This window comes from Bacteroides sp. HF-4919 (assembly GCF_018860125.1).
In genome coordinates, this window is sequence record NZ_JAHKNF010000001.1 from 1 (window position 1) to 115343 (window position 115343).

The window sequence follows — 115343 nt, forward strand, 5'->3', positions numbered from 1 at the left end:
AGGGATGGAAAGGATTATAAGACTGATAAAGGGAGAAAATTGAGTTTCATGAGGGGCATTTTTATAAGTTGTTGGATAAATCACAAAAAAAGAAAAAAGTTAGAGGGTACCCTTTTCGGACACCCTCTTTTATTTCTCCCTCGACTATTGGTGTTGTTCACGCAACAGATCATTTACCGTCTTCACCGGATTAAATGTAGAAAGCGGAACTTCCACAAATACCGTACTCCAATCACTCATGGCACCATTCCACAAGCCGGGAAGCTCAAGAGCTTTCAAGTCTTTACCACTCTTCGACTTATAAGATATGAAGCCTGTGGCTTTATCCACGTATCTTACCAGATCAAACTTATGTCCTTTGTAATCACGTACCGCACAAACCAAATCTACCGGATTGAAGTGGGTACCTTTCTCAAACATTTCTTTAGCTTCCGGATTATTCATATCGATCTGTGAACTTTCAAGGATTTGCAATGAAATCGTTCCGTCACTGTTATAAGCAAGGAACGGACCGCCACCCGGTTCACCCACATTCTTCACCATACCACAAACACGCATCGGGCGGTTCAATTTATTCTTCAGATAGATGACCAATTCAGCATCTTCCAGATCCTTCGTTTCTGGATTCTTGCAGAAAAGTTTCTTCTGCACAAATTGCAGAATATCCATTACCTGTTCGTGTGTGTAACGACCGCTATCCAAAAGTTCCAGATATTCAAAAGCCTGCTTCTGGAGGGATACCAGTACACCGGCAATCAATTTCTTATAAAGCACCGTATCACCTTTTAATCTGTCCGGAACGACATTGTCTATATTCTTAATAAAAATCACATCCGCATCCAAATCGTTCAGGTTCTCAATCAGTGCTCCATGACCACCGGGGCGGAACAAAAGCTTGCCATTATCGCGGAAAGGCTGGTTTTCCATATCAGCCGCAATCGTATCGGTACTTGGTTTCTGCTCGGAAAAACTAATATTATAATCTACTCCATAACGTTTGGCAAAGGCATCGGCTTTCTCAGCTACCAATGATTTAAAGAGTTCACGATGTTCGGTTGAAACAGTAAAGTGGACATTCACCTTTCCGCTTTTACCGGCAGCGTACATAGCACCCTCCGCCAAATGTTCTTCAAGCGGAGTACGTGAGCCTTCTTCGTACTTATGGAACTTGAGCAAACCTTTCGGAAGTGCACCATAGTTTAATCCCGCTACGTTCAGCAATCCTGAAACAACTGCCTTGTAGTCGCCGTCTGCAATCAAACCGGGAATGTCTTTACCTTCTATCCTCATACAAGCAGTATTCAGATCATCATAGAAAGCAAATTTCTCAATTGAGGCAAAGAACGTTTGTTCGAACTTTGTAGTCGGCTCAGCATAGTCAGCATCCAGAAATTCAAAAAGATTTTTGAACATACGGCTGGCAGCACCCGAAGCGGGTACAAACTTTACAATCGTTTTGTCAGAATTGGTATAAGCATCCCAGGCTGCGAGATAAGCTTTCTGTTCTTCGGCATCGGGAGCCAGAATACCTTTTTCTACAGATGCGGCAGCATCTAATTTCAAATAAGGAAAGCCTTTTTGGAAACAAGTCAACTGTTCAGCGATTTGTACTTCCGAAATGCCTTTTTGGGCAAGCAATTCTTTGTCTTCAGGTGTTATCATACTATCTAATTTTATTAATTCATGCCCAAAAATACAAAAAAAGGAAGAGGACACCCTACAAAACCCGGAAAAAAACTATCTTTACCGACGATAAATTTGAGCTGCTTATGGAAAGAGATGAATTCTTTACGAAAGAAGAGAGAGAATTATTGTTCTCACTATACAAAAAACTACTGCACCTCACCGGAGAAACCTTACAAAAAGGAGACTGCAGAAAGCTGAAAAAGCACCTTATCGACTCCACACAGAACAATGCGATGCAAAGGGACAGTTTCGGTCTGAATCCTGTCATCAAAGATATGCAGACTGCTGTAATCGTGGCCGAAGAAATCGGTATGAAACGGGCATCTATTCTGGGTATCATGTTACACACACCGGTGCGTTGTCACTCGTATACAATAGAATATATTCAACAGGAGTATGGTGAAGATGTAGCCGGAATTATCCGGGGACTCATTAAGATTAATGACCTTTACGATAAGAGTCCGACTATCGAATCGGAAAATTTCCGTAACCTGTTGTTGTCTTTTGCCGAAGACATGCGTGTGATCCTGATCATGATTGCCGACCGTGTAAACGTGATGCGGCAAATAAAGGATGCCGAGAATGACGAGGCCCGCAGACGAGTGGCTAATGAAGCCGCCTATCTGTACGCTCCGTTGGCTCACAAACTGGGATTGTATAAACTGAAATCGGAGCTGGAAGATTTGTCATTGAAGTACACCGAACATGACATTTATTACCACATCAAAGAGAAACTGAACGAAACGAAAAAGTCACGTGACCGTTATATTGCCAACTTCATCGCTCCGATACAACGGAAACTGGAGGAAGCGGGACTGCATTTTCACATGAAAGGACGCACCAAATCCATTCATTCCATCTATCAGAAAATGAAGAAACAGAAATGCCAGTTCGAAAACGTGTATGACTTGTTTGCCATACGTATCATTCTGGAATCCCAGTTCGAAAAAGAAAAGCAGGAATGCTGGCAGGCTTACTCCATTGTGACGGATATGTATCAACCTAATCCGAAACGTCTGCGTGACTGGCTGTCGGTTCCCAAAAGCAATGGTTACGAATCATTGCACATCACTGTAATGGGGCCGGAAGGAAAATGGGTCGAAGTGCAAATCCGTACGGAACGTATGGACGAGATAGCCGAGCGCGGACTGGCCGCACATTGGAGATACAAAGGCGTGAAAGGTGAAAGCGGGCTGGACGAATGGCTGACTTCAATACGCGAAGCATTGGAGAATACAGAAAACGACCTGGAAATGATGGATCAGTTTAAACTGGATCTGTATGAAGACGAGGTATTTGTGTTTACGCCGAAAGGAGACCTCTTCAAACTGGCAAAAGGAGCTACGGTACTCGATTTCGCTTTCCACATTCACAGCAAATTGGGGTGTAAGTGCATCGGTGCAAAGGTGAACGGTAAAAATGTACAGCTGAGACAAAAGTTGAATAGCGGAGATCAGGTAGAGATTATGACATCGAACACACAGACTCCGAAACAGGACTGGCTGAACATTGTCACTACCTCAAAAGCCCGTACGAAGATCCGCCAGGCCCTGAAGGAAATGGTAGCACGCCAGCACGATTTCGCCAAAGAAACATTGGAACGGAAATTCAAAAACCGGAAGATGGAATATGACGAAGCAGTAATGATGCGTCTGATCAAACGCCTGGGATTCAAGAATGTGACAGAGTTTTATCAGAATATTGCCGACGAAGTGCTTGACGTGAACGACATTCTGGATAAATACATCGAACAACAGAAACGGGACGGTGAACGTGATGAAGTGATCTACCGCAGTGCCGAAGAATACAACCTGCAAAACCAGATAGACGAAACCACTGTCACTAAAGAGGATGTACTCGTCATTGACCAAAACCTGAAAGGACTGGACTTCAAGTTGGCCAAATGTTGCAACCCCATATATGGAGACGACGTATTCGGATTTGTCACTGTATCCGGAGGTATCAAGATTCACCGCAACGACTGCCCCAATGCGGGACAGATGCGCGAACGTTTCGGATACCGTATTGTCAAAGCACGCTGGGCCGGAAAATCGGAAGGTACTCAATATCCGATCACACTCCGTGTAGTGGGTCATGATGACATCGGTATTGTGACCAATATCACCTCTATCATATCAAAAGAGAATGGCATCTCACTGCGTTCCATTGGAATTGATTCGAACGACGGACTCTTCTCGGGCACACTGACCATTATGGTGAGTGACACCGGACGACTGGAGGCACTGATTAAAAAGCTACGCACAGTGAAAGGTGTAAAACAGGTTAGCAGAAACTGAGAATGGAAAAATTCAGTATAAAAAAAAGGATACAAAGCTTCGGATATGCCTGGAAAGGCATTCGGAGTTTTGTAAGCAAAGAGCATAATGCCTGGATACACTGTGTGGCAATCATCACAGTAACAATCGCCGGATTTTACTTCGGTATCACCCGGAACGAATGGATAGCCATCATACTTTGTTTCGGAATGGTATTGGCAGCGGAGGGATTCAATACAGCTATAGAAAGATTAGTCAACCTCGTATCCCCGGAACACAATCCGATTGCAGGTGATGTGAAAGATATTGCGGCAGGTGCAGTGCTGATATGTACCATAGTTGCCGCCATCATAGGAGTCATTATCTTCATGCCTTATGTGCTTGCGGTTTTATTGTGCAACATGGGATAGACAATAAAAACGAACTCCGTAGTTTTGCGACAATTCATCACCAAACTACGGAGTTTGTTTTTCAGATATACATATATCGTTTATCTCACCTTCTTCCTTTTAAAATAAGGATATGTAATCAGGACAAAGAAAGCCAGAGCCACGATTGCCGCCAACAATCCTACCCGACAAACCACATGTTCATTAGCTGTGAGATGTAAGTGACAGGCAGATGCAATACCTAAGCCGACTCCAAGTTCCCATGCAAGTAAATGAGTCGTATTGGCCGTGCCACGCTGGCAATGTTGAGACAGCTTGACAAACATCATCAAGAATTCCGGAGTAACCAATCCAAGTCCTAATCCCATCAATATTGCTGCCGGGACATTCCAACCGGTTTCAGGAGAAAACAACAAAGCCATCGCTCCGATCATTGTTATCAACCCGGTGACTATCTGCAGCCATATCTTGTTATCATAACGGAAAAACAGTCTCACCACCATTACTGACAAGAGAAAACCGACTCCGGCCAAAGCAAAGAAAGGTATCAGTTCACCTCCTACCGGCACATCACTTGGCGCACCGGCAAGCACAGGAAGCAACAATCCGGGCACAAAAGCGATCAACATCAGGTTAAATGCCGGAATAAATCCACGGGGAAGCAGAAAACGGTCCATCGAACAAACTTTCATCCCTATTGGTGCACGGAAAGGCACATATACCCTCGACACAAACAGCATTCCCAAGGCTCCCGATGCGACAGAAACATATAACAGAGTTTCAAAGCCATGTGTCCGGAATAAAAACACTCCCAACGCTGTCCCTATAATCATCCCCAGACGTGCTGCCCAAGAAAAGACTACATTGCCGGCACTGCGAAAAGTGGAATTGGTGACATCAATGGCCAATGTAATGCCTGCCGTAGCAGCCATTCCAAAGGAGATTCCCTGTACCAAGCAAAGCAACAACAGATGTGTGGCACTTTGCACAAGTGTGTAACCGGCAGTCGCCGCTACCATTATCCCAAACGAAAGCATACATATATATTTTCGCTTATAGACATCGACCAGATACGCATGAAACGGGCCGATAAAAAACATGGCAAGCGTAAAAAGTATATATATTCCCCCCGTCTGACTGACTGGCACGCCCAAACGTGAAGCCATCACTACCGGAAGCACAGGGTACAACAGGTACAGGGATATGAACAACAATAAATTAGCAAGGCATATCCGCATAAAATGCAATGTCCATAATTTAGTTGCCATACGACAATTAATATTGTTCTTTCTCGTTCGGGAAGTCGCAGTTCTTTACGTCCGAAACATAGTGGCTGATTGCATCAGTCATCACCGTATAGAGGTCGGCATAACGACGAAGGAAACGGGGGCGGAAACCATTGTTCATACCCAACATGTCCTGAATAACCAATACCTGTCCATCTACATCGCCACCGGCACCAATGCCGATAACCGGAATAGTCAGTTCGCTTGCAACGCGGGCGGCCAATGCTGCGGGAATTTTCTCAAGCACAAGCCCGAAACATCCGGCTTCTTCAAGCAGATGTGCATCACGAATCAGCTTCTCTGCTTCTGCATCATCTTTGGCACGAACGGTATATGTACCGTATTTATTGATAGATTGCGGCATCAGTCCGAGATGTCCCATCACCGGAATACCGGCACTCAGGATACGCTTCACAGTGTCGAGAATCTCTTCGCCGCCTTCCAGTTTCAAAGCATCAGCGTGGCTCTCTTTCATAATACGGATAGCCGAAGCAAGCCCTTCCATCTCATTTCCCTGATAAGAACCAAAAGGCATGTCAACTACTACCATTGCACGCTTCACACCGCGCACAACCGATTTACCATGATAAATCATTTGATCGAGAGTAATAGGAAGTGTAGTTACATTACCTGCCATCACATTTGATGCAGAATCGCCTACAAGGATAACATCGATACCGGCACCATCTACAATCTGCGCCATAGTATAATCATACGAAGTAAGCATAGATATTTTTTCGCCTCTTTGCTTCATCTCGATCAGGCGATGAGTCGTCACTTTTCTTGTGTCATCTGATATATAACCAGCCATATCCAATCTTTTTAAATTAAAAATCGGGCGCAAAGGTATAACTTTTAATTCATACCATACAAGTAAAAGCAAATAAATTAGTGCGTCCGCATCAAAAGGTCAGCAACCATTTTTGCAGTTCATCAGTCCATATCTTTTTATATATGAAGCTATCGCGAAATCCGAAGCTATGTCCGCCTTCCGGATAAATATGCAGTCCGGCAGAGACTCCATGTTTCAATAATGCTGTATAATAGACAATACTGTTGAGAGGAGATACGGCCTGATCATCCTCAGCTAAAACAATAAATGTACGAGGGGTATCGGCTGTGACATGAAGCTCAAGAGATAATGTCTCTTTCAAACTTTCCGGAATAGTTTCTCCCAACATACGTCCGCGTGAAGGCAAATGGGTCAGCCGGTCGTTCATGCTGATAACAGGATAAAGCAATACCTGAAAGTCGGGGCGGTCGGTCCCGGTATAAAGAGTAGCGGCAGTAGCAGCAATATAGCCTCCGATAGAAGCTCCCATAACACCCAGTTGATGGATTCCCCACTCTGCCGACTGACACCGGATCAGGCGAATCGCTTCACGAATATCCTCACGAATCACTTCAACATCACCATGAGGCATGCGATAATTCAGTACAGCGTATGTGATACCCTGATTATTAAACCACGCAGCAAAATCACGTCCTTCATGATCTGAAGCTACTTGATTGAATCCGCCACCGGGACACATAATAATGGCTTTACCTCCTGGCTTACGAGCCGGATAAACCCAAAGAGTAGCCGAAGAAGCATCTTTTCCTAATGAATATTCAATAAAACTCTGTTCCATAACTTTATTCCTTATTATTTAATTTCCTGAATCATCTTTTTCACTATGCCCGGCCCTTCGTAAATAAACGAAGAATAGATTTGTATCAGATTAGCCCCTGCATCCAACATTCGACGAGCATCGAGGGGAGTAATAATTCCGCCAGCTCCTACTATCAAAAGGCTTTTTCCGGCATGGGCACGCAAATAGCTGACTGCTTTTAATGACTTCTCTCCTATCCCACGTCCACTGATTCCACCGGTTCCGATCTTCTGCAACTGTACAGGTGAATAACCTTTTAAACAGGTACGCTCCATGGTAGGTCCGGTAGCTATTACTCCATCTACCCGGTACTGACGAGTGCAGTCGATCACATCATCCATTCCTTTTTCAGTTATATCGGCAGGAAGTTTGAGTAGCAATGGAACATGTATGTTCTGCTCCACACGAAAAGCTGCCAACACCTGGAGTACCTGTTTCATCAGAGCAACATCCACAGATCCCCAATTAAGCGTGAAATAACCTACATAAGGATGTAACTCCTTGTACAGACGCAAAAAGTCCGCCACAGCTTGTTCTCCTTCCGAAGAGGGATTCTTATTGATATTTACACCTAAAACATACGAACCGTGTTTCTGTTCAAGACGGCGTTTAATAATATCCAATCCGGGATTATTGAAACCTGTACGGGAAATTAAAGATTCACACTGAGGTAAGCGAAAAATACGGGGACGGGGATTTCCATCCTGGGCATCGGGAGTGACAGTACCGACTTCAATAAATCCGAAACCATAATCGGCCAATTCATCAAAAACCTCGGCACCTTTATCGAAACCGGCCGACAGGCCGATACGGTTTCGGAAAGTAAGATGGTTCCATATCAACTGTTTGTCGGAACAAGTATAGAGATGACGTATCCAGCATTTGCACCATGGCAAATGCCGGTAACATTTGAGGAAGGAAACCAACAAGGTGTGTACCTTTTCGGGTTCCATCAGAAATAAAACAGGGCGAATCGTTTGCTTATACATGATTTTCTCTCTTTTTTTAATACCATGCAAAGCTAAGGGATTCTTCCCTGAGATACTATTCAATCTTTCTTATCAGATATAACGTGAAGTTATAGTCAGCAGCTTTTCGTAAGTCATTCCTTTGAAATCGTCTATCACATAGTCTGCCTTATCAGTAATAGCTTCGCGTGGATTTGTAGTTGCCAATCCGACAACAGTGGCACCGGATGCTCTGCCGGCCTGTAAACCATGAAATGAATCTTCGAACACATAGGAATCTTTTGAATCGGAACCGAAAATCGTCATTCCCAATAAGAAACATTCCGGATCGGGCTTAGAACGTTTAAACCGCTCAGCAGTCAATATTTCATCAAAAAGGGATTTAAACTCGGGATGTGCACGATAAACATTCTCCATTTTAGCTGTATTGGAACTGGTGACCAAGGCTATTTTTACACCATGCTGACGCAGATCTGCTATAAACTCAACTATTCCGGGAACATAGTCATAACTCATTTCTATTTCAAAACGATTCAATGCCTCGGTTATGTCCCTTTGTTTCTCCGGTTCTCCTGCAAAGTATTTATCATAAATCTGTACCAGCGTCTGACCTTTAACCTTGGAACCGAAGTTTTCATCGTTTACGTACTTTTGTCCCATTTCATTCCAGAAAACAGTATATTGTCCTTCTGTATCGACAATTACACCATCACAATCGAATAATGCGGTAATCTTCTTTGTTGTATCCATAAACATTCTTTTACCTGTTTGTTAAACTCTGTGGGCAAAGTTCAGAATAATCATCGAATCAGGCAAATTATTTGTACCTTTGCCGCACTTAAAAATATGTAACGCTTCACTATATGGCACAACAAACCGATCCTCGTATACTGGGCACAGAACCTATTGGCAAACTTCTGTTACAATACTCCATCCCGGCCATCATCGGAATGACTATTACGTCACTTTATAATATCATCGACAGCATTTTCATCGGGCACGGTGTCGGTCCCATGGCTATCTCCGGACTGGCTATCACTTTTCCGCTAATGAATCTGGTCGTGGCCTTCTGCGTGCTGATCTCTGCAGGTGGCGCCACCATCTCCTCCATACGCCTGGGGCAAAAAGACATCAAGGGAGCAACCGATGTCCTGGGAAATACATTAATGCTTTGCCTGACGAATGCAGTCCTGTTCGGCGGACTGGCTTATCTGTTTCTGGACCCGATATTGTTTTTCTTCGGTGCCAGTACCGGTACACTTCCCTATGCCCGCGATTTTATGCAGGTAATTCTTTTGGGAACTCCCATCACTTATACCATGATCGGACTTAACAACGTGATGCGTGCCACCGGATATCCGAGAAAGGCAATGCTGACATCATTGGTGACGGTTATAGCGAATGTTATCATCGCCCCTGTCTTCATTTTCCATTTCGGTTGGGGAATTCGGGGAGCTGCCATGGCTACAGTCCTGTCACAGTTTATCGGAATGGTATGGGTAGTAAGCCACTTCCGTAACCAAGAGAGTTTCGTCCATTTTATGCCGGGCTTCTGGAAGATGAAGAAACGCATCATCGGCAGTATCTTCTCTATAGGAATGTCTCCCTTCGCCATGAATGTCACGGCATGTATCATCGTCATCCTCATCAACAATAGTTTGCAAAAATACGGTGGTGATATGGCCATCGGTGCCTACGGTATCATTAACCGCCTGCTGATGCTGTATGTGATGGTAGTTATGGGATTAACAATGGGAATGCAACCCATCGTCGGATACAATTATGGTGCACAGAAGATTGACCGCGTGAAACATACGCTCCGTCTGGGTATCATCGTCGGTGTATTGATTACGAGTAGCGGCTTCGTTATCTGTGAACTTTTTCCGCATACAGTTTCGGCTATCTTTACCGACAGCGATGAACTGATTGACATGGCATCGTCCGGACTACGCATTTGCACGCTGATGTTCCCGTTCGTAGGTGCACAAATCGTTATATCAAACTTCTTCCAAAGTATAGGGATGGCTAAGATCAGTATCTTCCTGTCACTCTCACGCCAGTTAGTATACCTGCTTCCGGGATTACTTTTGCTTCCCCCTTTATATGGTGTAAAGGGAGTATGGATCAGCATGCCTGTCTCTGACGGATTGGCTTTCATAACAGCGGTAGTGATTTTGATGGTATATATTAAAAAGGTAAAAGAGAAAGCATCCGGACAGAGCCTCTAACCCTATGAAACCGAGGCTTGATATAGATACGACAGAGGCTCAGTTTCAGTGAAACCGAGCCTCTGTCGTATAGTCTTGAAACGTTACTCAGATTTAATGCTGTTCACCGGATTTTCGTTGGCCACTTTCCATGCCCGCAGCATTACGCTGACAACAATCAACAGCAACACAACCAATGCTATGCTGAGGTATAGCCAGACACTGGGGACAATGGCATCACTAAACTGCTCAAGCCATTTGCCACCGACAAACCAGGCTACTGCTGCACCCAATAGTACAGCAGGTAGGGCTGTCCAGAAAATATCTCTTGAAAGAAGTTGCAAAACATCTCCGGCCTCAGCCCCATTTACTTTACGGATCGCAATCTCTTTACTACGACGACTGACTTCATCGTTAGTATAGCCGAAAAGTCCCATCAAGGTAATCAGCAGGATGGAAATAGAAGCAATGATTACCGAATCGCGGAAACGGCGAATCGCTTCGTATTGCTGATCGATTATTTCCTGCAAAGGGATAAACACAATGTCCTTCGTAGTAAACAGCTCTCCCATCTTTTGATTGAGAGCTTTCAAATTTTGATCGAATGGTTCCTTCAAACGTACATGGGGAGCTCCGGAAGCAAAGGGACTGCTGATATACATCACTATATCCTGAGGAGTATATGCACTTCGTATCGGAAAATCCTTTGCGACTCCCACAACAGGAAGAGAAGTCCCAATATTGACCTGTTTACCTACCGCACTGTCTTCCCAATGCATCTTCCGCACAAATTCTTCATTTACAATAGCCTGTTTGGGAGAATCAAAATTTTTACCATCAATAAGCTGAACTCCCATCATTGACAAAAAGTGGTAATCGCACATTGAAGTATGTGCATCGAAAAGCAACTTTCCTGTACTGTTGTAGACACTGAAACCACTATAGTAATCGGAAATAGGAAACCAGGCAAAAGCAACATCTTCTACCATCGGCAAACGACGTATATCAGAACGGGCATTATCAACTTCGTCATCGCTGAAGTAACACCTCGCAACAGCTATCCGTTCAGGATTATAATTCAACTCACGATTCATCACACTATAGTATTGAAGCAATACAACTACCAATAAACCAAAGACAAAAGGTACTCCGGCAAACTGAACAAAAAGTAACGGGCGCTTCCAGGTTGTCTTCCGTTCGGTATAACGACGAAAAACCTGACTCACCGGAATAGACGAAAACATATATCCAGGTATCACTCCTGCCACGAAAAAAACAACTGCTATCACAAGCAAAGGCACCCATAAGGTCTCCCAAGTGAAAAGTGCACCGACCGAGGCGTTCAGCGTATCCTGAATCAGTTCCCTAAGATTTAGAATCAATAGCCCGACCAATACGAGTGCAGACAATATAATAAACATGGTTTCCCATAAAAACATACCGAATATGTTACCATCACTGGCCCCACTGCATTTATGGACTCCCACTGCTTTTGCACGACGTGCCAATGACGATACGGAAATCAATACATAGTTCAAAGCAGCTATCAATAAAATGGCAAAAGCAAGAACCGACATGATAAGCACCATTTTTCTTACATCCGGCTGACTACTGTGGTACTCAGATATAGGTTGAAAAGAATACTCCTCAGAAAAACCATCCTTCCCCTGCGGAAGATACTTTTTCTGCATTTCCGGTAACCGTCCGGCAACTCTCTTAGGAGCTTCCGTATCATTATGGAAACGAACCACCCCCATGTAACTGATATCATATCCCCAACCGGCACGATCCTCTCCCATCCGCTTATACAAAGTGGCAAACGATACGATTACATCATATTTTAGGTCTGTATTCTCCGGCTGATCGGCAAATACTCCCCGTACAGTGACCGGATAGTTCTTTTCCCATAACATGGTTTGCCCGATAGGGTCTGCATCACCAAAGACACGTCGTGCCAATGATTCATTAATGAAAATAGCGTCGGGAGCCACTAAATCAGCTTTGTTCCCTTTCAACACTTCTACCCCCATAGTTGGGAGGAAGTGATCGTCTGCATAAATAGTCTGCTGTTGATCAAAACGTTCGTTTCCTTTAAAAAATATTTGCTGACCAACATTACGCAGCACAGTAGCCTCTTCCACCTCATCAGGAAAGTTCTCCCGGATAGCAGCAGGCATTGCACCATAAATATAAGGACTTGGCTTCTCCTGCTTTCCTTCATAAGAGTAAGAAGCCTGTATCAGAAACAGGTTCCTTGACTCCGGATAAAAATGGTCATAACTCAGTTCAAACGCGACCCGGGCAAACAGTAGAAGTCCGACAAACAGTCCCAAAGTTAACGAAATAATCTTAATGACATTTGAACTGCGTCCACGGATTAAGGTCTGAATCGTATAATATATGTGTCTTAGCATATTGATCTTTATTAAGCCTTTACACTTGCCACCACGCTACCGTCAAACAGATGCACCGTGCGATGGGCAAATGAAGCATCATGTTGGGAGTGGGTCACCATAATAATTGTTGTTCCCTCTTTATTCAATTCGGTCAACAGATTCATTACCTCCGCACCATTCTTGGAATCAAGGTTACCCGTCGGTTCGTCAGCAAGAATCAATTTCGGGTTAGTCACAACTGCACGGGCTATAGCCACGCGTTGTTGTTGTCCACCGGAGAGTTGCTGTGGGAAATGCTTGGCACGATGACTAATATTCATCCGGCGCAGCATATCTTCTACCATCTGACGCCGTTCAGAAGATTTTATACCCAAATAAGTGAGAGGAAGTTCCACATTCTCGTAAACATTCAATTCATCTATCAAATTGAAACTCTGGAAGACAAAGCCCAGTTTACCCTTACGTACCCGCGTACGCTCCTTCTCCTGAAGAGTAGCTACCTCCTGCCCCATCAACTGATAAGAACCTTCTGTCGGGTTATCAAGTAATCCCAAAATATTGAGCAACGTAGACTTGCCGCAACCGGAAGGTCCCATAATGGCAACAAACTCGCCCTCCTCTATATCCAGGCTCACATGGTTTAACGCTACGGTTTCTACTTCAGAAGTACGAAAGACTTTACTAATGTCATTAATCTGTATCATAATTTATTTTATTTGTTATTCACTCTTAATACTATTCACCGGATTTTCATTGGCGATGTGCCAGGATTTCCAAATAATGCATATAATGATAAAAGCCAGTAGGCAAATAGCTATTGCCACATACCAGCCTATACTTATACATACCGTATCCCTAAATTGGCTTATCCATATTTGACTCACCAAGTAAGCTCCATATGTACCGATAGCAATTGAAGGAATAGCTACCCAGAAGATATCTTTAGATAACAAAAGCAAAACAGAACTTACTTCGGCGCCATTTATCTTACGAATAGCTATCTCTTTACCACGTCTGCGAACTTCATCATTCGTATACCCGATCAATCCCATCAAAGTGATAAACAGAATCGTTATAAAAGCCAATATAGTAGTATCACGGAATATCATTGTGGGACGATATCCCCTTTCCAAATCCCGCTCCAAAGAGGTGAACTCTATTTCTTCTTGTGGGTATATCTTTTTCATTTCATTATTCAACATACGCAGATTATCTGCAAAAGGTTCTTTAAGACGTACATGCATATTCACTAAATTAGTTCCCCATTCAATTTCTATGGGTTCATAGTCAGGTGGGAGTGTACCAAAACAGAAAGGAGCGAGTACTCCTACCACCGTTCCTCGATTAGGAATTATTTCACCAACGCCACTACCTGTCCAACCCATCTTTTCTACATAGGATTGATTGACCAGAAACTGCCTTTCACCAGTGAGGTTTTGCCCGGCCTTAAGCCGAAGCCCCATAAGCGGGACAAAATCCCTGTCAAATATACCGCAACGGGGAGTAAAAAGAGTATTCCCGTTCTCATCAGTCACCTGTCGGTTCCCAAGCCACATCATGCCTCCCTCAGCAGTAGCTACTCCTTCTACATAAGGCAACGATTTCAAATTATTACGTGCATTATCCGGCTCAGCAAACTTATGCCAACAAGATGCTATACGTTCCGGTCGATACCCCATATCTCTATTTGTAATATAATGGAACTGAAAAAAAGTCACACACATCAATCCAAAAATAAAAGCTACCCCTGCAAATTCTATAAATAGAAGTATCCGCTTCCAACCCATATTCCCTTTAGAGTAATGATGGAAAACCTGCGTTACCGGAATTGAAGAGAATACTTTTCCCGGCAATACACCTCCAATAACAAACAAAAAGGCAACTACCGACAATGGAGCCCATAGATTGTGCCAAGTGAAAAGAGATGATAACGACACTTCCGCCAATTCTTCAATTTTTTCCTGGAACTGGAATAAAAGTACTACCATGAAAAGCAGAGAGATCCCTATAATCAAAGCTGTTTCATATATAAACATCGAAAGTATAGCCTTATCAGACGCACCATTACACTTGTGAACGCCGATTCCTTTTGCCCGCTGAGAAAGTGAAGAAATAGAAATAAGTACATAGTTCATAGTGGCGGCAAAAAGAATGGCAAAACCCAATAAAGACATTATTAAAATTGTCTTCCGCACATTAGATTGCTCCAAATGAATAGTACGTAAAGGTACTACAAACATATGTAAATGCAGATTCATTTCAGGAGGAATGTGCTTTGCAATCACCTTATCAATACCGGCATTGATAGCATCAGCGCTTCTTTCTCCGTCTTTTAAGCGGATAAAAGCATTATAATTACCACCACTCGTCCAACCCGAACGTCCCCAACCATATTTATTATGGCTGGCAAAAGAAAGAACCATTTCGTGACGTTCCAGCGATACATTATCCGGAAGATCGGCATAAACTCCTCTCACCAAAGCTTCAACTTGAGTGCCCCAAATCATCAGATGTAAGGTTTTTCCTATAGGATCCTCTTCACCAAATACTTCTCGTGCAACAGACTGTGACAGAAAAACCACATCTGGGTTGGTCAAATCATTCGGATTGCCATTAATAACTTCTATCCCCATGGTACGAAAATAAAGAGAGTCAGATAAAATGAAAGACCTATTCAACTTTCGGTTACCTATCTTTAAAGTAGTTCCGAAAGACAAACTCGAAAAAGCTGCACTTTCTACCTCTTCCGGAAATTCCTCAGCAATGGTAGAGGCTACCGGAATCAATGTATATACTCCGGCATTCCCTTTAATCACTCCATTCTCAACCCACTCCGTTTTTACGATGTAAAGATCATCCACATCCTGAAAAAAGTTATCATAACTAAGCTCAAAAGCAACTCGAGAGAATAAAATAATAGAAACTAATAACCCCAATGTCAGAGATATTACTTTAATGACATTACTTCCGCGTCCGCGAATCAATGTCAGAATGGTATAATAGAATTGTTTCATCGTATGATCCTTTTTATTATTAAGCAGTTACACTCGCCACAATACTGCCATCGAACAGATGGTAAGGACCTTTCTTTTCACCATCCTTATAATGCACTGTAACATTGACGGCACATACTTTATCAGCCTCGTAATAATGGTTGTCAAAACTCAATTCAAAAGTAACACGTGCAAAAAGCAGTATCCCCATAAATAATCCCAAGGCCAACGAAATAATTTTAGCCAGATTTAAACTCCGCCTATTAAGAAGAGGCTGGAAAGTGTAGTAAAGTTGTCTCATATCTCTGTCTGTATATTATTATTTTAGAAAAACAGAAGTAACTCAATAATTATAAAGTTATTTATCTATTATAAGACAGAAAGCGTGCCAAGACACATAAAACGCGCCATACTAAGCTATTACCAATTACCAAGCATAAATAAGTTGTCTAAAAATTAGACACCAGCGTATAAATATTAGACAGTGTTATAAGCCTGTAAACTATATTTCTCACTTATATTAGCAGAACAAATATTCCAGAACAGAGCAGCCAATTCCCTTTTGTTTTCGGCCTCTCCACACACCATTATGCCCCCCATAGTGGACTTACACCACCTGGTTAGTTATCATGCACGGTATACAAAGAGAAGGCGTCCGGACAGCAATTACCATCCTAACACCTTTAGCAATTCTCTCTCCGCAGCAATAGCATCGGATGTAAGAAGGCTACCTTGATGATGTGGATTATCATTTTCTAATTTCCGCAGTTTTTCGGCCTCCTGCATCGGAATAAGCTCCCATCCCGTCACTTCGCCAAAATCATATGAGAAGACAGGTGTGCCCTTTAATGTTAAGTCTGTATTTTTTTTCACCTTATTCATAGGAAACATTTTCAAGTGCTCACTCCCTTGCCTTCTGGTGCGCACCAAGATATCCGGTTCACCATTTTCAATCGTTGCGAAAATTAGGCGTCCTTCTCGGTTCGCTCCATTTTTATAGGCGTATCCCCGTTTCTTCTGTAACAGCAGTCTGAGTGCAACCCGATTCACGTAACCATTGTCATAACAGAGTAGCAGATTCCCCTCTTTTTCGTGCACTCCAATAGCCAAGGTCAACAACTCATTGTCCCAATGTGGTATCTCATCGGTCAAGATGTATCCGTTATTATCCAATAAAGAAAGATAAGCCTCTACTTCGATTTCTCCTCTCTCTTTGGGGTGAAGCGGATTAGGACGGATCAAAGATGTGGATATCATTGCTTTTTTAGAAGCGCCAGCTTTCCTATCTTTTTTCTTCTTCTGTTCAAGGCTGGCAGCAAACGCCGCGGCAAAAGCTGTTTGTACCCCTCCCGTGGCCTGCAAGCTTCCACTAACCAACTCTTCTGTAGCTTTTTTACTTGCAATGGTTTGGGTAATAGACTCAAGTTCAGCCTTAAGTGTCTCTTTTTTCCTTTGCTGTTGCTTCAGCAAAGCATTTCCATCCAGCAACATGGTAGAGTTCCCCTGCCTTTGCCACACCACTCCATTAAGTTCTATCAACTTGCCATAACAAGGCACCTGTATACGACATATCTCTCGGTCAGCATACCGGGGGAAATCAATATTTATAATACTATTCACGTCTTTTCCCATTGTCAACACAATGCGCTGTCGTATAAATCGTTCATATGCATCCGAATCACACACCATATACGTGTAATCATTCTTCAACCCGGTCACTTTCCCAGAATCTGCCACGCCAATAAAAAGTGTGCCTCCGGACGCATTCAAAAATCCATTAATCGCACGCAAAATCACGTCTCCCTGCTGTTTCATGTCAGGAACTGTTTTTCCGGCAGGATATACAATTGATGATTTAAACTCTACCTCACCGCTTTCCCGTCCTAACAATGGAATATCTTCATCTTGATTATTTCCTTTTTCCTGATCGGTTCGGACATAGGGTTGCACCAGTTCTCCCGCTCCGATGCGTTGCAGCAATTCGTCACGTAGCGGACGCAAATTCTCGGCTGACAAAGTACGGTATAATAAGCTGTTTGCCATCACTAAAGAAATGATATGCTCCTTGTTTTCATCCTTTGTAGTGGCAATACTCGTTACCAAAGATGGTTCAAAGGGACGATTATAGAAGTAAGCCAAAATATCAAGGAGGCTCTTTAGAGAACGGAGTGACGGAAACCGCGCGATAACGTCATCATCAATGCGGGAGAACCCTGTCCAGCGTACCTGTCCGGTATGCATGGCAAAGCTATATATATTTTCTTCATAGTTCATTCGTAATGAAAGATATTCGGTTAGTCGGGCATCATCCGTCAATCCAGACAGAAGACGCGCAGCCCCTAACAGATTATAACGAATAGAAAGTGCCGGTTCAACGGTAACCGCCATAAGCAATAACCGGGGGAGCTCTCGTATTACAGCCGGTGACAATTGCTGTCCAAGGCGTACCACGTCTTCATCAGTAAGAGTCTGTCCCAACTCATTATCGGGCTCATCCATCTCTTCATCTTGCGGATGACAATAGCTAATATATTCGCTGACCAGTCTTGACAGCGCGTTTTCTTCATCAATCAATTCTTCTACATTATCTACATAGGCCGCATTGATATAGCCGCTATCATTAATGTCCGTCACTTCCAGTAAAGCAGTTGTACCAATCATAGGATGAGAGTTTCCTAAAGGAGTAAAGAGCGTATAGCCCTCCTCACTTACCCATATACCGGTCGACTTAGATATACGGATCAATTTCGCACAGACTTGTTTTCCCGGACGTATTTTCCGGATTACCATATCAAAGAGTTCCTGCTGGATACTAAAAGCCAATCTGCCATTCTCTTCGGTCTTCACCACAGTCGCCTCAAATGTGTCGCCTTCATAAAACACACTGCCCAAACTGCGAATGTGATAACGACAGACTTCATTGGCCATTAGCACACCGCTTCCCTCGTAACAGGGATCAGTTATATCGGCAAACATCAATAATGGGAAACGCGCATTAAAAGGACGTAATGTAATAGTGACTCGTGTATTTACAGATGGCAAAGTTTTGATAACTACCTTCTTCTGCTGCAGAGGGATTCCCTGAGAGAGTTGCACACACAATTCGTCCCAGCATTTTTTCAGCATAAAAAGATTTTGCGACTCCGATGATTTCGGTTTTAATTCTTTCTTAATAACAACACATACCCGTCCGTCGATCAACGACACCCACTCAGACAGCTTTTGCCGCTCTGCCAGTGCATTAGGCGAACATCCGGCATAGAATACAAACGAATTGTCACGCAACAAAATCCCCCCATTGCCAGTAATATGTTGCGCCACTAATTTTTCTTCATCGACAGTCGCATTGCTGACAAATGAACGCAATTTAGCTACAAATGATTCGGGTTTAAACTGAAGAATATCATCCCATGTAAACTCCGGACGATAAAGTTTTCCGGCAGACATCAACACTCCAAATGCTTTATCTATCAGAATGCGCGTAGAAAGCGGACTTATTTGGCAACTGTAACGATAAAGCATCGAACGCCACACTGATAAAGCGGATACTTCTTTGTTCCGGCAAAGCAAAAGAAGGATCGCTATCAATTGCACCATCACTGTCGGAGAAAGGTTGTTATTCATGTCTGCCCTCTCTACGGTCCAGCGCACCAGTTCAATAACTGTTTCCAAAACAGGATCGTCCGAATCTGCAGAATCGGATACCACGTAACGGGAAACCTCTGCCAAAACAAACATGCTTTTTTCGATGAGCGAATGATCCATGCGAAACAGCGCCACCAAAAGGTCTATCTTCTGTTGACGCTCTGTCAGATAACCAGACATGCGCACTTTATTGAACAGCTTTTGCAAAAAAACATCGACCTCACCTTTACGTATCATCTCCACCCCCTTCAGCAACGATTCGCCTACCGCAATTTCCCGTTCACCCTTTTCACGCAATGAGTGAGCGATTTCAGATGAGTAAAATGTGAGAAAGCGAGAATCTTCCATCATCCATTCCAAAATGCGCCTCCGATGATAAGTCAATGAACACACCATATCCAAATCACCCGCTTCGATAGCGGCTTCACGTTTGTTGTTCAGCACAGTGAGATACGATAATACCCACTCTCCGGCATGACTATCATACTGTGCCAACATCTGCACCAATTTCTTATTTTTATCCGGTTCTGCCCGCAATGTGTCCAACTGTATATCGACAGGCAATGTTTCTGCCGAAACATTGCGCATCAATTGCGCATAAGTCAGAAAATTAGTTTCGGTATCCATATCATAGTCCGCAAGCGCCACACTGAGATTGCCTTCCGAATCAATATGTTTCACCGTACAACGGATATTCCGCCCCAAAGTAAGTTGCTTGTCAACCGGAGCCTGAATAAAAGCACGCAGCCCGTTTGTGTCAGAACCATAATAATTACTACAATGACCCGACATGGAACTCAACTTTTTGTGTACCACAAACGGATAAGTATTACCTATCGTATAAAGTGAGCGGGAAATATCCCCTTTATGCTGTATAAAGAGAGGTGAATTATCAGCATCATAATCATGTACAATACATTTTATTTCTTTGGGTAAAGGTTGTTTCTGTTGAAAAGGAAGCATCTTAACACGATATTTCATTCCACATTCTTCTACCAAATAATAATGCTGGTCTCCCACAACCATAGTTCCGGTCACTTTCAAGTTATAAATAGAGTCTTTATTGTATAACATAATCATGTGCAAATTGTGTGTTTTTACAAAAATACATCTTTTAAATATATTAACAAGGTTTTTTATCTTTTTATTCGATCATAGTGATGATTTAAAAAATAATTTGCCACACATCATGCCGACTTGATGAGGTAATACAACCTGTTTTTCACGATCACTTACAATCTGTCATTTTGTATTTTAGAAATGCGGAGAAACGCTTTTTTAAGGTCCGAGGAAGACGGATCGAATAAAAACACGTGGATTTTGCAATAGCATAATTCACAGATCTTGCATTTTGGCGATATTTTGATCACAATGAAAGGATATTAGACAACATTTCAATAAAATAAAAAGCCAAAACAGCAATGTGATTTTAAAATGATATTCGCATAATGTTCATTTGTGATTGGATTCCAAAAGAAAATGCTCTTTTTTAAGGGGCGATTTATTCTCTTTCCTACGGCTTGCCCTTGATTTTCTTTCTGAGAGTTAATATCCTGAAAGCAGGAAGTTAACTTCTTGCTTTCAGGATATTAACTTTCTATCGCCAAGAAGTCTGTTCTTTGTTTTTACGATGTTAACTTCCTGTTGACGGCTTTCGGATTTCAGACAATAAACAGTCCCAATATTTATATATGACTTGCCGATTCACTCCTGTTTCACTGTTTTTAGAGAAATGAACAGTTAGTCTAAAAAGACTTTTTGCAATTTCTTGATATGGATTTTAGGATATTACTTCCATAATGTCAATCGGAAAGTGTGGATTTAAATTGGTTTTATCGGGCGAAATTCAATCAGGCTCTCACTCTTTGCAGACAACAATATTTGCTTATCGAGAAGAAAACTCTATCTTTGCATCGAGTTTTCAATTCAAAAGAATAGTTTATGGATAAGAAAAAAGGAATGATCGGAATCTTTCTCTCTTGCTTGTTACTTACCGGTTGCGACATGATAGACTACCATCCCTACGATGTCAAAATCAAAGGCGAAAGAGATATTAATAACAAAAACATTGAAAAAATAGAAGCCAAATGTCTGAATAAGACCACTATCCGCTTTATAGCTATGGGTGACTCGCAACGATGGTATGACGAGACAGTAGACTTTGTAAATGCCGTAAATAAACGAAACGACATCGACTTTGTAGTGCATGGAGGCGATCTGAGCGATTTCGGACTAACAGACGAATTTCTATGGCAAAGAGATATCATGAACAAACTAAATGTGCCGTATGTCGCCTTGATTGGTAATCATGACTGTTTGGGAACAGGAGAAGAAGCATTCAGGAAGATATTTGGAGATACTAATTTTTCATTTATCGCAGGAAGAGTAAAGTTTGTATGCCTCAATACGAATGCAATGGAATATGATTACTCCGATCCGATTCCGGATTTCAATTTTATCGAAGCGGAATTGACAGAACGTTCGGACGAGTTTGACAAGACGGTATTTTGCATGCATGCCCGCCCTTTGTGCGACCAGTTTAATAACAATGTAGCCAAGATCTTTCAAATGTATATACGTCAATTTCCAGCCCTGCAATTCTGTACTGTAGCCCATGAGCATCGTATCAGTGCTTCGGATGTATTTGAGGACGGAGTAATGTATTACGGCAGCAATTGTATGAAAAACCGCAGTTATTTAGTATTCACCATAAAACCTGAAGGATATGATTATGAAGTGGTTGAATTTTAAATACACTCTTTACACTGTATTGGCACTATTCTTGTCTTGTCCGGAAGACGCTTTGGCACAGGCAGACAAAAGTGATGAAGAAGAAACCGAAGATACTGTTCTGGTCTCCAAATCGGAGCCCAGCAAATATGATAAACGCATCCACCGTTTCCGGAAAGGATGGAACTCTTTGATACCGACTCACAATAAAATACAGTTTGCCGGAAATATGGGCATGTTCTCTTTCGGAACCGGATGGGATTACGGACGGAGGGATCAGTGGGAAACCGACCTTTTTCTGGGATTTATTCCCAAACATGACTCACATCGCACGAAACTGACTATGACCCTCAAGCAAAACTATATGCCTTGGAGTCTTGAGTTGGGGAAAGGCTTTTCTACGGAACCTCTGTCATGCGGGCTCTACTTTAATACGGTATTCGGACACGAGTTCTGGGTAAAAGAACCCAGCCGCTATCCGGAAGGGTACTATGGCTTCTCTTCCAAAATCCGTACCCACATCTTTCTGGGACAACGGTTAACCTATAACATAGATAAAGACCGCCGTTTCTTTACCAAGTCTGTCACACTCTTTTATGAATTGAGTACTTGCGACTTGCTGCTGATAAGCCGTGCCACAAACCGTTACTTACGGGCACGTGACTATTTAAGCCTATCTTTCGGATTAAAATTCCAGTGGCTATAACGACATAAACAAAAGATAAAATTTTATCTCCCCTCTTTCTCCTGTCAGGAGGGGAGATAATAAGATATTTCCCGGATTTAGATTCATTTTGATCCTCTGTAATAGAGAATTGTTATTAACTTTGCCGCTAACAATTAAATTTCAATCTTCTAAATGGGAACCATTATCATTGTTGACGATAACAAAGGAGTACTGACAGCAGTGCAGCTATTACTGAAAAATCATTTTTCGAAAGCCATCACCCTCTCTTCACCAGTCAGCTTGTCATCTGTTCTGAGAGAAGAAAATCCGGAAGTCGTCTTATTGGACATGAATTTCACTTCCGGCATCAACAACGGCAACGAGGGCCTATTCTGGTTGCACGAAATCAAACGCCAATACCCCAATCTCCCGGTAGTACTTTTCACCGCATACGCCGATATTGATTTAGCTGTACGAGGTATCAAAGAGGGCGCTACCGACTTTATCGTAAAGCCATGGGATAACCAAAAGTTAGTCGAGACTCTGCTAAACGCTGCTTCACAGGTCAAAGAAGGCAAAAAGAAAAACCGAAAGAAAGAAAATCCTTCTATAGCTGCCATGTACTGGGGTAAAAGCAGTGCTATGCAACAACTTCGCATGCTGGTAGAAAAAGTAGCTACAACCAATGCCAACATATTGATTACGGGAGAAAACGGCACCGGAAAAGAAATGCTCGCCCGGGAGATTCACGCCCTGTCATCCCGTTATAAAGAAACGATGGTCTCCGTAGACATGGGGGCAATTACCGAGTCTTTATTCGAAAGCGAGCTTTTCGGACATGTGAAAGGTTCTTTTACCGATGCACATGCCGACCGCACGGGTAAATTTGAAGCAGCCAACCATAGTTCTCTCTTTCTTGACGAAATCGGGAACCTCCCCTACCACCTGCAAGCCAAACTGTTGACAGCCATCCAACAAAGAAGTATCGTACGGGTAGGTAGTAACGAACCTGTTCCTGTAGATATCCGGCTGATTTGTGCTACCAACCGGAATCTACAGGGAATGGTTGATAAAGGAGAGTTCCGCGAAGACTTACTTTACCGTATCAACACCATTCATGTAGAGATTCCGCCTTTGCGTAATCGCAGGGAAGATATTGTCCCACTGGCCGAACGCTTCATTACACGTTTCTGTAAACAATACGACAAAGCTCCCATCAGCCTGACTGCATCTGCTTGTGAAAAGCTGACCGCACACTCCTGGTACGGCAACATCCGGGAACTGGAACATGCCATCGAAAAAGCAGTCATCATCTGTGACGGCAATTCGATACCTGCCGAAATGTTTCAATTGGTACAAAAAACAGAAATACAGCAAACCGAAGCTTCCACACTTGAGGAGATGGAAAAAGCCATGATCCGGAAGGCATTGGATAAATGCGGAGGCAACCTTTCGGCAGTAGCTTCCCAATTGGGAATCACCCGCCAGACACTATACAATAAAATGAAAAAGTTCGGCTTATGAAGACTCACATCAGACTACTTACCGAACGATATTGGTTCCGCCTTGGAGTGAGCCTCTGTTTTGCCATAACAGCGGCTCTGTTTTACTCAAACAGAGACTTCGTTTGGATGATATTGAGCCTCTGTTTTTTAATCTTCAGCATCTGGTGGCAATTATCTCTATACCGCATCCATACCAAGCGGGTTCTTTTCATGATCGATGCGCTTGAGAACAACGACAATGCCATTCACTTCCCGGAAGAAAACACCACACCCGAAACCCGGGACATCAATCGTGCACTGAACCGGGTGGGACACATATTATATAATGTAAAATCAGAAACAGCACAACAAGAGAAGTACTATGAACTTATTCTTGACTGTATAAACACAGGAGTATTAGTGCTCAACGATAACGGAGCCATCTATCAAAAAAATAACGAAGCACTCCGTCTGTTAGGATTGAATGTACTTACTCACATCCGCCAACTGAGTAAAGTAGATGTGACATTGATGCAAAAGGTGGAATTCTGCCGTACCGGAGAAAAACTACAGATAACTTTTAATAATGAACGGGGCACAGTCAATCTTTCCATTCGCGTATCGGATATTACAATACGCAAAGAACATTTACGCATCCTCGCCCTCAGCGACATCAACAGTGAATTGGACGAAAAGGAAATTGATTCATGGATACGCCTGACGCGTGTATTGACTCACGAAATAATGAATTCGGTAACTCCCATCACTTCACTGAGCGATACCCTGCTCTCACTTTCCGATACCCATGACGAAGAAATACGCAACGGTCTCCAGACCATCAGCACTACAGGGAAAGGGTTATTAGCTTTTGTAGAGTCTTATCGACGTTTTACCCGTATCCCCACTCCCGAACCATCTTTGTTTTATGTAAAAGCCTTCATCGATCGCATGGTAGAACTGGCACGGCATCAGAACACTTGCGAAAATATCACGTTTCATACAAATATTTCTCCTGCCGACTTAATTGTTTATGCCGATGAAAATCTGATCTCGCAAGTTGTCATCAATCTGCTCAAAAATGCAATTCAAGCTATCGGTACACAAGCTGGCGGAAAAATAGAAATCAGTGCCCGTTGTAACGATTCGGAAGAGGTACTGATAGAGATCAAGAACAATGGTCCCGCCATTCCCCCGGAAATAGCAGACCATATCTTCATCCCATTCTTTACGACCAAAGAGGGAGGTAGCGGCATCGGACTTAGTATCTCTCGCCAGATCATGCGTCTGTCCGGAGGAAGCATCACCTTATTACCGGGTAAAGAAACTAAATTTGTGCTGAAATTTAAGTAAAACCATTGTTTCCAAAATGCCATATCAGTATTATTAGCAACGCAATAGCAACAGTTGCCGGCAAACAATGAGAAAAGATTCCTGTTATTAATAATATATCAATTCAATCTTTAAAGCCATGACCTATCTTGCTAACAACCCTTTATTCCACGGAATTTCGCCCGAAACGCTATCCCGTGACTTTGACGGAATCGTTTCTCACCTCCGTATGTTCCGTAAAGGTGACATTCTTGCCAGACAAGGTGACGTATGCAACCGGCTGATGATATTGCTAAAGGGCAGTGTCCGGGGAGAAATGATCGATTATTCGGGCAGGCTGATTAAAGTGGAAGATATTATCGCCCCTCGTGCGATAGCCCCACTTTTCTTGTTTGGTGCCGACAATCGTTACCCGGTAGAGGTCACAGCAAACGAAGCTACTGAGATTTTTGAAATTCCTAAAGAAAGTGTACTGAAGCTATTCCGGAGAAATGAGAGATTCTTAGAAAACTATATGAACCTTTCGGCCAATTATGCCCGGACACTTGCCGACAAACTATTTTTTATGTCTTTCAAGACGATCCGGCAAAAACTGGCCTCGTACCTACTCCGGATTTCAAAACAGCAGGAGGGAAATCCTATACTACTCGATCGCTCACAGCAAGAATTGGCCGATTATTTCGGAGTGTCACGCCCCTCACTGGCACGCGAACTGGCACACATGCAGGATGATGGCCTGATCAGAACAGACCGGAAATTAGTGCATATCCTGAGAAAAGAAGATTTAATGCAGTTGATACAATAAAATCTCCAATCTTTTTTCTATTGTTTGTAACATTGGTTACAGAACTACCTCAAATCCTCCACCTATCTTTGCCTTCAATTAAGAAACCAATTAATACGTAAGAATTATGAGTATGTTCTGTTATCAGTGTCAGGAAACCGCAAAAGGTACAGGCTGTATCCTTAGCGGAGTATGCGGGAAAACTCCCGAAGTAGCCAATATGCAAGACCTCTTGCTTTTTGTTGTACGCGGAATCGCAGTCTACAACGAGGCATTACGCAAAGAAGGACGTTCTTCTGCCCAGGCAGATAAGTTCATCTTCGATGCCTTGTTTGTCACTATTACAAACGCCAATTTTGACAAACGGGCCATTATTGAAAAAATAAAGAAGGGCCTCGAACTTAAAAAAGATTTAGGTAGTCAGGTTACTATCGAGTCCGTCCCCGATGAATGTACCTGGTATGGCGATGAATCAGAGTTTGAAGAAAAAGCCCAAACTGTAGGCGTACTTCGCACTCCGAACGAAGACATCCGTTCACTGAAAGAACTGGTTCACTATGGCATTAAAGGTATGGCGGCATATGTAGAACATGCCTATAACTTAGGATACGAAAACCCGGAAATATTTGCTTTTATGCAACACGCACTGGCAGAACTGACCCGCGAAGATATTACGGTAGATGAACTGATAGCCCTCACACTCACTACCGGAAATTATGGGGTACAGGCAATGGCCCAGCTTGATACTGCCAACACCAATCATTACGGAAATCCGGAAATATCTGAAGTGAATATTGGCGTCCGGAACAATCCGGGTATCCTTGTCAGCGGGCATGACCTGAAAGATATAGAAGAATTGCTACAGCAAACAGAAGGTACCGGTATAGACATTTATACCCACAGTGAAATGCTGCCGGCACATTATTATCCCCGGCTGAAGCAATACAAGCATTTAGCAGGAAACTACGGCAATGCCTGGTGGAAGCAAAAAGAGGAATTTGAGAGTTTCAACGGTCCCATCCTCTTCACTACCAATTGCATCGTTCCACCTCGCCCGAATGCCACTTATAAAGATCGGATTTACACAACGGGAGCTACCGGTTTGGAAGGTGCTATCCACATCCCCGAACGTAAAGACGGAAAGCCCAAAGACTTCTCCATCATCATTGAACATGCACGACGTTGCCAACCACCGGTAGCAATAGAAAACGGTACGATTGTAGGCGGATTCGCCCATGACCAAGTAATCGCATTGGCCGATAAGGTGGTAGAAGCAGTAAAAAGCGGTGCTATCCGCAAGTTCTTCGTCATGGCCGGATGTGACGGCCGAATGAAAAGTCGCAGTTATTACACAGAGTTTGCAGAGAAACTTCCCGCAGATACAGTGATCCTGACAGCAGGATGTGCCAAATATCGATATAATAAGTTGCCTTTAGGAGACATCAACGGCATTCCCCGAGTACTGGATGCCGGACAGTGTAATGACAGTTATTCGCTCGCTATCATCGCTATGAAATTGCAGGAAGTATTCGGACTAAAAGATATCAATGATCTGCCAATCGTTTATAACATTGCGTGGTATGAACAAAAAGCCGTTATTGTTCTGCTGGCTTTGTTAGCACTTGGGGTGAAAAAGATTCATTTGGGCCCGACACTTCCTGCATTCTTATCACCTAACGTAAAACAGGTACTGATCGATAACTTCGGAATCGGAGGTATCAGCACAGCAGACGAAGATATTGCAAGGTTCCTGGCATGATATGAACGGTAAATGATGAACAGTAAACGATAAACGGAGGACTCTTGCCCATGGCACACAACCGGTTTATCGTTTACCCTTCATCGTTTATCACTCTTCTCTCGGGAGCACCAGGTTCAACCCTACTCCTACCAATGCAGCGAGACCGATTCCTGACAATGAAAACTCTCCCCATGTCAACACGGCTCCGCCTATACCTATTGTCAAGGTCAGAGAAACAATTATGATATTGCGCGTCCGGCTCAAGTCAATGCAATTATTGACAAGATTGGCAATTCCCGCACAAGCGATCGTACCGAAAAGAAGCAGCATGATTCCTCCCAATACAGCCGAAGGGATAGACTTTAGCAAAGCACTGACTTTGCCGATCACTGAAAACAGGATTGCCGTGACCGCAGCAATTCGTATAACCTGAGGGTTTGTCACCTTGGTAAGTGACATCGCTCCGGTTACTTCCGAATATGTAGTCACAGGAGGACCTCCCAACAAGCCTGCACAAAGACAGGCCAAACCATCTCCCAAGAGCGTTCGATGCAATCCGGGGTCTTTCACATAGTCCTTTCCGGTTACAGTATTTACTACATACACATCACCGATATGTTCTATCACCGGAGCAATCGCTACCGGCATCATAAACAAAATAGGCTCCCAGGAGAACTTAGGAAATACAAACTGCGGAAAGCCCAACCATGCTGCATCTCTCACTCCCGACAGGTCGACATCATAAAAGACTAATGCGGCAACATACCCCACGATAATTCCGCAAAAGATAGGTATTAGCTTCAATAATCCTTTAGCACGGATAGATACAACCACGGCAGTCAGTAATGAAAGTAATGCAAGAGTCCAGTTTTCTTTTGCCATATTGACTCCGGTTCCGGCAAGTGAAAGCCCGATCAAGATAATTACCGGACCAATAACCACCGGAGGGAACAGGCGTTCAATCAGTCTGATTCCCTGCCATTTGACCAAAGCACTCATGACAAAGTATACCAATGCAACCCCCACCATTCCGGAAAGCGTGCCGGCGAGTCCGTATAATTCGGTTGCTTTAATAATGGGAGCAATAAACGCAAAGCTACTGCCCAGGAAGATAGGAACTTTCCCCTTTGTTACCAAATGAAAAAGAAGTGTACCGATACCGGCCGTAAATAAGGCTGTAGAGGGGTCAAGTCCGACCAATAAAGGTACGAGAACAGTAGCGCCAAAAGCCACAAAAAGAAACTGTACTCCTACCACGCCCTTACGTAAAGGAGAAAGATGATTTGAATCCATATAGATATAGAATGATATTATTTTGGCTGCAAAAATAACATTTTTAAACTATTTTACGGCAATTTGGGACATAAATACATCCAAAGAGGATTTCTATTTGTTACATAATTTAAGTAACTTCGCACAGTGAAATGTAAAATAACAAATTAATAACCTTCAGCACTCATTGCTTATGATATTTACCGCAGAAAACATTCTACTCATTGGTTCTATCTTACTATTCGTTAGCATTGTTGTCGGAAAAACCGGCTATCGTTTCGGAGTACCCGCTTTATTATTATTTCTTCTCGTAGGCATGTTTTTCGGAAGCGACGGTCTAGGACTACAGTTCCACAACGCCAAAGTCGCTCAATTTATAGGTATGGTAGCTCTTAGCGTCATCTTGTTTTCCGGTGGTATGGATACTAAGTTCAAAGAAATCCGTCCCATCCTGTCACCGGGAATTGTACTTTCTACTGTAGGAGTATTCCTCACAGCTCTTTTTACAGGTCTGTTCATTTGGTACCTTTCCGGAATGGGTTGGACGAATATCCATTTCCCGCTGATTACTTCCCTACTGCTTGCATCTACCATGTCGTCCACCGATTCCGCCTCTGTATTCGCTATCCTCCGTTCACAGAAGATGAATCTGAAACATAATCTGCGTCCCATGCTTGAACTGGAAAGCGGAAGCAACGACCCGATGGCTTATATGCTGACCATTGTCCTGATACAGTTCATCCAATCGGATGGTATGGGTACAGGCACCATTATCGGCTCATTCATCATCCAGTTTCTGGTAGGCGCAGCCGCCGGATATATACTGGGAAAGCTGGCAATACTGATTCTTAATAAAATAAATATCGATAACCAGTCACTTTATCCCATTCTGTTACTGTCATTTGTATTCTTTACTTTTGCCATCACCGACCTGCTCCGCGGCAACGGATATTTGGCTGTATACATTGCCGGTATGATGGTAGGTAACCATAAAATAACCTTTCGGAAAGAAATTGCAACGTTTATGGACGGACTCACGTGGTTATTCCAAATCATCATGTTCCTCATGCTGGGACTACTTGTCAATCCGCACGAAATGCTTGAAGTTGCTATTGTAGCATTACTTATCGGAGTATTCATGATCGTTATCGGACGACCATTAAGCGTATTCCTTTGTCTGTTACCTTTTAGAAAAATTACTTTAAAATCTCGTCTGTTTGTTTCGTGGGTAGGTCTGCGGGGAGCTGTGCCCATCATTTTTGCAACTTATCCGGTCGTGGCAAACGTGGAAGGATCGAATATGATTTTCAATATCGTATTCTTCATTACAATCGTTTCATTAATTGTGCAAGGAACAAGTGTCTCGTTTGTAGCCCGCTTGTTACATCTGTCCACTCCACTCGAAAAGACCGGAAATGACTTTGGTGTAGAACTTCCTGAAGAAATAGATACTGATCTTTCGGATATGACCATCACTACGGAAATGTTGAATGAGGCGGACACTCTGAAAGATATGAATTTACCCAAAGGTACTTTAGTAATGATCGTAAAACGTGGTGATGAATTTCTTATCCCCAACGGCACACTAAAATTACACGTAGGAGACAAACTGTTGCTGATCTCAGAAAAAAATAAGAAAGAAGCGGTTGAAAATGAATAGAAAGTTATGACACGAAACACAGAGAACGTAAAATCCACATATCATTTTCGATATTGGTAGAACGTATCTCTGTGTTCCTCCTATTTTAGATAATCAATAAATATAGTTATCTATCCCTCCGTTAATTTAACGTAAAACTTTACGAAAGAATTCGGTTTCCGTTAATAGAATATTAATTTTGCGCAGTTTTTAACTGAATGTGCAAAATTACAAAATGGAACAAGAACAACGGTTCATTGGTTATATTGAACAAAGCATCATAAAAAACTGGGATGCAAACGCCCTGACAGACTACAAAGGAATCACCCTTCAATATAAGGATGTAGCCCGTAAAATAGCCAAATTTCACATCATATTAGAAATGGCCGGTATTCAGCCTGGAGATAAAATTGCCGTCTGCGGGCGCAACAGCGCTCATTGGGCCGTAACCTTTTTGGCTACTGTGACTTATGGTGCAGTTATTGTTCCCATTTTGCACGAATTCAAGGCTGATAATATCCATAACATTGTCAATCATTCCGAAGCAAAGTTACTTTTTGTAGGTGATCAGGTATGGGAAAACCTTAATGAAGACCGGATGCCGCTACTTGAAGGTATATCTTCTTTAACAGATTTTGCCCCACTTGTGTCACGCAACAATAAACTGACGTACGCACATGAGCACCGCAACAAAATATACGGACAACGATATCCCAAGAATTTTCGTCCGGAACACATCTCTTATCGTAAAGATATGCCGGAAGAATTGGCCGTTATCAATTACACATCAGGAACAACAGGCTATTCTAAAGGGGTGATGTTACCCTATCGTAGTCTTTGGTCAAACATTGCCTATTGCCACGAAATGCTCCCTGTGAAACCAGGTGATCATATTGTTTCGATGCTTCCCATGGGACACGTATTCGGTATGGTCTACGATTTTCTTTACGGATTCTCTGCGGGGGCACATCTTTACTTCCTGACGCGTATGCCGTCTCCTAAGATCATCGCACAATCATTTGCCGAAATCAAACCGAAAGTGATTGCTTGTGTACCTTTGATTGTGGAGAAGATTATTAAAAAAGATATTCTCCCCAAACTGGATAATAAAATAGGTAAGTTGCTGCTGAGAGTACCTATTGTTAATGATAAAATTAAAGCTGCTGCCCGACAGGCCGCCATGGAAATCTTCGGAGGGAATTTTGATGAGATTATTATCGGAGGAGCTCCGTTCAATGCAGAAGTGGAAGCCTTCCTTAAACAAATAGGATTTCCATACACCATTGCTTATGGCATGACAGAATGTGGGCCCATTATCTGCTCAAGTCGCTGGGAAACCTTGAAACAGGCTTCGTGCGGAAAAGCAACCAGCCGTATGGAAGTGAGAATCGACTCCCCTGATCCGAAAAGCATTGCCGGAGAGATCATTTGTAAGGGTATGAACCTAATGTTGGGGTACTACAAAAATCCGGAAGCGACTTCACAAATCATCGATGTAAACGGATGGCTTCATACCGGAGATTTGGGCACAATGGATTCGGAGGGGTATGTCACAGTACGTGGACGAAGTAAAAACATGTTACTAACTTCAAGCGGACAGAACATTTATCCGGAAGAAATAGAAAGTAAATTCAACAACATGCCTTATGTATCCGAATCATTAGTCCTGCTCCAGAAAGATAAACTTGTGGCATTAATCTACCCTGATTTCGATGATGCCTTTGCACATGGACTATCACAAACAGATATTGAAAGGATGATGGAAACCAACCGGATTGAACTCAATCAGCAATTACCCTCTTATTGCCAGATTACTAAAATAAAGATTCACTTCGAAGAATTTGAGAAAACTGCGAAGAAGAGCATCAAACGATTTATGTATCAGGAGGCAAAAGGATAAAAGCATTAAAGTACCAATTCCCGGAACAATCGCTCCAATGTCTCCTCCAGATCATCGGAGTAACCCACATGAGGTCTTGAAGTTTGAATACACGAACTCCGGTGTGCAGTCAACCATCGAAAACGTTCCGGGATTTCCAATTGGGCAATAGCTCCTCCTGTACGGCAACCGGCACAAATTTTGCTAAAAGCCTCCAGATGTTCACGGAAAGAATCAATATCAAGTTCCGGTGCAAATAGCCTCAGCCTTTTTTCATTGATATCATAACGCATCCTGATAAAGCATGCTTGTTTGGAAAACAGGATAACTCCAACATTGATAAACTCCTCACGTTCCACTTTCGGAACAATCCGGATAACGGCGTATTCATAAATATGCTTCTCTGGCATGTTTTGCTTCTTTTACAAACGTTTCAGAATGTTCTATCCTTTCTATAAGAAATTGGTAATAGATATCACGGATATCTTGGGGAGTTTCATTTTTGTCACGCCACTCCACCCAGTCATCCGGAATCAAATTTACGATCTCACGAATCTTCTCCGATGTCAGTAATACCCGAAATTCGGCATCCACCTCCTCCAACTTATCGGCTTGCGGCAATAGAGCATGATCTTTAATCTGAGTAAAAGGACTCATTGCATGTTTGTGCCAATTGACCCATGAATGCTGAAAAAAGAGAGAGGCACCATGATCTATCAGCCACAACTCTTTATGCCACATAAGCATATTGGTATTTTTCGTGGTACGGTCCACATTAGTCAATAACGCATCCAGCCATACAACCTGTGACGCCAGTTTGCCGTCGATCTCAGTAACAACCGGATCGAATGGTAAAGCGCCTGAAAGAAAATGCAAGCCCAGATTCAATCCCCGGCTTCCCTGCAATAAGTCCTGTATCTCTTCGTCGCCTTCCGAACGTCCAAAAGCTTCATCTAAATTCAAAAAGACCAACTCCGGCAGACGAAAGCCCAACATCCGTGCAATCTCACCACCAATCAATTCTGCTATCAGTGCTTTAGTTCCGTGCCCTGCACCCCGAAACTTAACAACATATTTAAAACCATCATCAGCTTCGGCCAGCGCCGGTAGAGAACCACCCTCACGCAGCGGCATAATGTAACGAGTGACATCGACTGTACGCAACTCCATAATTCAAACTCCTTCCTGTATACTGTTACAGGTGATAAAGATACAATAATGTTTCCATTTCACCAACTTCTGTTTATAACACTCCATACGAATATATGTTTATACAAGCCGTTGACATACAAAAATACAACTATGCCTCAATTTGGCAGAAAAATCCCTTATTTTTGCACAAAATTCAGAAGTACATGAAAACAGTAAAATCACATATTACCCAATTATTGTATGCCATGAACGAGGGAATCTTTGAGAAAGAACATCCCATCGCATTATCACTTTTATCAGCAAACGCATAACTGACATCGAATTACAATATTGCAAGGAATATTTATTTATGGACGACAAACAACGCAGTATGATTAAACGAGTATTAAACAACCGGAAGAAATGCTGAACATCTGCCAGAATGAAAATCCGGGAAATAGCGTATACACATGGATTGGAAAATAAGGAATATTAGGCTGCAAGAACTTAGAGACATCTATCTGGAAAAGTTGGAATAGGTAACTTACCCAATATACGGGTCACATCTTCGTAAAGAAAATAAAGCAAAACAATACCTACATATATGCTCTTTCTGTACAAAAACAATGTGAAAAAACTTATTTAGATAGCTGCGATAGATTCTGATTTGTTTAAATTATGTTATAAAGCATGCTTTTTTTCTTGGATAGTTTGCAGATTAATTTATCGTGTGTATATTTGCATTGTGTTTTTCATAGTATTAGATTTTAAGGTTAACAAAGGTTGGAGTACGGCGGTACTCCTTTTTTATTTATATGCCTTAAATAAGTTATATAAAGCTGACTTTAATAGTGATTTTTTCACATCAACATTTATACTATAAAAATAGAATAACGTGATTCCTAATTTCGGAAAGATTCCCAATTAACAATGTTAATACCATTCTTAAAGAATTCTATTCTTTAATACAAAGAATAAATCTTTTGCACTTAAAAAACTTCTTCTTTATCATCAAAAGCCTTGCTTTAACACTGTGTTAAAACAAGGCTTTGACCGACAAGCAACAAAGCATTTTAATCATCTAATTTGCAGACATATAAATAAAACATTCAATTTGTATCCCCTGAATTCCGTTCATATATTCTGAAAGGAGATAATTACTTTTCTGACAAGTAAAGTTTCATTCTAAATCAATACTAACGTAAGCTATTTATTAGGGCACAGCGATAAATTACAAATAAAAAAAGCCGCAAAGTCTTTTTATAGACTCTGCGGCTTGGTTTGTGTGTGCTTTTTTAGATCTTCATGTGTATTAGTTGGCTAATCCCGGATTGGCAGCAATAGCATCTTTCGGAATAGGAATCGTATAGCGCGGATCATCCTGTTCCAGTATATAGGTTTCGCCTTGGAGGACTTTCACAATCCGTGGACGCGTAGTACGACGAAGGTCAAACCAGCGATGTCCCTCAAAAGCAAGTTCACGGGCACGTTCATTCAATATTTCACCAATCAAAGCATCTTTATCCATTGTATTCACAGCATTTTTTTTCTCAACATAAGCTACGGGAGTGTAACGTTTCTGCATCAGTTCCAAAAGACGTGTACGTGCCTGCGGCAATTTGTCCAGACGCGCAGCAGCCTCGGCTGCATTGAGATAAAGTTCACCTACACGGAAAGTACAGGAGTAATCTCTTTTCCCTCCTTTAGAACTCTTTCGATTTCCATTTTCATCGGGAGCAGCAAAATAGGCAGCCAATCTCCTGTCACCTTCCTGATAAATAGTAAGAAAAGAGGCAGGAGCCCATGCGGCGTTATTGACCACTGAACTCATAACTTGCTCCAATGCCGTTATGGTTTCAACTGATTCAAAATGATTAGGCAGAACAAAGGAGTCTTCGTTCATATCAACAAGAACAGATTTTTTTGCTAATACTGCTTCGGCAGATTCCAGACATTTCTGCCACTCACCCATATATAGGCTGACACGAGACTGCAATGCATCTACTGCCAAAACGCTGAACCGGTAAGAGAAAACTGTTTCCCATTCTTCTTTGTTTATCAGTTCACGAGCCCGTTCGATATCTGACAAAATAGAAATATAAACTTCTTCTACAGTATTGCGTCCTAATGTCTTTTCAATATCCGTATCCAACTTCAAAGGTACTGACTTTGAACTTAAGGCTCCAGGCTTAGTATATGGCTGACCATGTAAGTTTACCAAAACAAAATGCATATAAGCACGAAGCAGATAAGCCTCCCCCACCAGCTGGTTCACTACTTCAGGAGTACCCTCTGTAATTTCTTTTTCATTCTCGATCAATTGGTTAGCTATAAAAAGTACATTATAGAAATTGGACCAGGTAAACTGACTCGTTCCCGGAAACGGAGAAACATCATTCCAACGTTCGATGTCTCCGAATGAATTCCGGTCGTATTCATTATCATTCACCATCATCTCGTCTGAACGGAAACAAGCTTGTCCGCGGTCCTTCGGTACATTCAGATAAGCACGCGCCAATAAAGCGCGATACTCTTCAGCAGTTTGGGGGATCACGCTTCCCACCGGTTTTATGTCCAGATAACTATCACAGGCAGATAGCATCAACAGACAACTCAACAAAGTCAAAACATATATTTTTTTCATCTTCTTTTTTCTGCTTAATGATTAAAAATTCAAATTCAAGCTAAACGTAACTGATTTAGGAATGGGCGGTGCATACGGATTGTACATTGATTCCGGATCGAGGAAATTCTTGTAGCTTGAACCAAATACAAGTAGATTACGTCCTTCAATAGCTACCGAAGCTGATCCCATTCCCAAAGCTTTGGTCATTTTCTCCGGTAAACGATAACCTAAACGCAGATTCTGCAAACGGAAATAGTTCAGCTTCTTCACCCAAATATCCAGATGCCGATATATATCACTCTTTTGATCATACCAATAATACTCATCAGCACGTTTTTCACTGGTAATCAATGCCGGTAAATGTCCGTCGGTGTTTTCCGGAGTCCAACGATCCAAAATGTCACGATTCACATTCTGTCCCCGATCAAAATTGATAGAGTTATAGGAAGGGGTCGTACGTACATATCCTCCTAAATTAAAGGATAAATTCGCTGTCAATTCCCAGTTTTTATAACTGAATGTATTGATCAGACCACCGGTATAAGGAGTATCTCCCGAGCCCATATATGAATAAAATCCACGTTCTTCTGCCGGAGTTACATCCGAACTAACCGTAAAACCTAATCCATAAGGATCCTGTAAGCGATACAGTTCTTTCAAAGTAACCTTCTTCCCTTCTTTATCATAGAACAGAGGATAACCATCCTCATCCAATCCGGCAGTCTTTATCGCAAAAATAGCACTGACCGGATATCCTTCACGCCCCGGAGTAGTCTGAGCCTCCGGAATAGCTTCCTGCAATACCTTGTTGTTATTGTAGGCAAAGTTGAAGTTCGTATACCATGAGAAATTTTGGGTAGCAACGTTTCGTGTGGAAAGAGATACTTCCACACCTTTATTAGTCATACTCGCCCAATTGACACTGGTCGAAACAAAACCGGTTTCAAGAGGCAACATTTGTCTTCCGATCAGATCTGTACCTTTACGATAGTAATAATCCACACTCAGGTTAATTGCCTGATTGAGTACCGAGAAATCAAACCCAACATTCACGGATTGAGTTTTCTCCCAACGAAGTTTCTTGTTCGGAGCCGAGTTTATATCGATCATATGTTCGGATCCACCCGGTAAAATATTGTCTACCACATATTTGCCCAACAAGAAAGGAGAAGTGTTTTTATCTATATTTCCCTGAATACCATATGAAGCACGGAATGCAAGATTATCCATCCACTTTCTGGCTCCCTGCATGAAAGGTTCATTCGATAACCGCCATAATCCACTTATTGAATACAGAGGGAGATAACGGTACTTCTTATCGACACCAAATAAATCCGAACCGTCAAAACGGATGCTTCCTCCAAATGTATAACGGTTCATCAATGAATAGGAAGCTGTGGAGAAGAAAGAAACATAAGCATTCTCTTTATACGTTTTCTTATGGAGTGGAAATTGTTTGGCACGATCTTCGTCCGGAAAGATAACCGGCTTCGTGGTCAACGTCTGTCTGTCGAAGCCATATCCCGCGGAAAAGAGTGTCTCATACCAGGTTTTACGTAATTCAGTACCCACCATTATTTCCAGTTCGTGAATATCATTGAAGCTATCCCGATATTCTCCCATTGCCTTCCAGGTAATCTGAGAATTCGTGTTTTCATATGCTTTATGCACGCCTCCGTCCGGTATAAAGTATTTGTTGCTTTGAGAAGCAGAATCCCAATATTTACTGTTCTTACGGGTTAAACGCATTGAGAAACTTTCCTGGTCGGCAATCTGTTCTTTTGAGGCCTTATCTAATTGCAACCCAAGCTGGGTAGTAAACTTCAGCTTATCATTGAATCTCAGTTCAGCATCGAAAATAGATGAAATCGCATTGATTGTCTCTTCGTTCGATGTATTTTTACGTTCCTCAAAAATATTAAAACCTAAATCTGTATCAGAAGTATTTTGTACATCGAAATCGTACACGTAATTTCCATTTGCGTCGAAAGGCTGATAATATGGATTAGCCTTGCGTGAATAGTAAACCGGATTCACTAATCCGTACGTATCTGTCAGGTAAGTTTTGTTATTACGACGGTTGGCAAACAAAGAAGCACCGAACTTTAACATGCGGTTGACTTTATACGAAGTCTTCGCTACAATATTCAAACGATCCAACCCAACACCTTTTACGTTACCGTTTTCTTTATAATATCCGATAGAGGTATAATAGGTTACACGTTCGTTACCTCCCGAAAGGCTCAAACTATACTCCTGATTAAAAGCATCACGAAAGAGAATATCATTCCAATCGGTTTCAGTATCCCGTAACCGGTTGATATCAGCTTGCGCTTCAGAAGTCAATGCTCCCCAGCCCCCGTTTTTGTATGCATCGGTCAGACCGTAGCCGGAAATGATTTTAGAGACTCCACCCTTATTATTCCCATAGGCAAAATTAGAACGGAGCAGTTCAAGTTCCAGATCTACTTTCTCCTGAGAGTTCAACAGATTCAAACGCTTGGAACTCAGTGTAGGCATATAAGTAAACTTTGAAGAAAAGTTAATCACCGGCTTCCCTACTTTTCCTTTTTTAGTAGTTATCACAATCACACCATTTGCAGCACGAGCCCCGTAAATGGCAGTAGCAGCTGCATCCTTCAGTACGGTAATATTTTCAATATCCGCAGGATTCAATCCGGCAATAGACGACTGTTGTATATTAGAAATATCATTCAAGATCTCCGACTGAGGTACATCCGTACCTTCCAATGGAATACCATCCAGAACCCACAACGGATCCTGAGTTCCATTTAATGACGAAATTCCACGAATACGTATTTTTGCCGGTGCACCGGGTGCACCGGAAGTAGAGGTTACGGAAAGTCCGGCAATTTGTCCGGCCAATGCCTGATCGATACTTTTTACAGCACCAATAGTTTCATCCGAAATGTTCAGCTTCCCAACGGCAGCTGTCAGTTTACGACGTTCTACAGTTTGATAACCGGTCACTACTACTGCATCAAGCATTTGTGCCGATGGAGAAAGAGTTATTTCATATTGATTCTTTCCGGGAACAAGCTTAATTTCCTGCACATCATATCCTACATAGCTACAGAATAGACGAGTTACTCCCTCGGGTACTGAAATATTGAATTTACCATTTATGTCGGTAATCACTCCTGTCATTGTCGGAGAGTTGCCGTCTTTTGACAGATCCTCTGCCTTTATATATACAGAAGCACCTATCAACGGCATATTATCTTCCGATGAGATCACCACTCCTTGAACTTGCCTGTCGGCGGCAAATGCAGAAGTCAATGCTCCGACAAAAGACAATAAAAGAATAAAAACGTGTCTTTTCATTTGTTACATCCTATAAAATTAATACTCATTTTGAAAACTGTTCTTTAATTATATAAATACACAAAGCCCCTCGCTCAGCAAATAAAATCGTTGAGTGTTTGTCAGAGGGAACTTTGTGTTTTTGGTGTATTTACTTAGAAATGCCTAACGCAGTGTTGATACGCAAAATTAAATCTTTATAATGATATCTGGTGGCTACATCCGATGTACCCAGACGGCTCTGGAGCAAATCTTTAATGCGGAGCAGCTCTCCCCGTTTCACTGAAATGGCATCGGAAATACGATTTATCTGAGAACCATAAAAATTCAGTTCACGGCGTGCCCCCATACGGTCGGCGTATGCCGAACGATGTGCATGATCGTCACAACTGCAAAGCGGTGCCTGATGATCGAACAAGAAATGGTTATCGGTCAACTTTTTGTTCACCTTCACTCCTTCGCTTTCGGCAGCAGCAGTAATCAATGCATCTACAAAGCCTTTTTGCAAATTGCGGGTCATCACATCGGGTAAGCCGCCACGCTCGGTTACGGCAAAAATCCCCTTATGCAGACCATCCATCATTTCCACGGCTGTGAAAGCCTTTCTGCCGTTTACAGACTCATTCTCAAGCATACGCATCAGGCGATTATTTGATAGCAAGTCCCAAAAAATATAGGACTGTGCATTTTTCAACACTTGAGTCGGTGCATTCTCCACTACTCCTAAAGGTGTATTTCTGAGCAGATAAGTATATTGTGCAACCTCCGGATCGAACAACCACTTAGGATAACACAATACTTCATCGAGCAAAAACTTCAAAGCAGCCTGCTGCTTCTCTTTTTCCACAAACGTATAAGTATTCTCGCCATCACCTACGGTTGTATTCTCAATATAAATACCCCCGATATTTGCCATCACATGATAGAGATAATTATTCCATTGATTGATAACTGCGTAATACAAACGTGACGCCTCTTCGTATGTCTGCCCTTTCTCCCCGGTAGTGGTCCACTGGATTATTTGAGGAACAATACGCTTCAAATTGGCAATACCATACTGCGAAGAACGGATGGGGTCATCACCAAGATCCTCGTTCTGCGCACGAGGGTCAACGGCATCCCGGGGATCCTGTGCCTCGCTATACTTGTAAAGCCGATCGGTATGTTTTGCCAGAAAATCCTGCAACAATCCTTTTTCTTCTTCCGGAGTCTGTTTGCCATACCAACGGTAACCATATTCTATGGCAAAAATATCATAAGGTCCGATATGAGGTGACAAAGCTTTCACACCGTCACCGGGCTGTGCCACATAATTAAAGCGGGCATAGTCCATTATGGATGATGAAGTAGAATTCATCCGGTCGGTAAATGCTTTCGAACGGAGAGAGTCGGTAGGAAAAGCCCAAGAACCCATCATATTATGACGTAACCCGAGTGAATGCCCCACTTCATGGCAAGCGACAAAACGCATAGCATCCCCCATCAGACTATCCGGCAGTGTTACGCCGCGAGCTTCGGGACGAACCACACCGGTTTGTACCGTAATCCACTCCTGAAGCATTGAAAGCACATTATGCCACCACATTATATCAGCCTCAAGTATTTCCCCCGAACGCGGATCAAGAATAGAGGGCCCCATCGCATTTGCCTTGGTAGATGCGGCATATGTCAATACAGAGTAGTTTACATCATCCATATCCACCTCCATATCATCGGTAATATCTTTGGCTATAATGGCATTCTTAAATCCGGCACGCTCAAAAGCTACCTGCCAGTCTTCAATTCCCTGTTTGATATACTTCCTCCACCGATAAGGCGTAGAGTTTTCTATATAAAATACAATGGGCTTCTGGGGCTCTACCAGTTCACCGCGCAGATATGCTTCCCTGTCCTCAGGCTTTGGTTCAAGACGCCAGCGGGTAATGAATTGTTTTTTATTCACCCGTTGTTGACCATCACTGAAGTTAGTCAGAGGATTAGTAAAATACCCCACGCGAGGATTATCCAGACGTCCGGTCATCGGCACTTCGGGAAGCAACAGGATAGATGAACTTACCTCCACTGTCACGTAGATAGTAGTAGTCCCTTCTGTGACACGTGTAGTGAGTTCTGAAGTTGCCACTACATTATTATCGAAAGACTTAATGGATAAAATTCTCGATAAGTTCTTTATAGCCGATGTTCCCAGATTAATATTGGTAAATACGTTATTAATACTTGTCTCCGTACCATCATATATATCGTTTACCTTAATCAACATACTGGTAGAGTCATTATTATATGCCTCTATCTTGAAACCGGCTATTAACGGAGATATATAGTTGTCCTTCACCGATTGGCTGATAGCATCTTCGGATGGCGAAAGAGGCAAGGGCCGACTTTGACGGATTAATAATTTATTAGCCGGCTTGTCCAGCTCCAAACGGATCATTTGGTTCTCATAGTTAGTTCCGCGGTTCACTCCGGCCTCATTCAGTTCCGAAGGTACTCGTTGCAGTTTATTTACTACCAGCATATCACATCCCAACAAAGTGGCGGGAATCTCAAAGTAGTAATCATTCTTCTTCCGGAACACATTGAACATACCGCGATGAGCGACACTATCGCTTCCCGTCAGTTTCTCATACTCATTCTCAACTTTGACGCTGTCTTGGGGATTACTCTTCTTTTTCTTTTTCGAGAACCATCCCATTTCAGAAATAGCGGGAGGTTCAACACGCATAGCAGCGACAGGCTCGCACAAAAATGAACCGGTGGCCACAGTGGTCAGTAGGATTGTTTTTAGTCTCATGTTAAATCTAATTAGCACTTAACCTTATTCTACGCTATGGAATAAGGGGGCGCAAAGGTAACAAAATAGCCCATAATACCTAATAAGAATGATACATTTTGACTTTTTTCTCTATTTCATGAGTAAATATCACATTTTTATGCAAGTTTTCGATTAAAAAGAAAGTTCAGTTCTCCCCTCTTTCTGTGCTGAAGTGTCCGTTTTCTCGTACAATAATCGTATATTTGCCGCGAAACTAATTAAATAAATTAATCCCATGAAAAACTATTTAGGACTGATTTTCCTTCTTTTTGCCTTTACGGCAATTGCACAAAACAATCGTTCGGCCCTGTTGCCTATGCCCAATCATATAGAGCAACTGCAAAGTAAACCTTTTAGCCTGACAGGCAAAAATATCTCTATTCATCCAGAGCAACCGGAACTTAAGTTTGCGGCTACCACCCTGCAAGCCATCCTGAAAGATCGGATGCAAATAAATATCCCTCTTTCCGGTTCACGGCAATCAGCCATCCGGTTAACTATTGATCCGCAACTAAACGGGAAAGAACATTATAAACTCAAAATAGATCAGAAAGGAATTACCATTAGCGGAGCCAGTGCAGCAGCTGTCTTCTATGGGGTAATGACGGTTGATCAAATACTTTTAGGAGATGTATGTACCACCAATCGGAAAGAAATGGCTGCAGTCAGCATTGATGACGCTCCACGCTTTGAATATCGGGCTTTAATGCTCGATCCTGCCCGGCATTTTTTGCCGGTAGAAGATGTAAAATTTTACATTGACCAAATGGTACGATACAAATACAATGTGCTTCAACTTCACCTGACAGATGATCAGGGATGGAGAATGGAGATCAAAAAGCACCCGAAGCTTACAGCCGGACAACCTTTTTATACTCAGGAAGAACTAACCGATCTGATTCATTATGCAGCTGAACGCCATATTGAAATAATCCCGGAACTGGACATTCCCGGGCATACGGTTGCTGTATTAGCCGCTTATCCGGAATTGGGATGTACACATACCGATACCATTGAAAAGAATGTGGGTAAAACAGTAGATTTAATGCTTTGCGCCAATAATGAAAAGGTATACACGGTATACAAAGACATTATTGACGAAGTAAGTGCTCTCTTCCCTTCACGCTATATCCATTTGGGAGGCGACGAGGCAGTAATAGAAAAAAACTGGACCAAATGCGAACGCTGCCAAAAGATGATGAAAGAACTGAAATATGAAAAAGCATCTCAGTTAATGATTCCTTTCTTCGACCGAATGCTCAGTTTTGTACGGGCAGATGGAAAACAGCCGATCCTTTGGTGCGAACTGGATAATATTCGTATGCCTGCCAATGACTATCTGTTTCCTTACCCCAAAGATGTGACACTCGTAAGCTGGAGATACGGATTGACACCTACTTGCCAGGAGCTGACCCGACAGCACGGCAACCCTCTGATCATGGCACCGGGAGAATTTGCATATCTCGATTATCCCCAGTTTAAAGGTGATCTTCCGGAATTCAACAATTGGGGAATGCCTGTCACAACGCTCGAAACTTGTTATCAATTTGACCCGGGATACGGAAGACCTGCATCCGAACAAGCACATATTCTGGGCGTAATGGGAACGCTTTGGGGAGAAGCAATAAAAGATATCAACCGGGTAACGTACATGACCTATCCTCGCGGACTGGCATTGGCAGAAGCCGGATGGACCCAAATGGAACATCGCAGCTGGGACTCTTTCAAAGAACGGTTATATCCGAACCTGACCAATTTAATGAAAAACGGTGTTTCAGTGCGCGTGCCGTTTGAAATAGTAAAAAGAAAATAATTATTATCCAACATAAACTGTGAATGAGCGAACTTATTGTCTATAAAGCCTCTGCCGGTTCTGGGAAAACATTCACCCTGGCCACTGAGTATATCAAGTTGCTAATACAAAACCCGCGTGCCTACCGCCAGATATTGGCAGTGACTTTCACCAATAAAGCTACTGCCGAAATGAAGGAACGTATTCTCAGTCAGCTATATGGAATACATATAGCTGACCCGGACTCGGATGCGTACCTAAAACGCATCATCGCTGAGACAGGCCGTTCGGAAGATGAAATACGAAAAACAGCTGGCATAGCTTTGAGCTACATGCTCCATGATTACAGCCGGTTTCGTGTCGAAACCATCGATTCCTTTTTCCAATCCGTCATGCGTAATCTGGCCCGCGAACTTGAGCTGAGTCCCAACCTGAATATCGAGCTGAATAATATTGAAGTATTAAGTGATGCCGTAGACAGTATGATTGAAAAATTGGGCCCTAATTCACCGGTATTGGCATGGCTACTTGACTACATAAACGAACGCATTGCTGATGACAAACGCTGGAATGTTTCGGATGAGATTAAAAATTTCGGACGCAATATTTTTGATGAAGGGTATATTGAAAAAGGTGACGGTCTCCGTCAACGTCTTCGCGACCCGAATGTAATCCGCGAGTATCGCAAGACATTAAAAGAGATGGAAACAGCCGCTCTTGAACAAATGAAAGATTTCGCTCAGCAGTTTGAAAATGTACTTTCCAGCCAATCGCTAAAGCCAACTGATTTAAAAAACGGTGCTAAAGGGATAGGAAGCTACTTTAATAAGCTCAGGAATGGCATATTGGGGGACGAAATAGCGAATGCAACCGTAGTAAAATGTCTGGAGGACGAAACAAACTGGGCTGCCAAAACTTCCAGATACTATACTGACATTATCGTATTAGCCTCCTCCATCTTAATGCCGCTTCTGCAAGATGCTGAGCAACATCGCTCACGCAATAACCGGATTGTAAACAGTTGCCGGCTCTCAATGCAACATTTAAACAAAGTACAACTATTGGCTAATATTGATGAAGAGGTACGTCAACTAAATCGTGAAAACAATCGCTTTCTCCTTTCAGACACCAATGCTCTGCTCCATCAACTGGTAAAAGACGGAGACTCTTCTTTTGTGTTTGAGAAAATCGGAACAAACATCCGTAATGTGATGATTGACGAATTTCAGGATACCAGCCGGATGCAATGGGATAACTTTAAACTGTTGCTTCTTGAAGGCCTCTCACAAGGAGCGGACAGCTTGATCGTTGGTGACGTCAAGCAATCTATATATCGCTGGCGAAACGGTGATTGGGGCATCCTGAACGGATTGAACAAACGCCTTGGATACTTTTCCATCCGTACAGAAACACTGAAGACCAACCGACGAAGTGAAACCAACATCATACGGTTCAACAACAGTATCTTTACGGCTGCTGTAGATTATCTGAACGAAATACACAATAAGCAATTGGGAAGCATTTGTGAGCCTTTAATTAATGCATATGCTGATGTAGAGCAAGAATCCCCCCGGAACGAACAAAAAGGATACGTTAAAGTCGAGTTTCTCGAATCAGATGAAAAACACGATTATACCGAACAAACCCTTATCAGCCTCGGAACGGAAGTAGAACATCTGATACAATCGGGTATAAAGCTGAACGATATCGCCATTTTGGTAAGAAAGAATAAAAGTATCCCCCGCATTGCCGATTACTTTGACAAACAACTGCATTATAAGGTTGTGTCTGACGAAGCCTTCCGGCTTGACGCTTCACTTGCCATCTGCATGATGCTGGATGCCCTGCGCTATCTTTCCGATCCGGAAAATCGGATTGTAAAAGCTCAACTTGCAACTAACTATCAGTTACAAGTACTTCATACCGAAAACAATCTTAATTCACTGCTCTTCCATAAGGCTGAAGAACTATTGCCTTCTGTTTTTCTGGAAAGGATGACAGAACTCCGTCTGATGCCTCTCTACGAACTACTGGAAGAACTTTTCAACCTCTTTGAGTTGCACCGCATCGAGAAGCAGGATGCTTATTTATTTGCTTTCTTTGATGCAGTGACCGATTATCTTCAAAGCCACTCTTCAGATCCGGACAGCTTTATCCGATACTGGGACGAAACTTTATCTGGTAAAACAATACCAAGTGGTGAAGTAGAAGGCATACGTATCTTCTCCATCCATAAGTCCAAAGGGTTGGAATTTCATACAGTACTTCTCCCCTTCTGCGACTGGAAAATGGAAAACGAAACAAATAATCAACTCGTTTGGTGCATACCCCAAGAGTCTCCTTTCAACGAGTTAGATATTGTACCGGTAAACTATTCTTCTGCGATGGCAGAATCGGTATACCGGAATGACTACTTGCACGAGCGCTTGCAACTTTGGGTAGACAACCTGAACCTGCTCTATGTAGCATTTACCCGTGCGGGCAAGAACCTGATTATCTGGAGTCGGAAAGGACAAAGAAACACAATGGCTGAGTTATTGGCCGGAGCATTACCGCAAGCAGCCTGTAAGTTGGAGCAGGAATGGGACGAGGAGCAAGTATATGAGTTCGGTGACCTCTGCCCGTCCGAAGATGAAAAAATGGTCGATTCAGGCAACAAGCTTACACGCAAACCCGAGAAACTTCCGGTTAGCATGGAATCCATGCATCCGGATATTGAGTTCCGGCAATCAAACCGTTCAGCCGATTTCATAAAAGGACTTTCCGAAAAAGAATCGGATGACCGCTTCATAAATCATGGACAATTATTGCATACACTGTTTTCTGCCATTGAAACGAAAGAAGATATAGAATCTGCCATCCAAAAACTGGTATTCGAAGGTGTTATCGGCAGCAAAGAGACAGAAGAGGAAATACGTACTTTGACCATGAAAGCCTTCTCTCTGCCTGAAGTACAGGAATGGTATTCCGGCGAGTGGAAATTGTTTAACGAATGCGCCATCATCTACAAAGATAAAGGAGTATTGCAAACCAGGCGCCCTGACCGAGTGATGATGAAAGACGGGCAAGTCGTCGTAGTGGATTTTAAGTTTGGTAAAGAAAATAAGAAGTACAACAAACAGGTGAAAGGATACATGCAACTCCTCTCCCGAATGGGATATAAAAACATCACAGGCTATCTGTGGTATGTGGAAGAAGAAATAATTGAAAAAGTATGAAAACATTTCTCCAATTGGTCGCACAGGACCTCTATAGCAAGATAGGGAACGATCTGTCACGTACAGCTATCGTTTTCCCAAATAAACGTGCCAGCCTGTTCTTTAACGAGCATTTAGCCAACCAATCCGATCAACCACTTTGGTCACCTGCTTATGTGAGCATCAGCGAACTGTTCCAACAGCTTTCAGTCTTGAAGTTAGGAGATCCGATTCGTCTGGTATGTGAACTCTACAAGGTATTCCATGAAGAAACGAAAAGCGAAGAATCACTTGACGATTTCTACTTCTGGGGTGAGCTACTGATAAGCGACTTCGATGACGTGGACAAAAATATGGTTGATGCCGACAAGCTATTTACCAATCTTCAGGACCTGAAAAACGTCATGGACGATTACAACTTTCTCGACGAAGAGCAAGAACAAGCGATCCAACAGTTTTTCCTGAATTTCTCTATTGAAAAGCGAACACTGTTAAAGGAGAAATTTATCTCACTTTGGGATAAATTGGGTAATATATATCGTCAGTACCGAAGGAATCTGGAAGAATCAGGACTTGCATATGAAGGTATGCTCTACCGGAACGTCATTGAACACCTTGAGCCTGAATCATTGAAGTACGATCGTTACGTATTTGTCGGCTTCAATGTACTGAACAAAGTAGAGACCCACTTCTTCCGGCAATTGCAGAGTACGGGAAAGGCCCTGTTCTATTGGGACTACGATGTATTTTATACTCAACTTCCTTCACAACACAAACAACGCCACGAAGCCGGAGAATTTATAAATCGTAATCTCAAACTGTTCCCCAACGAGCTTCCGGCCGAATTGTTTGATGAATTGAGAAAACCCAAGAAGGTCCGTTTTATCTCTTCACCCACCGAAAATGCTCAGGCCCGTTATCTGCCCGAATGGATCAGGGAGAACCTGAGTAGTGAAGAAAAAGAAAATGCTGTCGTTCTATGTAATGAAGCCTTACTCCTTCCTGTCTTGCATTCCATCCCGGAAGAAGTAAGGAACGTTAATATCACCATGGGATTTCCACTGGCACAAACGCCGGTATATAGCTTTATCAATGCCATACTCGAACTGCAAACCAGCGGATACCGTACAGAATCAGGAAGATACACTTATGAGGCCGTACAAACTATATTAAAACATCCGTATACCCGTCGTCTTTCGGACAATGCCGAACCATTGCAACGGGAACTCACTAAAACCAACCGCTTTTATCCTTTTCCTTCCGAATTAAAGAAAGACAGGTTTCTGGATTTATTATTCACTCCCCGTAATGGCATTCGGGAGCTCTGTATTTACATAACGGAATTACTGAAAGAGGTATCTATTCTATACCGTCATGAGCAGGAGAATGATGATATTTTCAACCAACTGTACCGTGAATCTCTTTTTAAGAGTTTCACTCTGGTAAACAGGTTACTCAACTTGATTGACAACGGTGAATTGCAAGTGCGTATAGATACTCTGAAACGCCTGCTGAACAAAATATTAAATGCCGCCAATATCCCCTTCCATGGTGAACCGGCCATAGGAATGCAGATAATGGGAGTTTTGGAAACACGCAATCTTGATTTTCGTAATCTGCTCCTCCTCTCGCTTAATGAAGGACAGTTACCTAAATCGGGAGGCGAATCATCGTTTATTCCATATAACCTACGTAAGGCTTTCGGCATGACTACCATTGAACACAAGAATGCAGTTTATGCCTATTATTTCTATCGCCTGATTCAGCGGGCAGAAAATATCACCCTGATGTATAACACTTCATCGGATGGACTAAACCGGGGAGAATGGTCACGCTTTATGCTACAGTTTCTGATCGAATGGCCACATGAAATCAGCCGTGAATATCTGGAAGCAGGCCAATCACCACAAAACAGCCGGGACATCCGTATCACAAAAACACCGGAAATCATTGATCGTTTATACCAGACCTACGATTTCTCACATAACGCCGATGCCTTGATGCTTTCTCCATCGGCACTGAATACATATCTCGACTGTCGACTGAAGTTTTATTTCCGTTACGTGGCACGTCTCAAGGCCCCCGATGAAGTCAGTGCAGAGATTGATTCCGCTCTGTTCGGAACTATCTTCCACCGTTCGGCTCAATTAGCCTATCTGGACCTGACAGCCCACAAACAAGAAATACACAAAGAAGATATTGAACGTTTGTTGCGCGATAATGTCCGTCTGCAAAATTATGTCGATACAGCTTTCAAAGAAGAATTTTTTCACGTTCCTCTTGACGAAAAGCCCGAGTATAACGGAGTACAGTTAATAAACTCAAAGGTTATCACTTCCTATCTCCGCCAGTTGTTACGTAACGATCTGCAATATGCTCCTTTCCGAATGATAGGTATGGAACAGAAAGTAACGGAAGATATCCAGATAGAAGGCCCCAAAGGAATGTTATCATTAAAGATCGGAGGTACGATTGACCGTATGGACAGTAAAGAAGGTACACTTCGGATTGTGGACTACAAAACCGGAGGAAGCCCCAAAGTGCCGGCGAATGTGGAGCAACTATTCACACCTGCCGAAGGGCGTCCCAACTATATTTTTCAAACCTTCCTTTATGCCGCCATCATGGCACGCCAACAAACATTAAAGGTGGCTCCTTCTCTATTATATATCCATCGGGCAGCTTCCGAAAGCTACTCTCCTGTAATTGAAATGGGAGAAGCACGCAAACCCAAACTACCTGTCGATGATTTTTCTGTTTATGAAAAAGAGTTCCGCGAACGACTATTGGCACTACTTGAGGAAATATACAACGACCAAGAGGAGTTCACCCAAACCGAGGATCTAAAGAAATGCGAATATTGCGATTTTAAAGCTATGTGTAAACGATAAAAAGCTCCCACTGGTATAATCACACGAATGAATCAGACAAAATAAAATGGTGCAGACTTATTTTTAGAAATATAGTCTGCACCATTTTTATCTACTTGAATAGTCTGATTCTCAAACGATCCACCCAAACTGCTGAAGCCTTATTTTTTCAGTGGAATAGAAAAATAGAAAGTTGAGCCTTCACCCTTAACAGAAGTAAACCACAACTTACCTCCATTCTTCACTACGAAATCCTGGCACAACAGCAAACCAAGTCCCGAACCTTCTTCATTATTAGTCCCGAAAGTACTGAAGTGTGTATCGGTGTGCAATAGTTTCTTCTGACTTTCTTCATCAATACCACATCCGCTATCCTTCACACTAACGATTGACATTCCATCCATATCTTCTAGTTTTATAAGGATCTCAGAACCTTCATTACTGAATTTGATAGCATTGCTTATTAAATTGCGTATAACTGTTTTTATCATATCAATATCAGCATATACAGCCTGATGTTCCGGTGCTTCAATACGCAAATGAATATTCTTCAAACCGGCCACCATTGAGAAGATCTCTCCAACCCCCTCCACAACTTCAACCATGTCAATATCCTGATATACAACTTTAAGTTTACCTATCTGACTTTTTGTCCACTTCAACAAGTTGTCCAACAGAGAAAATACATCTTCAGTAGTCTGATTAGCCATGGTCAGCAGTTCGTACATGTCTTCACCTATTCTTTCTTTGGGCAAACTCAAGATCAGCATATTAAGTACCATCTTAATAGATCCCATAGGCGAACGAAGATCATGAGCTATAACCGAATAGAGCTTATCACGCCCGATAATAGTCTTTTTAAGCTCCTCCGTTTTAGCTTCAATAATACGTTTGGCTGCTACTAAAGAAATTTGGTGTGTGACACGGATAATCAACTCTTCCTTATTAAAAGGTTTAGATATAAAGTCATTACCACCTACCTGAAAACCTTTCACTATATCAGCAGTGCTATTCAGTGCTGTCAAAAAGATAATTGGAATATGAGCTGCTTCGGGATCAGCCTTTAATTTCTGAGAGACTTCAAAACCGCTCATGTCCGGCATCATCACATCCAACAATATCAAATCCGGATTTTCTTTTTTCACTTGATCCAGTGCCTGGGTTCCATTACTGGCTGTCACTATGCTAAACTTCTCATTGGTCAACAATACTTTCAGCAAAAGGACATTTGACATTACATCGTCTACAATGAGAATTTTATATTCCGAGGGATTAATTTCCATATTCATCTTTATGTAGCTTTAATCTTGAGTTCTTATTTTATTATAACGTGTACTTCTTTTTAAAATAATCAATCATACGATCCAGACCTTCATCCAACAAAATTGTAGGCTGCCATCCCAGCTTTTCCTGTGCCAAACTAATATCAGGCTTACGCTGTTGAGGATCGTCATGAGGCAAAGGTTTGAAAGTTATCTTTGACTTCGACCCGGTTTTCCGGATAATCATCTCTGCCAACTGAAGCATGGAAAATTCATTGGGATTACCAAGATTTATAGGTCCCGTAAAATCATCATCCGTATTCATCATCCGAATCATACCTTCGACCAAGTCATCTATATACTGAAAGCTACGGGTTTGCTCACCGGTCCCATAGATAGTTATATCATCGTTCTTCAACGCCTGAATGACGAAATTAGAAACCACTCTCCCATCATGGGGCAGCATCCGTGGACCGTATGTATTGAAAATACGAACAATTTTAATACGTACGTTATTCTGGCGGTGATAATCCATAAAAAGGGTCTCAGAGCAGCGTTTCCCTTCATCATAACAAGAACGGATACCTATCGGATTGACATTTCCCCAATAAGATTCCGGTTGCGGATGTACCTCCGGATCACCATAAACTTCACTGGTCGAAGCCTGCAGAATTTTAGCATTAAGCCTTCTGGCTAATCCTAACATATTGATAGCTCCCATCACCGATGTTTTAATGGTCTGAATAGCGTCGTACTGATAATGTATGGGAGAAGCCGGACAGGCAAGATTGTATATTTCGTCTACTTCAGCACTATATGGGAATGTTATATCATGACGTACCACTTCAAAATGGTGATTATCCATTAAATGGATAATATTTTCTTTTGATCCGGTAAAAAAATTATCCAGACAAATGACGTCGTGTCCCTCGTTGATTAGCCGAGTACAGAGATGTGAGCCAATAAACCCGGCACCTCCGCTAACTAAGATTCTTTTCATGTAATTATTTTATAATGACAGAGGGCAAACGTGCGCCCTCTATCATTTAGATCTGCACAAATGTAAACGATTTGATTAAAATATGCAAGTTTTCCGAACACATATTTTTAATAAAAAGCCGCCAATTCTAAAAATTCATTTATACTCCGAACGTGCTGCGCCAGCTTTCAAATTCCGCTTTTTTTTCTTCCGGAATGCTGATTTCCATTTCATCTGCTCGACCCGTCTGTACCAATGTGTGTTCAACAAACTTCTCAATCATGGCATTACTCAGCATAACACACTTCAGTACAATCTCATATGCATGATAAATACGATCAAAAGCATTGAACTGCGAATACAAAAAACAAAGATGACGCGCCGAATTATCGTGTGCACTCCAACAATCTCCTTCCTTATACAAAAAAATACGGCTTTTATTGTCTATTTCTCTAAATAATACTTTTTCTAAATCCATAATAATCATTTTTAGGGGTTTAACATAAAAACGGAACTTCCGACTCGGTGTATACAAAGCTACACCAGGATCAGAAGATATTCGTGACCGATAGAATGTTTCTGTTTCAGAAATGCTTTCTCTCTATCTACATTAAGCAGTATCAACTCACTTATTATGCAAATAGAGGCTGCAAATGAAAAAATAGTTGCGAATACCGAAACAAGCCAGGGTGCAAATATGTTAAACAAAGAAACAAAGGCTATGATAATAAACGAATTAAATACAGGCTTAATAGAAGCCGCAAAAGAAAAAGTTCCGGCCGGAGCCAATCTGGCAAATACATTGATGGATATCTTATATATAGGTAAAGAGGCTATCTATCGCCGCCTGCGTGGAGAAGTACCATTTACACTGGCAGAAGCTGCTGTCATTTCAAGAAAATTAGGAATATCGCTCGACAAAATGATTGGTGTGAGTTTCAGCAATAACGCAGTATTCGATCTTAATGTAGTACACCATAGTAACACATTCGAGACTTACCATGACATCCTCACAAGATATGTCAATGCATTCGACAGTATCCGTGAAGACCCTACAACAGAAATGGCAACGTCATCGAATATTTTGCCTCAGGCACTATATCTCAAGCATGATATTCTTTCGAAATTCCGTTTGTTTAAGTGGATGTATCAGAACGAAAATATCAGATGTAAACACTTTGACGAACTGGAGATTCCACACAAAATATATGATGCCCAAAAAGACTTCGTCAACATGACACAGCAGATGAGAACTACAGATTACATCTGGGATAATACCGTTTTTGAACATGTTGTGAGAGACATACAGTTCTTCTCGGAAATCCATCTGATATCTGAAGAAGATAAAGAAATGATAAAAGATGATTTACTACTTCTGACGGAAGAATTGGAGGAACTCGCCGGGAAAGGTAAATACGAAACCGGCAATGATGTACGCATCTATATTTCGAATATTAAGTTCGACGCCACTTACAGTTATGTGGCAACCAGCAACAGTCACATCAGCATGATACGTATATATTCTATCAATGCCATTACTACCCAGGATGACGGCATGTTCCGCAGTTTGAAAGAATGGGTGCAGTCACTCAAGAAATTCTCAACACAAATATCCGAAAGCGGAGAGATGCAACGTATACGCTTCTTTAAAGAACAGCGTGAAATAATAAACACCCTGTAACTTTCTTAAAACGAAAAACGAAACAATTGGGGAGAATAGTGACAATTATCGAAAACAGGTGGCATTGCCATCTGTTTTTTTTCATTCCCAACCTGTCTTTCCGACAATTATTTCCCAATCAGAAATACCCTCTTTTTTCCACACATGATATGCCACACAAAAGTTCGGGTTACTTACTCTATATTTGTATATGCCACAAGCTATTACAATTATTACAATATTATTAATCAATAACCCAAATGGCAGTTATGAAAAATTATATCGTTAACGAGCTTATTGCAGCAATGAAAGAACGGATTCCCCGGGGAATAAATCTGGCTAACTATCTGACAGATGCGCTATGCATGGGAAAAGAAGCTGTATACCGAAGATTACGGGGAGAAGTAGCCTTCACTTTCGACGAGGTTGCACTGGTTTCATGTAAACTGGGGATATCAATCGACCAGATTATTGGGAACCACCAGTCAAACCGGGTGACTTTCGACCTGAACTTGCTGCATTCACCCGATCCCCTGGAGAGTTATTATGAAATTATAGAGCGTTATCTTCGCATCTTCAATTATGTAAAGGACGACAGTAGTACGAAGATATATACGGCTTCCAATGTGATCCCTTTTACTCTTTATTCTTCGTATGAATACCTATCGAAGTTCCGTTTATGCAGATGGATTTATCAGAACGGGAAAATACGTACTCCTAACAACTTGTCGGGTATGCAAATACCCGTCAAAGCGGTAAATGCCCACAAGTTATTGAGTGAAGCAGTTAAGGCGTGCAGAAAGACTTGTTTCATATGGGATAGTAACGTATTCTACTCGTTCGTGAAAGAAATGAAATACTTTGCCGGATTAAATCTGATCTCGGAAACAGACCTGATGCATTTAAAAAACGAACTGGTACTGTTGCTGCATGAATTGGAACAAATATCCGCAAAAGGAGAATTCGGTAACGGAAACAAAGTGGCCATTTACTTATCGAATATCGACTTTGAGGCAACCTATAGCTATATAGAAAAGAAAGATTTCCAGATCAGTCTCCTCCGGGTATATTCCATTAATTCGATGGATTCTCAGAGCCCACGAATTTGCGGGATACAAAAAGATTGGATACAATCGTTAAAAAGACACTCTACACTGATCTCAGAGAGCGGAGAGGCACAAAGAATCAGCTTTCTTGAACAGCAAAAAAGTTTTATCGACACATTATAAGCTTACCCGACGAAGATATGCATAAAAAAGATGGCTACGCCCTTTAGTATATAGGGTGTAGCCATCCCGACGTTTGGGTGTAGCCATCCGCCCCAGATGGCTACACCCTCCCACCTAAACTCCATCGACCTCTTGTTTCCGAATCAACCAACCGTTGATCTGCACATCCACACTAATATAGTTTCCATTGCTATCCATGCCCTTAAAGAACAAAATGATACCATGCTTATCAGCACGATCCAGATATTCCTGCAGAGGTAAATCAGAATATTGCTGAAGCCTCAACGCGTTGAGATACTTATTCAGAGAGATGTCAAGAATCACATTGCCCGATGGCTTATGTGTAATAACCAATCTGTTTTCTTTGTCAGTCATCAGTCGCAATGTGTTCAGTTCGGCTATAGCTCCGGTTTCAGAATCGTTTTCGGTATGGTAAGTAGTATATTCTACTTTCTCGTCCGTTTCATCTCCCAAAAGCCCGTTTTCATGATCGTACCTTCCATTGGGTGAAACGATCCGAAAATCATAATCATCCACATCAATGTTGCTATCATCAAGCATTTGCATGATAATGCGAAATTTTTTCGTATTTTTCAGCAACGAGACAGTAGTGACATCATTATTATATTGCGGAGACACTTCTGCCTGCTTGCCATGCCATAGCAGATGGAGTTCCCTATCGACCACTCCCCCACCACTCCGGGTTTTCAAGTTATTGACGCTGACCTCCAGATCCGCCAGTGTAGATACTCCGGGAGTGAGTGCAACCTTATCATACGACTCGCCGTACAATCCGGACCAAGCAACAAAAATATACTTCTTGCCTGCCATGGATTGAGGTAAAGTCATCAGATAATCCGGTGCAAAAGCACCGGATTTTTCTTCAAGTTCTGTCACAAATACGCCTTTTTCATCGAATACATACAAGTTCATCTTGGTTGCCTGCTTATGAAACAGGTCTATGTATTCCAGGTTGTAGTCGTATACAAAGCGGACATAAGAGTTGCAATCTTCATCCATCCCGTCTCTGACGCAGGAAGCACATAGCAGAAGGCAGCAACATGCAACCTGTATGTATCCGATAAATCTGTTCATAGCTACTTCAGTTTAGTTTAAATAAGAAAGAATTTATAAAAGTTCCTCTACATTCTGATTACGGATATACCACCGCATAATGTTGACATCTGCCGAGATCCAAGAGGTATCTTCATCATCCGGATCTGTTCCCGGAGGATTGATCACCGGCTGTCCCGGACCAATAATCTTATTGATGCTAAGTTGGTAAACGTTATTACGCACTACGCCATAACGTCCATATCCCATCAGTACGGGTACCATATTATTGGAGAAATGGCGAATCAGGACAGTATAATAGCACACTCCTTCATAGTAGAAATTAAGGCCACCCACCGAAAATGAAGCCGTAGGCGAGTTAAACGCATTCGGATTCCATGCCAGTACATCGTTGATAGCCTGTTCCAATCCGGCGTCACGCAATTCCTGAGGAATCAGGTTCCTGTCATTCACCATGTCTCTCATGGCTTCTACTCTGATAGCATTACCTTTGAAATAGTAGAAGCTGATGCCACCACTGTTACGAGTTGCCACCGATCCAAAGCCATTCGGTGTATAAGTACCACTGATCACTACGCGGGTAGTAACGTCATGGCGCTGTTCAACAGCTTCCATTGTATTTTCCAGAGTATAATCATAATCATCAAAATCCTTCGTCAACTCCGGAGTTCCGGACAGGTATTCAAATTGCCCGGCAGGATTTCCACCATTCCATGCACTGAATCCGGTAAAGTTCGGGTCCTCGGCATATCGTTCTTCCCTATATCCGCTATTGAGCTGTTCCATTTCGCCCGGCACACCACCCGAATTAGCGATAAAAGTCATTTTACGCATCCAATAAGTATACTGGTTGGTTACATCCAGCCCCCATTTCAAATTATCAATCCGGTCTCCGTGCGGCACTACTTCAGGCACCCCACTAACAACCACTTTTGCTACTGCACGCTCTACTTCTACCCTCACCGGATTTTCCTCAGCCATCCGCTGATTATCCTTCAGCTCTACTTCAGGAACAAAAATAAGATCCTGATGGTTGGTCATATAAAAGTTATTGTCTGCGGCAATACCATAAGGCTGTATCAACGACTCTTTTGTCATGTTGGCAGCACGTGATAAATAACTTCTGGGATTTCCTTGTTCGGTTATTTCCAGTAATTCGCCGGGAGGATTGATCAGAATAAGCAATTCATAGTCCTGCTTCACCACTTCACGCCCCACCGTCACAAAACGGCTCACTGTAGGAGTAGCCGAAGGCACGTCTTCTCCTCTGACTACATCTCCTCCGGTAAATTCATTCACTCCATCAGTAGATACATTCAGATCCCAAGAGTATCGCACCGTATTATTCTTGGTTTCATACAGCACCATGCGTACATGATTTACCACCTGTTCTTCTGTACGTCCCGAGGTTGTCGGGTCGACTGCCACCCGGGTACCGGCCAACGAACCGGTAGATAAGCGCATGGAGAGAAACGCTTTCTCCGTTGGTTCCGGCACTTCTTTACCGGGACTGCCGCCAGGGTCAAAATTCTCTTCATCGCTACAAGATGCCATCATCATCATTCCGGCTCCGATTACGAGGCCGAACATTAGTTTTTTCCATTCTACTTTCATAGTTCTACAATTGTTTAATTAATAAATACATTTATTGGTCACTCCTGGGTTTTTAGCCAAGCCGCTAACTGCCCCATATTGTATACTGCCGTTTGTATACCGGCATTTATTGCTTTCTCCAGATATTCTCCTCCTTTCTCATATTCCTGTTTCATCAGGTAGGCCACTCCTAAATTATTCCACGCTTCGGGCATATCCAGCTTTTGCAGACGAATAATAGCAGCATCTACAGCACCCTTCTCCAATTCGAGTGCCGCCGTATTAAGCTGTGCTATCGGATCATCGGGATAAATACGAGCAGCTATGTCGAACACTTCTTTAAACTCCTTGCTATCCTTGGGATAGGTATCGGCTACAAGAAACATCTCATTCAGACTGAGATACCGGGGTTTTGTTTTAATCAGTTCTTTTGCTTCATCTACATTGAAAGCACGTGCCACATAGGCAATAGTGTATTCGTTACGACGCAAAGGCGGATAATAGTCTTGCAATAGCATTCGGTAGGTAACGCCCCCATTCAAAGCCTGCAACCGATTCTTTCGCCGGGTAATATCAGTCTCCCCATCGATAAGAGCGAGTATAACCTCTTTATCATTCAGGCGAGAAGCTGCGACTTCATTACGCAGACCTGTCCAGTCTTCTCCCTTCCAATCAACGGTTAACAAAGACCTGTCAACTCCCCCACGATTCCGCAAATAACCGACCAACGCCAATGCCCGATTTTCCGACAACTTCATGTTACGATTGTAATTGCCCTCAGGTGATGCATAGCCTGTAACCTTAAATTCCGTTACAGTCAGGTTGGAGTCATTATGTATCTCATGGACAATCCGATCTACTTCACCAAGTACATTGGCATTATTCTTATAATTGCGTAACAAAACGTGTTTATCTACTTCGAAATTCAGACGGGCCGTATACGTCTCGCTACGTTGCTTCAACGGTTCCACCGGTGGAGTTACATAGCTCAATTCATACCGGGGCGTAAACACTTCGTCAAATACCGATGTCATGACAATATGCTCATCCCGCCCGACAGCACAATCGGCACAACCGGTCACTTTTTCATGGAAAACAAATCTTGACTGCCGCATCCATTCATCATATGGTAACCTGAGATGGATATTCACCATCTGGGGCATTCCGTTTTTCCGTTTTTCGACAAGCATAGGAAGCGTATCAAAATCAGCAGAGCCAAAAGCCAAAGCTCGTTTCAGGGCCCGATATCGCTTGGGTCCGGCAATCACTACAGGAGCAAACTGTTTCTGTTCCCCGCCTCCGGCAGATTGCAGAATCGGTGTAAGTACAACCATTTGCTGACTACCCAACTTCACGGTTTCCAAATCAAGGGATACATCCAGATTCAACTCCCCTCCCTTCCGGACTACATGATGCTGTCCAAAAACGATATGACCTTGATAAGTATTTTGCGCTTGAATGCCCATGCTATAAAGGACAAAACCCAATATCAGAAAATAAAACCTTTTCATATCTTTCATTTTAAAAAAATTCAACTTAGCGAATAAAATAGACTAAAGAGACAGCTACTTTAGTAGGACCTACATAATTTTTATGTCCACTCTTTATTTTAGGGCTACAGTTCACACAACGATATTTATCGTATACCCAATGAGCATATCCCACTCCGACCGAGGCTTCCAGGCTCCAACGCTTACTCAGCACCCACTGATGTCCCACACTGACGCCTCCTCCATAGAAATACCCTTCATAACGATGATCTTTGAGTGAAGGAAACATCTTAAAAGGCAAATGGATACCGGCCACGCTAAATTCACCCCCATGCAGGTGTAATCCCCAAAAGGTTCCATTGAAACGTTCGCAGGTCCAGTAACGAAATTCCGGCTGTACCAGCCAATGCTTGAAACGCTTGTTCCCCCCCAACGTAAACGGATTGTAACCGCCATACAGGTCGAGTGTGGTTTTCTTGCCCAGCCCTATCTCCAATGCCAGATTCGGTGTAGTGGTAGCATCATACAGAAGGTTGTTTTTCAGAGCGACATGCTGTGCACTTATGGCTACTGAAATCGATATTGCGGCTCCAAACAGAATTAGCTTTTTCATACTCGTTTCTTCTATTATATATACTGACTAAAAAACTTGCTCAAAATGAACATGACAAATATCGCGGAATTGTATCATTCCGGGAATTGTATTCATTTCTCTTATAGAAGAAAAAAGAATAATAAAAATTCTAATAATGAGGCTTTAATGAAATGAAGTTGCTAAATGTAAAAAAGGGAGGGGAAAGTTCTGCGTAGTTTCGCTTTCCGCAAATAAAACAGCAGTATGTTGCGATCCGGGCAAAAAGAAGGGGCAAAAAAACAGGCATAGATTCTACACAGAATATGCCCGCCAACGATGGGATATATACTTGTAAAATCTATGCCTGAAAGACTAATTTAACGGGCAGGCTTCTTATCGACATTTCCTGGCTGGTCCTCTTCAGGAATACTAAAGTCGCGGTTGGCAAACAGATCAGCCAGACCCGATATTTGCTTTAAGCGCAACAACTCATCCCGATCCATACCAATATTCTTCATTATCCATTGGTCGGACATGCCTGCTTTATCCAGTTCGGCAACAATGTGACACATCAATTCTATATTGTGTGTACCCCGGGCACGATTATGGCGGATAGTGGAACTCATACGATTGGAAAGATCTTTGTCGATCACCACTACAGGCAACATCCCATTTTCTCTCTGAAAGATACGTTTGGAGGTCTTCAGCACAGAATAACGATGGAAACCATCGACAAGGATATAAATATCCTTCTCCTTATCATAATAACAAACGCAAGGCATAGTGAACCCATCCTCCCAGATAGAAAGTTCAAGGAGCTTCATTTCCGGAGGAGCCACTATATTGGGATTGTAATCATTGGCCTGTACTTTTTCAACCGGAACCGCAATTACATTATATACCGGACTTTTCTTTATACTCATTGCAATATGTTTTTATATTGTTCGATTACTTGATTTCGTTTACTCATCTCCTCTTTCGTCGGAGAGAATCCCATATACTTGCAAGCATGATCATTTTTCAAGATACAGATACACATACGCTTGTAAGTGGGAATTTCCCTGAATTCCGGAATATCGACATCATCCTGATATTCCATACGAACCGGTTTCTTGTTCGTTTTATAGTTGGAGCTATCCATAACGATAATAGGCACTTTTGCCGCATTCAGTCTACGAATTGTTTCGTCACTCAGACATCCTCCTTTTGTACGCCAAAACTGAACGCTGACCTGCAACTTACGAAGATATCCGTTTCGGGTTCGATCGGGTAAAGTGGAAAGCAGGAAATACATAAATTCCCGCCAGGTATATCCTTCCGGAAGTTTGATGGACTGCCATCCCATCGCATGAGTTCCTCCATACATACTCGTAAAATTGACCCCATTGACACGGCCTATCATTTTCCCCCATGTATTCGGATCAATAGCACGATAAAGTGCCAGGCTCTCTTGCGCCTCACCTATGAACGGACTGGCTACACGCTGACGCTCCAGATTAACTCCTGCCCAGTAATAATAATCATATAGTTTATTGTAATCCCACTTAAATTTCCCGTTAGCTGTCCATACATCCGTTGTCTTCCAGTCATATATAGGGTACGCATTAAAGATATCGTTTCCCACCTTTGAGGTCCATCGATAGCGATGATACATCTGATATTTACGATTGAGATAGATACAACGCCAACGATTGAAACTTTCTTGTGTACGGATACCAATCAGGCAACAAGTACGCACGGCATCCTTTTTAGTATGCAGCCAAGAGGCAAAACGCATCTGGAACTCATAGTCCCACATCTGTATATTATAAAAAGGAAAGTCTTCCTTCGTCATGGCATTCTCAGGCATCGGACGTACCCACAATTCCTTTTTGCTGTCCTCCCACGGACGCCAGAAAGACTGATACATGGATGTACAGGTTGCTACCCGGAACGGTACACAGACACGATATACTTCCAGAATATCCTTATTGTCCTCCAACATACGGGCAATGTAATCAATTGTCATTTTATATTGTATCTCATAATCCATATGGAAAACCCCGAGTTTTATTTTCAGGTTATTCTTACGGATATAATCAATACATAAACTCAATAACACCCCGCTGTCTTTACCCCCCGAAAAGGAAAGATAGACATTATCAAACTCATTGAAAATGATACGCAAACGTTCCTGCGCTAACTCATATACATTTTTAGGGGTAGTTGCTGTTTTAATCATCATTCATCTTTTTGCATTTTTACATAACGTTTCCATGCCTTCTCTACTATAAACCCATGTTTTTCAAACACTGCCTGATGCTCGACCATGACAACGGCACACAACCGTACTTCCGAGCCGATTGCCTCCAAGGTGGTGGTAATTAATAAAGAGAGTGTTTCACGGTTATCATCACAGACATAATAGTTATTGATAACACAACCGCTTCTCCTCCGCTCCACCGGCATGAAGCCAACAACAGACTTTTTATCTACAGCAATGAACCACACATAGTGTTCAGTCGTTTTAAAAGGATAATTATTATTTGCACTCAAAACATCCGGATTCATCACTAACGGAGCTATAAGTTGGTATAAGCGTTTTTCTGTTCCTTGCACTTGTATTGTTTGTATCATGGTATCAAAGCCCTTTTGGTATATAATCTATGCAAATGACAAAAATAGATAAAAAATGAAAGCAAAATGCAGATATAACTATAAAAAACCAAAAAGAAAAAAGATGGCACGATTATAAAACATTGTGTCTTTTTAATATAAAACTTCCCGCTTTCCTTTTTTGTTCTTATATAATTATTAAAATAAGAAATAGCTTGACTATGAAATTATTACATATAAAACGACACACCACTTGCCTCAATTATGTATCTGATTACAACATATGCTTTATTCACCAAAGACTCTTTTCAGGAGGCGATTTTAAAGTAGATAATCATCATCACTCGTGCATTTTATTTCTTTTAAAAGGAGAACTCCTGACATCTTGCAGTGAGTTCCACAATCAACAAGTTGCTGAAGGAAACATGATTCTCTTTCCCCAAAACGACCCGAATAAAAGCAAGAGCATGACAGAGACAGAATTTGTATTGCTATTCTTTGACAACCAGATAAATCTTTATAATAAGACGTCTATCGAATCGCTTACCATTCACTCTGAATACGAAAATACTTATTTCTACTCCTTACCTATCTATCCCCCATTGCGACATGTGTTGGATAGTATTTGCTACTATCTAAAACAGAAGGTTCAGTGTAGCCATATACACGAATTAAAACAAAAAGAGGTATTCATGGCATTCGGAACATTCTACAACCAGACAGAAATGGCACATTTCCTGATGCCTATCATAGGACGAGATCTAAACTTCAAGAGTTTCGTACTCGCAAATTACAGACAAGTACGAAACATCAAACAGTTTGCACAACTATATCATTGCTCCGAACGTTCTTTCAACCGTAAATTTAAAAGTTGTTTTCATGATACTCCCTATAATTGGATTCTCACCCAAAAAACACGCCACATCAAAGGGCAATTAGCTAATCGCGATATACCCATCAGTGAGATAGCCCGAACTTTTCACTTTGCCTCACCCTCACATTTCACCACCTATTGCAAAAAAAAGCTTGGAATCACTCCAAGTGAATTCAGAGAAAAAATTGCAGAATAAGAAGTCCTGACCCGAAAAATGGAAAAAATAGAATTTGTATTGCGACGGGAACAAAATAACAGAAATGGCATTTATCTGAACTACGTCAACGGCTACTGGTATACTTATGAATGGTCGGCTTTCTTGTTATGTATGCTCTTCCCGGAAATCGAAGTAAGAAAACTCTTTGGAGTGCAGCCTGAAGAGAGTTACGCCATAGCACGAGTAAAAAAAACAATTATAAAAAAGCTTGAAAAGAAATATCCGACATCCGTGATGGATGACTCCATCAAAATTTTGCTTCCTCCTTTCAACGAAGATGAAAATATCTTCCTGAATTGGAAAGCATTACTCCCTCCATAAAATCGATTATCACAGCGTCTCACTAAGAAAGGCACTGCAGAACAGTACATTGGATATTCAAATATTAGGGGAAAATTCTTATTTTATAGTTAGTCCCCCCCTTATAAATCATTTATCGATATTTAATACGGTTGTATGTTTAATTTCACTCAAAACAAATGAGCTCTGCATTTTAATGATACCGTGTACCTTAGTCAGTTTCTCAAAAACAAATTGATTATAAGCATCCAAATCTTTTAAAACTACTTTAATGAAGAAGTCGTAAATACCACCGGTAGAATAACATTCCATAATTTCATCTATATTCTTTATCTCTTCTTGAAAACGTTTAATATGTTCGTCATCATGAACTGCCAGAGAGACATTACAAAAGACAATTAACGGCAGTCCTATCTTCTTATTATCTACCAAAGCAACATACCCTTTTATATAGCCATCATTTTCCAGCCGTTTGATGCGTTCGTATATCGGAGTTTTGGAAATATGAAGCTTCTCTGAAAGCTCCTTAGTGTTTACCTTAGCGTCTTTCTGTAATACCTGAAGTATTTCAATGTCGGTTTTGTCTAATTGCCCCATAGTCTTTTTTCCTATTTTAAATGGTTTAAGTTCTCCTTTTCAGGAAAATAGAATAGAAAAACAAGCAAATATAGGAATAATATCGTATTTTAAACCGACATATAGGAAAATAATCCATTATAGATAACTTTGCAAACACAAAAGCAATATAAATATATGGAAACAAAGAATCTTTCAAGTGCCACACACAAATGTGTTTTAGTGATTGATAACGCCCAACCTACGGGCATAGTAGCTAACATTGCCAGTGTCTTGTCCATGACACTTGGGTGTAAAGTCAATAACATTGTGAGTCATGATGTATACGATAAACAAGGCGAAAAACATTTAGGCATAACCCAACTCCCAATTCCTATACTTGGAGCTTCGCAAGAAAAGATAAAAGAAATCCGTAAGCTCTTCAATTCTTTAAAAATAGAAGAGCTGGTATTAGTCGATTTTTCTACTATTGCTCAACAATCTAAAACTTATGATGAATACGAACGGGAAATGTATAGTGCCAATGAAGCAGACCTGCACTACATTGGCATTGGAATTTGTGCCGAGAAGAAAATTATAAATAAAGTAACCGGCTGTTTAAGCCTGATCAGATAAAATGTATAAAAGTAAGAATATACTATACCCTATTATCTCTTTACTGACGGTTGTTATACAGGGTACCATTTTTGTCTCTGCCAAAGTATTAATCAATGAAAGATTACCACTGGTAGAGATTCTATTATGCCGTTTTATTTTAGCTTATTCATGTATATGGATAATATCACACGGAAAACTTTGGGCTAATTGCCCGAAGGATGAATTACTTCTTTTCCTTGCAGGATTATGCGGAGGTTCTCTGTATTTTATTGCAGAGAACACAGTTTTGGGAATAACACCGGCTTCCAATGTATGCCCGGAACATTGCAACACAACAGAAAGAATCAGAATCATTTGAAAAAAACACAATAGTCCAAACTATTTGGCATATTCTACTATGCCATAAAAAACAATCGTTATATTTGCTTACCAAACAGGCATCCAATTTGGATATACGTTCGTTGGTCGATGTTGAAACATTCGAAGGAATATTGAATTTTCAATACAAGTTAAATCTTAAAACATTATATAAAGATTACATAAAAGCTATTGAATATTATCTAAACCATGACGAATTCCTGAATAAATAAAAGTTGAACTTATGAGAAAGAGATTGTATTCACTTGTCGTACCATTGATATTGGTAGCATGTAGTCAAAAAGTTGAATTGGGTAGTACCGGAATGTATCCGAACTATCAAGTTGGTGAAGTGGTTAGTCTTATTCCGGTAGACTCCCTGACTTATGGAGATGTGATCGCATATTATTCATATATACCCGGCTTTCAGGAGAGGGCATTTAAACGAATTGTCGGACTGCCTGGTGACACTATCCGTTTTCAGGATCAGCAATGTATCATTAACGGCAAGAAGTGCGAATGGGAATTTATACGAAAGCTTTTCTATGAAGATGATGAATGTGAAGAGTATTGCGAACGTCTGCCCAACGGCATAAAGGTAAACATCTGTAAAAGCGTTGTACCCATAGATTCGACAACGGCTACCACGTCTGCGATTGTTGTTCCGGCGGGCAGCTACTTCGTTGCAGGGGATTACAGAAGTGGCTCAATTGACAGCCGTTCGCAAGGATGCATAGCTGCGGATTCAATTATCGGTAAAAGTGCAAAAAGAAAATGAACATCTGAGGATATCCCCGATTTATCATACCACAAAACAATGAATAGCAAGAACTTCAAATAGGTTAAAGTTGATATCACTTAAGCGCAACGAATTTTTTGTATACCTAAAGCCCATTGTTCAACGATACAGATGAACTAAAAACTACGTTCCCCGAAAGGAACGTAGCGGATATATACAGATCCTATTGAAACATGGAACATTTACTATTTCGCTTCTCTTCCGCTTTGATCCGGGTTTCGCTCTATATAGTATTTGATTCTTTCGGACCAGGGTTTATCTTCAAGTGGAAACACATTAGAGCGTTCCGCCCATTTATTCCACTTAGCCTCCAGCTTTTTCACTTCTTTCGGATATTGAGCGGACAGATCTTTTGTTTCAAATGGATCCGTCTTTAAATCAATTAGTTCCCATGGTTCATTCCGGCTGCCACGTACCAGTTTCCAATGATCGGAAATAATAGCGCAGGAACTTTGGTGTTCAAAGTATAATTCTCTGGGCTTTATTTTTTTCCCATTGATTGAAGGAAGTAAGCTTTTACCTGGCAAATTATCTTTGAAATCCGAAGGGTAAGTGGCTGTGGCAAGATCTATACAAGTAGGCAGTATATCAATAATATGAGCCGGTTGTCTGCAAATCTGACCTCTCATCTTATTTTTTTCAGCATCTCCATAGGATAAGATAAAAGGTGTACTTGTACCTCCCTGAAAACATTGTGACTTATAACTTCTATAAGGGGTGTTACTCAAGTCAGCCATAAGCTGTCCCAAATATCCGCCTTCTTTTGTTGCGCCATTATCACTTAAAAAGATAAATACGGTATTATCCAGCATCCCTTTTTGCCTGATTGTTTCCACCAATTCACCAATTCCGCTATCCACGATTTCAATCATAGCAGCATAAGTAGCCATATCGGTAATCCATTGTTCCTGTTGTTTTCGTGTGAGTGTTTCCCAAGAAGGACGTTTTCCACCAAACTCTTTTTGGAAGACGGGATAATCCATTTCGTCCGGAATAAACTTCAACTTCTTTAATCTGTCGAAACGCTGCTTGCGCAGCACGTCATATCCCACCTTATACCGATTTATGCAAGGAGAGTCTTGGTTCTTGATTTTTCTCGTTTGCAAATGCAGCAGAAACAATATTTACCCCATACTCAATCTCTTTCCGGGTAATTAGCAGAAGAGGGACTTCTGATTCTGCCAAGTTTCTACCAATGAAGAATGATATTGTTTTTTGTTCTTCTTTTGGCATATTGTCTATCACCAGAGGAAGTCTTTTCATAAAAAGATTTATGGTATGGGTTATGTGTTCCTTTGTAGGAAAGTGAAAGATTCCTCATCTTTTTTATTCAATCCTAATCATATTACCCAAATTATAATTAAATTTGTCTGAAACCTTAAAGACATACATCCATGGAGCTAACCCATTATATACCAGTTAATACCACAGAAAAATAGATTTGATAATCAAAGAACTTTTGGAAGAGAATCTACTAAACAATAAAGTTTTCCAATTAAGAATCATGAATATGATTAATAAATATAAGATACAACTCTATTTCCTTGAACAACTGACTGAACTAAGGAAAATTAAACAGGTCACGCAAAAGAAAAAGGAAGCAGTATGCCAAGAGGAAAAGGAACTAATACGCCAATGGAATTTTTTGCTTCCCAATCCAAACGATTCTTATAGCCGAAAGAAATTCAAGAATATAGCTGGAATGACTATCGGAGACATTGCCAAAGCATATAATGTAAAAGTAAACGATATATTGGAACTCATCAAAACAAAAAATCCGTATACAAATTCATGTTTATCCACTTCCAAGTTGGAAATAAGAGATTTATTTATCAATAGATCTTACTTTAAAGGAATAATTTCCAATTATTTATCATTCAAAGCACAATGCAAAATACAGAATAACAGTTTTAAAGGTTCTTCTTCAAATTTGGTGGTAAGGGAAGTGTAAGCCCTCGTTTATAGTTGACAAAAAAGCAAGTATCCCGATTTCCCCCGAAGAGTCTATCCATGAGGTGAAGAAGCGAATTTTAGAATAAACCATCTGAAAATCAATATCTTTAAAAAGTAAAATTTCTATCTTCAAAAGCTTTGTTTTAACACAGAGTTAAAGCTTGTTCTTTGGATGTGAATAACAAGTTCTTTAAATGCAAAAGCCTTATTATTTGCGCATAAGAACCTGACAAACTGCAAAAGGCGTTAACAATGTTAATTGAAGAAAGGGATAAGGATGAAGATACCGGTTCAGACGGCGCAAATTCACTTCCGAAACTTGAGTTATCTTATTCAGCCGGTGTCTATTTTTTCTTATTAAAGCAAGCAAAAAGGACAATTATCAACTTGAAAATAAAGAAATAAAGAATTTACCACCAAATTTGGAGAAGAACCGTTTTAAAGGAAAGAAACACATGGGAATTTATGAACGTAAAGTTGATATGGTAGAACCATTAAAAGCTGTCCTTATCTCCACTCCTATGGGAGGACTAAACAAAGGAAAAGGTAGAAGATAGATAGCTATGTCTTGGCATGTTACTCAAAAGAAAGGATTAGTCAACAAACTGAAGTGGAATGGGACACCAATAATACCAAAACAAGACAAAGAATGCATTGAATTGCAAGACTGTTCTGAACAAAACTCCATACAGTCTTTTTTGCTTATATGACATAAGGATCTCATCCTTTTACAAAATCACTTTACATGATAAATGATGGACTTAAGATAGAAAAACGTATTCATATAAGACGGAAGGTACAAAATTTAAAAAGTAATCAATATATAACATTCATTAGTTCAGTTAGTTAAAATACATGAATGTTACGCATGGATTGGTCGCACGGGTTACTAATAATCGGTCGCATATTATGCACACCATTTTTAAAAGTGTAGCAAAGGTAAGAACATAAAAAAAGCACTAATATATTGAATATCAGTGCTAAATATTTGTTCTCAATTCTCCTTTGCGGTGCGTACGGGACTCGAACCCGTGACCCCATGCGTGACAGGCATGTATTCTAACCAACTGAACTAACGCACCAGTATTTCATTTCTTAATCGCTATCTCTCTCGATTGCGGTTGCAAAGGTAGATATTTATTTTATATCTGCAATAGCTAAGAAAGATTTTTTTTCATCTTTCTTATTCATTTGTTGATTATAAGTAGATTATACCTATCTTTGTGACACAAATTATAAAGCAATAAAAAGAAACATGAAAGATACACCTATCAAACGGCATCTTATTGATGAAACTATCGAAGAATTTCAAATAGCCGACTTTTCAAAAGCAACCATCCGTGAAGTAAAAGCCATAGCAGCGAAAGCAGAAGCAACATCCGGAGTTGAATTTATAAAAATGGAAATGGGAGTACCAGGTCTTCCCCCCTCTTCTGTAGGAGTGAAGGCCGAAATAGAAGCACTGCAAAACGGAATAGCAAGTTTATATCCTGATATTAATGGATTGCCGGAACTAAAACTGGAAGCATCAAAATTCATAAAAGCATTTATCAATATAGATCTCAAACCGGAAGGTTGTGTACCTGTCACAGGATCTATGCAGGGTACTTTCGCATCTTTCCTGACTTGCAGTCAATGCGACGAAAAGAAAGATACAATTTTATTCATAGATCCCGGTTTTCCGGTACAAAAACAACAATTAGTTGTTATGGGGCAGAAATACGAAACATTTGATGTTTACGACTACCGAGGAGACAAATTAAAAGAGAAACTTGAAAGCTATCTGAAAAAAGGAAATATTTCAGCTATCATATATTCGAATCCCAATAATCCAAGCTGGATTTGTTTGAAAGACGAAGAGCTGAAGATTATCGGTGAATTAGCGACCCAATACGATGTGATTATCCTTGAAGACCTGGCATATTTTGCTATGGACTTCCGTCAAGATCTAAGCAATCCATATCATGCACCTTACCAACCTTCGGTAGCACACTACACAGACAACTATATTCTACTTATATCCGGTTCTAAAGCATTCAGTTATGCAGGACAACGTATCGGTGTCAGCTGTATCTCTGATAAATTATATCATCGCCATTATCCCGGATTCGACAAACGCTACGGAGGCGGTACTTTTGGTACTGTATTTATCCATCGTGTACTATATGCTCTCTCGTCAGGAACCAGTCATTCGGCACAATTCGCTATGGCAGCTATGCTGAAAGCAGCCAATGAAGGTAAATACAATTTCCTAAATGAAGTGAAGATATATGGTGAACGTGCCCGTAAGTTAAAAGAGATATTCTTACGCTACGGCTTCCATTTGGTATACGATAAAGATCTTGAAGATCCTGTTGCCGACGGTTTTTATTTCACCATTGGCTATCCGGGAATGACCGGTGGAGAGTTAGCTAAAGAATTGATGTACTATGGAGTGAGTGCAATTTCTTTAGTTACCACAGGAAGCCATCAACAGGGATTGCGTGCATGCACTTCTTTCATTAAAGAGCACCAATATACTCAGTTGGATGAAAGAATGAAATTATTTGCCGAGAACCATCCTATATCTTAAAAAGAGCACACTAAATCGAAAAAAAGAGGAATATTGTTTGTTCGTGTAAAATAAATCTTTAAATTAGGGGCATGAACATCAATTCCGACATATTTAAGATCCAATCGAATAACGTAATGCCATCGAGAGGAAAGATTCTGATATCAGAACCTTTCCTCCACGATGTAACCTTCGGAAGGTCAGTAGTATTACTTGTTGATCATACTGAGGAAGGAAGCATGGGATTGATTATAAATAAACAACTCCCATTGATGCTCAATGATATTATTAAAGAATTTAAATATATAGAAGATATTCCGCTACACAAAGGTGGTCCTATCGGAACCGATACCCTATTCTATTTACATACTCTACGCGAAATTCCCGGAACCCTTCCAATCAATAATGGATTATACCTCAATGGAGATTTCGATGCTATCAAAAGATACATTTTACAAGGAAATCCTATAAAAGGAAAGATACGCTTTTTTCTCGGATATTCCGGTTGGGAGTGCGAACAACTAATTCAGGAAATAAAGGAGAATACCTGGATTATTTCAAAAGAAGAAAACACCTATTTAATGAATGAAGATATAAAAGGCATGTGGAAAGAAGCTTTAGGGAAATTGGGTAGCAAGTATGAAACCTGGTCCCGCTTCCCACAAGTTCCTTCTCTAAACTAAAATTACCGCTTAGGATTCATACATTGCACAAGTACTGCATCTTTATAACCTTCGTGTGTCAACAGCCAATCTTTCAATACCCCACATTGGGTAAATCCAGAAGAAGTAAACAATCGTAAACTGGCCTCATTATCTATAGCTATATGGGCATACAATTGTTTCACAAATAAAAAATTAAAAGCATATTCACAAAGCAACTTCAATGCATCGGCAGCATACCCCTCCTGTCTATAATTCCTATGAACGGCAATTCCGACTGCTCCCCTTGAATGCAAGGGCACAAAATCAGTTATATCAACTGTTCCCAAAGCACGATTGTCATTCCGGCGCATAATCATCAACCTCAGCTGTTTATCAGCAAACATGTCGCTCTGTGAACCTTCAATGTATTGTTTCAGCACAAAACGAGAATACGGAACTGTAAAACTACTGATATCCCACATGGAAGGATCATTTTCCATTTCGTACATGATATCCAAATCCTCCGGTTCCACTGCACGGAGGTATATTCGCTCATTGGTTAAGAAAGATTGTTTCATCATTTATTCTTTGTTGATATGTAGCTCGGCACGTAATCTTTTCTCTCCCGGAAGACAGAAAAAGGAAGCCGTCAGGCCTATAAGTGCACATAGCGCACCTGTACTGCTAAGTGTAAAGTAGTAACCTGCCAGATTAAACACCACTACAAATTCCAGTAAAGCCAGCCGAACAGCACTCCAAAGCATATAGCGGCTCAATGCCACCGGAAACGTCAGTTGATCTATTTTCTTTGTCAAAACAAAACTGAATAATTTAAGAGAAAGTGGTATACAGACAGCCGTTATCAAAATACCGGTTGTTTCAAAAACATAAACGGCCCTTACATTGTCTGCTTTTATTCCAACAGGCAACACACCAGCTTCTCCAAGCAATACCAACAGTAACGGAATGATCCAAAAAGAAATATACTGTATCTTCTGGCTTTTCACAACGCGTTTTATTTGTTCTTCCATTTATTATATATAATGATTATCAATTACAGTAATTCCATTTTAAACGGTTCCGGTAAACGTTGTGCGGTTCACGATACTTCTACCTAATGTTATCTCATCAGTGTATTCCAACTCGTCACCAATAGATACCCCGCGGGCAAGCACACTCAGTTTGACACCCATTTTCTCAAGTTTACGGTAAATATAAAAATTTGTAGTATCCCCTTCCATAGTTGTGCTGAGAGCAAGAATGACTTCATTTATTCCGCCTTCGGCTACCCGACGCACCAGGCTTTCTATCTGCAAATCGCCCGGCCCCACCCCATCCATAGGTGAAATTACACCACCCAAAACATGGTATAGTCCACGATATTGCTGAGTAGCCTCTACAGCCATCACATCCCGTATATTCTCTACGACACAAACCATAGAAGCATCTCGCTGCGGATTTGCGCAGATCTGACAAGTCTCTGTATCAGATATATTATGACACACCTTGCAATATTTCACCTCATGCTTTAAAGTTATAATAGAGCTTCCGAAAGCTTCTACCACAGATGTATCCTGACGCAATAAATGAAGCACCAGTCTCATAGCTGTTTTCCGTCCGATACCCGGCAATTTAGAAAATTCTCCGACGGCTTTTTCAAGCAACGTCGATGGATATTGTTGATTCATATACAAACAAGTATATCTATTTAATTTTCAATAAAGTATATATCAATACGCATAGAAGCGACAGATTTAATATAAAAGCACTTCAACTCTCCTATAAAGATATTGTATACTTAATGAAGCACAAAGATACGCATATTTTATAAATGACAAATCTGCCACTGATAAAATAGGAAACTTATTCAATCGGCATGTTCATTTCTTCTATTACAATTTCCGAGACACCTATCATTACGGAACTATAAAAACAGCTCAGAATAACGATCACAGACACATACCGCAATCAGGTTCGACACCGCCGAACTATCATTTTCAAGTATCAGATGATGAAAATTAATCTCAAATATTCCTAAATGTTCAGATCATATTTCTTACGACCTGAACAAGTGCGGTTCCCGATGGCTACCCCTTATACGTTGAACAACCAACGGCACATTTTTGTTATTATAACTAAATAACTAAAATTATGAACTTACAAAAGACTACTTTCTATCTATTCACCCTCATTAGTTTAGTGCTTACATCCTGTAGCAGCGATGATGAAAACAAAAATGATACGCAGGTATTAGTCACTGTGATCAGTGCTGATGACAAACCCCTGTCTAACGAAATCGTCCAAATGTTCGATGAAAAAACTTATGAAGAGTTCAAAAAGGATAATCGAACGACTCCTACAGCATATGCATTAACCAACTCTAAAGGAGTGGCCACTTTCATTTTTACTTATGATGAGTGGTTCGAGTCAAGTAAAGACAGATTCTTTACTTTCGCCGTTCAATATGGCAGTGGTACGGAGAACTATGAAATATGGTCTTCGGGACGTACCATACGTTCGGGCTCAGTTACACAAATAGAGTTGAAGTTAAAACCTTTGTAAACGGAAAGCGGTTTTATAAGCGGTTCCAGGTTATAATCTCACGGAATTACTTTTAAAACCGCTTTTTAGATTTTATCTTCAGCAAATTCCTTTTTTCACAAATATCAAACAGATCAGAATGAAAGCCGCATATTTTTAACCAGTATTTAAAAACTCCTATGCCCATCCGCCAATTCATAGCTATTCTGAAATGAACTGAGTTTCGGCTCGTTTGTGCCGGGCATTCCTTCGTCATTTTGAGAACGAAAATAAAAAATTATCTTTGCTCCCTAAAATACAAAAACAATGCAGAATATCATTATTACATTTATCGTCTTTTTTACACTCAGATTGTTGTCCTTGGCCTATTCCATTCGTAACGAAAAACGTCTCCTGAAAAACGGAGCTGTACAATATGGTAAAGTTAATTCGTTATTACTGACATTAGCGCATGTCGCCTACTATTTATCCGCTCTCTATGAAGCGTATATTTCGGGAACTACCTTCAACTGTTTCTCCGTGTGTGGTGTTCTTGTAATGGGCTTTGCCTATGCTATGTTATTCTATGTCATCTATAAACTACACGATGTATGGACAGTGAAACTTTATATTGTTCCCGGTCAACGCATTGAAAAGAGCTTCCTTTTCAGGACGGTGCGACATCCCAATTACTATCTGAATATCATACCTGAGCTAATTGGAGTTGGTTTACTCTGTAATGCCTGGTACACGCTATTTATCGGGCTACCGATTTATGTATGCTTGCTGGCTGTACGTATCCGACAAGAAGAGAAGGTGATGAAAAAACTACTGGAAAACTAAATCCATTTCACCACAGACTACACGGATGAGCACAGATTCTTTAATCTTATTCTCAACGAAATTAATTATCAATCCGTGTAATCTATGGTGAAATCAGAACCATTACAAATCTGAACTGAATCAGCTCCCACTTCTCACCGCTCCCAAACTGCCTCAAACAGAAACTTTTTATCCGTAACCTGTATTTGAATCGTTCTTTATCCATTATTATTTCTAAATTTGCCGGACTTATTTATAAAGCACCCCAGTCATAATGAAAACTATATCAAGAATCGCTACCGTTCTCGCACTATTGGTCAGCATTATTCCTGTCTATGCCGTCATGGGCATCGTATTAGATCCCAATGGCGATGGAAATCTGTTAATAACACTCGGCACCCTGACACCTATATTGGGTGGCCTTTTGATGGGTATCGTGAAACTCGTGAAGAAATCACCAAAGTCTGCCACTATTTATTCTATAATAAGCCTCTCAGTTTCGGCAGTTGTTTATGCCGTCATATTGACATAAATATGGTTATTCATCATTTGCTTATCAATCGTTAATATCTAAATAAACGCAGCATAGGCGGGTGTTTCAACTGTTACAAGAGGGTGTGTTTACCTGCAACAGAGCGGTGCGGGTGATTACCAAACTTTTATTATTTATTCGTCTTATAAATATTGCTGATCCATACATAAAATTCCATTATAGACCCGTAGAGATAAATATCAAATTTTAATTAGCAATCATCGTTTGCAAAATAAATGTTACCTTTGTACCCGTTATGATGATACTTGTCACTATTGTATGTTACTTTGCCATTCTCTTGCTGATAGCCCGTATCACCGGACGGAAAGGAGGTTCGAATGCAGCGTTTTTCAAAGGAGAAAACCAGTCTCCGTGGTACATCGTTGCTTTCGGAATGATTGGCGCATCCATTTCGGGAGTGACTTTCGTATCTGTACCCGGCATGGTAAAGGCGATGGATATGACGTATATGCAAACTGTATTCGGATTCTTTTTCGGTTACTTGGCAGTTGCCCATATACTCCTCCCACTCTATTATAAACTCAACCTGACCAGCATATACACTTATCTGGATACCCGTATCGGAAAGCGCGCCTACCGTACAGGAGCTTCTTTTTTCCTTCTTTCGCGTATGCTGGGCACAGCTGCAAAACTATACCTCGTCTGTCTGATTCTATATACCTATGTGTTTCGAGACATGGGCATACCATTCTGGAGTATTGCTGCCGGATCGGTAGCCTTAGTCTGGATATACACTCACAAGAGCGGTATTAAAACTATCGTCTGGACAGACACCTTACAGACCTTCTGTCTGATTGCCGCACTGATCTGTATCCTTGTTTTTGTCACAGCAAAACTAAATCTCGACTTCAGCGGAGTCATACAGACAATCAGTAACAATGAACACAGCCGCATTTTTGTATTTGACGACTGGATGTCACGCCAGAATTTCTTCAAGCAGTTTCTGAGCGGGATTTTCATTGTTATCGTTATGACCGGACTCGATCAAGACATGATGCAAAAAAACCTTTCTTGCCGTAGCCTGCGTGACGCACAGAAAAATATGTATTGTTATGGCTTCGCATTCGCCCCGCTCAACCTGCTGTTCCTCGGCCTTGGCATTTTATTACTGGTCCTTGCTCAGGAGATGCAGCTGGAACTTCCGGCAACCGGTGACGATATCCTGCCTATGTTTGCTACTCAAGGGTATCTGGGAGAAGGAGTGCTGATTCTATTCACAATCGGTATCATTGCCGCCGCCTTTAGTAATTCGGATTCGGCTTTGACCGCCATGACAACGAGCTTTTGCATCGATCTGCTCGACACAGGGAAAGACACAGAAGGAATAGCCCGTAAAAAACGAAACCGGGTACACATCGGGCTCTCTATTCTGCTCGTTTTCTTTATCTGCCTTGTCGATGCATTGAACAATCAAAGTGTTATTGATGCCATTTACATCATAGCTTCCTATACATATGGCCCTCTTTTGGGAATGTTTGCTTTCGGTTTGTTTACCCGACGGCAAACAAACGATCGGTACATACCGTTTATTGCGATAGTTTCACCGCTGATATGTTACGCAGCCGATAGGCTTGCCCGTCAGGAAACCGGCTATCAGTTTGGTTATGAATTACTGATGCTGAACGGTATGCTTACTTTTGCAGGAATGTGGATCGCATCAAGAAAAGCAACTAAAAAATGAATTTAAAAACTAACAAGAAATATGGAAATAACCAATGCTGAGTTTGTAATTAGTAACACGGACGTGAAAAAATGTCCTGCAGGCACCTTTCCCGAATACGCCTTTATCGGCCGATCCAATGTGGGCAAATCCAGCCTCATCAATATGCTGACCGCCCGAAAGGGACTGGCCATGACTTCCGCCACTCCCGGTAAGACAATGCTTATCAACCATTTTCTGATCAATAACAGTTGGTATCTGGTTGACCTCCCCGGATACGGATATGCCAGACGAGGCCAGAAAGGACAGGAGCAAATACGCACTATCATCGAAGACTATATCCTCGAGCGGGAACAGATGACCAATCTTTTCGTATTGATAGACAGTCGGTTGGAGCCCCAGAAAATAGATATAGAGTTCATGGAATGGTTGGGTGAGAACGGAATCCCCTTTTCCATTATCTTCACCAAAGCAGACAAGCTAAAAGGAGGACGACTCAAAATGAATATCAACGCATATCTGAAGGAGTTACGGAAACAGTGGGAAGAACTCCCCCCCTACTTCATCACTTCATCGGAAGAATGCCTTGGTAGAACAGAAGTATTAAATTACATCGAATCAATTAACAAAGAACTTTATTCAAAGTAAAAACAGAGATATCAAAATGAAAAGAGAACTATTATCATTGGCAGTTCTTGCCACACTGCTGCTTGTACCGGCCACAGGTCGTGCACAATCCATTAAAGATCTATTCAACAAAGACAATATTTCCAAAGTGGTCAATGCGGTCACCGGACATACCGAAACAGTGGATATGACCGGAACCTGGCGTTATACCGGCTCCGCCATTGAATTCGAATCGGAAAATCTGCTGAAAAAAGCCGGAGGAACGGTTGCCGCTTCCGCTGCCGAACAAAAACTGGATGAACAATTAGCCAAACTCGGCATAAAAGAAGGGCAACTGAGCTTTACGTTCAACACAGACAGTACTTTTGTCAGCACTTTAGGCAAACGCAAGCTGAACGGTACCTACTCTTATAACCCCACAACCGGTATGCTCCAGTTGAAGTACATGAAATTGATCCCCATGAACGCAAAGGTCAACTATACGACCCAGCAAATGGATCTTCTGTTTGAAGCAGATAAGTTACTGAAATTAATCACTTTCTTATCCAGTAAAAGCAGCAGTGCCACTCTCAAGGCCATCAGTTCATTGGCAGACAGCTATGACGGCATGATGCTTGGATATGAACTGAAACGATGAGAGCTCTTGAATGATGAACGGTAAACAACGATCAACGATGAATAATAAAGTAATTAGCGAGTAAAATAGGTTATCATAATTCTCTCTGTTAATCACATTATTCATCGTTGATCGCTTATTGCTTATCATTCAAAAACCTTCATCGTTTGCTTTCCGTCAAAATACACCCATCCATCATCCTCACAATACGGTTGGCCTCCCGCGCATTCTCTTCCGAGTGGGTCACCATTACAATAGTTGCCCCATCCTTATTCAACTCTTTCAACAAGGCCATCACCTCATTACCATTGGTAGAATCAAGATTACCTGTCGGCTCGTCCGCTAATATAATCCGCGGATTCGTCACAATGGCCCGGGCTATAGCTACACGCTGCTGCTGACCTCCGGATAGTTGTTGAGGATAATGTTCCGCACGATGGGCAATCTGCATTCTTTCCAACGCCTTGTTCACACGTTTCACACGTTCACGAACCGGTACTCCGGCATACAGCAATGGCAATTCCACATTTTCAAACACAGTCAGCTCGTCTATCAGATTAAAACTCTGGAAGACAAAACCAATATTCCCGTTCCGCATATCCGTCCGATCGTTTTCCGAGTAGCGGGAAACCTCTTTGTCAATGAACCACAGCTGCCCCGAAGTAGGATTGTCCAGCAAGCCCAACATATTCAGCAAAGTTGATTTTCCACATCCCGAAGGCCCCATGATTGCTACAAATTCTCCTTCTGATATTTCGATGCTAATTTCGTTCAATGCGGTAGTCTGCACACTTTCTGTACGGAATATCTTTGTCAATCCAATTGCTTTTATCATAATCTTTCAGTTTTTTTATTATTCATATCTCAATGACTTTACCGGATTTTGTGAAGCCGTCCGCCAAGTCTGGCCAATCACCGTAAGCAAGGTGATACCAGCTATAATCAGTCCCACCAACGGAAACAGCCACCAGCTGATCGCTGTTTGATAGGCAAAATCGCTCAACCAATAGTACATCAGGAGATAACCCGACGGACAAGCAATCACAAAGGCAATGCCCACCCATTTCAGGTATTCCAGACAGAACATCTTTACAATCCGATCCGAATGGGCACCATTCACTTTACGGATACCGATCTCTTTAGTACGCTGCCGGGTAGAGAGTGAAACCAGCCCGAACACTCCCATCATAGCTATAACAATAGCAAGTACGGTAAACGAAAACAGCATCCGGCCTTGTTGTCGCTCTTTCTCGTAATTCCGATTCAAAGCATCTGAAAAAAACTGATACTTAAACTCCTTGACAAACAGGGGAGCCATCTCCTCAAACTTCTTTTGAATAAACGCCAAAGTTTCCTGCTTATGCTCCGGAGAGATCTTAATGTGTATATTCACCAGACATTCCGGACTGTACATCAGGTATGCCGGTTTAATTTTTTCACGCAACGATTGAAAATTAAAATCCTGCACAACGCCCACAATACGTTTCTTAAAACTCCCCACACCAAAACCTCCGCTAATCTCCATACCCACGGGATCAGACACATTCATTGCCTTCCAGGCTGTTTCATTAATAATTATCGGAAAATCATACACTCCACTAAAATAAGCTCCGCCATCTGCCTTTAAAATCTCTCCTTTCAGAAGTTTCAGTCCGAAGGTATTCACAAAATTGCCATCAGCCCAGATACACATCATCCGCAGTGAATCGACCTTTCCTTCCGCATCCGTCCACTGCAATACATCACCCTGCCCCTTGCTATCTTCCATATAATCGGCAATTTCAGCCCCCATCGAAACACTGAGGATATTCGGATTCTTTAGAATTTCTTGTCGGAATCCATCAACGTTATACCATAAACTCGTATAGACAGAAACTATATTCTCTCTATTCAGACCTAAATCTTTATTCTGTAAATAATTCAATTGTTTGAATACAATGCCGGTATACAACAGCAGCGTGATGGCAATAACAAACTGTACGCAAAGCAGACCGCGTATCAGGCCTCCCTTTTTTCCCGACTTTTGTCCTCCTTTGAAAGCCATCAGCGGATTTATGGCCGAGAGATAAAATGCCGGATAACTGCCGGAAAGACATCCCACACCGACAATTCCCACAACAATATAGACCAATACACTCCAGCTGAATTGCAGGGTAATATCTTTACCCATCATCTGATTGAAGAGTGGTAAAAGCAGTTCTGTCAGGGCTAATGCCAACACCAGTGAAATGAACGCCTGCACCAGACTTTCGGAAAGAAACTGCACAATCAGTGTTTTACGCTTGGCACCGGTCACTTTCCTCACTCCTATCTCTTTATAACGTAACGCTGCCCGGGCTGTAGAAAGGGTAGTGAAATTAAATGCCCCCATAAAAACAATCAATACGGCCAAAGCTATAAACAGGAAAATGGAAGTCATATTGCCGTGATTCCGGACAGATACATCCACAAAGTCGGTCTTTAAATGTATATCATTCAAGGGCTGAAACCGTAGTAAACGTTCTGCATGGACACGGTTACTCAACAAACGACTCATTTGGTTCCTGTCTGCATCGGACATCGACGAACCGGAACGCATTTTCACGTAGACATTCGCTTCTCTGCGATCCCAGTCTGTGCCGCTCCGGTAGATGCATACATTCTCGTTCATCTTATCAAATAATGCCTGTCCGACGACAGCATCAAATTGCAGATGACTCTTACGGGGCACTTTTACCACCCCGACTACCGTAAGGCTGTACTCAGTATCCATACCTTCGGTATATATCAGCTGTTGTCCGATTGCCGAAGCTGTACCAAAGAACTTTCGGGCCATTTTCTCGGAAAGTACTATATGGTTGAAGCCCGATTTGAGTTTGGAAGGATCACCTTCTGCCACTTTGAAGGGAAACATATCAAAAAATGTCGTATCGACACATATCATATCGGCAGAAAGATTCCGGCCCTTCAAGCACAAAGACCTTAACTCCCTGGCTTTAACGTATGTAGCCTGTTCCACCTGAGGGAACTCTTTACGAAAAGCTTCGGCCAAGGGTATGGCTGTAAAAGGGCTTTCCACTATTTCCCCACTCTCAGTACAATTGGCTTCAATCACCCGGAATATCCTCCCTGCATCCGGATTATAATCTTCAAATGTCAATTCATCCACTACCCACAAATAAATCAGGAATGCAGCTGCCATGCCCAATACAAATCCCAACATATTAATGGTAGAAAACAGGAAGCTCCGTTTTATCAACCGAAGAGCTACTTTTAAATAATGGCTTATCATATTTACCTATTTAATAATTAACCAGATATTATCAGTCTTACTCAACTTCTCCACTTGCCCATTTTCCCGCATCTGGGCCGGATACAACTCTAACAAAGAACTTTTAGAGAAAAACCGGGCCGGATTGCCTTCTATACTCCGGTTGGGCCAGAAAGGTAAACTTTCCGGCAAATCGGCAATGATAAGCGGCTGCTCCGGATTCACTTTATCAGACACCACAGGCAAGGAGAAAAACTCTCCGCTCCGCTTGTCATACACCAGAGAATAAAGTTTCACACTCCTGTTTTTACGGGCATTTATGCTATCATATCCTTTATCGATACTTAAGAAAAGGAAGCGATCCGTATCAACGCACGAAGTGAGGAAATAAGAGTTACCCACATCAGCCCCACCGACCATCCGGGCCCCTGTCAGGTGGGGCAATGAACCGAAATCGAGTTTATAGGCAACTTCCAGAGTCGAAGCATTTTTTATTCTGTATATCTTACCGCCATACGCATGGTAGAACATGGTGTTGCCTTGATAATAGTAAACGATATCCCCTTCAGCCTCAAAAAGCCGGGCCTTGTACCGCTCGTTATCCCCCAATACGAAATGGCAAAGCGTATCACCTTTCAATCCCATCGTATAAAGTTCATCCGAACAACTGACACGCATTCCATAACCGTCGGGCATGGAAAAAAGATAATTTCTGTCTATCGGAAGCTTACTGCGGATAGACTTTAACTCTACCGGCTGAGGAGATGCCAGCAACTCTGCCCAGGGAGTAACCACTAAATGCGCTTTGCCCGTCTTCATATTCCGGCATGTAAATCGCAATTGCTCCTTGGCAGAATCATAATAAAAATCTCTCAGGAAATATCCTCCTTCAACTTTCACTGAACCACCTCCGCTGTGAATAACCTTTAAATCCGAACGAACCAGCATTTTCTTTTTCTCAAAATCCCGGTCCAGCAACCAAAGTCCGTCTTCGGCAAACACCAGAAAGTCATCATCAATCCTAATCAGTGAGCTCCCATCACATCGGGGTTCCATCTTTTTATAATTCGCCTCCTTCCCCAAATCACTGAGCCGGAAAGGACGGACATTCTTCAATGCCGATTCAACATTCAGCACAATCGCACCTTCAGTCATGATCCGGGGCTGATATTTGATACCCGGAGGAGCCTGATAATCTTCCGCAAACTCCGATGGTGCGCTTTCTTCAACCGGAGAATCCTTTTGAGTTCTGCCTTTGACAAATTCTTTTTTCAGTTCTTCCTTACTGACTCCCGGATTCTTACTGCCACAAGCTGACAAGCAGATAATGCCTGCCAGAAACAAACTTTCAATATAACAACATCTTCTCTTCATACCGTTCTTCTTATTTCCTGTTCATACTCCGATGCCCCAATGCCATGCGTTATTTTAATAAGATAATGACAAGAAGCATACCAAATAAGCACTCCCTTATTTATCAGCCGATTGACGCAAACAGCAAACCGGTATTTTGCACGATACCGTGCACTTTTTGTACGATATCGTACACCGCTTATTCAAACATATTCCCTATCTTTGTCGCTATACAAGACATCCGACTATGACACTAAAGCGAGGAAGAATACTGATTGCGGACGACAATGAAGACATCCTCTTCACGTTGAAGATGTTGTTGCGTCCCATTGCGGAAACAATAACCGTCACCACCGACCCGCGGGAATTGTTGCCGATTCTCTCACGTACCCATCACGACGTAATACTGCTGGATATGAACTTCCGCAGCGATGCCGTAAGCGGACGTGAAGGTTTCCGATGGCTGGAAGAGATTCTGAAACTCGATCCCAAGGCCGTAGTAATATTTATCACCGCATACGCCGATACGGAAAAGGCCGTACAGGCCATCAAACAGGGAGCCACCGATTTTATAGCTAAGCCCTGGCAGAATGACAAGATGATAGCTACGGTATCTGCCGCACTGCAACTCAGTTTCAGCCGCACGGAGGTGGAATCTCTCAAAGAACAGAAAGAGGCTTTGGCAGCGCCCTCGCCCGAACCCACCCGCATTATCGGTGAATCGGCCGCCATGCAAACCATCTTCCAGACCATCCGTAAATTGGCCGATACGGATGCCAACCTTTTATTGTTGGGCGAGAACGGTACTGGGAAGGATCTGATAGCCCGATATGTATACGAACAGTCGCCCCGCAAAAACGGGATATACGTACCGATCGATTTGGGTAGTATCCCCGAAACACTGTTCGAGAGCGAACTTTTCGGATATGAAAAAGGAGCATTCACGGATGCACGGAAAAACAAACCCGGCAGGCTGGAAGTGGCTTCGGGAGGTACGTTGTTCCTCAACGAAATCGGCAATCTCAGCCTTCCGCTACAAGCCAAACTACTTTCGGTCATCGAGCAACGGAAGAGTTCCCGACTGGGAGCCATTGCCTCTTACCCGGTAGACGTGCGGCTGATATGTGCCACCAATACCGACCTCTATACGGCTATCGACAACGGACAGTTCCGGCAAGACCTCCTCTACCGCATCAATACCATCGAAATACGCATCCCTCCATTGCGTGAACGGGGAAACGACTTGTTCCTGCTGGCCGACCATTTCTTGCAACATTACCGGAAGAAGTATAAAAAGGAAGTCCGTACCATCTCGAAAGAAGCCCGCAAGCGCATGCAGCTCTATCACTGGCCTGGCAATGTACGCGAACTGGAACACACCATCGAGCGGGCCGTCATTCTCTCAGGAAGCTCCACCCTGACACCCGACGATTTTATGCTCCGTCCCGCCCTGCAGGAACAGCCCTCCGAAAAAGAGAGATACAACCTTGAACGGCAGGAACGGGAAACTATCGACGAAGTACTCCGCCTTTGTGCCGGCAACATCACAGTGGCTGCGGAAATGCTGGGTATCACCCGTACATCGCTGTACAGGCGCATTGAAAAGTACGGATTGTAAGAGTACCAAACAGAAACAACATGAAACAAAAATGGGTGAAACATCCCCTCTTATTAACGGCAGCGTTGCTGCTCTGCTGTTTTATCACCATCTGGCTCGGCATGCACGGGTTTTATATCAGCCTGCTTGTCGCAGGCTGTGTCACCCTTTTCGTGGCTTACACCATTTACCGGTATATCCTCCGTTCCGCACGTGCCATGGCACAACTCATCTGGGCCATTCGTTATTCCGATTTCCTCTCCTTGCCCGCACAGCGAGAAGAGCACCTCCATTCGCTCCCTGCAGAACTTTGGGATGAACTGAACGAAGCCTTGGACTTCTATAAACAGAATCTTCAGAAAAAAGAGAGCCAACTCCAGTATTTTCAGGCTCTGGCCAATCATATCGACCTGTCGGTCCTTGTCTACACCCCTTCCGGAAAGATAGAATGGCTGAACGAAGCCGCCAAAAGATTATTGGGAAAATCCACACTGAAAAGTGTCGAAGATCTGACCGACTTCCAACCCGAACTTCCTTCGCGGCTCTATTCGCTCAAAGCCGGAGACCTGTCTGTATTGCAGGTGCAAAAGGAAGAAGAAAGAATACAACTCGCACTCTCAGGCATGGAGTTCGTCATACAGGGCCGTCCCCTGATCGTAGCAAGCATGAAGAACATACACTCTGTATTGGACAATCAGGAGACGGAAGCCTGGCAAAAGCTGATCCGGGTACTGACGCACGAAATTATGAATTCCATCACTCCGGTCACCTCTTTATCGGAATTGCTGGAACAGCAGATAGGCAACTTCGACGGTGATGCCGAAGAACGGAAAGAAATACTCCAGATGTTGCAGACCATCCGCCGGCGGGGCGACGGACTGATCCGGTTCGTGAACAGCTACAGGGAAGTATCCCATCTCCCACAACCGCTCCTGAAAATATATACAGACCGGGAATTACTGGCAGGGATAGCACAACTGATGCATACAGACCAGGATGACTTGCACCTGGTATTGCCGGACAAGCCCCTGCGTCTTATTATAGACAAGGATCTGATAGAGCAAGTACTTATCAACCTGATCAGGAATGCCCGCGAAAACGATGCGACCGACATTCGGCTGTCGACCGGATTAAGCTCCGGCGAACGTCCGTATATAAGGATTGAAGACAATGGGACGGGAATCGAGCAGGAAGTGCTCGAACGTATTTTCGTACCGTTCTTCACTACCAAAACTACCGGTTCGGGTATCGGACTGACCATCTCACGACAAATCATGCACCTGCATCACGGCACCATCACCGCTTCGTCCGAAACAGGTAAAGGCAGTAACTTCACCCTCCTGTTTCCACCCCTTTTTTAAGGAGGGTGTAGCCATCCGGGGCATTGGATGTAGCCATCCGCACCTTAGGGCTACACCCTATACACCGGATGGCTACACCCTCTCCATCAGACGGTTTTTAATACAATTTCACCGTCATACGACACCATTTATCAAAAAAAGCCTTAACTTTGCCGCCCACGAAACCATAAAAAAGAAATAGAAAATGAAGAAAATACTATTTTTTATCACTATGATGGTACTGAGCGTCGGTCTTGTCCAGGCTCAAGGTAAAGCAGAAATAAAGTTTGATAAGACAACACACGACTTCGGGACATTCTCTGAAAACAACCCGATTGTCAGTTGCACATTCAAGTTTACGAATATCGGCGATGGCCCGTTGGTCATCCATCAGGCAGTGGCATCATGCGGATGCACCGTACCCGAATATACCCAGGAACCCATCATGCCGGGAAAAACAGGTACAATCAAAGTGACTTACAACGGAACGGATAAATATCCGGGACACTTCAAAAAGTCGATTACCCTGCGTACAAACGCCAAAACAGAGATGATACGTCTTTTTGTGGAAGGCGACATGACGGCCAAAGACGCAAAGTAAGCAAAAATAAATAACAACAAAGAGGAGAATCTTTCGGGATTCTCCTTTTTTTTTGCTTACTTTGAGGCTGTTTTGAAAAACCAACCGTTTGGAAATCCGATAAACTATACATAAACTACAAAAAACAATTATGAAACAAGAAGAAGACAAATTTACGGGCTTGCCCGAAAACGCGTTCCGGGAACTAAAGCCGGGAGAAGTGTACAACCCGCTGATGAGTCCGACGAAAACGTATCCGGAGGTCACTCTCTGGTCGGTAGCATGGGGAATCGCCATGGCCATCCTCTTCTCTGCTGCCGCAGCCTATCTGGGGCTCAAAGTGGGACAAGTATTCGAAGCAGCCATCCCCATCGCAATCATAGCAGTCGGTGTGTCCGGTGCAGCCAAGCGTAAAAACGCACTCGGCGAAAACGTGATCATCCAGTCCATCGGTGCCTGCTCGGGTGTCATCGTAGCAGGAGCCATCTTCACACTGCCTGCCCTCTACATCCTGCAAGCCAAATATCCGGAAATGTCAGTCACCTTCATGCAAGTATTTATCAGTTCACTGCTGGGCGGTGTGCTGGGTATCTTGTTCCTGATTCCTTTCCGCAAATACTTCGTAAGCGATATGCACGGTAAATATCCTTTCCCGGAGGCAACAGCCACTACACAGGTGCTGGTGTCGGGCGAGAAGGGCGGCAGCCAGGCAAAACCATTGCTGATGGCCGGGTTAATCGGAGGTCTGTACGACTTTATCGTGGCAACTTTCGGCTGGTGGAACGAGAACTTCACCACCCGCGTCTGTGGTGCGGGTGAAATGTTGGCAGAGAAAGCCAAACTGGTATTTAAAGTAAACACCGGTGCAGCCGTACTGGGTCTGGGCTATATCGTAGGATTGAAGTACGCTTCCATTATCTGCATCGGTTCATTGGCCGTATGGTGGATCATCGTACCGGGCATGTCCCTTTTCTTCGGCGACTCTGTACTGAACCAGTGGAATCCGGAAATCACCGCCACTGTAGGTTCCATGAGTCCGGAGCAGATCTTCTCCCATTATGCCAAAAGCATCGGTATCGGCGGTATCGCCATGGCGGGAGTAATCGGTATCATCAAATCATGGGGCATCATCCGCAGCGCAGTGGGACTGGCAGCTAAAGAGATGGGAGGAAAAGGAGACGTGGAGAAAAACGTCATCCGTACGCAACGCGACCTCTCCATGAAGATCATTGCCATCGGTTCCATCATCACGCTGATCCTGGTGGTGCTGTTCTTCTATTTCGACGTAATGCAGGGTAACCTGGTACATACACTGGTAGCCATTTTACTGGTAGCCGGAATTTCATTCCTGTTCACCACCGTAGCGGCCAACGCCATCGCCATTGTAGGTACCAATCCGGTATCGGGCATGACGCTGATGACGCTGATTCTGGCATCGGTTGTAATGGTAGCCGTCGGTCTGAAAGGTCCTTCGGGCATGGTTGCCGCATTAGTGATGGGCGGTGTAGTCTGCACAGCCCTCTCTATGGCAGGCGGTTTCATCACCGACCTGAAGATCGGCTACTGGCTGGGCAGTACGCCCGCCAAGCAGGAAGCGTGGAAGTTCCTCGGAACAATCGTATCCGCTGCCACCGTAGGCGGTGTAATGATTATCCTGAACAAGACATACGGATTCACAAGCGGACAACTTGCCGCACCGCAGGCCAACGCGATGGCTGCTGTAATCGAACCTTTGATGAGTGGTGTAGGCGCCCCCTGGCTGCTGTACGGCATCGGTGCGGTGCTGGCCATCATCCTGACGTTCTTTAAGGTTCCCGCACTGGCGTTTGCGTTGGGTATGTTCATCCCGCTCGAACTGAATGTACCGCTCGTAGTGGGCGGAGCTATCAACTGGTATGTCACCACCCGCAGCAAAGACAGTGCGCTCAACACCGAACGGGGCGAAAAAGGGACGCTGCTGGCATCCGGATTCATTGCCGGAGGTGCCCTGATGGGTGTAGTCAGCGCTGCCATGCGCTTCGGCGGAATCAACCTGGTGAACGATGCATGGCTCAACAATACCCTCTCACAGTTGGCTGCCCTGGTAGCTTACGTACTGCTAATCCTGTATTTCATTAAAGCATCCATGAAGGTAAAATGAAGTATATAGCTGAATTTCATGCATCCGGGAGGAGCGTATGTCAATCCGGCTCCGCGACGGAGTGAAATTCTCCAGATGACATATAAAGAAACTCACGAAACAACATTTATAAAGATGAAAACAATTCGTACACTTTTGTTATGTACCAGCCTATTGGCCGGAACAGTTGCAGCACAGGAGAACAGTCTGGTGCTGAGTAACGGACTCGGGTTCGTTGATACCCCCTATAAGGCAGGTACCCTTGAAGTAGACGATGCAGAAGACCTCATTATCAATTGTGACGAGGTGGACTGCACCACTTTCGTAGAATATGCACTGGCAATGGCACTCTGCCCGCAACAGGGAGACGACATGCAGGAAAGTGACTTTGCCCGTAACCTGCAACGTATCCGCTATCGCGACGGAAAAATTGACGGTTATACCTCTCGTCTGCATTATATATCCGACTGGATCAATAATGGTGTCCGCCAAGGCTTTCTTGAAGACGTAACGGCTGCCCACAGCCCTTTCACGCAGAAACTGTCGATCTCTTACATGAGCACACATCCGCAACTCTACAAATCGTTGAAGAACTCTCCGGAAAATGTAGCGCAGATGGCAAAGTATGAAAAGGCACTGAGCGGTAAAGAGGTTCATTACCTGCCGAAAGACAAACTGGAGCCGGACGGATTGCCCTGGATCAAGAATGGGGACATTATTGCCCTGACCACCAATACTCCGGGGTTGGACGTAAGCCACATGGGCATTGCCATTTACATCAAGGGACAGCTGCACCTGCTGCATGCTTCGTCCAAAGAAGGCAAGGTAATAGTAGACAAGAGTGCACTGAGCCAGATGTTGAAAGACAGAAAATCACTGACAGGTATCAGAGTGCTGAGAATGAAGAAATAAACCGAAGACAAACCATACCGGACTTATCTGATCCCCGAAACCATTTTGATGCGTTTCGGGGATTTTTCTTTTCAGTAAGAAAGAGAATAGCCTTATTTCCTGACTGCCCCTTCTGCTTTTCAACGGCAACGGGAAGCACAGAAGACGGAAAACAAGACTTTTCTTCCCGAAAAGTCGGGGTTTTGTGTCCGGAGAGCCGGGGTCTGCCCCGAAAAGAGCCGGGATTTCTATGAAAAGAAGTAAGCATTCGACCCGAAAGACGGTTGCATTCCGCTGAAATGCTTACTTCTTTTCAAATTATCTCTATATGTTTTCCCACTTTACATCTGTTGTTACGGTTTTATCGTTAAAAAGAGAAGGATTATTCTCTGGTTGCATACCGTAAACGAACGAGTCCCGACTGTCAAAAAGAAAGCCGTAAGCATCCATTGACACAATTCTTCACGCATTTAGCTTCGCCACACTTACATCATGCCAACTCATAAAGTCTTTCCGCATCAAACATAAAATCGCCAACCTGTAAGGAGGGCGATTTTACCAGGCAACCGTATCATTGGATGCAAACAGAGCAAACCAGAGAGGTCTGATTATCATTTTGACAAAAGGAAAGTAAGCAGTTCGCTCCCCAGCCTCTCTTTTACCTCGTCCATATCAACACTGTGTCCGAGTTCTTTCTGAAGGGAAGTCACGCCTTTATCGATAAAACCGCAAGGATGAATGTAACTGAAATAGCGTAAATCGGTATTCACATTCAGCGCCAGTCCATGCATCGTCACGTAATGACTGCTCCGAACCCCTATCGCACATATCTTACGGGCACGGGGCGTATCACCTTCCAGCCAGACTCCTGTCGCCTTCTCTAAACGGCCGGCCTCGACGCCGTAAGATGCACAGACACGGATAACGGCTTCCTCCAGTAAGTGTACATATTCCTTCAGCCCCAATCCGAACTCCTCAAGATTAAGAATCGGGTAACACACCAATTGCCCGGGACCATGATAGGTGATATCGCCGCCACGGTCGATGTGATAGAGGGTGGCACCGATAGCCTTCAGTTGCTCCTCTCCCAGCAGCATATTATTTTCCTTTCCGCTACGCCCCAGGGTATAAACGTGCGGATGTTCACAAAAAATGATGCGATTCTCGTACTTTTCTCCGCCCTGCTTGGCATGGACGAGGGCATCGAACCATTCCGTCTGTCGGCTCCATGCTTCAGAATACGGAATAAGTTCCCAATCGGTTGTAATTGTTTTCATACGGACAAAGATAAAGAAATAAAAGAAAATGTGTATATTTGCGTGATTCAAAAAAAGAAAGTAATATGAAGTTTGACTTTCCACAAGTAGATCTCCCATGCGAACTTCTGGCATGGAATGATGTAACTGAAGATATCTTGAATATCTACAAACAATCGTGCAGGCTGAAAGCCGGCATCTTTGCTATTTGTACGGAAGGTAAGATGACCGCAACCATTAACCTGATCGATTACGAAATAAAACCGAACGATCTGATCACACTGCTGCCGGGCACTATCATCCAGTTCCGCGAACGGACAGAGAAAGTACGTTTATGCTTCGCCGGATTCTCGTCGGAATGTGTAGAACGAATCAACCTGATAAAATCGATGGTCAGCTCTTTCTCTAAGATAACCGAGTGCCCGATTGTGGAATTACAGGAGGATATAGCCAGTTATCTAAAAGATTACTTCTCCCTGTTGGCACGAGTGACATGTGATGAAAGGTTCTCTCTTCCCTCCGAGATGACGGAAGTATCTTTGAAATCTATTCTGACCGCCGTCGGACTGATTTATCAGAAATATTCCCGGAAAGATCACAATACGAACCGTAAAGAAGAAATCTGTCGCGAATTGGTAGGATTGGTCACAGAGCATTATGCGGAGGAACGCCGTGCCCAGTTCTATGCAGACAAGTTGGGAATATCACTGCAACACCTCAGTACCACAGTCAAACAAGTGACAGGACGCAACGTACTGGATGTGATAGCCTATGTGGTCATTATCGACGCGAAAGCCAAATTGAAATCGACTCACATGACCATTCAGGAGATTGCCTATTCGTTGAACTTCCCCAGTGCTTCTTTTTTCGGAAAGTACTTCAGGAGATATGTAGGCATGAGTCCGCTGGAATTCAGAAACAGCTGACACCTTTCGTGGCAAAAAGATTTTCACCACAGAGGCCACAGAGTATTCATGTTGATCATCCATGACTTGAAGTTTACTCTGTGTCCTCTGTGGTGAGTTAGTTTTGAAAGGACTTGTTATTTTCTGGCCAGACTCAATGAATTCAGTACTACACTAACACTTGAGAATGCCATTGCCGCACTGGCAAGCATCGGGTTCAGCAACAGTCCGTTGATAGGGAACAGGATGCCGGCTGCAATAGGGATACCTATGAGATTATAGATAAATGCCCAGAACAGATTCTGGTGAATCAGTTTCACAGTCTGTCTTGACAACTCGAAGGCGCGGGGGAGCAACAGCAGGTCGGATGTCATCAACGTAACCATTGCTACATCCATGGCTATATCCGTCCCTTTCCCCATCGCTATGCTGACATCGGCCAGTGCCAACGCCTGTGAGTCGTTAATTCCGTCACCTACCATAGCTACGGTTTTTCCCTGCATCTGGAGTTCACGCACAAACTCTTCTTTATCATCCGGCAAGGCATCTGCCACAAAGCGGTCGATGCCCAACTTACCCGATACGGCAAGTGCCGTGCGTTGTCCGTCGCCGGTCAGCATACAAATGTCGATCCCCTGACGTTTCAACTCTTTCACAGCCTCGGCCGAAGTCGGCTTTATCTGATCGGCAATGGCAATTACGGCAAGCACCTCACTGCCACGGCCAAAGTATACAATGCTGTTTCCATCCGATTCGTATTGCACCATCATTTCGGCAAGCACATCAGAGAGCGAAGCGCTGAAATCTTTCAGTAACTTGTGGCTACCCACCCAATAAGTCTCCCCTTGATAAACCACCTTGATTCCTTTTCCGGTGATACTCTCAAAGCTGTCCAGTTGGGCAGGAACTATTTTCTCCACTTCCTGCAGAGAAGAGACAATGGCTCCGGCAAGCGGATGTTCGGATTTAAGTTCGGCCGCCAACAGGACATTCTTGAAGTGCTCTTCCTGCACCTGTGCCCAAAGCCATCCGGAAACCGTGGGATGTCCCTCGGTCAACGTCCCGGTTTTATCGAGCACCACTACATCTACTTTACGCATCTGCTCGAGGGCAACCGCATCCTTAATCAGGATATGATTACTGGCTGCTTTGCCTATGCCCACCATCAGAGCGGTAGGTGTGGCAAGTCCCAGAGCACACGGGCAGGCAATGACCAGTACGGATACTGCCGAAAGCAGGGCGTGTGAGAAATAATCGGTACCTCCCACCAAAAGCCAGATAACAAACGTCAGCACGGCAATACAAAGCACGACAGGCACAAAGATTCCGGTCACCCGGTCTACGATGCGCTGTACGGGCGCTTTACTCCCCTGAGCCTCCTGCACCATGCGGATGATGCGTGCCAGCACCGTCTCGCTTCCTACACTGGAGGCTTTAATCACAAAAGAGCCTTTCTGGTTGATAGTTCCCGCCAATACACGGTCGCCCGTTTTCTTTTCTACGGGAATCGGTTCGCCGCTGATCATACTTTCGTCTACATAAGATTCTCCTTCGGACAACCGCCCGTCTACGGGAATCTGCTCACCGGGACGTACCACCACCAAGTCGCCTGCCTGCAACTGGTCTATCAGGATATCTTCTTCAACTCCTCCCCGAAGCACACGGGCCACACGGGGTTGAAGTCCCATCAACTTCCGAATGGCAGTAGAGGTATTCCCCTTGGCACGCTCTTCCATCAGTTTACCGGTCAGCACAAAAGCGATGATGACTACTGCCGCCTCATAGTAAACGTGAGGTTCAAGTCCTCGGTTATACCAGAATTCGGGAAAAAATGTGTTGAAGACGCTGAACAGGAAGGCGATGGAGGTACTGAGTGCCACCAGGGTATCCATATTACTCCTCCCCAAGCGTGCCTGCCGCCAGGCATTGACATAGAAAGAACCTCCGAAGAAAATCATCACGGGAAGGGCGAGTATCAACTGAATCTCGTTAGAGAAGGGCACATGCATCAAGACCATAGAAAACAGCAACATGGGGACAACGAAGATCCATGCACCGATGACCTGCCGCTTCAGCAGTCGGTAATGTTTCTCCTGGGCCTCCTCCTGACGCTCCTCTTTCAGGGCCTCTTCCACTATCAGGTCATAACCTGCGGCAAGTACGGCCGCACGGATTTCTCCGGGAGTCAGCTTGTCGGCTTCGTACGAAACGGACAGTGTGTTTGTGGCGAAGTTGACCGATGCGTCTACCACACCGGCCAATTTCTTCACTGTTTTTTCCACATTATTAGCGCACCCCGCACAGTGCATGTTCAGTACAGGAAACGCTTTCTTTATAATATTACCCATAATCTATTATTATATATACTATCTAATAAACAATGAGGTAAAGAACAATGTTCACTTCTTGTCCGTTTCCTTTGCTTCCTTTATGACTACAGCTTCGTATTTAAATTTCCGAAAGCCTTCTTTCAGTTTTTCAACATTCGTCTTTTCCGCATCGTAAGTGATGGTGACGGTTTGAGTTTTCAAATCAGTCTTAAAGTTTTTAAGTCCTTTTTCGAACTTGATATTGTTCTTCACCTTTCGTTCGCAGTTGGCGCACTCCATCTGTGCCACTTTGAAAACAACGGTACGAAAGTCTTTTGCCGCAACGGCAGTCACCGAAAGTAAAGCCACCACCAGTGTGGCAATCATTTTTTTAGTCTTCATGAATGTAAGTATTAGTAATCAATAATTTTAGTCGTTCGTTCTACTCTCTTTCAATCTCGTGCCAGGTTAAACCTCACTCCGATATATCCCTTTGCTCCATGTACCGGTCCCCATATCATAGTCGAGTCAAAATGATCTCCCCAAGGATTGGCTGCATCGATAATCGGATTCTTTTGTTTGAAATTTGTCAGGTTCTCACCTCCAATGTATACCGACCAGCGTCGGAAATAGCGCGTCACCTGTGCACTAAGCTGACTAAAGCCCTTATAACGGGCATCCCACGAAGGAGTGCCGTCAGCAAGTGTATACGGATCGGGCATACGTCCTCCTCCATTCATCTGCCAGGTGGCATCAAACTGCCACAAGCCCAGCGGAGTCTGATAAGAAGCGGTTACAAGTCCTTTGTATTTCCCGGTCAGCGGCTTCTCCATCAACCGGTGATTGTAAGTCGTCTTGGCGTCTGTCCAACGATAGGCAGCTGTCAGCGAAAAACCCTGAAAGAACGGATAGGTAGCCTCCACCTGAAACACTTGTGAATACGACCGTCCGTCGAGATTGTAGAACGCCACCTCATGGGGATTCGTATCCATATCGACAACGACCTGTTTCAGGAAGTCGGTGTAATAGTATTCCAGATTCAGGTTCAGCGTTTTCCCGAAAAGCGGAATGTAACCCGATATACTTGCGCCATAGTTCCACGCTTCTTCCTGGTCGAGGTGACCGGCAATACTTACCTTCCGGCTACTTGCCATCAGATAATTGTTTTCGGCAAGCACGTGATTCGTACGATACCCTTTTCCGGCAGAAAGACGGAAATGAACAAAGTCATTGGGGTTGTATTTAATGTGGGCACGTGGAGTCACGAAAAAGCCGTACTCACTGCTATGGTCGCCACGAAGTCCGGCCATCACCACCAGTTTATTCTCCAGATTAAAAGTGTACTGCGCATAAGCTCCTCCTACCGATTCGCGTGCAAAAGCCTTCGTCAACGGAGTGTCAGCATTGTTGGTCAAACGGTAATGCTGGTCATATCCGTCATAATTATAACTGAATCCCGCCGAAAGACTGTGTTGCTTTGTAAATTCGGTTTCAAACATTAGCGAAGCATAAGCGTTGGACTGGTCAACATCATAAATCTTACGTCCATAAAGCGCATCCTGGTTGTGCAGCGTACCGGACAGAATCAGCGCAAGATTCGTATTCTTCTCCTTATTAAATATATAGGCATTCTTGGCAAAAGCCTCGTAACGGCGGGTTTCAATATCGATAGCATAGCGATCGGCTGCCGGCACGCCGCTATGACTCACCTGACCGCCTTTTCTGCTTTCGTCCAGCGCTTTGATGCCTGCCTGAAACACATAGTGGTCACCCATATAGGCCCAGCGGTTCCAAAAATTATACTGCTCTATCCGGGGAATATCGGCAAAGCCGTCATCGTTGCCGTCATGTGCTTTCGTTTCATTTTCGTAATGTGCCAGCAACGAAGTACTCCATCGTTTGGAAAGTTTCACCGTGGCATCCGCATTCGCCTCATAACGATTGGTGGTACTGGCAAAAAGATTGGCCGAAACCCAATCCGCCTCAGGCAGTTGCGGCTTCTTAAATTCAACATTGATCTGTCCGGTAAGGGCTTCATAACCATTCTTCACGGACGAAATCCCCTTGGATACTTGTATGCTATGCATCCAGGGACCGGGAACATAACCCAACCCGTAAGGAGAAGCAGCACCGCGATAGTTCGGAATATTCTCGGTCAGCATCTGTACATAAGTTCCCGATAGTCCGAGCAACTTGATCTGCTTCGCTCCGGTAGCGGCATCCGAATAGCTGACGTCCACTGAAGGATTGGTGACAAAACTCTCACCAAGATTGCAACATGCTGCACGACAGAGCTCGTCACTGGTAATGATCTCTTCGTTCATCACGCTGTTGCGCAGCTTCAGTGTGCTCAACTTACGACTGACAATATTCACTTCACTCAGTTCCATCCCCTCGCGAAGTACTACGTCCAGAACGGCGTTCTTGTCTTTCACTTGTATGGTATCGTTTTCGTAACCTACAAAACTTACAATGAGATGACTGCCCCTGTCAGGTTTGGATATGGAAAAAGTACCGTCCTCACGAGTGGCTACCCCACCGGGAATATTCTTCCAGAAAACGTTGGCACCGATAATCGGTTCGCCGGCCTGATCTTTCACCGTACCGCTCACTTGCGCTTGTACAGTCAGACTGCCGAGAAGCAGTCCGGTCAATAATATATATTTCATTAAATAACTTCGTTTGTCTTTTTTATTTGGTTTATATTCAATAAGAAATAAGTAGGATTCACCACAGATTACACAGAAGAACACAAGTTGTCCCGCTTCAATAATCAACGGTATTAACCCTTAAATAGTGAAAGCCTGTGCAATCTGTGATGCAATCCAAACAGTAAAATATTGAAGAAACTAAATAAGCAAGGTAGAATAAAGAGCTAAATAATGCCGGGAACTGGTTTTAGGTGGCGGTACTACATAAGGAGTTTCCAACACCCCGTCACGGAAAAGCGCACACAGCAGATCCGATACCTGGTTGCAAAGGAATACGCTGACAGGAGCAGGGACAGAAGATTCGAACGCCTGCTTCACCAGGTCAAGTTTATAGATAGTCGCCGTACATCCCTCACCCCGGCACGATTTATGGAATTCAAAATCGAACTTATCACAGAAGCCGCATTTGTCGGCACAACAGCAATTTGCCGTCTCACAACCACTGCAACAATATTGAACGACAGAGACTCCCGCCCCTACATACACTATAAGGAGGGAAAGAATAACAGCGAGTATATAGCGGAATCTCTTCATAACGGTTGCAAAGATAAGCAGATTTAACCAGCTCTCCTCATTCTTTTTTCTTTTTTTATGCTGCCGATTCACTAATATGAACTATATTTGTCGATAGTGAACGATTATATAAATGTTGAATTTAAAGAAGAACCCCTTATGAAAAAACAATATGTCAGTCTGCTTGCGATAATACTTGCTACAAGTGGCTTTTTATTTTCTTGTGGTGACAAGATGAACAAGAATACCGGTGCGCTGGAATTCGACAGCATACAAGTGAACGAAACGGCACATCTCTTCGGAGATACGGCAAAGCCGGCATGTAACCTGACCATCAATTTCACGTATCCGGTGAAGTCATCGGACAACAAATTGAAGGATAGCCTGAACAGCTACTTTATAGCTGCCTGCTTCGGAGAAGGATATATCGGTGAAAAACCGGCAAAGGTGGTAAAGGAATATACTGAACATTACGTAAAGGAATATCGCACAGACCTTGAACCCATGTATGCCGAAGACGAAAAGAACAAAGAAAGCGAAGGGTCCATCGGCGCATGGTATTCGTATTATAAAGGAATAGAGAGCCACGTGCAACTCTATTATAAGAACCTGTTGGTTTATCGCATCAACTACAATGAATATACCGGAGGCGCGCATGGCATTTACATGACAACCTTCCTCAATATGGATCTGATAAACCTGCGTCCACTGAAGCTGGATGACATTTTCACAGGTGATTATAAGGAAGCACTGACCGACCTGTTGTGGAACCAGCTGATGGCAGACAAAAAAGTAACGACCCATGAAGCACTTGAAGATATGGGCTACGGTTCTACCGGAGATATCGCCCCGACAGAAAACTTCTACCTCGACAAAGACGGCATTACCTTCTATTATAATGTATACGACATCACTCCGTATGCCATGGGACCGGTAGAAATTAAGATTCCATACGAGATGATGGAGCACATGCTGGGCAGCAACCCGATCATCGGAGAGATGAAAGCTCAATAGATTAACCCTTTTTATTAAAATACAGATATATTACAACCTTATGGATACAACAGAACAAACTTCCTCCCTCCCCTCTACCGGAGGGGAAACCGGAGTGGAGCTTCTTCTTAAATACTTTCCTGACTTGACGGAAGAGCAACGCAAACAATTCGCAGCTCTTTACGAACTTTACATTGACTGGAATTCTAAAATCAACGTAATCTCGCGCAAAGACATCGAAAACTTGTACGAACATCATGTGCTCCATTCACTGGGAATTGCCCGTGTCATTCGTTTCCGTCCGGGTAGCAAAGTTATGGATCTTGGCACCGGAGGCGGATTCCCCGGTATCCCGCTGGCTATTCTTTTTCCGGATACAAAGTTTCACTTGGTGGACAGCATTGGAAAGAAAGTACGTGTAGCAACCGAAGTGGCCAATGCCATCGGTCTAAAGAACGTCACTTTCCGTCATGCCAGAGCCGAGGAGGAAAAACAAACATTCGACTTTGTCGTAAGCCGTGCCGTGATGCCCCTGGCCGATTTGATAAAGATAATCCGGAAGAACATTTCGTCCAAACAGCAGAATGCCCTCCCCAACGGGTTAATCTGCCTGAAAGGCGGCGAGTTGGAACATGAAGCAATGCCGTTCAAGCACAAGACAACCATGCATAGCCTGAGTGAGGATTTCGACGAAGAGTTTTTCCAGACCAAGAAAGTGGTATATGTAACGATTTAAACGATCAAACAACATAGTCATGAAAATAAAGAGATTTGAGTTCAATATGTTTCCCGTAAACTGCTATGTGTTATGGGATGAAACGAACGAGGCAGTCGTGATAGACCCAGGCTGCTTTTATGACGAAGAGAAACAAGCTTTAAAGAACTTCATCGTCACCAACCATCTGAACGTAAAACATCTGCTGAACACTCACTTACATCTGGATCACATCTTCGGTAATCCATTCATGCTCCGTGAGTTCGGACTATCTGCCGAAGCAAACCAGGCGGACGAGTACTGGATAGACGAAGCTCCCAAGCAGAGCCGCATGTTTGGTTTTCAGCTGAACGAGGCACCTGTGCCATTGGGAAAATACCTGCATGACGGGGATATCATAACTTTTGGAAATACAACGCTGGAGGCAATCCATGTACCCGGACACTCTCCCGGAAGTCTTGTATATTATTGCCAGGCAGAAAACTGCATGTTTTCAGGAGATGTATTGTTTCAGGGAAGCATCGGCCGGGCAGACCTGACCGGAGGCAACTTTGATGAACTGAAAGAGCATATTTGTAGCCGACTGTTCGTGCTGCCCAACGAAACAATCGTTTATCCGGGGCACGGCGCACCGACTACCATTGGGATAGAGAAGGCGGAAAATCCGTTCTTCAGGTAAGAGAATATCAACAAACCTTATTATAAATAAATCATTAATAACATGAAAACCGATTTATTAGCCTGCCGTCACATCGGCGTCAACAAAGCGGATGCCGAAGTAATGCTCCGGAAAATTGGAGTTGGTTCGCTCGACGAACTGATTGATAAAACCATTCCAGCCAATATCCGGCTCAAAGCACCTCTGGCACTGCCTGCGCCGATGACCGAATATGAATTTGCCCGCCACATTGCCGAGTTGGCAAGCAAAAACAAGTTGTTCACGACCTATATCGGCATGGGGTGGTACAACACAATCACTCCGGCAGTCATCCAACGCAACGTCTTCGAAAACCCCGTCTGGTATACTTCCTATACTCCTTACCAGACAGAAGTTTCGCAAGGCAGACTGGAAGCTTTAATGAATTTCCAAACCTCCGTATGCGACTTGACTGCCATGCCATTGGCCAACTGCTCTCTGCTTGATGAAGCAACCGCCGCTGCCGAAGCTGTGACAATGATGTACGCTCTGCGTTCACGCAACCAGCAAAAATCCGGAGCCAATGTGGTATTTATCGACGAGAACATCTTCCCACAAAACCTGGCTGTCATCACTACCCGAGCCATCCCGCAAGGAATTGAAATCCGTACCGGAAAGTTCCATGAACTTGAATTTACAGACGATCTCTTTGCCTGCGTCTTACAGTATCCCAATGCGAATGGTAATGCGGAAGATTACCGTGAGTTTACGGAAAAAGCACATGCAGCCAACTGCAAAGTGGCTGTAGCCGCCGACATCCTGAGCCTCGCCCTGCTTACACCTCCGGGAGAATGGGGGGCAGACATCGTATTCGGCACTACACAGCGTTTGGGTACTCCGATGTTCTACGGTGGTCCCTCGGCTGGCTATTTCGCTACCCGCGACGAATACAAACGTAACATGCCGGGACGTATCATCGGATGGTCAAAAGACAAGTATGGCAAACTCTGTTACCGCATGGCACTCCAGACGCGCGAACAGCATATCAAACGGGAAAAGGCGACCTCAAATATTTGTACCGCACAGGCATTACTGGCTACAATGGCCGGATTCTATACCGTCTATCATGGACAGGAAGGTATCCGTAACATCGCTTCACGCATCCATAGCATCGCTGCTTTCCTTGAAAAAAATATCGGGAAACTGGGATATAAGCAGGTAAACAAACAATACTTTGATACCCTCCGTTTTATCTTGCCCGATAGCATCTCAGCACAGCAAATCCGCACCATCGCTTTAAGCAAAGAGGTGAATCTGCGCTACTTTGATAATGGCGATGTAGGCTTGAGCATTGACGAAACGACCGATATAGCAGCCGTTAACGTCCTATTGTCTATCTTTGCTATTGCTGCCGGAAAAGACTTCCAGAAAGTGGATGACGTACCCGAAACAAGTACCATCAGCAAAGAACTGAAACGCCAGAGCCCCTATCTGACACACGAAGTATTCTCTAAATATCACACGGAAACGGAAATGATGCGCTACATCAAGCGCCTTGACCGCAAAGATATTTCACTGGCGCAGTCAATGATTTCACTTGGCTCCTGCACCATGAAGTTGAATGCAGCAGCCGAAATGCTACCGTTGAGTTGTGCCGAGTTCATGTGCATGCATCCGCTTGTTCCGGAAGACCAGGCTGCCGGTTACCGCGAACTGATCCACAACCTGAGCGAAGAGTTGAAGATTATCACCGGGTTTGCCGGAGTGAGCCTGCAACCCAATTCCGGTGCTGCCGGTGAATACGCCGGACTACGCACCATCCGCGCTTATCTTGAAAGCATCGGACAAGGACACCGGAACAAAGTATTAATCCCTGCATCTGCCCACGGGACCAATCCGGCATCTGCCATACAAGCAGGCTTCACTACCGTGACTTGTGCTTGCGATGAACACGGAAACGTAGACATGGACGATCTCCGCGCCAAAGCTGAAGAAAACAAGGAGGATCTGGCTGCGTTAATGATCACCTATCCCTCCACACATGGTATCTTCGAAACGGAAATTGTCGAAATCTGCCAGATCATTCACGATTGCGGAGCACAGGTATATATGGATGGCGCCAACATGAATGCTCAGGTAGGATTAACGAATCCGGGATTTATCGGTGCAGATGTTTGCCATCTGAATCTGCACAAAACATTTGCTTCTCCTCACGGTGGCGGCGGTCCCGGTGTAGGCCCGATCTGTGTAGCCGAACATCTGGTACCATTCCTTCCGGGACACGGACTGTTCGGAAACTCACAAAACGAGGTTTCTGCCGCTCCATTTGGCAGTGCAGGCATTCTGCCCATCACTTACGGCTATATCCGCATGATGGGAACCGAAGGACTGACAATGGCAACCAAAATAGCAATCCTGAATGCCAACTATCTGGCAGCCTGTCTGAAAGATACATATGGCATCGTATACCGGGGAGCCAATGGCTTTGTGGGACACGAAATGATCCTGGAATGTCGGAAAGTATATGAAGAGACAGGTATCAGTGAAAATGATATTGCCAAACGTCTGATGGATTATGGCTATCATGCTCCTACCCTCTCCTTCCCGGTTCACGGCACACTGATGATTGAACCGACTGAAAGTGAGAGCCTCGCCGAATTGGATAACTTCATCCATACGATGTTGACCATCTGGAATGAAATTCAGGAAGTGAAGAACGGTGAAGCCGATAAGGGGGACAATGTGCTTATAAATGCTCCACACCCCGAGTATGAAGTAGTAAGCGACCGGTGGGAACACTGCTATACGCGTGAAAAAGCTGCATACCCGATAGAAAGTGTACGTGAAAATAAGTTTTGGGTGAATGTAGCCCGTGTCGATAATACATTAGGCGACCGCAAACTATTGCCGACATGCTATGGCTGTTTCGACTGAAATTAATTTGATTCACCACAGAGTTCACAGGGTATCACGGAGTAGAAATTACAAGAGATAAACTCTGTGATACTCTGTGAACTCTGTGGTGAATTTAAACTTGAATCCGATACTCTATTCCACAATGGTTATTGTACCTGCTTTCACCGTTTTTTCCTTCAACGATACACCTTCTGCCTGATATCCCAAAGCTACGCAACCGTAAACTTTATGGTTCTCGGGTACTCCAAGAGAGGTCAGATACGCCCGGACTTCCGGATCATCGCAAGTCGTCCCGAGTTGATTGATCCAGCAAGAACCGATGCCCAAAGAACGGGCTGCCAAAAACATATTCTCAATGGCACAGGCACAGTCCATCCCGGCCCACCACTGGGTAGGGTCATTAGAAACAATGACCAAACTCGGAGCATGATAATAACAACAATAAGTCTCACTATGTCCACGCTCCTGAAGGCGCTTATCGTCACTTTTAGCAAATGCTCCCTTGATACGATTGTTCAGTTCTTCAAGTTTAGCCGCATTACGGACTGCCGTAAAATGCCACGTTTCATAATGCATGCCGCTCGGTGCATAGGTAGCTGCCTCCAGTATGGCATTCAAGTCTTCCGACGGTACCTGCTTTTTATCATAGACACGCACACTGCGGCGTGCCTTAATCGTTTCTAAAACTTCATTGGTTTTCATCATGAATATCTATTAATATTGTATTCCTTATCTTTTAATTAAACCAATCTTGGCATTCAGTTTGAAATAGTATACACCATTCTCCCTTTCAAGGAATCCATACTTATCTTTATCAACCGATCCTTTTTCAAGACGTGAATTCAGATAAAGGAAGTCTTCAAACGTTTTCTTTTCCGACTTATGATAGCACAACACCTCGCCACTGCCATCAACCAGTAATATACCTTCAACAGCCGAGTCCGTCCCGTTGTATATCTTTGCCGGGCGCATACCCAAAGCGAGCGCCAATAAGAATTGCTTCATTTTAAATTCATAAAAACCATGCTTACTGATCAACTCTTCTTTTATCTTGAGAGGATTTACGGTCTTCATCAGTTCGGTCAGTTCACTGATACGTGTGATGCCGTCCAGATGCATCGTACGCACCATCTCCGCCAACACACGAGGAAAATGCAAGTCAATCATCAGCAAGTTACAGCGAAACACACGGTCTGCCACATCCGAGTATTTCAACACGCCTCCCAGACGTTCGATCATCATCATGCGCTCGGCAACCTCCGTAGGCGATTCGGGAAGGGCATTAATTTTATTTACGGTAGGTGCAGCAAACTTTACACCGGATTGCTCCAATTTCAGGTTTGCAGCACGTCCCCCATCCAGCAACGGATTCATTGCACTCAGACGCGAACGGACATTGAAACCGGCTAACGGAGCTTCGGGATGCCAAAAGGCGATTGAGAAATCAGTACGATCTTCCGTCCGTGCTTCAAGATCAAAGATCCCGGCTTCATCCAAAAACTCCTCCACCCCATCGGGAGAAGTGACTTCATCGGTAGACGAACCTTTTATCGCATTCAGAATCAGGTCAGCCACCGTTGCAAAATCTTCGCGGGGCAAGCTTTTTCCGACTTTCTCACCTTCCATCCGGATATCTTCTCCTTCAATATAGTAACGCCGGGTGCCATCATGCTCTTCACGTTGAATCATTGCAATGGGCCAGCACTTTTCGTCTTCTTTCTTTGCTTGTGGAGTTCCGAGAGAAACTTTTCCGTCCGCCAGCAGACGAAAAAAAACATATAGCTCACTCCACTCTCTTTTTGTTGCTTCAAATGCCATTCTATCTATCTTTTTATTATGTGTGGGAAGAAAACCTCCCCCCTGTCTTATTTCTTTCTCTTATTCATTTCCTTCTTCTTCATCTAAAATACGTGCAGTTTCCACCTTTTCCAACCGATACCTTAAGCGAGGCATCGCCGACTGTCGGATGCGAAGTGTCATGCTGCAATCCATATCATACGACTGGGAGAGAATTTCCGGTTCCTCCTCTTTCACAATCCGCATCACATCGTTCATAAACGGATATTCAAAAAGCACGGTTACTTCTTCATCCACCGTTTTCTCTACAACAGTGGCAGCGGCAATAGCCTCCGCGGCGGCGGCTTTATAAGCCACAATCAATCCACTGGTTCCCAACTTGATTCCCCCGAAATAACGAACCACGATAATCAGAATATCCGTCAGTTCGTTGGAATTAATTTGTCCCAGAATCGGTTTGCCGGCCGTACCGGAAGGTTCTCCGTTGTCGTTTGCACGAAAGTTTTTACGTTCGTGCCCCAACATATAGGCATAACAGACGTGACGGGCATCGTAATATTTCTTCTGATACGTCTCCAGGTGATTCTTAATCTCTTCCAATGTACGCACCGGAAGAGCAATGGCAATAAACTTACTACGCTTCTCGGTATAGGTACCTTCTGAAACTTCAGTAATGGTTTTGTATGTATCTTCTGACATGATATCCGGAATCATTTTTAGTGGTTCAGGCTATACCTAACAACTGTACTTCAAAAACCAGGGTCGAAAAAGCCGGAATAGGACCACTGGTACGTGTCCCATACCCCATGGTATACGGGATGTAAATTATCCAACGATCTCCCACCCGCATTTTCTGCAAAGCGATCTGCCATCCCTCGATGACCTCACTCAAACGGAAAGCTTCGGGACAGTTCCGTTTCCAGGAATTATCAAATTCCCGTCCATTGATCAGTGTCCCCCTGTAATGGACAGACACCACACTGCCGGGCCGGGGAGTAGCGGTACCACTACCTTCCTCCAAAACCTTATATAATATGCCACAAGGCAATTCGTATACATCCGCTTCGGCACGTAATGCCTGCATGAATTGCTCGTTCTGCAACTTGTATTCTTCTTTTCGTCCCATAGATCTATTCAGATAATAATTACTTCGGTCACAAAGATACGGAAAAACGTACATATTTGGATAGCCCGGAATGCAAAACGAGGATGTTCCCCTGTTTTAGAGTAACATCCTCGTTCTTTTTCTACATCGATACGCTCTTTATTCCAACTCGTGTATCACCAGCCCGGAACGCAGTTTCGGCTCGAACCAAGTGGTTTTCGGAGGCATAATGTTTCCCGTATCGGCAATATCCATCAGTTGCTTCATTGAAACGGGATAAAGAGCCAGTGCCACTTTCATCTCTCCACTATCCACCCGTCTGCTCAGCTCACCCAAGCCACGGATACCTCCCACAAAATCAATCCGTTTGTCCGAACGCAAATCTTTGATACCCAAAATTTCATCCAGAATCAGATTGGAAGAGATCGTCACGTCCAATACCCCAATGGGATCATTGTCGTCATAAGTTCCCGGTTTGGCTGTCAGGCTATACCATTTACCTTCCAGATAAAGGGCAAAATTATGCAATGCAGCGGGTTTATAAATCTCTTTCCCCTTCTCCTCTACCACAAAATTCTTCTCAAGAGCAGCCAGGAATTCGGCAGGTGTCAGACCATTGAGATCTTTCACCACCCGGTTGTAATCAATAATAGTCAACTGGTTCGCCGGAAAACATACAGCCATGAAGTAATTATATTCTTCGTCTCCGCGATGACCGGGATTCTGTTTCGCCTTCTCGGCTCCAACCAAAGCGGCAGCGGCCGAACGATGGTGTCCGTCGGCAATATAAAGTGCCGGCATAGCAGCAAACTCTTTTGTGATCACAGCAATGTCATCGTTATCATCAATCACCCAGAAAGTATGCCCGAATCCGTCACCGGGAGCAATAAAGTCGTATACCGGTTTTTGAGCCGTATACTTCCGGATGATAGTGTCGAGCACTGCATTGTCGGGATAAGCAAAGAATACCGGTTCGATATTGGCATTGTTCACACGAACATGCTTCATACGGTCTTCTTCCTTATCACGCCGGGTCAGTTCATGCTTTTTGATAACGCCGTTCATATAATCGGGCACATAAGCGCCTACCACCAGTCCGTACTGCGTCTTGCCGTTCATGGTCTGGGCATAGATGTAATAATTCTCTTTATCATCCTGCACCAACCAACCTTTATCGCGAAACAGACGGAAGTTTTCTGCCGCCTTGGTATAGACTTTCTCGTCGTGTTCGTCTGTTCCGACCGGAAAATCTATTTCAGGTTTAATGATATGATACAGTGATTTCTCGTTTCCGGCAGCTTCTGCACGAGCCTCTTCTGAGTTCAACACATCATACGGACGTGATGCGACCTGTTCTACCAAGTCCTGTGGAGGGCGGATGCCTTTAAATGGTTTTATTGTTGCCATAAAACTGGGGATTATTTGTTCACTCTAAATTTTTCGCAACCCTCTTTCAGGAAGCCTACAATCTGTTTCGCCGCAGCAATACCTGCATTGATATTTGCCTCGGCAGTCTGAGCACCCATCTTCTTCGGTGTTGAGAAATAACGTCCGGCAAAGAGTTCGGTAAACTTCGCATTGGCAGCAGGCATAATATCGGTGATGTATTTAAAGTCCGGACGTTCTTCCATCAGCTGAATCAGTTCATCCTCATTGATCACCTCTTTACGGGCCGTATTGACCAAAATAGCTCCTTTCGGCATATTCTTCAGTAAATCACAGTTAATGGAATTCTTTGTTTCGGCTGTAGCCGGAATATGCAGTGAGACGATATTACAAATTTTGTAAAGTTCTTCGGCCGAGTCGACGGCTTTCACTCCATCTTTTTCAATCACATCTTTCGGGCAGAAAGCATCGTAAGCGTAAAGCTCCATGCCGAATCCTTTGGCAATACGTGCCACATTGCGTCCCACATTGCCATAAGCGTGGATACCCAGTTTCTTTCCCATCAGTTCCGTACCCGACGTTCCATTATAGAAATTGCGGACGGCATAAACGAGCAGCCCGAACACCAATTCGGCCACGGCATTCGAATTCTGCCCCGGAGTGTTCATTACGCACACACCGTGTGCGGTAGCGGCGTTTAAGTCCACATTGTCATATCCGGCACCTGCACGGACTACTATTTTCAATTCCTTCGCAGCCTCAAGCACTTCCGCATCGATGATATCGCTGCGAATGATAATGGCATTCGCATCTTTCACCGCGTCAAGTAATTGAGCCTTATCTGTATATTTTTCAAGCAGAGCCAATTCGAATCCGGCTCCTTCTATTTCTTTCTTTATACCATCTACGGCAATTTTGGCAAATGGTTTTTCGGTTGCAACAAGTACTTTCATTTCCTTTGTTATGTTTTGGGGATAATTCACCACAGAGGGACACAGATTTGTCTTTCTTCTTCAATTATGGCACTCTGTGGTGAAATCACATTATTAATGAAGTTTCTCAAATTCCTGCATGCAGTCAATCAGCGCCTGTACACTTTCCTTCGGCATCGCATTATAACAAGATGCACGGAAACCACCTACAGAACGGTGTCCTTTAATGCCGGACATACCTTTGTCCGTAGCGAATTTCAGGAAATCGGCTTCAAGGTCTTTGTATTCCGGTGCCATTACGAAACAGATATTCATGCGTGAGCGGTCCTCTTTAGCAGCCGTTCCCACAAACATCTTGTTGCGGTCTATCTCGGCATACAGCATATCTGCCTTTTCGGTAGCCCGGCGATCCATCTCTTTCACGCCACCCTGAGCCTTGATCCAGCGCAAAGTCTGCATCGCAGAATATATAGGCAATACGGGAGGTGTATTAAACATAGATCCGCCGTCAATATGGGTTTTGTAATTCAACATACTCGGGATGTAACGTGACACTTTGCCCACTGCATCGTCCTTTACGATAACAAAAGTGACACCGGACGGAGCCAGATTCTTCTGTGCACCACCATAGATACAGATGTACTTCGAAACATCTACCGGACGAGAGAAAATATCAGATGACATATCGGCAACCATCGGAATCGGTGAATCGAGATCTCCCTTCAACTCTGTACCATAAATCGTGTTGTTGGTTGTCACATGGAAATAGTCTGCATCAGCAGGTATGGTAAAGTCTTTAGGGATAAACGTATAGTTTGCGTCAGCCGAAGAAGCTACCTCAACCACTTCGCCAAACCCTTTCGCTTCTTTCATCGCTTTCTTCGCCCAAACACCGGTGTTCAGGTAAGCAGCTTTCTTTTCAAGGAAGTTGTAAGGTACCATACAGAACTGCATACTGGCACCACCGCCCAAAAAAAGTACCGAATACCCTTCGGGGATATTAAGTATTTCCTTAAACAAAGCTACGGCTTCGTCCATGACTGCCTGAAAATCTTTGCCTCGGTGGCTGACTTCCAAAACAGAAAGACCTGAACCGTTGAAATCGAGAATAGCTTTCGCTGTTTCTTCTATTACTTCGCGAGGGAGAATGGAAGGGCCTGCACTGAAATTATGCTTTTTCATTTGATGAGTGTTTTTGGTTATACAATTTCGTTATTTTATGTCTACTGACATGGCGAATTTACGAATTTATTTCCTCTCAACAAACGTTTCTCTATAAAATTACAATCTCAGAGGGCATTTATCTTACTTTTTAATGGTTTATGCAGGAATTATACACCATTTTGTTATCTATACATGCCAAGATGGTAGAAAAAAGTTCAAACTGATATTATTACAAGGCTATCTATTTTGAAATGAAAGAGAGAGTGACTAAAAAATGAATATTTATAAGAAGAAGAGGCAAAGACCGTAAAGAACCGGGGGCGGACGACCGGAGCGCCGGGATGTAGGGAAAGAAGAGCCGGGATCTGAAAAAACTGTTTCACCACAGATTTCACAGATTAACACAGATTGATGATTTATCTTATCAGCAATAAAACTAAAAGTAATCGGTGAAATCGGTGGTGCCGTGCCCCCTCTATCAAATAAATCCGTTTTAATCCGCCTCTTCAATCACCGTCTTCATCCCTTTGATCTTCTCACCGCGTATAAGCGTCAGCAATTGCTTGACCTTAGACCGCCGCACGGCTACAAAAGCATAATGGTCCTTCACATCGATTGCTCCAACGTCTTCACGCGCCAGATTTCCTTTCTTATAGAGGAATCCGGCAATATCGATCTTACTCAATTTGTCCTTCTTCCCTTTACCTATATAAATAGTTATCCACTGAGGTTTAGACGGACGGGGCGCGTTCTCCGGTAAGTCAAAGATATCGAGTTCCGAAGGTATATAATCCGGCACGCGTTCCTCCGGATTCAATATCAGATAAGAAGTACCCGTCGCATCCCAGCGGGCAGTACGTCCGTTACGATGAGTAAAAGCTTCTTCATTCACCGGGATATGATAATGGATGATATGCTCCACCTCCGGGATATCAAGTCCGCGGGCAGCCAAGTCTGTAGACACCAGCACCGGACAGCTGCCATTACGGAACTTATACAGTGCCCGTTCCCGATCCGGTTGCTCCATACCTCCATGAAAGCGTTCATTGGAAACTCCTTTTTCCGTTAGTAAGGCACTCACACGGTCCACCGCATCCCTGTGGTTACAGAAAACAATACTCGAACTGCTTCCCAACGTACAAAGCAACTTATAGAGGGTTTCTATCTTATCTTTAGCAGGCGAAACCACCTTCATCAACCGCAAGCGTGATTCCTCCACATCGTTTGTCAGGAAATCAAGCTTTATCGTACGGTTCAGTCCTGTAAATTGCGGAATCTCTTCCGCATCTGTTGCCGAAGTCAGAAAACGTCGTTTCAAGTCGGGCAACTGTCCGATAACCGTTGCCATCTCTTCCTGAAAACCAAACTCCAGGCATTTATCAAATTCATCGATCACCAACAGGCTCACTGTGCTTGCATCGAAGTTCTGCTTGGAGAGATGGTCGTTCATACGGCCGGGCGTACCGATGATAACCTCCGGCTGCATTCCTTTCATCGTCCGATGCTCTTCCATTGCCGGACGTCCGCCATAACAACTCATTGCCTTGAACTCTGTTCCCATCGCCTTGAACACCTGCTCTATCTGCAACGCCAACTCGCGCGAAGGCACCAGCACCACAGCTTGTACTCCTTTCACATCAGCCCTCAGACTACCGACCAACGGTAACAAGAAAGCAAGGGTCTTGCCCGAACCTGTGGGCGAAAGCAATATCAGGTCTTCGCCACCTTTATTAAATGCCTCAATAGATGCTTCCTGCATCGGATTGAGCTGTTCTATTTTCAACCTATCGAGTATCTCCTTCAATCCATTCATTGTTTTTTCTTTCTCTTGTTTAATCCTTTAATTGATATATAAAGTAAGGGTCATCATTATAATAAGTAATCAGCATCAGGCGGTTCAACCGTCCGTCCACCATCATAGAAATGCTGAAATTATCCAACTTATACTTTCGGACCGGATTACCATTCCAATCGTACTGCTCTACGTACATATAGCGATTTCCTTTATCATTGTCACTGCCCACTGCATAAGGTGTACGTCCCGAATAGGAAATATACACATAATCTCTCGTCGGAGACACCTGCATATAATGCGTTACGTTCGCATCCAATCCATCAGCAATGTTTAAAGTTTCATCATCAAAACCTTTTTGCTGGAAGTTCAGAGTCCGGACGCTATCACCTTTCATATTCATGAACTTCACTATCTTGAAGTATTTATAAGCATAAACCATCCGATTTCTCTGCGGATTGGCAGCCAAAGATCCCAAAACCGGTGATTTTCGAGCGAACCTCAATGTCAACGGATAGCGTTTTTCTTCTTTCAATGAATCACCCTCCACCTTGATTGTACGTATATAGCGTCCTGACTGATAAACAAATTCATCCTTGCCAATCTCTTGCAAATCGTTTACTCCCCATTTTTCTGTAGGAAATAACGTATAGAGATACGTTTGGTTCAGTTCCTTATCCAACCGATATATCCTTCCATTACTTCTTTCATACAGACAGCATAATGCTTCCTTATCAACCGAAGGCACCACCTCCGGTATAAGAAATTCATCCGGTCCGTTACCCTTTACCCCCACAGTCTTTATGTAGGTCATGGCCGGATAATGGAAAACAAAGTAAGGTGCCCTATAATTTTTCTGCACCAAAATACTGTCCGAGCAGAGTAACATCCTGTCTTCGGACGTCTTGAATATAAAAGTATCGGGCTCAACGATCTGCTGCCCCTTCAGTTCGACAACTTCCCCAAACGGATCCTGATCTTTCAGAAAGACCTCGCCCGTCTCCAGTGGAGCTAAAGAAACGATATCCTTCTCCATTGCTTGGGCAATGACACTGTCCTGCACCTGTACTCCGTCTCCGGCTGCACTTTTCTGTCTTCCGCCACACGATAGTAAGTTCACGCCCAATAGAACGAAACAAACTGAACTGACAACTCTGTTTTTCATAGCTGTTTCAATTTTAACGATGACACAAAGATAAAAAAAAACTGCTTCCGGACAGCCGAAAGCAGTTTCTTTATTATAATTCCCGAAGGATTATCCACCGAAGTTATCAAACATCAGGTTCTTAGCCGGAACACCAAGATCGTCAAGCATCTTCTCAACAGCCTTGCTCATCGGGCCAGGACCACACATGTAATATTCAATGTCTTCCGGAGCTTCATGGTTCTTCAGGTAAGTTTCGTAAATCACGTTGTGTACGAAACCTGCTGTATACTTCACGCCGGCTGCGTCTGCTGCAGGGTCCGGACGGTCAAGTGCCAAGTGGAACTTGAAGTTCGGGAAATCTTTTTCAATCTGCAGGAAGTCTTCCAGATAGAACACCTCGTTCAGTGCACGGGCACCGTAGAAGTAGTTCATCGTACGGTCGGTGATGTGCAGTGTCTTCGTCAGGTGCATAATCTGAGCACGCAACGGAGCCATACCTGCACCACCACCAATCCACATCATTTCGTTCTTCGAGTCGAGGATCGGGTGGAAGTCACCGTAAGGGCCACTCATGGTCACCTTATCACCCGGCTTCAGCGTGAAGATGTAAGAAGAAGCGATACCCGGCATCACATCCATAAAGCCCGGTCCCTGGTCTTTCGGTTTGAAAGGAGGAGTAGCGATACGTACAGTCAGCATGATGCGGTCACCTTCAGCCGGATAGTTGGCCATAGAGTAAGCACGGATAGTCGGCTCGTCATTGCGGCACTTCAAGCCCAGCAGACCGAATTTCTCCCATGCCGGAAGATATTCGTCACCAATCAGGCTCTTATCGATATCCTTATCATAATCCATCGAGAAGGTAGGAATCTTGATCTGAGCATACGAACCCGGCACGAAGTCCATGTGTTCGCCCGGAGGCAGAGCCACGATAAACTCTTTGATAAACGTAGCCACGTTCTTGTTCGAGATCACCTCGCACTCCCACTCTTTCACACCCAGGATAGACTCGTCGATCTTGATAGACATATCCTGTTTCACCTTTACCTGGCAACCGAGGCGCCAGTGATCGGCCTGTTCTTTACGAGAGAAGAAACCGGTTTCGGTAGGCAAAATCTCGCCACCGCCTTCGAGCACCTGGCAACGGCACTGTCCGCACGAACCCTTACCACCACAAGCCGATGAAAGGAACACATTGTTGGCAGACAACGTACCCAGCAGTGTACCACCCTGAGATGTTTTCAGTTGTTGCTCTCCATTCATCGTAATCGTAACCTCGCCCGAAGGAGAAAGATAGCTCTTCGCAACGAGCAGTATAATGACAAGCAGGATGATCACCACAAGGAAGACTCCGATACTTGCTAATATTAAAGACGTCATTGTTTTATTCTTTTTACTTTAGTTATAACTTCAATCCAGAGAAACACATAAAGGCCATAGCCATCAGTCCTACTGTGATAAACGTAATGCCCAGACCTTTCAGCGGAGCGGGAACATCAGAGTAGGCCATCTTTTCGCGGATAGCAGCCAGACCGACGATAGCCAGTAACCAACCGATACCGGAACCGAGCGCGTATACCACAGCACTACCTACACCGGTGATGGCCTGCGGGTTCGACGGATCCATCGTGATTCTCTGTTGCATGAACAGTGAGGCACCCATGATGGCACAGTTAACGGCGATCAGCGGCAGGAAGATACCCAGTGAAGCGTAGAGCGAAGGGCTGAATCGTTCCACTACCATTTCTACCAACTGCACGATACCGGCAATAACGGCAATAAAGAGAATAAAACTCAGGAAGCTGAGGTCAACACCTTCAATGATAGCATTGGCAGCCAGCACCTTTGTCTGAAGCAAGTAGTTGACCGGCAACGTAACGATCAAAACAAAAGTTACGGCGATACCCAGTCCTACAGCAGTTTTCACATTCTTCGACACAGCCAGATATGAACACATACCCAGGAAGAAGGCGAATATCATGTTGTCCACAAAGATGGAGCGGACGAATAAACTTAATAATTGTTCCATAATTTTTCTTTTACTTTCTTAGGTTGTATTACTTTTCCTGGAGTTCTTTGCAACGGCTGCGCTGATACCAGATGATACAAGCACAGATGATCAGTGCCATCGGCGGCATCAACATCAAACCATTGTTGATATAGCCCATCTTGTAGAATGACTCGGGGATAATACGGAAATTGAGCAATGTGCCCGATCCGAGCAATTCGCGGAAGAAAGCCACGATAATCAGAATCTTGGCATATCCCAGACCATTACCCACACCGTCGAGGAATGACTCCCACGGGCCGTTTGCCATGGCAAATGCTTCCAGACGTCCCATCAGGATACAGTTTGTAATGATCAGACCTACGTATACCGAAAGCTGCACGCTTACGTCATATGCAAATGCCTTCAGCACCTCACTTACTATAGTTACCAACGCAGCTACTACCACCAACTGTACGATGATACGGATACGGTTAGGAATCGTCTTACGCAGCAAAGAGATAACGACGTTTGCAAAGGCCGTAATCACAGTTACCGAAAGACCCATCACGATAGCCGGTTCCAGTTTGGCCGTTACAGCCAGCGCCGAACAGATACCGAGCACCTGCACGGTTACCGGGTTATTCAATCCCAGCGGAGTAGCGAATACTTCTTTATTCTTTTTAGAAAATAATTGGCTCATATTCTATCGTTCCTCCTTAATTATTAGTTAAAAATTTATCGTACTGGCTCAGACAAGCTTTGATCATGGCGTCCACACCTTTCGAAGTGATTGTACCACCCGAAATACCGTCCACCTGATAAGCAGGGTCTGTCACCTTTCCGTTTTTCTCTACAGCCAGTGCAACCTGTCCGTCTTTCAACACCTTCTTGCCCGAGAATTCACCCTGGAAAGCGGTTGTCGCAATTTCGGCACCCAATCCCGGAGTTTCGCTGGCATGCGAGAAATAAACACCATAAACAGTGTCCTTATCAGCATTTAAAGCCACATATCCCCAGATAGCGCCCCAAAGGCCGGCGCCATAAACCG

The 115343-nt window shown here is 43.2% G+C and carries 93 protein-coding genes, 1 tRNA gene and 2 pseudogenes (1 of these 96 running past the window's edge); 41 read left to right on the plus strand and 55 right to left on the minus strand.

Annotated features, from left to right (window positions below; translation table 11 throughout):
• Positions 1-144: 144 nt before the first annotated feature.
• On the minus strand, positions 145-1662 hold the full coding sequence (locus tag KO473_RS00005; protein ID WP_005777505.1) for a DUF4301 family protein: 1518 nt from the start codon (positions 1660-1662) through the stop codon (positions 145-147).
• A gap of 107 nt (positions 1663-1769) precedes the next feature.
• On the opposite strand from KO473_RS00005, the gene KO473_RS00010 reads away from it, so the two are divergent.
• Both KO473_RS00010 and KO473_RS00015 read left to right on the plus strand, forming a co-directional pair.
• Entirely contained in the window at positions 1770-3983 is a 2214-nt protein-coding gene (locus KO473_RS00010) for a bifunctional (p)ppGpp synthetase/guanosine-3',5'-bis(diphosphate) 3'-pyrophosphohydrolase (RefSeq protein WP_005820115.1), read from the plus strand.
• A gap of 2 nt (positions 3984-3985) precedes the next feature.
• Positions 3986-4372, plus strand: a complete 387-nt coding sequence (locus tag KO473_RS00015) for a diacylglycerol kinase family protein (protein WP_122130792.1) — start codon at positions 3986-3988, stop codon at positions 4370-4372.
• A gap of 80 nt (positions 4373-4452) precedes the next feature.
• Here KO473_RS00015 and KO473_RS00020 read toward each other — a convergent pair whose 3' ends face one another.
• From KO473_RS00020 to KO473_RS00040, 5 genes are all read right to left on the minus strand, one after another.
• Positions 4453-5619, minus strand: coding sequence for an MFS transporter (locus KO473_RS00020; RefSeq protein ID WP_005777500.1), 1167 nt, complete (start codon positions 5617-5619; stop codon positions 4453-4455).
• Positions 5620-5626: 7 nt separating this feature from the next.
• The gene (gene panB / locus KO473_RS00025) at positions 5627-6448 is read right to left on the minus strand and encodes a 3-methyl-2-oxobutanoate hydroxymethyltransferase (protein ID WP_005777498.1); all 822 of its coding nucleotides are present in this window, start codon (positions 6446-6448) and stop codon (positions 5627-5629) included.
• A 91-nt stretch (positions 6449-6539) separates the two neighbouring features.
• Complete coding sequence (locus KO473_RS00030) at positions 6540-7268, minus strand: alpha/beta hydrolase (protein WP_181996064.1); 729 nt, start codon at positions 7266-7268, stop codon at positions 6540-6542.
• A 14-nt stretch (positions 7269-7282) separates the two neighbouring features.
• Positions 7283-8278: a quinone-dependent dihydroorotate dehydrogenase gene (locus KO473_RS00035; RefSeq protein ID WP_122130793.1), complete on the minus strand. Its 996-nt coding sequence runs from the start codon at positions 8276-8278 to the stop codon at positions 7283-7285.
• Between the two features lie 72 nt (positions 8279-8350).
• Positions 8351-9007: an HAD family phosphatase gene (locus KO473_RS00040; RefSeq protein ID WP_005805704.1), complete on the minus strand. Its 657-nt coding sequence runs from the start codon at positions 9005-9007 to the stop codon at positions 8351-8353.
• A gap of 113 nt (positions 9008-9120) precedes the next feature.
• Here KO473_RS00040 and KO473_RS00045 point away from each other — a divergent pair, with 113 nt between their 5' ends.
• Complete coding sequence (locus KO473_RS00045) at positions 9121-10485, plus strand: MATE family efflux transporter (protein ID WP_101603131.1); 1365 nt, start codon at positions 9121-9123, stop codon at positions 10483-10485.
• A gap of 83 nt (positions 10486-10568) precedes the next feature.
• On the opposite strand, the gene KO473_RS00050 is transcribed toward KO473_RS00045, so the two are convergent.
• The 5 genes from KO473_RS00050 to KO473_RS00070 form a co-directional block, all read right to left on the minus strand.
• Positions 10569-12878, minus strand: coding sequence for an ABC transporter permease (locus KO473_RS00050; protein WP_216035069.1), 2310 nt, complete (start codon positions 12876-12878; stop codon positions 10569-10571).
• An 11-nt stretch (positions 12879-12889) separates the two neighbouring features.
• On the minus strand, positions 12890-13564 hold the full coding sequence (locus KO473_RS00055) for an ABC transporter ATP-binding protein (protein WP_005805698.1): 675 nt from the start codon (positions 13562-13564) through the stop codon (positions 12890-12892).
• 15 nt (positions 13565-13579) lie between these two features.
• The gene (locus KO473_RS00060; protein WP_122130796.1) at positions 13580-15874 is read right to left on the minus strand and encodes an ABC transporter permease; all 2295 of its coding nucleotides are present in this window, start codon (positions 15872-15874) and stop codon (positions 13580-13582) included.
• A gap of 19 nt (positions 15875-15893) precedes the next feature.
• Positions 15894-16154: a hypothetical protein gene (locus KO473_RS00065; RefSeq protein ID WP_005820096.1), complete on the minus strand. Its 261-nt coding sequence runs from the start codon at positions 16152-16154 to the stop codon at positions 15894-15896.
• Positions 16155-16519: 365 nt separating this feature from the next.
• A complete protein-coding gene (locus KO473_RS00070; RefSeq protein WP_005820092.1) occupies positions 16520-20578 on the minus strand; it encodes a helix-turn-helix domain-containing protein in 4059 nt (1352 codons plus the stop codon).
• Positions 20579-21439: 861 nt separating this feature from the next.
• On the opposite strand from KO473_RS00070, the gene KO473_RS00075 reads away from it, so the two are divergent.
• The 6 genes from KO473_RS00075 (at position 21440) to hcp (ending at position 28251) form a co-directional block, all read left to right on the plus strand.
• A complete protein-coding gene (locus KO473_RS00075) occupies positions 21440-22249 on the plus strand; it encodes a metallophosphoesterase (RefSeq protein ID WP_005820090.1) in 810 nt (269 codons plus the stop codon).
• Positions 22224-22934, plus strand: coding sequence for a hypothetical protein (locus KO473_RS00080; protein WP_005820088.1), 711 nt, complete (start codon positions 22224-22226; stop codon positions 22932-22934). The genes KO473_RS00075 and KO473_RS00080 overlap by 26 nt, the downstream gene beginning before the upstream one ends.
• 153 nt (positions 22935-23087) lie before the next feature.
• Positions 23088-24419 (plus strand): sigma-54 dependent transcriptional regulator, encoded by a 1332-nt coding sequence (locus tag KO473_RS00085; RefSeq protein WP_005820087.1) that lies wholly within the window; start codon positions 23088-23090, stop codon positions 24417-24419.
• Positions 24416-25729, plus strand: a complete 1314-nt coding sequence (locus tag KO473_RS00090; protein WP_005820086.1) for a PAS domain-containing sensor histidine kinase — start codon at positions 24416-24418, stop codon at positions 25727-25729. The genes KO473_RS00085 and KO473_RS00090 overlap by 4 nt, the downstream gene beginning before the upstream one ends.
• 118 nt (positions 25730-25847) lie before the next feature.
• Positions 25848-26513 (plus strand): Crp/Fnr family transcriptional regulator, encoded by a 666-nt coding sequence (locus KO473_RS00095; protein WP_122130800.1) that lies wholly within the window; start codon positions 25848-25850, stop codon positions 26511-26513.
• Between the two features lie 106 nt (positions 26514-26619).
• Positions 26620-28251, plus strand: coding sequence for a hydroxylamine reductase (hcp, locus tag KO473_RS00100; RefSeq protein WP_122130802.1), 1632 nt, complete (start codon positions 26620-26622; stop codon positions 28249-28251).
• Between the two features lie 90 nt (positions 28252-28341).
• Here hcp and KO473_RS00105 read toward each other — a convergent pair whose 3' ends face one another.
• On the minus strand, positions 28342-29526 hold the full coding sequence (locus KO473_RS00105; RefSeq protein ID WP_005777463.1) for a uracil-xanthine permease family protein: 1185 nt from the start codon (positions 29524-29526) through the stop codon (positions 28342-28344).
• 172 nt (positions 29527-29698) lie between these two features.
• On the opposite strand from KO473_RS00105, the gene KO473_RS00110 reads away from it, so the two are divergent.
• Positions 29699-31165 (plus strand): potassium/proton antiporter, encoded by a 1467-nt coding sequence (locus tag KO473_RS00110; protein WP_005820083.1) that lies wholly within the window; start codon positions 29699-29701, stop codon positions 31163-31165.
• Positions 31166-31379: 214 nt separating this feature from the next.
• On the plus strand, positions 31380-33044 hold the full coding sequence (locus tag KO473_RS00115) for a long-chain fatty acid--CoA ligase (RefSeq protein ID WP_005820081.1): 1665 nt from the start codon (positions 31380-31382) through the stop codon (positions 33042-33044).
• Between the two features lie 5 nt (positions 33045-33049).
• Here the strand turns inward: KO473_RS00115 and KO473_RS00120 are convergent, their stop codons facing one another.
• Positions 33050-33433, minus strand: a complete 384-nt coding sequence (locus KO473_RS00120) for a DUF3037 domain-containing protein (RefSeq protein WP_005777457.1) — start codon at positions 33431-33433, stop codon at positions 33050-33052.
• The gene (locus KO473_RS00125) at positions 33411-34193 is read right to left on the minus strand and encodes a HipA family kinase (RefSeq protein ID WP_005777455.1); all 783 of its coding nucleotides are present in this window, start codon (positions 34191-34193) and stop codon (positions 33411-33413) included. The genes KO473_RS00120 and KO473_RS00125 overlap by 23 nt, the downstream gene beginning before the upstream one ends.
• 283 nt (positions 34194-34476) lie before the next feature.
• Between KO473_RS00125 and KO473_RS23740 the strand changes: the two are divergent.
• Positions 34477-34650 (plus strand): annotated as a pseudogene (locus tag KO473_RS23740) (ATPase); the annotation flags it as partial.
• An 816-nt stretch (positions 34651-35466) separates the two neighbouring features.
• Here the strand turns inward: KO473_RS23740 and KO473_RS00130 are convergent.
• The 3 genes from KO473_RS00130 to KO473_RS00140 form a co-directional block, all read right to left on the minus strand.
• On the minus strand, positions 35467-36798 hold the full coding sequence (locus KO473_RS00130) for a RagB/SusD family nutrient uptake outer membrane protein (protein WP_005805609.1): 1332 nt from the start codon (positions 36796-36798) through the stop codon (positions 35467-35469).
• A 21-nt stretch (positions 36799-36819) separates the two neighbouring features.
• A complete protein-coding gene (locus KO473_RS00135; RefSeq protein WP_216035070.1) occupies positions 36820-40125 on the minus strand; it encodes a SusC/RagA family TonB-linked outer membrane protein in 3306 nt (1101 codons plus the stop codon).
• A gap of 130 nt (positions 40126-40255) precedes the next feature.
• Entirely contained in the window at positions 40256-42895 is a 2640-nt protein-coding gene (locus KO473_RS00140) for a zinc-dependent metalloprotease (protein WP_122130806.1), read from the minus strand.
• Positions 42896-43151: 256 nt separating this feature from the next.
• Between KO473_RS00140 and KO473_RS00145 the strand changes: the two genes are divergently transcribed.
• The 3 genes from KO473_RS00145 to KO473_RS00155 are packed head-to-tail and all read left to right on the plus strand — an operon-like array spanning position 43152 to position 50796.
• Positions 43152-44729, plus strand: coding sequence for a beta-N-acetylhexosaminidase (locus KO473_RS00145; protein WP_005805604.1), 1578 nt, complete (start codon positions 43152-43154; stop codon positions 44727-44729).
• A 23-nt stretch (positions 44730-44752) separates the two neighbouring features.
• Positions 44753-47926 (plus strand): exodeoxyribonuclease V subunit beta, encoded by a 3174-nt coding sequence (locus tag KO473_RS00150; RefSeq protein ID WP_122130807.1) that lies wholly within the window; start codon positions 44753-44755, stop codon positions 47924-47926.
• The gene (locus tag KO473_RS00155; protein ID WP_122130809.1) at positions 47923-50796 is read left to right on the plus strand and encodes a PD-(D/E)XK nuclease family protein; all 2874 of its coding nucleotides are present in this window, start codon (positions 47923-47925) and stop codon (positions 50794-50796) included. Before KO473_RS00150 ends, KO473_RS00155 begins: the two co-directional genes overlap by 4 nt.
• Before the next feature lie 140 nt (positions 50797-50936).
• On the opposite strand, the gene KO473_RS00160 is transcribed toward KO473_RS00155, so the two are convergent.
• The 3 genes from KO473_RS00160 to KO473_RS00170 all read right to left on the minus strand — a co-directional run bounded on the left by KO473_RS00160 (position 50937) and on the right by KO473_RS00170 (position 53494).
• Complete coding sequence (locus KO473_RS00160) at positions 50937-52064, minus strand: response regulator (RefSeq protein WP_005820074.1); 1128 nt, start codon at positions 52062-52064, stop codon at positions 50937-50939.
• 34 nt (positions 52065-52098) lie between these two features.
• Complete coding sequence (locus KO473_RS00165; protein WP_005777113.1) at positions 52099-53037, minus strand: UDP-glucuronic acid decarboxylase family protein; 939 nt, start codon at positions 53035-53037, stop codon at positions 52099-52101.
• Positions 53038-53176: 139 nt separating this feature from the next.
• Positions 53177-53494 (minus strand): hypothetical protein, encoded by a 318-nt coding sequence (locus KO473_RS00170; protein WP_005805595.1) that lies wholly within the window; start codon positions 53492-53494, stop codon positions 53177-53179.
• Between the two features lie 243 nt (positions 53495-53737).
• Here KO473_RS00170 and KO473_RS00175 point away from each other — a divergent pair, with 243 nt between their 5' ends.
• On the plus strand, positions 53738-54697 hold the full coding sequence (locus tag KO473_RS00175; RefSeq protein ID WP_032537476.1) for a hypothetical protein: 960 nt from the start codon (positions 53738-53740) through the stop codon (positions 54695-54697).
• 248 nt (positions 54698-54945) lie between these two features.
• Positions 54946-55905 (plus strand): hypothetical protein, encoded by a 960-nt coding sequence (locus KO473_RS00180; protein ID WP_032530214.1) that lies wholly within the window; start codon positions 54946-54948, stop codon positions 55903-55905.
• A 114-nt stretch (positions 55906-56019) separates the two neighbouring features.
• Here KO473_RS00180 and KO473_RS00185 read toward each other — a convergent pair whose 3' ends face one another.
• The 7 genes from KO473_RS00185 to KO473_RS00215 form a co-directional block, all read right to left on the minus strand.
• On the minus strand, positions 56020-57000 hold the full coding sequence (locus tag KO473_RS00185) for a FimB/Mfa2 family fimbrial subunit (protein WP_005777106.1): 981 nt from the start codon (positions 56998-57000) through the stop codon (positions 56020-56022).
• A gap of 33 nt (positions 57001-57033) precedes the next feature.
• Entirely contained in the window at positions 57034-58593 is a 1560-nt protein-coding gene (locus KO473_RS00190; RefSeq protein WP_122130811.1) for an Mfa1 family fimbria major subunit, read from the minus strand.
• Positions 58594-58631: 38 nt separating this feature from the next.
• Positions 58632-60083 carry a DUF3868 domain-containing protein gene (locus tag KO473_RS00195; RefSeq protein ID WP_032541415.1) on the minus strand — a complete coding sequence of 484 codons (1452 nt, stop codon included), beginning with the start codon at positions 60081-60083 and terminating at the stop codon, positions 58632-58634.
• 25 nt (positions 60084-60108) lie between these two features.
• Positions 60109-60675, minus strand: a complete 567-nt coding sequence (locus KO473_RS00200; protein WP_005777098.1) for a DUF3575 domain-containing protein — start codon at positions 60673-60675, stop codon at positions 60109-60111.
• A gap of 338 nt (positions 60676-61013) precedes the next feature.
• Positions 61014-61559: a ParB/RepB/Spo0J family partition protein gene (locus KO473_RS00205; protein WP_005777096.1), complete on the minus strand. Its 546-nt coding sequence runs from the start codon at positions 61557-61559 to the stop codon at positions 61014-61016.
• Positions 61556-62860, minus strand: a complete 1305-nt coding sequence (locus tag KO473_RS00210) for a DUF3440 domain-containing protein (RefSeq protein ID WP_005820060.1) — start codon at positions 62858-62860, stop codon at positions 61556-61558. Before KO473_RS00210 ends, KO473_RS00205 begins: the two co-directional genes overlap by 4 nt.
• Positions 62857-63252 carry a hypothetical protein gene (locus KO473_RS00215; RefSeq protein ID WP_005777091.1) on the minus strand — a complete coding sequence of 132 codons (396 nt, stop codon included), beginning with the start codon at positions 63250-63252 and terminating at the stop codon, positions 62857-62859. The genes KO473_RS00210 and KO473_RS00215 overlap by 4 nt, the downstream gene beginning before the upstream one ends.
• 200 nt (positions 63253-63452) lie before the next feature.
• Here KO473_RS00215 and KO473_RS00220 point away from each other — a divergent pair, with 200 nt between their 5' ends.
• Positions 63453-64301 (plus strand): helix-turn-helix transcriptional regulator, encoded by an 849-nt coding sequence (locus tag KO473_RS00220; protein ID WP_005805577.1) that lies wholly within the window; start codon positions 63453-63455, stop codon positions 64299-64301.
• 18 nt (positions 64302-64319) lie between these two features.
• Positions 64320-64643 (plus strand): hypothetical protein, encoded by a 324-nt coding sequence (locus KO473_RS00225; RefSeq protein ID WP_005777089.1) that lies wholly within the window; start codon positions 64320-64322, stop codon positions 64641-64643.
• Between the two features lie 108 nt (positions 64644-64751).
• Here the strand turns inward: KO473_RS00225 and KO473_RS00230 are convergent, their stop codons facing one another.
• Positions 64752-65219, minus strand: a complete 468-nt coding sequence (locus KO473_RS00230) for an Lrp/AsnC family transcriptional regulator (RefSeq protein ID WP_005777087.1) — start codon at positions 65217-65219, stop codon at positions 64752-64754.
• Positions 65220-65375: 156 nt separating this feature from the next.
• On the opposite strand from KO473_RS00230, the gene KO473_RS00235 reads away from it, so the two are divergent.
• Both KO473_RS00235 and lepB read left to right on the plus strand, forming a co-directional pair.
• Positions 65376-65813, plus strand: a complete 438-nt coding sequence (locus KO473_RS00235; protein WP_005805572.1) for a DUF2000 domain-containing protein — start codon at positions 65376-65378, stop codon at positions 65811-65813.
• A 583-nt stretch (positions 65814-66396) separates the two neighbouring features.
• Positions 66397-66930: a signal peptidase I gene (lepB, locus tag KO473_RS00240; RefSeq protein WP_005805568.1), complete on the plus strand. Its 534-nt coding sequence runs from the start codon at positions 66397-66399 to the stop codon at positions 66928-66930.
• 206 nt (positions 66931-67136) lie between these two features.
• On the opposite strand, the pseudogene KO473_RS00245 reads toward lepB, so the two are convergent.
• Together KO473_RS00245 and KO473_RS00250 are read right to left on the minus strand one after the other, a co-directional pair.
• Positions 67137-68024 (minus strand): annotated as a pseudogene (locus tag KO473_RS00245) (sulfatase-like hydrolase/transferase); the annotation flags it as partial.
• Entirely contained in the window at positions 68005-68214 is a 210-nt protein-coding gene (locus KO473_RS00250) for a hypothetical protein (protein WP_005820050.1), read from the minus strand. The pseudogene KO473_RS00245 and the gene KO473_RS00250, both read right to left, overlap by 20 nt.
• 241 nt (positions 68215-68455) lie before the next feature.
• Here KO473_RS00250 and KO473_RS00255 point away from each other — a divergent pair, with 241 nt between their 5' ends.
• Together KO473_RS00255 and KO473_RS00260 are read left to right on the plus strand one after the other, a co-directional pair.
• Positions 68456-68902 (plus strand): hypothetical protein, encoded by a 447-nt coding sequence (locus tag KO473_RS00255; protein WP_234060059.1) that lies wholly within the window; start codon positions 68456-68458, stop codon positions 68900-68902.
• A 254-nt stretch (positions 68903-69156) separates the two neighbouring features.
• Positions 69157-69309 (plus strand): hypothetical protein, encoded by a 153-nt coding sequence (locus KO473_RS00260; RefSeq protein WP_005820048.1) that lies wholly within the window; start codon positions 69157-69159, stop codon positions 69307-69309.
• A gap of 603 nt (positions 69310-69912) precedes the next feature.
• On the opposite strand, the gene KO473_RS00265 is transcribed toward KO473_RS00260, so the two are convergent.
• Positions 69913-69986, minus strand: a tRNA-Asp gene (locus KO473_RS00265).
• 173 nt (positions 69987-70159) lie between these two features.
• On the opposite strand from KO473_RS00265, the gene KO473_RS00270 reads away from it, so the two are divergent.
• Positions 70160-71476: a pyridoxal phosphate-dependent aminotransferase gene (locus KO473_RS00270; RefSeq protein ID WP_005805431.1), complete on the plus strand. Its 1317-nt coding sequence runs from the start codon at positions 70160-70162 to the stop codon at positions 71474-71476.
• Positions 71477-71547: 71 nt separating this feature from the next.
• Positions 71548-72138 (plus strand): YqgE/AlgH family protein, encoded by a 591-nt coding sequence (locus KO473_RS00275; protein WP_122130813.1) that lies wholly within the window; start codon positions 71548-71550, stop codon positions 72136-72138.
• Between the two features lie 2 nt (positions 72139-72140).
• Here the strand turns inward: KO473_RS00275 and KO473_RS00280 are convergent, their stop codons facing one another.
• Genes KO473_RS00280 through recR form a run of 3 tightly spaced genes read right to left on the minus strand, consistent with a single transcriptional unit; the run spans position 72141 to position 73787 of the window.
• Positions 72141-72677: a GNAT family N-acetyltransferase gene (locus KO473_RS00280; RefSeq protein WP_122130826.1), complete on the minus strand. Its 537-nt coding sequence runs from the start codon at positions 72675-72677 to the stop codon at positions 72141-72143.
• 3 nt (positions 72678-72680) lie between these two features.
• Entirely contained in the window at positions 72681-73130 is a 450-nt protein-coding gene (locus tag KO473_RS00285) for a hypothetical protein (protein WP_005805427.1), read from the minus strand.
• A 39-nt stretch (positions 73131-73169) separates the two neighbouring features.
• The gene (recR, locus tag KO473_RS00290) at positions 73170-73787 is read right to left on the minus strand and encodes a recombination mediator RecR (protein WP_005787270.1); all 618 of its coding nucleotides are present in this window, start codon (positions 73785-73787) and stop codon (positions 73170-73172) included.
• Between the two features lie 463 nt (positions 73788-74250).
• Between recR and KO473_RS00295 the strand changes: the two genes are divergently transcribed.
• The 6 genes from KO473_RS00295 (at position 74251) to KO473_RS00320 (ending at position 78918) form a co-directional block, all read left to right on the plus strand.
• Positions 74251-74661, plus strand: coding sequence for a hypothetical protein (locus KO473_RS00295; protein ID WP_005777052.1), 411 nt, complete (start codon positions 74251-74253; stop codon positions 74659-74661).
• A 285-nt stretch (positions 74662-74946) separates the two neighbouring features.
• Positions 74947-75462 (plus strand): isoprenylcysteine carboxyl methyltransferase family protein, encoded by a 516-nt coding sequence (locus tag KO473_RS00300; protein ID WP_005777051.1) that lies wholly within the window; start codon positions 74947-74949, stop codon positions 75460-75462.
• Positions 75463-75715: 253 nt separating this feature from the next.
• A complete protein-coding gene (locus KO473_RS00305) occupies positions 75716-75973 on the plus strand; it encodes a hypothetical protein (RefSeq protein WP_032541412.1) in 258 nt (85 codons plus the stop codon).
• A gap of 256 nt (positions 75974-76229) precedes the next feature.
• Positions 76230-77675 carry a sodium:solute symporter gene (locus KO473_RS00310; protein ID WP_005805420.1) on the plus strand — a complete coding sequence of 482 codons (1446 nt, stop codon included), beginning with the start codon at positions 76230-76232 and terminating at the stop codon, positions 77673-77675.
• 21 nt (positions 77676-77696) lie between these two features.
• Complete coding sequence (yihA, locus tag KO473_RS00315) at positions 77697-78302, plus strand: ribosome biogenesis GTP-binding protein YihA/YsxC (RefSeq protein WP_005777046.1); 606 nt, start codon at positions 77697-77699, stop codon at positions 78300-78302.
• Between the two features lie 16 nt (positions 78303-78318).
• Positions 78319-78918 carry a DUF4923 family protein gene (locus KO473_RS00320; protein WP_005777045.1) on the plus strand — a complete coding sequence of 200 codons (600 nt, stop codon included), beginning with the start codon at positions 78319-78321 and terminating at the stop codon, positions 78916-78918.
• 139 nt (positions 78919-79057) lie between these two features.
• On the opposite strand, the gene KO473_RS00325 is transcribed toward KO473_RS00320, so the two are convergent.
• Genes KO473_RS00325 through KO473_RS00335 form a run of 3 tightly spaced genes read right to left on the minus strand, consistent with a single transcriptional unit; the run spans position 79058 to position 83521 of the window.
• Entirely contained in the window at positions 79058-79732 is a 675-nt protein-coding gene (locus tag KO473_RS00325; protein ID WP_032543729.1) for an ABC transporter ATP-binding protein, read from the minus strand.
• Positions 79733-79750: 18 nt separating this feature from the next.
• Entirely contained in the window at positions 79751-82168 is a 2418-nt protein-coding gene (locus KO473_RS00330; RefSeq protein WP_122130815.1) for an ABC transporter permease, read from the minus strand.
• Positions 82169-82174: 6 nt separating this feature from the next.
• Complete coding sequence (locus KO473_RS00335) at positions 82175-83521, minus strand: DUF4933 domain-containing protein (protein ID WP_122130817.1); 1347 nt, start codon at positions 83519-83521, stop codon at positions 82175-82177.
• Between the two features lie 226 nt (positions 83522-83747).
• Here KO473_RS00335 and KO473_RS00340 point away from each other — a divergent pair, with 226 nt between their 5' ends.
• The 5 genes from KO473_RS00340 to KO473_RS00360 all read left to right on the plus strand — a co-directional run bounded on the left by KO473_RS00340 (position 83748) and on the right by KO473_RS00360 (position 90048).
• On the plus strand, positions 83748-85118 hold the full coding sequence (locus KO473_RS00340) for a sigma-54 dependent transcriptional regulator (protein ID WP_122130819.1): 1371 nt from the start codon (positions 83748-83750) through the stop codon (positions 85116-85118).
• Between the two features lie 20 nt (positions 85119-85138).
• Positions 85139-86458, plus strand: a complete 1320-nt coding sequence (locus KO473_RS00345) for a PAS domain-containing sensor histidine kinase (RefSeq protein WP_122130821.1) — start codon at positions 85139-85141, stop codon at positions 86456-86458.
• A gap of 184 nt (positions 86459-86642) precedes the next feature.
• Positions 86643-87038 carry a DUF1573 domain-containing protein gene (locus KO473_RS00350; protein WP_005777034.1) on the plus strand — a complete coding sequence of 132 codons (396 nt, stop codon included), beginning with the start codon at positions 86643-86645 and terminating at the stop codon, positions 87036-87038.
• Positions 87039-87168: 130 nt separating this feature from the next.
• On the plus strand, positions 87169-89157 hold the full coding sequence (locus KO473_RS00355) for an OPT family oligopeptide transporter (RefSeq protein WP_005777032.1): 1989 nt from the start codon (positions 87169-87171) through the stop codon (positions 89155-89157).
• A gap of 114 nt (positions 89158-89271) precedes the next feature.
• Entirely contained in the window at positions 89272-90048 is a 777-nt protein-coding gene (locus KO473_RS00360) for an N-acetylmuramoyl-L-alanine amidase-like domain-containing protein (RefSeq protein WP_032530914.1), read from the plus strand.
• A gap of 590 nt (positions 90049-90638) precedes the next feature.
• Here KO473_RS00360 and lipB read toward each other — a convergent pair.
• Positions 90639-91304 carry a lipoyl(octanoyl) transferase LipB gene (gene lipB, locus KO473_RS00365; RefSeq protein ID WP_032536143.1) on the minus strand — a complete coding sequence of 222 codons (666 nt, stop codon included), beginning with the start codon at positions 91302-91304 and terminating at the stop codon, positions 90639-90641.
• A gap of 65 nt (positions 91305-91369) precedes the next feature.
• Here lipB and KO473_RS00370 point away from each other — a divergent pair, with 65 nt between their 5' ends.
• Entirely contained in the window at positions 91370-92209 is an 840-nt protein-coding gene (locus KO473_RS00370) for a helix-turn-helix domain-containing protein (RefSeq protein ID WP_005777027.1), read from the plus strand.
• A 116-nt stretch (positions 92210-92325) separates the two neighbouring features.
• Here KO473_RS00370 and KO473_RS00375 read toward each other — a convergent pair whose 3' ends face one another.
• The 4 genes from KO473_RS00375 to KO473_RS00390 form a co-directional block, all read right to left on the minus strand.
• Complete coding sequence (locus tag KO473_RS00375; protein WP_005805402.1) at positions 92326-94536, minus strand: cation-translocating P-type ATPase; 2211 nt, start codon at positions 94534-94536, stop codon at positions 92326-92328.
• A 51-nt stretch (positions 94537-94587) separates the two neighbouring features.
• Positions 94588-94899, minus strand: a complete 312-nt coding sequence (locus tag KO473_RS00380; protein WP_005777023.1) for a heavy-metal-associated domain-containing protein — start codon at positions 94897-94899, stop codon at positions 94588-94590.
• 50 nt (positions 94900-94949) lie between these two features.
• Positions 94950-97166 carry a TonB-dependent receptor gene (locus tag KO473_RS00385; RefSeq protein WP_032536132.1) on the minus strand — a complete coding sequence of 739 codons (2217 nt, stop codon included), beginning with the start codon at positions 97164-97166 and terminating at the stop codon, positions 94950-94952.
• 180 nt (positions 97167-97346) lie between these two features.
• Entirely contained in the window at positions 97347-97742 is a 396-nt protein-coding gene (locus tag KO473_RS00390; RefSeq protein ID WP_080714529.1) for a hypothetical protein, read from the minus strand.
• A gap of 138 nt (positions 97743-97880) precedes the next feature.
• Between KO473_RS00390 and KO473_RS00395 the strand changes: the two genes are divergently transcribed.
• From KO473_RS00395 to gcvP, 4 genes are all read left to right on the plus strand, one after another.
• The gene (locus KO473_RS00395; RefSeq protein WP_005777018.1) at positions 97881-98735 is read left to right on the plus strand and encodes an RsiV family protein; all 855 of its coding nucleotides are present in this window, start codon (positions 97881-97883) and stop codon (positions 98733-98735) included.
• Positions 98736-98829: 94 nt separating this feature from the next.
• The gene (rsmG, locus tag KO473_RS00400; protein ID WP_005777016.1) at positions 98830-99450 is read left to right on the plus strand and encodes a 16S rRNA (guanine(527)-N(7))-methyltransferase RsmG; all 621 of its coding nucleotides are present in this window, start codon (positions 98830-98832) and stop codon (positions 99448-99450) included.
• 19 nt (positions 99451-99469) lie between these two features.
• Positions 99470-100108, plus strand: coding sequence for an MBL fold metallo-hydrolase (locus KO473_RS00405; protein ID WP_005777014.1), 639 nt, complete (start codon positions 99470-99472; stop codon positions 100106-100108).
• Positions 100109-100150: 42 nt separating this feature from the next.
• The gene (gene gcvP / locus KO473_RS00410; protein ID WP_122130823.1) at positions 100151-103000 is read left to right on the plus strand and encodes an aminomethyl-transferring glycine dehydrogenase; all 2850 of its coding nucleotides are present in this window, start codon (positions 100151-100153) and stop codon (positions 102998-103000) included.
• Positions 103001-103114: 114 nt separating this feature from the next.
• Here the strand turns inward: gcvP and KO473_RS00415 are convergent, their stop codons facing one another.
• The 13 genes from KO473_RS00415 to KO473_RS00475 all read right to left on the minus strand — a co-directional run.
• Positions 103115-103684 (minus strand): nitroreductase family protein, encoded by a 570-nt coding sequence (locus tag KO473_RS00415; protein WP_122130827.1) that lies wholly within the window; start codon positions 103682-103684, stop codon positions 103115-103117.
• A gap of 27 nt (positions 103685-103711) precedes the next feature.
• The gene (locus KO473_RS00420; RefSeq protein WP_005820018.1) at positions 103712-104800 is read right to left on the minus strand and encodes an HpaII family restriction endonuclease; all 1089 of its coding nucleotides are present in this window, start codon (positions 104798-104800) and stop codon (positions 103712-103714) included.
• 60 nt (positions 104801-104860) lie between these two features.
• On the minus strand, positions 104861-105478 hold the full coding sequence (locus KO473_RS00425) for a YigZ family protein (protein WP_005777007.1): 618 nt from the start codon (positions 105476-105478) through the stop codon (positions 104861-104863).
• A gap of 25 nt (positions 105479-105503) precedes the next feature.
• Positions 105504-105905, minus strand: a complete 402-nt coding sequence (locus tag KO473_RS00430) for an FKBP-type peptidyl-prolyl cis-trans isomerase (protein ID WP_005805382.1) — start codon at positions 105903-105905, stop codon at positions 105504-105506.
• Between the two features lie 138 nt (positions 105906-106043).
• Entirely contained in the window at positions 106044-107291 is a 1248-nt protein-coding gene (locus KO473_RS00435) for a DUF1015 domain-containing protein (RefSeq protein ID WP_005820013.1), read from the minus strand.
• A gap of 11 nt (positions 107292-107302) precedes the next feature.
• Positions 107303-108223, minus strand: coding sequence for an NAD(P)-dependent oxidoreductase (locus KO473_RS00440; protein WP_005820012.1), 921 nt, complete (start codon positions 108221-108223; stop codon positions 107303-107305).
• Between the two features lie 93 nt (positions 108224-108316).
• Positions 108317-109384: a 3-phosphoserine/phosphohydroxythreonine transaminase gene (serC, locus tag KO473_RS00445; RefSeq protein ID WP_005776999.1), complete on the minus strand. Its 1068-nt coding sequence runs from the start codon at positions 109382-109384 to the stop codon at positions 108317-108319.
• A gap of 475 nt (positions 109385-109859) precedes the next feature.
• On the minus strand, positions 109860-111179 hold the full coding sequence (locus KO473_RS00450; protein ID WP_005820010.1) for a DEAD/DEAH box helicase: 1320 nt from the start codon (positions 111177-111179) through the stop codon (positions 109860-109862).
• A gap of 19 nt (positions 111180-111198) precedes the next feature.
• Complete coding sequence (locus KO473_RS00455; RefSeq protein ID WP_005820008.1) at positions 111199-112323, minus strand: BF3164 family lipoprotein; 1125 nt, start codon at positions 112321-112323, stop codon at positions 111199-111201.
• Between the two features lie 90 nt (positions 112324-112413).
• Complete coding sequence (nqrF, locus tag KO473_RS00460) at positions 112414-113685, minus strand: NADH:ubiquinone reductase (Na(+)-transporting) subunit F (protein WP_005776994.1); 1272 nt, start codon at positions 113683-113685, stop codon at positions 112414-112416.
• Between the two features lie 22 nt (positions 113686-113707).
• Entirely contained in the window at positions 113708-114334 is a 627-nt protein-coding gene (gene nqrE, locus KO473_RS00465) for an NADH:ubiquinone reductase (Na(+)-transporting) subunit E (protein ID WP_005776993.1), read from the minus strand.
• Positions 114335-114362: 28 nt separating this feature from the next.
• Positions 114363-114995 carry an NADH:ubiquinone reductase (Na(+)-transporting) subunit D gene (locus tag KO473_RS00470; RefSeq protein ID WP_005820005.1) on the minus strand — a complete coding sequence of 211 codons (633 nt, stop codon included), beginning with the start codon at positions 114993-114995 and terminating at the stop codon, positions 114363-114365.
• 16 nt (positions 114996-115011) lie between these two features.
• Positions 115012-115343, minus strand: partial view of a Na(+)-translocating NADH-quinone reductase subunit C gene (locus KO473_RS00475; protein ID WP_005805370.1) — the 3' portion only. Its footprint extends 346 nt past the window's final position; the window shows 332 of its 678 coding nt (coding positions 347-678); the start codon falls outside the window, past its right edge — the gene reads right to left on this strand; its stop codon occupies positions 115012-115014.

Bases quoted from the DNA above. Each gene is read 5' to 3' on its own strand.
- KO473_RS00005 (WP_005777505.1), bottom strand. From the start codon at position 1,662: ATGATAACACCTGAAGACAAAGAATTGCTTGCCCAAAAAGGCATTTCG.
- KO473_RS00010 (WP_005820115.1), top strand. From the start codon at position 1,770: ATGGAAAGAGATGAATTCTTTACGAAAGAAGAGAGAGAATTATTGTTC.
- KO473_RS00015 (WP_122130792.1), top strand. From the start codon at position 3,986: ATGGAAAAATTCAGTATAAAAAAAAGGATACAAAGCTTCGGATATGCC.
- KO473_RS00020 (WP_005777500.1), bottom strand. From the start codon at position 5,619: ATGGCAACTAAATTATGGACATTGCATTTTATGCGGATATGCCTTGCT.
- panB (WP_005777498.1), bottom strand. From the start codon at position 6,448: ATGGCTGGTTATATATCAGATGACACAAGAAAAGTGACGACTCATCGC.
- KO473_RS00030 (WP_181996064.1), bottom strand. From the start codon at position 7,268: ATGGAACAGAGTTTTATTGAATATTCATTAGGAAAAGATGCTTCTTCG.
- KO473_RS00035 (WP_122130793.1), bottom strand. From the start codon at position 8,278: ATGTATAAGCAAACGATTCGCCCTGTTTTATTTCTGATGGAACCCGAA.
- KO473_RS00040 (WP_005805704.1), bottom strand. From the start codon at position 9,007: ATGGATACAACAAAGAAGATTACCGCATTATTCGATTGTGATGGTGTA.
- KO473_RS00045 (WP_101603131.1), top strand. From the start codon at position 9,121: ATGGCACAACAAACCGATCCTCGTATACTGGGCACAGAACCTATTGGC.
- KO473_RS00050 (WP_216035069.1), bottom strand. From the start codon at position 12,878: ATGCTAAGACACATATATTATACGATTCAGACCTTAATCCGTGGACGC.
- KO473_RS00055 (WP_005805698.1), bottom strand. From the start codon at position 13,564: ATGATACAGATTAATGACATTAGTAAAGTCTTTCGTACTTCTGAAGTA.
- KO473_RS00060 (WP_122130796.1), bottom strand. From the start codon at position 15,874: ATGAAACAATTCTATTATACCATTCTGACATTGATTCGCGGACGCGGA.
- KO473_RS00065 (WP_005820096.1), bottom strand. From the start codon at position 16,154: ATGAGACAACTTTACTACACTTTCCAGCCTCTTCTTAATAGGCGGAGT.
- KO473_RS00070 (WP_005820092.1), bottom strand. From the start codon at position 20,578: ATGATTATGTTATACAATAAAGACTCTATTTATAACTTGAAAGTGACC.
- KO473_RS00075 (WP_005820090.1), top strand. From the start codon at position 21,440: ATGGATAAGAAAAAAGGAATGATCGGAATCTTTCTCTCTTGCTTGTTA.
- KO473_RS00080 (WP_005820088.1), top strand. From the start codon at position 22,224: ATGATTATGAAGTGGTTGAATTTTAAATACACTCTTTACACTGTATTG.
- KO473_RS00085 (WP_005820087.1), top strand. From the start codon at position 23,088: ATGGGAACCATTATCATTGTTGACGATAACAAAGGAGTACTGACAGCA.
- KO473_RS00090 (WP_005820086.1), top strand. From the start codon at position 24,416: ATGAAGACTCACATCAGACTACTTACCGAACGATATTGGTTCCGCCTT.
- KO473_RS00095 (WP_122130800.1), top strand. From the start codon at position 25,848: ATGACCTATCTTGCTAACAACCCTTTATTCCACGGAATTTCGCCCGAA.
- hcp (WP_122130802.1), top strand. From the start codon at position 26,620: ATGAGTATGTTCTGTTATCAGTGTCAGGAAACCGCAAAAGGTACAGGC.
- KO473_RS00105 (WP_005777463.1), bottom strand. From the start codon at position 29,526: ATGGATTCAAATCATCTTTCTCCTTTACGTAAGGGCGTGGTAGGAGTA.
- KO473_RS00110 (WP_005820083.1), top strand. From the start codon at position 29,699: ATGATATTTACCGCAGAAAACATTCTACTCATTGGTTCTATCTTACTA.
- KO473_RS00115 (WP_005820081.1), top strand. From the start codon at position 31,380: ATGGAACAAGAACAACGGTTCATTGGTTATATTGAACAAAGCATCATA.
- KO473_RS00120 (WP_005777457.1), bottom strand. From the start codon at position 33,433: ATGCCAGAGAAGCATATTTATGAATACGCCGTTATCCGGATTGTTCCG.
- KO473_RS00125 (WP_005777455.1), bottom strand. From the start codon at position 34,193: ATGGAGTTGCGTACAGTCGATGTCACTCGTTACATTATGCCGCTGCGT.
- KO473_RS00130 (WP_005805609.1), bottom strand. From the start codon at position 36,798: ATGAAAAAAATATATGTTTTGACTTTGTTGAGTTGTCTGTTGATGCTA.
- KO473_RS00135 (WP_216035070.1), bottom strand. From the start codon at position 40,125: ATGAAAAGACACGTTTTTATTCTTTTATTGTCTTTTGTCGGAGCATTG.
- KO473_RS00140 (WP_122130806.1), bottom strand. From the start codon at position 42,895: ATGAGACTAAAAACAATCCTACTGACCACTGTGGCCACCGGTTCATTT.
- KO473_RS00145 (WP_005805604.1), top strand. From the start codon at position 43,152: ATGAAAAACTATTTAGGACTGATTTTCCTTCTTTTTGCCTTTACGGCA.
- KO473_RS00150 (WP_122130807.1), top strand. From the start codon at position 44,753: ATGAGCGAACTTATTGTCTATAAAGCCTCTGCCGGTTCTGGGAAAACA.
- KO473_RS00155 (WP_122130809.1), top strand. From the start codon at position 47,923: ATGAAAACATTTCTCCAATTGGTCGCACAGGACCTCTATAGCAAGATA.
- KO473_RS00160 (WP_005820074.1), bottom strand. From the start codon at position 52,064: ATGAATATGGAAATTAATCCCTCGGAATATAAAATTCTCATTGTAGAC.
- KO473_RS00165 (WP_005777113.1), bottom strand. From the start codon at position 53,037: ATGAAAAGAATCTTAGTTAGCGGAGGTGCCGGGTTTATTGGCTCACAT.
- KO473_RS00170 (WP_005805595.1), bottom strand. From the start codon at position 53,494: ATGGATTTAGAAAAAGTATTATTTAGAGAAATAGACAATAAAAGCCGT.
- KO473_RS00175 (WP_032537476.1), top strand. From the start codon at position 53,738: ATGATAATAAACGAATTAAATACAGGCTTAATAGAAGCCGCAAAAGAA.
- KO473_RS00180 (WP_032530214.1), top strand. From the start codon at position 54,946: ATGAAAAATTATATCGTTAACGAGCTTATTGCAGCAATGAAAGAACGG.
- KO473_RS00185 (WP_005777106.1), bottom strand. From the start codon at position 57,000: ATGAACAGATTTATCGGATACATACAGGTTGCATGTTGCTGCCTTCTG.
- KO473_RS00190 (WP_122130811.1), bottom strand. From the start codon at position 58,593: ATGAAAGTAGAATGGAAAAAACTAATGTTCGGCCTCGTAATCGGAGCC.
- KO473_RS00195 (WP_032541415.1), bottom strand. From the start codon at position 60,083: ATGAAAAGGTTTTATTTTCTGATATTGGGTTTTGTCCTTTATAGCATG.
- KO473_RS00200 (WP_005777098.1), bottom strand. From the start codon at position 60,675: ATGAAAAAGCTAATTCTGTTTGGAGCCGCAATATCGATTTCAGTAGCC.
- KO473_RS00205 (WP_005777096.1), bottom strand. From the start codon at position 61,559: ATGAGTATAAAGAAAAGTCCGGTATATAATGTAATTGCGGTTCCGGTT.
- KO473_RS00210 (WP_005820060.1), bottom strand. From the start codon at position 62,860: ATGATGATTAAAACAGCAACTACCCCTAAAAATGTATATGAGTTAGCG.
- KO473_RS00215 (WP_005777091.1), bottom strand. From the start codon at position 63,252: ATGATACAAACAATACAAGTGCAAGGAACAGAAAAACGCTTATACCAA.
- KO473_RS00220 (WP_005805577.1), top strand. From the start codon at position 63,453: ATGAAATTATTACATATAAAACGACACACCACTTGCCTCAATTATGTA.
- KO473_RS00225 (WP_005777089.1), top strand. From the start codon at position 64,320: ATGGAAAAAATAGAATTTGTATTGCGACGGGAACAAAATAACAGAAAT.
- KO473_RS00230 (WP_005777087.1), bottom strand. From the start codon at position 65,219: ATGGGGCAATTAGACAAAACCGACATTGAAATACTTCAGGTATTACAG.
- KO473_RS00235 (WP_005805572.1), top strand. From the start codon at position 65,376: ATGGAAACAAAGAATCTTTCAAGTGCCACACACAAATGTGTTTTAGTG.
- lepB (WP_005805568.1), top strand. From the start codon at position 66,397: ATGAGAAAGAGATTGTATTCACTTGTCGTACCATTGATATTGGTAGCA.
- KO473_RS00250 (WP_005820050.1), bottom strand. From the start codon at position 68,214: ATGAAAAGACTTCCTCTGGTGATAGACAATATGCCAAAAGAAGAACAA.
- KO473_RS00255 (WP_234060059.1), top strand. From the start codon at position 68,456: ATGAATATGATTAATAAATATAAGATACAACTCTATTTCCTTGAACAA.
- KO473_RS00260 (WP_005820048.1), top strand. From the start codon at position 69,157: ATGTTAATTGAAGAAAGGGATAAGGATGAAGATACCGGTTCAGACGGC.
- KO473_RS00270 (WP_005805431.1), top strand. From the start codon at position 70,160: ATGAAAGATACACCTATCAAACGGCATCTTATTGATGAAACTATCGAA.
- KO473_RS00275 (WP_122130813.1), top strand. From the start codon at position 71,548: ATGAACATCAATTCCGACATATTTAAGATCCAATCGAATAACGTAATG.
- KO473_RS00280 (WP_122130826.1), bottom strand. From the start codon at position 72,677: ATGAAACAATCTTTCTTAACCAATGAGCGAATATACCTCCGTGCAGTG.
- KO473_RS00285 (WP_005805427.1), bottom strand. From the start codon at position 73,130: ATGGAAGAACAAATAAAACGCGTTGTGAAAAGCCAGAAGATACAGTAT.
- recR (WP_005787270.1), bottom strand. From the start codon at position 73,787: ATGAATCAACAATATCCATCGACGTTGCTTGAAAAAGCCGTCGGAGAA.
- KO473_RS00295 (WP_005777052.1), top strand. From the start codon at position 74,251: ATGAACTTACAAAAGACTACTTTCTATCTATTCACCCTCATTAGTTTA.
- KO473_RS00300 (WP_005777051.1), top strand. From the start codon at position 74,947: ATGCAGAATATCATTATTACATTTATCGTCTTTTTTACACTCAGATTG.
- KO473_RS00305 (WP_032541412.1), top strand. From the start codon at position 75,716: ATGAAAACTATATCAAGAATCGCTACCGTTCTCGCACTATTGGTCAGC.
- KO473_RS00310 (WP_005805420.1), top strand. From the start codon at position 76,230: ATGATGATACTTGTCACTATTGTATGTTACTTTGCCATTCTCTTGCTG.
- yihA (WP_005777046.1), top strand. From the start codon at position 77,697: ATGGAAATAACCAATGCTGAGTTTGTAATTAGTAACACGGACGTGAAA.
- KO473_RS00320 (WP_005777045.1), top strand. From the start codon at position 78,319: ATGAAAAGAGAACTATTATCATTGGCAGTTCTTGCCACACTGCTGCTT.
- KO473_RS00325 (WP_032543729.1), bottom strand. From the start codon at position 79,732: ATGATAAAAGCAATTGGATTGACAAAGATATTCCGTACAGAAAGTGTG.
- KO473_RS00330 (WP_122130815.1), bottom strand. From the start codon at position 82,168: ATGATAAGCCATTATTTAAAAGTAGCTCTTCGGTTGATAAAACGGAGC.
- KO473_RS00335 (WP_122130817.1), bottom strand. From the start codon at position 83,521: ATGAAGAGAAGATGTTGTTATATTGAAAGTTTGTTTCTGGCAGGCATT.
- KO473_RS00340 (WP_122130819.1), top strand. From the start codon at position 83,748: ATGACACTAAAGCGAGGAAGAATACTGATTGCGGACGACAATGAAGAC.
- KO473_RS00345 (WP_122130821.1), top strand. From the start codon at position 85,139: ATGAAACAAAAATGGGTGAAACATCCCCTCTTATTAACGGCAGCGTTG.
- KO473_RS00350 (WP_005777034.1), top strand. From the start codon at position 86,643: ATGAAGAAAATACTATTTTTTATCACTATGATGGTACTGAGCGTCGGT.
- KO473_RS00355 (WP_005777032.1), top strand. From the start codon at position 87,169: ATGAAACAAGAAGAAGACAAATTTACGGGCTTGCCCGAAAACGCGTTC.
- KO473_RS00360 (WP_032530914.1), top strand. From the start codon at position 89,272: ATGAAAACAATTCGTACACTTTTGTTATGTACCAGCCTATTGGCCGGA.
- lipB (WP_032536143.1), bottom strand. From the start codon at position 91,304: ATGAAAACAATTACAACCGATTGGGAACTTATTCCGTATTCTGAAGCA.
- KO473_RS00370 (WP_005777027.1), top strand. From the start codon at position 91,370: ATGAAGTTTGACTTTCCACAAGTAGATCTCCCATGCGAACTTCTGGCA.
- KO473_RS00375 (WP_005805402.1), bottom strand. From the start codon at position 94,536: ATGGGTAATATTATAAAGAAAGCGTTTCCTGTACTGAACATGCACTGT.
- KO473_RS00380 (WP_005777023.1), bottom strand. From the start codon at position 94,899: ATGAAGACTAAAAAAATGATTGCCACACTGGTGGTGGCTTTACTTTCG.
- KO473_RS00385 (WP_032536132.1), bottom strand. From the start codon at position 97,166: ATGAAATATATATTATTGACCGGACTGCTTCTCGGCAGTCTGACTGTA.
- KO473_RS00390 (WP_080714529.1), bottom strand. From the start codon at position 97,742: ATGAAGAGATTCCGCTATATACTCGCTGTTATTCTTTCCCTCCTTATA.
- KO473_RS00395 (WP_005777018.1), top strand. From the start codon at position 97,881: ATGAAAAAACAATATGTCAGTCTGCTTGCGATAATACTTGCTACAAGT.
- KO473_RS00405 (WP_005777014.1), top strand. From the start codon at position 99,470: ATGAAAATAAAGAGATTTGAGTTCAATATGTTTCCCGTAAACTGCTAT.
- gcvP (WP_122130823.1), top strand. From the start codon at position 100,151: ATGAAAACCGATTTATTAGCCTGCCGTCACATCGGCGTCAACAAAGCG.
- KO473_RS00415 (WP_122130827.1), bottom strand. From the start codon at position 103,684: ATGAAAACCAATGAAGTTTTAGAAACGATTAAGGCACGCCGCAGTGTG.
- KO473_RS00420 (WP_005820018.1), bottom strand. From the start codon at position 104,800: ATGGCATTTGAAGCAACAAAAAGAGAGTGGAGTGAGCTATATGTTTTT.
- KO473_RS00425 (WP_005777007.1), bottom strand. From the start codon at position 105,478: ATGTCAGAAGATACATACAAAACCATTACTGAAGTTTCAGAAGGTACC.
- KO473_RS00430 (WP_005805382.1), bottom strand. From the start codon at position 105,905: ATGGGACGAAAAGAAGAATACAAGTTGCAGAACGAGCAATTCATGCAG.
- KO473_RS00435 (WP_005820013.1), bottom strand. From the start codon at position 107,291: ATGGCAACAATAAAACCATTTAAAGGCATCCGCCCTCCACAGGACTTG.
- KO473_RS00440 (WP_005820012.1), bottom strand. From the start codon at position 108,223: ATGAAAGTACTTGTTGCAACCGAAAAACCATTTGCCAAAATTGCCGTA.
- serC (WP_005776999.1), bottom strand. From the start codon at position 109,384: ATGAAAAAGCATAATTTCAGTGCAGGCCCTTCCATTCTCCCTCGCGAA.
- KO473_RS00450 (WP_005820010.1), bottom strand. From the start codon at position 111,179: ATGAATGGATTGAAGGAGATACTCGATAGGTTGAAAATAGAACAGCTC.
- KO473_RS00455 (WP_005820008.1), bottom strand. From the start codon at position 112,323: ATGAAAAACAGAGTTGTCAGTTCAGTTTGTTTCGTTCTATTGGGCGTG.
- nqrF (WP_005776994.1), bottom strand. From the start codon at position 113,685: ATGACGTCTTTAATATTAGCAAGTATCGGAGTCTTCCTTGTGGTGATC.
- nqrE (WP_005776993.1), bottom strand. From the start codon at position 114,334: ATGGAACAATTATTAAGTTTATTCGTCCGCTCCATCTTTGTGGACAAC.
- KO473_RS00470 (WP_005820005.1), bottom strand. From the start codon at position 114,995: ATGAGCCAATTATTTTCTAAAAAGAATAAAGAAGTATTCGCTACTCCG.